This window comes from Flavobacterium panacis, assembly GCF_024649945.1.
Classification (GTDB): Bacteria; Bacteroidota; Bacteroidia; order Flavobacteriales; family Flavobacteriaceae; genus Flavobacterium; species Flavobacterium panacis.
Window position 1 is genome coordinate 57,672 of record NZ_JANKMS010000014.1, and the last position, 87,451, is coordinate 145,122.

General features: G+C 33.0%; 84 protein-coding genes (1 of these 84 running past the window's edge). 30 read left to right on the plus strand and 54 right to left on the minus strand.

What is annotated here, in order from left to right:
- The 7 genes in view from NQQ59_RS22825 to NQQ59_RS22855 are tightly spaced (at most 11 nt apart) and all read right to left on the minus strand, a layout consistent with a single transcriptional unit that may run on beyond the window.
- A protein-coding gene (locus NQQ59_RS22825) for a 4'-phosphopantetheinyl transferase family protein (protein ID WP_144212301.1) crosses the window boundary here: on the minus strand, nt 1-21 show its start. It extends 477 nt beyond the left edge of the window; only the first 21 of its 498 coding nucleotides appear in the window; the start codon lies at nt 19-21; the stop codon falls past the left edge of the window.
- A complete protein-coding gene (locus NQQ59_RS22830) occupies nt 18-272 on the minus strand; it encodes an acyl carrier protein (RefSeq protein WP_144212303.1) in 255 nt (84 codons plus the stop codon). Before NQQ59_RS22830 ends, NQQ59_RS22825 begins: the two co-directional genes overlap by 4 nt.
- A 1-nt stretch (nt 273) precedes the next feature.
- Nucleotides 274-1,542, minus strand: coding sequence for a beta-ketoacyl-[acyl-carrier-protein] synthase family protein (locus tag NQQ59_RS22835; RefSeq protein WP_144212305.1), 1,269 nt, complete (start codon nt 1,540-1,542; stop codon nt 274-276).
- Complete coding sequence (locus tag NQQ59_RS22840) at nt 1,539-1,976, minus strand: 3-hydroxyacyl-ACP dehydratase FabZ family protein (protein WP_144212307.1); 438 nt, start codon at nt 1,974-1,976, stop codon at nt 1,539-1,541. Before NQQ59_RS22840 ends, NQQ59_RS22835 begins: the two co-directional genes overlap by 4 nt.
- An 11-nt stretch (nt 1,977-1,987) precedes the next feature.
- Entirely contained in the window at nt 1,988-3,040 is a 1,053-nt protein-coding gene (locus NQQ59_RS22845) for a type III polyketide synthase (RefSeq protein WP_144212309.1), read from the minus strand.
- Entirely contained in the window at nt 3,037-3,750 is a 714-nt protein-coding gene (locus tag NQQ59_RS22850) for a methyltransferase domain-containing protein (protein WP_144212311.1), read from the minus strand. Before NQQ59_RS22850 ends, NQQ59_RS22845 begins: the two co-directional genes overlap by 4 nt.
- Nucleotides 3,751-4,878: an NAD(P)/FAD-dependent oxidoreductase gene (locus NQQ59_RS22855; protein WP_144212313.1), complete on the minus strand. Its 1,128-nt coding sequence runs from the start codon at nt 4,876-4,878 to the stop codon at nt 3,751-3,753.
- A 171-nt stretch (nt 4,879-5,049) separates the two neighbouring features.
- On the opposite strand from NQQ59_RS22855, the gene NQQ59_RS22860 reads away from it, so the two are divergent.
- Nucleotides 5,050-5,406 carry a hypothetical protein gene (locus tag NQQ59_RS22860; protein ID WP_257698441.1) on the plus strand — a complete coding sequence of 119 codons (357 nt, stop codon included), beginning with the start codon at nt 5,050-5,052 and terminating at the stop codon, nt 5,404-5,406.
- A gap of 273 nt (nt 5,407-5,679) precedes the next feature.
- Here NQQ59_RS22860 and NQQ59_RS22865 read toward each other — a convergent pair whose 3' ends face one another.
- The 6 genes from NQQ59_RS22865 to NQQ59_RS22890 form a co-directional block, all read right to left on the minus strand.
- Nucleotides 5,680-6,369, minus strand: coding sequence for a CPBP family intramembrane glutamic endopeptidase (locus tag NQQ59_RS22865; protein WP_144212317.1), 690 nt, complete (start codon nt 6,367-6,369; stop codon nt 5,680-5,682).
- A 76-nt stretch (nt 6,370-6,445) separates the two neighbouring features.
- Nucleotides 6,446-7,036 carry a Crp/Fnr family transcriptional regulator gene (locus NQQ59_RS22870; protein ID WP_144212319.1) on the minus strand — a complete coding sequence of 197 codons (591 nt, stop codon included), beginning with the start codon at nt 7,034-7,036 and terminating at the stop codon, nt 6,446-6,448.
- Nucleotides 7,037-7,432: 396 nt separating this feature from the next.
- Complete coding sequence (locus tag NQQ59_RS22875) at nt 7,433-7,957, minus strand: PPC domain-containing DNA-binding protein (protein WP_144212321.1); 525 nt, start codon at nt 7,955-7,957, stop codon at nt 7,433-7,435.
- Nucleotides 7,958-8,078: 121 nt separating this feature from the next.
- The gene (locus tag NQQ59_RS22880; RefSeq protein WP_144212323.1) at nt 8,079-9,590 is read right to left on the minus strand and encodes a glycoside hydrolase family protein; all 1,512 of its coding nucleotides are present in this window, start codon (nt 9,588-9,590) and stop codon (nt 8,079-8,081) included.
- Nucleotides 9,591-9,768: 178 nt separating this feature from the next.
- Nucleotides 9,769-11,949: an HAD-IIB family hydrolase gene (locus tag NQQ59_RS22885; protein ID WP_144212325.1), complete on the minus strand. Its 2,181-nt coding sequence runs from the start codon at nt 11,947-11,949 to the stop codon at nt 9,769-9,771.
- Between the two features lie 171 nt (nt 11,950-12,120).
- Nucleotides 12,121-13,020: a carbohydrate kinase family protein gene (locus tag NQQ59_RS22890; protein ID WP_144212327.1), complete on the minus strand. Its 900-nt coding sequence runs from the start codon at nt 13,018-13,020 to the stop codon at nt 12,121-12,123.
- Nucleotides 13,021-13,381: 361 nt separating this feature from the next.
- On the opposite strand from NQQ59_RS22890, the gene NQQ59_RS22895 reads away from it, so the two are divergent.
- Nucleotides 13,382-13,738: a hypothetical protein gene (locus NQQ59_RS22895; protein WP_144212329.1), complete on the plus strand. Its 357-nt coding sequence runs from the start codon at nt 13,382-13,384 to the stop codon at nt 13,736-13,738.
- Between the two features lie 139 nt (nt 13,739-13,877).
- Complete coding sequence (locus NQQ59_RS22900) at nt 13,878-14,609, plus strand: beta/alpha barrel domain-containing protein (protein WP_144212331.1); 732 nt, start codon at nt 13,878-13,880, stop codon at nt 14,607-14,609.
- 193 nt (nt 14,610-14,802) lie between these two features.
- On the opposite strand, the gene NQQ59_RS22905 is transcribed toward NQQ59_RS22900, so the two are convergent.
- Nucleotides 14,803-17,190 (minus strand): outer membrane beta-barrel family protein, encoded by a 2,388-nt coding sequence (locus tag NQQ59_RS22905; protein WP_144212333.1) that lies wholly within the window; start codon nt 17,188-17,190, stop codon nt 14,803-14,805.
- Nucleotides 17,191-17,331: 141 nt separating this feature from the next.
- Here NQQ59_RS22905 and NQQ59_RS22910 point away from each other — a divergent pair, with 141 nt between their 5' ends.
- From NQQ59_RS22910 to NQQ59_RS22920, 3 genes are read left to right on the plus strand one after another with little or no spacing between them, the layout of a single operon-like run.
- Nucleotides 17,332-18,357, plus strand: coding sequence for a sensor histidine kinase (locus tag NQQ59_RS22910; RefSeq protein ID WP_144212335.1), 1,026 nt, complete (start codon nt 17,332-17,334; stop codon nt 18,355-18,357).
- Complete coding sequence (locus NQQ59_RS22915) at nt 18,354-19,052, plus strand: LytR/AlgR family response regulator transcription factor (protein ID WP_144212337.1); 699 nt, start codon at nt 18,354-18,356, stop codon at nt 19,050-19,052. The genes NQQ59_RS22910 and NQQ59_RS22915 overlap by 4 nt, the downstream gene beginning before the upstream one ends.
- Before the next feature lie 29 nt (nt 19,053-19,081).
- A complete protein-coding gene (locus tag NQQ59_RS22920) occupies nt 19,082-19,456 on the plus strand; it encodes a hypothetical protein (RefSeq protein WP_144212338.1) in 375 nt (124 codons plus the stop codon).
- A gap of 97 nt (nt 19,457-19,553) precedes the next feature.
- On the opposite strand, the gene NQQ59_RS22925 is transcribed toward NQQ59_RS22920, so the two are convergent.
- From NQQ59_RS22925 to NQQ59_RS22970, 10 genes are all read right to left on the minus strand, one after another.
- Nucleotides 19,554-20,000: a CopD family protein gene (locus NQQ59_RS22925; RefSeq protein WP_144212340.1), complete on the minus strand. Its 447-nt coding sequence runs from the start codon at nt 19,998-20,000 to the stop codon at nt 19,554-19,556.
- Between the two features lie 21 nt (nt 20,001-20,021).
- Nucleotides 20,022-20,717 carry an anaerobic ribonucleoside-triphosphate reductase activating protein gene (locus NQQ59_RS22930; protein ID WP_313903069.1) on the minus strand — a complete coding sequence of 232 codons (696 nt, stop codon included), beginning with the start codon at nt 20,715-20,717 and terminating at the stop codon, nt 20,022-20,024.
- The gene (gene nrdD, locus NQQ59_RS22935; protein ID WP_186296537.1) at nt 20,692-20,859 is read right to left on the minus strand and encodes an anaerobic ribonucleoside-triphosphate reductase; all 168 of its coding nucleotides are present in this window, start codon (nt 20,857-20,859) and stop codon (nt 20,692-20,694) included. The genes NQQ59_RS22930 and nrdD overlap by 26 nt, the downstream gene beginning before the upstream one ends.
- Nucleotides 20,840-22,963 carry a ribonucleoside triphosphate reductase gene (locus NQQ59_RS22940; protein ID WP_144212342.1) on the minus strand — a complete coding sequence of 708 codons (2,124 nt, stop codon included), beginning with the start codon at nt 22,961-22,963 and terminating at the stop codon, nt 20,840-20,842. Before NQQ59_RS22940 ends, nrdD begins: the two co-directional genes overlap by 20 nt.
- 11 nt (nt 22,964-22,974) lie before the next feature.
- The gene (gene ric, locus NQQ59_RS22945) at nt 22,975-23,706 is read right to left on the minus strand and encodes an iron-sulfur cluster repair di-iron protein (protein WP_144212344.1); all 732 of its coding nucleotides are present in this window, start codon (nt 23,704-23,706) and stop codon (nt 22,975-22,977) included.
- A 34-nt stretch (nt 23,707-23,740) separates the two neighbouring features.
- Nucleotides 23,741-25,252, minus strand: a complete 1,512-nt coding sequence (gene nadB / locus NQQ59_RS22950) for an L-aspartate oxidase (RefSeq protein WP_144212346.1) — start codon at nt 25,250-25,252, stop codon at nt 23,741-23,743.
- Between the two features lie 29 nt (nt 25,253-25,281).
- Nucleotides 25,282-26,214 carry a quinolinate synthase NadA gene (nadA, locus tag NQQ59_RS22955; protein ID WP_144212348.1) on the minus strand — a complete coding sequence of 311 codons (933 nt, stop codon included), beginning with the start codon at nt 26,212-26,214 and terminating at the stop codon, nt 25,282-25,284.
- Between the two features lie 190 nt (nt 26,215-26,404).
- Nucleotides 26,405-28,399, minus strand: a complete 1,995-nt coding sequence (locus NQQ59_RS22960; RefSeq protein ID WP_144212350.1) for a TonB-copper family protein — start codon at nt 28,397-28,399, stop codon at nt 26,405-26,407.
- 61 nt (nt 28,400-28,460) lie between these two features.
- Nucleotides 28,461-29,312, minus strand: coding sequence for a FixH family protein (locus tag NQQ59_RS22965; RefSeq protein ID WP_144212352.1), 852 nt, complete (start codon nt 29,310-29,312; stop codon nt 28,461-28,463).
- A gap of 74 nt (nt 29,313-29,386) precedes the next feature.
- Nucleotides 29,387-29,755, minus strand: a complete 369-nt coding sequence (locus NQQ59_RS22970; protein WP_257698442.1) for a hypothetical protein — start codon at nt 29,753-29,755, stop codon at nt 29,387-29,389.
- 124 nt (nt 29,756-29,879) lie between these two features.
- Here NQQ59_RS22970 and NQQ59_RS22975 point away from each other — a divergent pair, with 124 nt between their 5' ends.
- From NQQ59_RS22975 to NQQ59_RS23005, 7 genes are read left to right on the plus strand one after another with little or no spacing between them, the layout of a single operon-like run.
- Nucleotides 29,880-30,356, plus strand: coding sequence for a c-type cytochrome (locus tag NQQ59_RS22975; RefSeq protein WP_144212354.1), 477 nt, complete (start codon nt 29,880-29,882; stop codon nt 30,354-30,356).
- A gap of 31 nt (nt 30,357-30,387) precedes the next feature.
- On the plus strand, nt 30,388-32,361 hold the full coding sequence (nosZ, locus tag NQQ59_RS22980; protein WP_144212356.1) for a Sec-dependent nitrous-oxide reductase: 1,974 nt from the start codon (nt 30,388-30,390) through the stop codon (nt 32,359-32,361).
- A gap of 54 nt (nt 32,362-32,415) precedes the next feature.
- Nucleotides 32,416-33,420, plus strand: a complete 1,005-nt coding sequence (locus tag NQQ59_RS22985) for a nitrous oxide reductase accessory protein NosL (RefSeq protein WP_144212358.1) — start codon at nt 32,416-32,418, stop codon at nt 33,418-33,420.
- A 28-nt stretch (nt 33,421-33,448) separates the two neighbouring features.
- Nucleotides 33,449-34,681 (plus strand): nitrous oxide reductase family maturation protein NosD, encoded by a 1,233-nt coding sequence (locus tag NQQ59_RS22990; RefSeq protein ID WP_144212360.1) that lies wholly within the window; start codon nt 33,449-33,451, stop codon nt 34,679-34,681.
- Nucleotides 34,682-34,716: 35 nt separating this feature from the next.
- Nucleotides 34,717-35,400: an ABC transporter ATP-binding protein gene (locus NQQ59_RS22995; RefSeq protein WP_307777160.1), complete on the plus strand. Its 684-nt coding sequence runs from the start codon at nt 34,717-34,719 to the stop codon at nt 35,398-35,400.
- Nucleotides 35,384-36,151, plus strand: a complete 768-nt coding sequence (locus tag NQQ59_RS23000) for an ABC transporter permease subunit (RefSeq protein ID WP_144212364.1) — start codon at nt 35,384-35,386, stop codon at nt 36,149-36,151. Before NQQ59_RS22995 ends, NQQ59_RS23000 begins: the two co-directional genes overlap by 17 nt.
- 30 nt (nt 36,152-36,181) lie before the next feature.
- Nucleotides 36,182-36,553 carry a group III truncated hemoglobin gene (locus NQQ59_RS23005; RefSeq protein ID WP_144212366.1) on the plus strand — a complete coding sequence of 124 codons (372 nt, stop codon included), beginning with the start codon at nt 36,182-36,184 and terminating at the stop codon, nt 36,551-36,553.
- Nucleotides 36,554-36,691: 138 nt separating this feature from the next.
- On the opposite strand, the gene NQQ59_RS23010 is transcribed toward NQQ59_RS23005, so the two are convergent.
- The 3 genes from NQQ59_RS23010 to NQQ59_RS23020 all read right to left on the minus strand — a co-directional run bounded on the left by NQQ59_RS23010 (nt 36,692) and on the right by NQQ59_RS23020 (nt 40,234).
- Complete coding sequence (locus tag NQQ59_RS23010; protein ID WP_144212368.1) at nt 36,692-37,288, minus strand: Crp/Fnr family transcriptional regulator; 597 nt, start codon at nt 37,286-37,288, stop codon at nt 36,692-36,694.
- 238 nt (nt 37,289-37,526) lie between these two features.
- Nucleotides 37,527-39,881, minus strand: a complete 2,355-nt coding sequence (locus NQQ59_RS23015; protein ID WP_144212370.1) for a mechanosensitive ion channel family protein — start codon at nt 39,879-39,881, stop codon at nt 37,527-37,529.
- Nucleotides 39,882-39,988: 107 nt separating this feature from the next.
- Nucleotides 39,989-40,234, minus strand: coding sequence for a redox-active disulfide protein 2 (locus tag NQQ59_RS23020; protein ID WP_144212372.1), 246 nt, complete (start codon nt 40,232-40,234; stop codon nt 39,989-39,991).
- A 94-nt stretch (nt 40,235-40,328) separates the two neighbouring features.
- Between NQQ59_RS23020 and NQQ59_RS23025 the strand changes: the two genes are divergently transcribed.
- Complete coding sequence (locus tag NQQ59_RS23025; protein WP_144212374.1) at nt 40,329-40,625, plus strand: winged helix-turn-helix transcriptional regulator; 297 nt, start codon at nt 40,329-40,331, stop codon at nt 40,623-40,625.
- Nucleotides 40,626-40,736: 111 nt separating this feature from the next.
- Here NQQ59_RS23025 and NQQ59_RS23030 read toward each other — a convergent pair whose 3' ends face one another.
- From NQQ59_RS23030 to NQQ59_RS23065, 8 genes are all read right to left on the minus strand, one after another.
- Complete coding sequence (locus tag NQQ59_RS23030; protein ID WP_144212376.1) at nt 40,737-41,066, minus strand: DUF4870 domain-containing protein; 330 nt, start codon at nt 41,064-41,066, stop codon at nt 40,737-40,739.
- Nucleotides 41,067-41,354: 288 nt separating this feature from the next.
- Nucleotides 41,355-42,977, minus strand: a complete 1,623-nt coding sequence (locus NQQ59_RS23035; RefSeq protein WP_257698443.1) for a sensor histidine kinase — start codon at nt 42,975-42,977, stop codon at nt 41,355-41,357.
- Between the two features lie 2 nt (nt 42,978-42,979).
- Complete coding sequence (locus NQQ59_RS23040) at nt 42,980-43,993, minus strand: SpoIIE family protein phosphatase (RefSeq protein WP_144212378.1); 1,014 nt, start codon at nt 43,991-43,993, stop codon at nt 42,980-42,982.
- Nucleotides 43,986-44,402, minus strand: coding sequence for an anti-sigma regulatory factor (locus tag NQQ59_RS23045; RefSeq protein ID WP_144212380.1), 417 nt, complete (start codon nt 44,400-44,402; stop codon nt 43,986-43,988). Before NQQ59_RS23045 ends, NQQ59_RS23040 begins: the two co-directional genes overlap by 8 nt.
- A complete protein-coding gene (locus tag NQQ59_RS23050) occupies nt 44,383-44,781 on the minus strand; it encodes an STAS domain-containing protein (protein ID WP_144212382.1) in 399 nt (132 codons plus the stop codon). The genes NQQ59_RS23045 and NQQ59_RS23050 overlap by 20 nt, the downstream gene beginning before the upstream one ends.
- 15 nt (nt 44,782-44,796) lie before the next feature.
- On the minus strand, nt 44,797-45,639 hold the full coding sequence (locus NQQ59_RS23055; RefSeq protein WP_144212384.1) for an STAS domain-containing protein: 843 nt from the start codon (nt 45,637-45,639) through the stop codon (nt 44,797-44,799).
- Nucleotides 45,640-45,870: 231 nt separating this feature from the next.
- Nucleotides 45,871-46,611 carry a LytR/AlgR family response regulator transcription factor gene (locus tag NQQ59_RS23060; protein WP_222104865.1) on the minus strand — a complete coding sequence of 247 codons (741 nt, stop codon included), beginning with the start codon at nt 46,609-46,611 and terminating at the stop codon, nt 45,871-45,873.
- 2 nt (nt 46,612-46,613) lie between these two features.
- Nucleotides 46,614-48,632 (minus strand): sensor histidine kinase, encoded by a 2,019-nt coding sequence (locus NQQ59_RS23065; protein ID WP_144212388.1) that lies wholly within the window; start codon nt 48,630-48,632, stop codon nt 46,614-46,616.
- A 247-nt stretch (nt 48,633-48,879) separates the two neighbouring features.
- Between NQQ59_RS23065 and NQQ59_RS23070 the strand changes: the two genes are divergently transcribed.
- The 7 genes from NQQ59_RS23070 (at nt 48,880) to NQQ59_RS23100 (ending at nt 57,004) form a co-directional block, all read left to right on the plus strand.
- Nucleotides 48,880-49,329 carry a hypothetical protein gene (locus NQQ59_RS23070; RefSeq protein ID WP_144212390.1) on the plus strand — a complete coding sequence of 150 codons (450 nt, stop codon included), beginning with the start codon at nt 48,880-48,882 and terminating at the stop codon, nt 49,327-49,329.
- 4 nt (nt 49,330-49,333) lie between these two features.
- On the plus strand, nt 49,334-49,801 hold the full coding sequence (locus NQQ59_RS23075; RefSeq protein WP_144212392.1) for a hypothetical protein: 468 nt from the start codon (nt 49,334-49,336) through the stop codon (nt 49,799-49,801).
- Nucleotides 49,779-50,300: a hypothetical protein gene (locus NQQ59_RS23080; RefSeq protein ID WP_144212394.1), complete on the plus strand. Its 522-nt coding sequence runs from the start codon at nt 49,779-49,781 to the stop codon at nt 50,298-50,300. Before NQQ59_RS23075 ends, NQQ59_RS23080 begins: the two co-directional genes overlap by 23 nt.
- Before the next feature lie 21 nt (nt 50,301-50,321).
- Complete coding sequence (locus NQQ59_RS23085) at nt 50,322-50,864, plus strand: hypothetical protein (protein WP_144212396.1); 543 nt, start codon at nt 50,322-50,324, stop codon at nt 50,862-50,864.
- A 177-nt stretch (nt 50,865-51,041) separates the two neighbouring features.
- A complete protein-coding gene (locus NQQ59_RS23090; RefSeq protein ID WP_144212398.1) occupies nt 51,042-51,419 on the plus strand; it encodes a hypothetical protein in 378 nt (125 codons plus the stop codon).
- Between the two features lie 76 nt (nt 51,420-51,495).
- Nucleotides 51,496-55,872, plus strand: coding sequence for a CusA/CzcA family heavy metal efflux RND transporter (locus tag NQQ59_RS23095; protein ID WP_257698444.1), 4,377 nt, complete (start codon nt 51,496-51,498; stop codon nt 55,870-55,872).
- A gap of 1 nt (nt 55,873) precedes the next feature.
- Entirely contained in the window at nt 55,874-57,004 is a 1,131-nt protein-coding gene (locus tag NQQ59_RS23100; protein WP_144212403.1) for an efflux RND transporter periplasmic adaptor subunit, read from the plus strand.
- A 352-nt stretch (nt 57,005-57,356) separates the two neighbouring features.
- Here the strand turns inward: NQQ59_RS23100 and pdeM are convergent, their stop codons facing one another.
- The 5 genes from pdeM to NQQ59_RS23125 are packed head-to-tail and all read right to left on the minus strand — an operon-like array spanning nt 57,357 to nt 63,495.
- A complete protein-coding gene (gene pdeM / locus NQQ59_RS23105) occupies nt 57,357-57,995 on the minus strand; it encodes a ligase-associated DNA damage response endonuclease PdeM (RefSeq protein ID WP_144212405.1) in 639 nt (212 codons plus the stop codon).
- Between the two features lie 6 nt (nt 57,996-58,001).
- On the minus strand, nt 58,002-60,461 hold the full coding sequence (locus NQQ59_RS23110; RefSeq protein WP_144212407.1) for a ligase-associated DNA damage response DEXH box helicase: 2,460 nt from the start codon (nt 60,459-60,461) through the stop codon (nt 58,002-58,004).
- The gene (locus NQQ59_RS23115) at nt 60,462-62,063 is read right to left on the minus strand and encodes an ATP-dependent DNA ligase (RefSeq protein WP_144212409.1); all 1,602 of its coding nucleotides are present in this window, start codon (nt 62,061-62,063) and stop codon (nt 60,462-60,464) included.
- Nucleotides 62,064-62,115: 52 nt separating this feature from the next.
- Nucleotides 62,116-63,120, minus strand: a complete 1,005-nt coding sequence (locus NQQ59_RS23120; protein ID WP_144212411.1) for a ligase-associated DNA damage response exonuclease — start codon at nt 63,118-63,120, stop codon at nt 62,116-62,118.
- Between the two features lie 60 nt (nt 63,121-63,180).
- Nucleotides 63,181-63,495 carry a hypothetical protein gene (locus NQQ59_RS23125; RefSeq protein WP_144212413.1) on the minus strand — a complete coding sequence of 105 codons (315 nt, stop codon included), beginning with the start codon at nt 63,493-63,495 and terminating at the stop codon, nt 63,181-63,183.
- Between the two features lie 211 nt (nt 63,496-63,706).
- Here NQQ59_RS23125 and NQQ59_RS23130 point away from each other — a divergent pair, with 211 nt between their 5' ends.
- A complete protein-coding gene (locus NQQ59_RS23130; protein WP_255596598.1) occupies nt 63,707-63,838 on the plus strand; it encodes a hypothetical protein in 132 nt (43 codons plus the stop codon).
- An 87-nt stretch (nt 63,839-63,925) separates the two neighbouring features.
- Here the strand turns inward: NQQ59_RS23130 and NQQ59_RS23135 are convergent, their stop codons facing one another.
- The 7 genes from NQQ59_RS23135 to NQQ59_RS23165 form a co-directional block, all read right to left on the minus strand.
- Entirely contained in the window at nt 63,926-64,555 is a 630-nt protein-coding gene (locus NQQ59_RS23135; protein WP_144212416.1) for a DsbA family oxidoreductase, read from the minus strand.
- Between the two features lie 334 nt (nt 64,556-64,889).
- The gene (gene dnaN / locus NQQ59_RS23140) at nt 64,890-66,008 is read right to left on the minus strand and encodes a DNA polymerase III subunit beta (protein ID WP_144212418.1); all 1,119 of its coding nucleotides are present in this window, start codon (nt 66,006-66,008) and stop codon (nt 64,890-64,892) included.
- A gap of 75 nt (nt 66,009-66,083) precedes the next feature.
- Complete coding sequence (gene gldG / locus NQQ59_RS23145; RefSeq protein WP_144212420.1) at nt 66,084-67,769, minus strand: gliding motility-associated ABC transporter substrate-binding protein GldG; 1,686 nt, start codon at nt 67,767-67,769, stop codon at nt 66,084-66,086.
- Nucleotides 67,769-68,497: a gliding motility-associated ABC transporter permease subunit GldF gene (gene gldF / locus NQQ59_RS23150; RefSeq protein WP_144212422.1), complete on the minus strand. Its 729-nt coding sequence runs from the start codon at nt 68,495-68,497 to the stop codon at nt 67,769-67,771. The genes gldG and gldF overlap by 1 nt, the downstream gene beginning before the upstream one ends.
- A gap of 61 nt (nt 68,498-68,558) precedes the next feature.
- Nucleotides 68,559-68,855, minus strand: a complete 297-nt coding sequence (locus NQQ59_RS23155; RefSeq protein ID WP_144212425.1) for a putative quinol monooxygenase — start codon at nt 68,853-68,855, stop codon at nt 68,559-68,561.
- A 115-nt stretch (nt 68,856-68,970) separates the two neighbouring features.
- Nucleotides 68,971-69,489 (minus strand): hypothetical protein, encoded by a 519-nt coding sequence (locus NQQ59_RS23160; RefSeq protein ID WP_144212427.1) that lies wholly within the window; start codon nt 69,487-69,489, stop codon nt 68,971-68,973.
- A 38-nt stretch (nt 69,490-69,527) separates the two neighbouring features.
- Entirely contained in the window at nt 69,528-70,355 is an 828-nt protein-coding gene (locus tag NQQ59_RS23165) for an SAM hydrolase/SAM-dependent halogenase family protein (RefSeq protein ID WP_144212429.1), read from the minus strand.
- Between the two features lie 264 nt (nt 70,356-70,619).
- On the opposite strand from NQQ59_RS23165, the gene NQQ59_RS23170 reads away from it, so the two are divergent.
- From NQQ59_RS23170 to NQQ59_RS23195, 6 genes are all read left to right on the plus strand, one after another.
- Nucleotides 70,620-71,570 carry a PhoH family protein gene (locus NQQ59_RS23170; protein ID WP_144212431.1) on the plus strand — a complete coding sequence of 317 codons (951 nt, stop codon included), beginning with the start codon at nt 70,620-70,622 and terminating at the stop codon, nt 71,568-71,570.
- A 144-nt stretch (nt 71,571-71,714) separates the two neighbouring features.
- Complete coding sequence (locus NQQ59_RS23175) at nt 71,715-72,224, plus strand: hypothetical protein (RefSeq protein ID WP_257698445.1); 510 nt, start codon at nt 71,715-71,717, stop codon at nt 72,222-72,224.
- Nucleotides 72,225-72,393: 169 nt separating this feature from the next.
- Nucleotides 72,394-73,218, plus strand: coding sequence for a Cof-type HAD-IIB family hydrolase (locus tag NQQ59_RS23180; RefSeq protein WP_257698446.1), 825 nt, complete (start codon nt 72,394-72,396; stop codon nt 73,216-73,218).
- A gap of 357 nt (nt 73,219-73,575) precedes the next feature.
- Complete coding sequence (locus NQQ59_RS23185; RefSeq protein ID WP_144212437.1) at nt 73,576-74,529, plus strand: phosphoribosylaminoimidazolesuccinocarboxamide synthase; 954 nt, start codon at nt 73,576-73,578, stop codon at nt 74,527-74,529.
- A gap of 31 nt (nt 74,530-74,560) precedes the next feature.
- Complete coding sequence (locus tag NQQ59_RS23190; protein ID WP_144212439.1) at nt 74,561-75,688, plus strand: glycoside hydrolase family 26 protein; 1,128 nt, start codon at nt 74,561-74,563, stop codon at nt 75,686-75,688.
- Nucleotides 75,689-75,842: 154 nt separating this feature from the next.
- A complete protein-coding gene (locus NQQ59_RS23195; RefSeq protein WP_144212441.1) occupies nt 75,843-76,223 on the plus strand; it encodes an ankyrin repeat domain-containing protein in 381 nt (126 codons plus the stop codon).
- Between the two features lie 68 nt (nt 76,224-76,291).
- Here the strand turns inward: NQQ59_RS23195 and NQQ59_RS23200 are convergent, their stop codons facing one another.
- A complete protein-coding gene (locus NQQ59_RS23200) occupies nt 76,292-76,828 on the minus strand; it encodes an SRPBCC family protein (RefSeq protein WP_144212443.1) in 537 nt (178 codons plus the stop codon).
- 346 nt (nt 76,829-77,174) lie between these two features.
- Here NQQ59_RS23200 and NQQ59_RS23205 point away from each other — a divergent pair, with 346 nt between their 5' ends.
- On the plus strand, nt 77,175-77,555 hold the full coding sequence (locus NQQ59_RS23205; protein WP_144212445.1) for an ankyrin repeat domain-containing protein: 381 nt from the start codon (nt 77,175-77,177) through the stop codon (nt 77,553-77,555).
- A gap of 179 nt (nt 77,556-77,734) precedes the next feature.
- On the opposite strand, the gene NQQ59_RS23210 is transcribed toward NQQ59_RS23205, so the two are convergent.
- The 6 genes from NQQ59_RS23210 to NQQ59_RS23235 all read right to left on the minus strand — a co-directional run bounded on the left by NQQ59_RS23210 (nt 77,735) and on the right by NQQ59_RS23235 (nt 86,452).
- Nucleotides 77,735-80,833, minus strand: a complete 3,099-nt coding sequence (locus NQQ59_RS23210; RefSeq protein WP_144212447.1) for an efflux RND transporter permease subunit — start codon at nt 80,831-80,833, stop codon at nt 77,735-77,737.
- 3 nt (nt 80,834-80,836) lie between these two features.
- The gene (locus NQQ59_RS23215) at nt 80,837-81,922 is read right to left on the minus strand and encodes an efflux RND transporter periplasmic adaptor subunit (RefSeq protein WP_257698447.1); all 1,086 of its coding nucleotides are present in this window, start codon (nt 81,920-81,922) and stop codon (nt 80,837-80,839) included.
- A gap of 12 nt (nt 81,923-81,934) precedes the next feature.
- The gene (locus tag NQQ59_RS23220) at nt 81,935-83,182 is read right to left on the minus strand and encodes a TolC family protein (protein WP_144212451.1); all 1,248 of its coding nucleotides are present in this window, start codon (nt 83,180-83,182) and stop codon (nt 81,935-81,937) included.
- 83 nt (nt 83,183-83,265) lie between these two features.
- Nucleotides 83,266-84,627 carry a HAMP domain-containing sensor histidine kinase gene (locus NQQ59_RS23225; protein WP_144212453.1) on the minus strand — a complete coding sequence of 454 codons (1,362 nt, stop codon included), beginning with the start codon at nt 84,625-84,627 and terminating at the stop codon, nt 83,266-83,268.
- The gene (locus tag NQQ59_RS23230; RefSeq protein ID WP_144212455.1) at nt 84,624-85,304 is read right to left on the minus strand and encodes a response regulator transcription factor; all 681 of its coding nucleotides are present in this window, start codon (nt 85,302-85,304) and stop codon (nt 84,624-84,626) included. The genes NQQ59_RS23225 and NQQ59_RS23230 overlap by 4 nt, the downstream gene beginning before the upstream one ends.
- A gap of 59 nt (nt 85,305-85,363) precedes the next feature.
- Nucleotides 85,364-86,452: a M42 family metallopeptidase gene (locus tag NQQ59_RS23235; RefSeq protein ID WP_144212457.1), complete on the minus strand. Its 1,089-nt coding sequence runs from the start codon at nt 86,450-86,452 to the stop codon at nt 85,364-85,366.
- Nucleotides 86,453-86,533: 81 nt separating this feature from the next.
- On the opposite strand from NQQ59_RS23235, the gene NQQ59_RS23240 reads away from it, so the two are divergent.
- Nucleotides 86,534-87,217: a DUF4294 domain-containing protein gene (locus tag NQQ59_RS23240; protein WP_144219719.1), complete on the plus strand. Its 684-nt coding sequence runs from the start codon at nt 86,534-86,536 to the stop codon at nt 87,215-87,217.
- Nucleotides 87,218-87,451: the final 234 nt, after the last annotated feature.

Consider the following 87,451-nt stretch of genomic DNA (forward strand, 5'->3'; position numbering starts at 1 on the left):
TATAATGTCATTGCCAATCATTTTTGGGCAAGTTTGGTCTCTATAATTTCTACAGCAGTTTTTACATCAAGCATGCGTTCCATATCGGTATTGTCGATTACGATGTCAAAATTTTCTTCAATATCCAATACAATGTCAACTAGATTTGCCGAATTTATATTAAGATCTTTAATAAAATCTGTTTCTTCGGTGAGATTGTCAAATGCTTCTTCGTTTGTTGTAAAAGGCTTTATAATGACTTTCAATTTTTCAATAAGTTCTTTTTTGTCCATTTTAGTTTTCAAATTTTTTAAATAATATACATGCATTGACATCACCAAAACCAAAACTGGCTTTAGCAATTATTTTAGGATTGGTTTTTATAGTTTCTAAAAGCACTTTTGAAGGATCAATTAATGCTTCAATTTCAGGATGAAGATCGGAGCAGTTTTTATTTCCAAACAAAAATCCTTCGTGAAGTTGCAATACAGAAGCAACACTTTCGATACTTCCCGAAGCACTTAAACAGTGTCCAGTTAAGCTTTTTAGTGAATTAATATAAGGAAAATCAGAACCGCTTCTTTCCAACGCTTTTGTCCAGTTTTCGATTTCGAGACTATCTTTTGTGGTAGCGGTCAAATGCCCGTTTATAGCGTCAATTTCATTCGGATGGATTCCAGCATTTTCTATTGCCGTTTTAATGCATCTTTGAACTGCTGTACTGTTTGGAGCCGTCATAGTACCTCCGTCGCGCTGTCCGCCTGAATTGATATTTCCACCAAGAATTTCAGCATAAATAACAGCGTTGCGTTCTAAAGCTGTTTCCAAATCTTCAATCACAAATGCACCAGCACCGCTTCCCGGTACAAATCCTGCAGCAGAAGCGCTCATGGGTCTTGAACCTTCTTCGGGTTTATCATTAAATTTTGAAGAACAAACACGAAGCGCATCAAAACCAGCCCAGATATACGGACCGCTGTCGGAGGTGCTTCCTGCGAGAATTCGTTTTGCCTGTCCCGATTGTATTCTGTCATAAGCCATTAAAATAGCTTCGGCGCCTGTTGTACAGGCAGAAGAATTTGTCGTAACCTGATTTCCTAATCCGATTTTACCTCCGAGATAGGCGCTAATACCACTATTCATGGTCTGAGCTACAACTGTACTACCTAATCTTCTAACTTGCAATTCATCAATTTTATAAATGCTTTCGCGAAATTTATCAATTCCAGAAGTTCCAGCTCCGAATATGGCGCCGCTGTCCCAATCTGGATTTTCGTTTAAAGGCAATCCTGCATTGTTCCAAGCTTCCATTCCTGCAATAACACCATATAAAATTCCGGTACTGTTAAAGCCGCGAAGTTCGAGTTCTGTAAAATACTGTGCCTTCAACTCTTCCGTTATTTGAGGCTGACCTGCAATCTGACAAGAAAACTGTAATTCTTCTAAATGAGAATCATGTCGAATACCCGAAATGCCGTTTTGCAACGCATGAGTAAACGCAGGAATACCAACACCATTTGGCGCGGCAACTCCTAGACCTGTTATTACAACTCGTTTTTTCATAACCTTTTTGTTATCATTCCAGCCAAAACACCTCGACAAACTTCTTGTCCTGCTTCATTTTTCATCACCGCATTACATTTTAATTTTCCGAAACGAAAAAACAGTTTCTCAGAAGTGACTGTGACTTTTTCATTAGGATAAACAGGTTTTAAAAATTCCATATCCGCTGAAGTAAAAGCGATTACGGTATTTTCTTCTAGTTCATTTCCTAAAAGGAATATTCCTAAACAAACCATTCCAATTTGAGCCATTGTTTCAGTTAAAATAACACCTGGAGTAACAGGATTGTCTTTAAAATGACCTTTATAAAAATCAAGATTTTCTTTGAAGGTGTAAGTTCCTGTTACGCCGTTTTCATCTGCGTGAAGCAATTCATCTACAAACAAAAAAGGTTCGCTGTATGGAAGTTGTTTTATGATATCATTTAGTTTCATAAGCTTTCAAATTACCATTGTAATAAAACTCTTTGTGCCGAAAATCCCGGACCAAAACTCAGCATTAAACCTTTTTCTCCTTTTTTTGGATTTCGGTTCATAATGTTTTCTAAAACATACAAAACGGTCGCACTCGACATATTTCCATATTGTTTTAGGATTTCTTTTGTATCGTCAATATTTTTATCCAATCCAGCGAAAAGAGATTCAACCGTTGTCACGATTTTTTTTCCTCCAGGGTGAAAAATCATGTGGTCAATATCTTTTATTTCTAAATTATTCTGTTTTAAAAAGGGATGAATAATGTCGCCAAAATGAGATGCAATGGTATCTGGAACTTCAATATCTAAAACCATCTGCAAACCGCTATTGGTCAATTTAAATCCCATCATGTGTTCAGCATCATAAAAATGATACATTTGTTCGTCTAAGATTTCTGGACCATTATCTTCTTCTTTTGATGATAATAAACAACATGCAGCACCATCACCAAAAATCGCAGCGCTTACAATATTCGGCATCGAAAAATCATTTAACTGAAAAGTAGCTGTTGGCGATTCTACTGCGATTACCGCAGCACGTTTTCCAGGATTTGATTTTAGAAAGTTCTTGGCATAAATAATTCCAGAAATTCCTGCTGCACAACCCATTTCGGTTACTGGAAGACGGACAATATCTTGCTTTAGTTTCATTTTATTAATCAGATAAGCGTCAAGCGAAGGAATCATAATTCCGGTGCAGCTTACGGTGATAATATAATCCAAACTCTGCGGATCCCAACCTGTTTTTTCGAGAGCTTTTTCAAGAACCTGATGTCCGAGAACAATCATTTCGCGACTGTAAATGTCATTTTTTTCTTCAAAAGAAGTAGCAGTAAAAACCTCTGAAGGTTCCATAATAGAATAACGTTTATCTACAGAAGCGCCTTCAAATATTTTTTTTACTTTTTTGATAAAACGTTCTTCTTGACCTTCCAGCCATACGTCTACCAGCGGAAGTATTTCTTCGGTCGTTCGGGAATATTGCGGTAACTGTTTAACAGCTGTGATGATCTTAACACTCATATTTTAGTAATTATCCACTGGTAGCGAAAAGCCCATTTCCAGTTTATGGTATAGTTTTTTAGATTTAGTTTTTTGGAGAAATACTCCAGTTCATTTTTTTTGAATCCCTTTAAAATAGAAATCAAACCATCGTTTCGTGACATTGTATTGAGATTAAAAACAACGCTGATTAATTCAAATAATCGATAAGCAAGTTTGCTTCTATGGAGATCGTTTACGACAATTCCTATTGATGCATTTTGGTTTAGAATATCCATTATACCTGAAATTTGATCGGTTGTAAAATGATGTAGCGTCAGCGTACACAAAGCAATATCATATTGCAATTGTTTGAAATTTTCGCTAAAAATATCCATACAGCGGTATTCTATATTCGGGAAATCTTTAGACAATCTTTCGGCATAATTAATCGTAAAAGCATTGGCATCAATACCAATCAATTTAAAGGAAAGATTACGCTTTTTTCCATATTTGGCAAGCATTCGCAACATATCGCCATTACCACATCCGATATCGACAATGGTAATGGTTTTGGAAGTATCCGTTTTTTTTAAAAGCTCTTTTATGCCGTGGAGCGTCAGTTTATTTCCTCCCAGTAATTGGTTGATAGAAGCAATTTGATCTAAAGCGCCAATTAATTCTTCGCTTTGAAGCGAAAAATCATCCATTATTTCGATTTCTTCTGTTCTATATGTGGTATTTACACTCATTTATTCAATAGTTATTGGTTGGCCGTGCGTTTGTTTTATAATGAATGAAAGCAATGCAGGAATCGATGCTGCAATGGTCGTCATGATATGAGTCAAATTTTTATGCGTTAATGCTTTGGCTAACAGTCGTCCAAAAAATAATCTTTTGCTGAAATGTTTTTTCCATTCTTGAATATACTTGCTTTCAAATTCGTTTCGGGTTTCAATCTTTCCATAATAAAAATCCAAGGTCAATTCAGAGGCTATTTTTGCACTGTGAATCGCCATTGCCATTCCGTTGCCGCACATGGGGTGAATTAATCCTGCAGTATCTCCAATCATTAAAATGTGATTTTCTACCGGTTCTTTTTTATCAAACGAAATCTGGCTAATCGTTAAAGGTTTTTCGAATAGGGAAGTGCTGTTTTCAAAAATGGCTTTCAGTTTTTTGTTTTTATAAAGTACCGCTTTTTGATATTCTTCGATGTTTTTGTATTTTTTGAAAGTCTGAAAATCGGCTAAATAACAAATGTTTATAACGTCTTTTTCTACTTTAGAAACCCCGCAATAACCGCCTTGAAAATTGTACAAAGCCACAAGACTTTCATCAAAACTTCCTTTATAATGTGCTTTTACGGCTAACCACGGCGATTTTTTAGAAATAAAATCTCTGGACAAAACCTGATCGATATTGGATCTTTTGCCGTAAGCGCCTAAAACTATTTTGGCAGAAAGGGTTTCTTGAGAAGTAGTTATAGTAAAAATTTCATTTTCAAACGAAATATCAGTAACGGTTTCAGTTAGAACGGTACAGCCATTTTCGACTGCTTTTTGATATAAAAAATGATCCAATTCATAACGACTGATTCCGAAACCGCCAAGTGGAAGTTTGGTTTTTGCCGTTTTGCCATTTTGAGCTGTAAATTCAAATTTTGAAATACTTGTTGGATGAAGTTCTCGAACATCGATGTCCAGCCAAAATAAATAAGGAAGTATTTCATTGGAGATATATTCTCCGCAAACTTTATGTTTTGGATAGGTATTTTTTTCGATAAGAATTACCTTCAATCCTTTTTTGGATAGGTGTAGAGCACTTGCCAGACCAGCCAAGCCTCCTCCAATAATAAGTACATCAGGATTTGTTATCATACAACCAATTTAGTTATAAAATCTTAATTGCCTTTACTAAATTCGATAAGAAATTAACAAAATTTCAACTTTTATCTTAAAAGATGAAAAGACATTTTATTAGAAAAAATAGCATGAATTTCATTTAAAAGATAATTTTTACTTTTGCCGAAAAATAGCAGTATTCAAATAATGACAGTACAAGATTTAGCAGGCACTTATTCTATTTCAGGAAGTAATCAAGATGAAAGTAATGAGATCACTTATAAAGGTGTTTTGACGCTGACTTTAGATCAAAATAACAGGATTAAAGCAGATTGGAATATCAATAATTCAAAACAAAAAGGAACAGGTTTTTTTAAAGACAATATTTTAGTAATTAATTTTAGCTACAAAGGCGACGACAATAAAACCTATAAAGGTGTTGCCGTTTATAGATGTATTACCAAAGATGTTTTGGACGGATTTTGGTCGGAAAAACATGGAAATCCGCTTTATTTGGGAAGTGAGTATTGTTTAAGAATGGAAACTACAGAAAGATTAAATTAGACTTAAACATTAAATTTTAAACACATAGAAACATAGATTTTTTACTCTTAAAAAGGACACAAAAAGAAACTAGTTTCTAACACATAGTTTTGTGTTGACAGCTCAGCTAACTTTGACAAAGTTTATTATTTATAGCGCTATGTGAATTGATGCAAGTGAAACGCCTTTATTTCTAATCCAAAACTATGTTTCTATGTGTTAAAAAAACAAAAACTGCACGAGCCTAAGAGGATTCGTGCAGTTTTTTTATATAAAATATTTAAAACTTCTAGTTTAAGCTGGATTTACTTGAGGTTTGAATTTTTTATTATAAAGAATAATAAAGCCGATCCAAATTATCAATAAAGAGACAATCAAAGTAAGTTCTGTATCATGAAGACCGTTACGGAAGAAATTATTTAGAGAGTGAACTCCCGCTACCGCTAATAAAGAACCTGTAGAAGTATAAACTTTTCCGATTCCCCATGAACCAAAAAAGATAATTCCGAAGAAAATCATGTTGCTTGACGTTAAATCAAAGTTTAAATGCCACGCAAACCAAAGAATCGAAATAATTAAGATTGAGGTAAATTTAGGAAGCGATTTTAATTGTTCCTGTAAAAAGCCACGCCATCCAATTTCTTCCAAAAGTCCGTACACTAAAACAGTAAACATTAATAAGATTGGAAATTTGCCAATTATAAAGTAATAAACTCCTGCAATTAAAAAAGCTGGAAGCAACCAATAAACAGCAAATGGAACTAAAGCATTTTTGTAAATTCCTTTTAAAGACATTGGATTGTGCAGCGAGAATATTTTGATTGCTGCAAGAGCGCCTAAAGCAGGACCAACGCCACGAAGCAGAATTACTAAATACGGATTTTCTACACTTGCCAATAAATTGGTTTTAACAGCAACATATCTGCAGATTACTGCAATTACATAATACACTATAATAGCTCCAAAGTTGATTTTATTTTTCATCGTTTATATTTTGTTTGGTTTAGTGAAGCAAACTTAGCGCGGGAAAATGACAATAAAATTGACTTTGGGTAAGAAATCATTTTTCGGTAACTCTTTTTCGAATACGGCTCAAACTTTCTGCCGTTAATCCGAGGTAAGAAGCGATGATTTTTAGTGGTGTTCTTTGGAAAATTTCTGGTCTAGATTCGATAAGTTTAATGTATCGTTCCTGAGGTGAAAGCGTTAAAAGATTGATTTGTTCTTGTTGTTTACGGACATACAACATTTCTGAAATCGCTTTTCCGATTCGAAGACCTGTTTCAGATCTTTGGTACAATTCATTTAAATCGGCATGAGAAATAGACCACAAAGTCAATTCTTCCAAAGCTTCCGTTTTTATAACAGTGGGTTGCTGATTCAGAAAAGACATATAATCACTAATAAAACTTTTCTCATAAAGCAGATTAATGCAAATATCCCTTTTGCCATCCCAAACAAATAATCCCGCCGAACCTTTGATCACAATATTGAGATATCGTTCAACTGCATTATAATCTTTTATAATTTCTGATTTTTCGAATTCTCGTACTTTAATTTTTTCTGAGAATCCTGTCCAGATGTTCATATCGGCTGTAAAATAAGTTTCGAAGATTTTCTTTACTTCTTCAGGGGAAGGGTTTTGTGGCATTTTTTTAATATAAGTTTGGAATGCCAATATAAGTTTAATCTTTCAAAATAAAAACAGCTCTATTAACTAAATAAAGCTGTTTTTATTGAAAGTGATTGCTAGATTAAATTTTTTCTTGGGCTATTAATATTATCCATAAAAAAATGGTAAAAGCTATAGTAATAAAAAAATCAAGCCTATCTATTAGTTCAAAAGAATTAAAAATGAATCTAACACCAATAACACCAGTACACATTAATATCAGTTTAAAAAACCTTTTAAGTAGTAAGTTGAAACTAACTTTAACTTTCTGATCAATGTTGTTTTCTCCATTTATAGAATGCTTCATTTAACTTCTAATTTTATTGAAGCAAATTAAAAAAAAAGTAACTAGTTTTTTGATTCTATAATTAAAATCTATTTCAAACAAGGCAATTGTAAAACATTAGCATTCAATGGTTGTTCTACTTTTCTTTCCAATTTTTCAGAATTCACTGTGATATAAATTTCCATAGAACCCGTTCCAACTTTTAATCCTAAAATATGACCGCCATAAGCATCAAATTTATTATCAGTTGCAACGCCATGCATGTGGATAGACGGTTTGTCGCCACTCCAAGCTATAGAACCAGTAATGCTTCCCATTTCCACTTTATTGAAGGTTTTGGGATGAAATTTCTTTTTGCCAAAATCATAAAAACCAAAAGTAGCATCTTGCGCAAAACCAATTCCAGTAAAGTTGGCTGATGGAATATTTTGTTCTTTCGCCAATTTTTCAATCAATTCTAAAACATTATCACCTTCGCGAAGCACCATCAAATAACCATAATTGGTTTTAGTATAACGACATTTCTCAGCATCATTTTTTTGCTGTGCCTGAGATAAATTGAAAGTCAGTAAAAACAAGAATGCAACAAATGTTTTATAGAATCGAGTATTCATAAGGATTTAATTAAAGTTGAATTTGAATTTGCCATTTACATTGAATTTAGGAGGCATTGATATTTGAAATTGTCATTGATATTGATATTGATATTGATATTGCCATTGAAATTGAAAAAGATCAAACCACAGAATTCGGCTGTAATTCATTGTTGTATTTTTCAGGATCTGAAGCGGCATATTCGTTTTCAGGTTCTGGAATAACATGAATTTTAGAATCGCTAATCGAAATAACGGCCGAACAAACATAAATTCCGACTTTTCCTTCGTTGTATTTAAAATCAAGTAAAGTGAGTTTTACGATTTCATTGATTGAAAGTTCATAATAATTTCCATAACGGATAATCTTGAAAGAAATTTGTTTTTCTTCACTAATTTCAAACTGATTGGTCTGAATATTTTCAAAGATAAAATTATTCTTGACATCCTTTTCATTAAAACCCCAAGCCCTGAACTGGACAAAACCATTCATAAAATCAATGGAAATGTAATAACCTGTTCCTTCTTTATCACATTCAATTACAAAACCCGTTTTTCCCATTCCTTCCACAGAAAAAGTTCCTTCCCAGACAAAATCACTTGAAGGTTTTTCGAAGCCGTAAATCTCATAACCGCTTCGGCATCCGAAACGCCATTTATTTTCATTTTCTAAAACAAATTCGGCTGTTGGATTTCCTAAAATCGGCATGGGTTGCGGTAAATCTTTTTGCAGAATTGTTTTCTGATACAATTTTTCCCAGTAATAATAAGTCTTCAAACGAAGTCGGCCGCTTTTATCGGTATCGAGTTCTTTTGGTGGTGGCATCACGCGATGTGTGTTGACATTTCCATCTGCAAAGTAGAAGTTGTACAATAAAAAATGTTTCCCGTCTTTTACCACTCTTGCTGCATAATTTCCTTGCGGTAACAAGACATTATTATGAAAAGCCGAATATTCACCTCTAAATTCAGATGAAGACCAATAACGGACTTTAATATCTTCCCGAATGGATCCCAATAAATAATGACTTCCTTTAATTTCAAAAACGCAAGGACATTCAACATCATCATACACGTACGGAATATGAAGTGGTTTTTGCAACACATAACCTTCTTTTTCTCTTTTGGCTACACCAATACAGCCTCTTCGATACGTTGGTCCCGAAGCGCTTCTAGCACAAATCAATAAATAATCTTCGTTTTTATATTGATATTTAAACGGATCTCGAAAACTAATCCATTCTCTGGGATTATTATTTTTTCCTTCGTAATGTGGTGCTTCACTTTTAAAAGGAAGTCCATATAAATTCTCTTTTTTCCAAGTAATTAAATCAGTCGAAACTGCTCGTCCCACTTTTTGCTCAATTCCTTTATCTTGACGTTTAAGTCCCGTGTAGTACATTTCATAGCCTTCGCCTTCCGATCTTTTGCTGACATGCATGGTCCATAACATATCGTCGTCCCATTCTCCTGGATCGCCGACAAATAAAGCATTTTTAACTCTTTTCCACGAAAGACCATCTTTTGATACTGCATGAGCAATATAATCGTGATTGGGAATAATTAAATGAAATAAATGATGAATTCCTTTTTCATCTATAAATACATCAACATCTCCAATTTCCCAATTACTAAATCCTGAACCTGAATACATTTTATTATTTATTTTAATGTGTTACTATTGTTTTTTTTTGCCACGAATTGCACGAATTTTCACGAATTTTTAATTTGTGGAACTTTGTCAAAGTTTAAAACTTTGACAAAGTTGTCTCAAAAGCATTTTCCAGTAATTTTAAATTCGTGGAAATTCGTGAAATTCGTGGCTATTAACATTATTTAATGATTTTATAGTGTTTTAAACCTTCTAAAATCCCTGCTGAAGCCGCTGTTTTGGCTACATAAATGCTTTTGGTTGTTTCATAAGCCAAAAGTTCGGAGCTTCTGTTTCCAACGATAATTCCTTTTACAGGACCTCTAAACATGTCGACATCATTTCCAGAATCTCCAGCTGCAATCACATTTGAAAGCGGTATAGACCATTTTCGGCATAAAAATTTGATAGCATTTCCTTTAGAAGCTCTTTTTGGAATAAAGTCTAAAAACTGTCCGTGACTTGGAATGATATTTACTTTATACCAGCTATTTCCTAAAACCCGAATTAATTCTTCGTGATCGTATTGTTCTTTTTCGTAGTAATAAGAGATTTTATAAGGATTCTGTGCTTCATCTTCCTGAAGTTTTATCCATTTTACTGCTTTTAAACGATTGACAATATCGTCTCTTTTCCATCTTCCAGACAAGAATTTTGCCCAGCCTTTGTCTAGAATGTAATCTTTTCCGTTGGTATAATAAATTTCTGTTCCAACAGAACAAATAATGAAATCGGGGAGAGGAAATTCTTCTTCTTCAATCACTTTTTTGACCAACTCTAAATTTCGGCCAGAAGCCAAAGCAAAAGCCATTTTATCGGTACGATTGATAAGATGTGTTTTTAATTCTTTTAAACCTGGATTGGATAATTTCGGTTCTATTAAAGTTCCGTCAATATCGGAAACCAATAAGTGATCGATATTTCTTTTTAATCTGCTAATATTGATATTAGGATAATGCTGTTTTTTGATTCCAGCACCAGAAGAAAGAGATAAATTTTCATTTACCAATTCTACATAGTGATTAACGTGACTTACCCAGCTGTAATATTTCTGAATATTAATGGCTCCATTATTAGAGTAATATTTCCATTGGTTTTCATCTGTCAAAATATTTCGAAGTGCTTTCTTAATTTGATTTTCCTGCTGAGGATCTACCAATTCTCCATTTTGGCAAACGGGAATAATTTCTGATGGTCCGCCATTTTTTGTCACCACAACCGGAAGTCCCGAACTAGCCGATTCGATCACGGTCAAGCCGAAGTTTTCGTGCAAAGCTAAATTCACAAAAACACCTCTTTTTTCGGCCGCATAACGGTAAATAATCGAAACTTCATTTTCAACATCATGCTTTTTCGGAAGTGCCATTTTGCCGTATAAATCGTATTTGTCCATTAGCAACAGCAAATCGGTCAGCACATTTTTTTCTGATTCGGGCATTTTTGCAATGTCTTTTCTGATTCCCGCAAAAATGACCAAATTAGCAATGCTTTGTAGTTCTTTGTCTTTTCCGTAAACTTCAATTAAAGTATTCAAGTTTTTATGACGATCAGGTCGCGAAAGGGCCAGAATAATAGGTTTATGCGGATTGGTAAGAAATTTCGAAATGGTTTCTGAAACCCAGTATTTTCGTTGTATTTCTTCCATATTTTTTTCAGAATCGGTTTCTTGAAAATAGTAAGGAACAAATTTTCTGGTATCAATTCCAGGAGAAATAGCGTGGTATTTTGCTAATTCAAAGTTTTTGTAAGCTTTGTAGGTTTCAATTTCTTGTTCGGTAGAAGTAACTATAAATTCTGCAAGTTCCAGTGTTTTTTCTTCGGCAGCAATTCTCGCTTTAAATTTGAACTTTTTTTCGAGTTCTTCTTCATTTTCACCACTTTCGATTAATTTCTTCTTTTTGTAGAAACCTAAAGAATGTCCCGTATGAGCAAAAGGTACATTTAAGATGGAAGACAATTCGGCGGCAGCGTAACCAGCATCTCCATAATGAGAGTGAATCCAATCGGGGAAAATATTATGTTGTTTGATATGTTGTACCACACCGTTTACAAAAGTATCCAAACCTTCCCAAAGTTGTTCTTTAGCTTTGTATTTTTTCCCTAGAAACGGAATACGCCTTATATCTAATTTATCATTTATGATCTCAACAGGAACGGAATATTCGGGGGAAAGCGAAGGATCATCAATTAATCTGGTAAAAAGATGAACGTGTTCGACATCTTCATGCTGTGATAAAAATTCGGCTAATTCGTAAATGTATTTGGTCTGGCCTCCGTTATCAGCATCTCGTCCAATTTCTAGACCAGAACCTTTTAAAAGTCCATGTATATTGATAAGTGAAATTCGTAATTTTTTCATCATTCTTCCTTATTTTATTTGGTTTTGCAATTTACAGCGCTCCTAGGGATTAGGAAGAAATAATTCCATTTTAAATTTACATATTTCCCATGTTTGCAGGAAAATCTTCATGTAATAACTATAAAAAAGCCCGATATTACGATATCGGGCTTTCTCTATAAATTTAATTTATGATTAGTTCTTATTTATAAGATCATTAATTCTAGACAAAAGAATTTCTGGATTTGCTCCAGATGAACCAGCAACCAAAGCGCCTGTTGCACACGCAAAATTTAAAGCTTGCTGTGGTTCTTTACCCGTTAAAAGTGAAGTAACCAACGCTCCTAAAAATGAATCTCCAGCACCAACAGTATCTGCTACTTTTACAACATAACCTGTGTTTTCATAAAGTTCATTATTCCAAAGTAGTAAAGCGCCATCTTTTCCTCTTGTAACGCAAATAGCTTCTGCATTTGTTAGTGAAGCAATAAAATGCATATTGTCTTCTAAAGTTTTATGAGGTGAATTTAAAGCTTGAGCAATTTCTAGTATTTCTTCATCATTAAACTTGATAAAATTGGCAGGTTGCATTAGCTGTTTTAGAATTTCATACGTATAATGAGGTTTTCGTAGATTAACATCAAAAACTTTGTAAGCCTTGGTATCAAGCAATTTTTCTAATGCTTTTCTAGAAACTTCATCACGACACACTAAACTTCCATAAATTAAAACATCAGCTTTTTCAACTGATTGTATAGCAGCTTCGTTTAAAATAATTTTATCCCAAGCAGAAGGATAGAGAATTTCATAAGTAGCCGATTTGCTTTCGTCTAAAGTCACATTTACTAATCCTGTAGGGTAATCATCCGATTTAAGGATGGTTTGTGTATCTAGACCTAATTTTTTTACTTCATTAATTATTGCTTCGCCATCTTGATCGTTACCCACACAGCTTATCATATTGACATCGGCTCCCAAAGCTTTCATGCGAAGTGCTACGTTTAAAGGTGCTCCACCAATTTTTTTTATATTACCAAAAATATCCCAAAGTACTTCTCCGAAAGCGACAGCTTTAAGTTTTTTGTCGTTGTTCATTCTAATTCTTTCTTTTATAAAACATTAAACAGTATGGCTCGAATACCACACGATTTTATAAAAATAGTAAAGATTGTCGGCATTCACAACGTATTTTAGTTCGAAATAACGATTAATTATTGCTATGCTTATGTTAAATTTGATTTTGAAAAAGAACTCATGAAATGACTTTAGTTTTTATTGAATAGATTTTAAGGATAAAATTTTAAAAGTAAGAAATGAAATTTTTAATGAAGTTACAAAACTAAAAAGCTTTATTCAGTCTGATAGGCAAAACATCAATGGTTTTGTAAAAAAGATTAAAACAGATTGTAATGGTAATATTATACTTTAAAGTAAGAAAGAAACTAGTTTATAAAAAATGAAAAACTTTGAATTATTTTGGAAAGAAATCCACATCGGGTCATTGGCTGAAACGAATTGGGATATGAGAAGTTCAGGTGATATTTTATTTAATGTTGATTTTTTAAACGGATCGTCAGAAGAGAATATTCATCTTGCTCGTTTTATTAAGCATTCCATTCGATATAGTATTTATTTAGAAAATGGCGAGACAGGTGATGATGAAGATGCAATACTTGAAGAAGCAAACCAATTTATAGATTTGATCGATAGTACTGATTGGTATTTACTAAATGAAAAAGAAGAAAAAGTAAAAATTCTTTGTCCGTTTTTCAATGAGGATGATGGAATAACTTGGCAGCTTGATATCAATTAAATCAAGCTTAAAAGTACGCTTTTTAATTTCACTACAAATTTACCTCCACTCATTACAAAATGTAAAATTTAAGCTTCATTTTATAAAAAGAATAAATTTTAGTATACTAAATTTGGTCATAATGCAAAAATTAACGACCATGGAAATCAATTTAATTTCAGATTCATTTTGGGGAAGTAAAAAGAAAACTTCCTTTTGGGAAAGATTATTTCGAAGAGAAAAACCAGTTAATAAAGCACTGACAACACCAGAAATGATTGGTAAAAATTGTCAAGGTTTGTTGTTGAAAAACGAAAATTTAAAATCATTTCTTTTTTCTACAGATATGGCACTTATAGAAAATAACGATGCCGACGCAATTTTAGCAGTTTATCCGTTTCCGCCATCGCCAAAAATTATCAAAACACTTATTGATTTTGCAGGAAAACCAATTGTATGCGGCGTTGGAGGCGGAACAACAAAAGGAAAAAAATCCCTAGAAATGGCGATTTATGCTGAGCAAATGGGCGCACATGGAATCATTGTAAATATTCCATTCGAAAATAAAGACGTCAAAAAAATTAGAGAAAAAGTCTCTATTCCAATTATCGCAACAGTAACCACTTCTGATTATAATTTCTTAAGAGGTAAAATAGATGCTGGTGTAAATGTTTTTCATGTCTCTGGAGGCGCTCATACTAATAAAATAGTAAAAGAAATTAAAGACAAATTCCCCGATTTCCCTATAATGGCGACTGGAGGTAAAAACTTAGAAAGCATTCAAGAATCTATTGATTCTGGTTCTAGAGCTATTGTGCTTTCACCGCCCTCTAATAAAGATTTATTTAAAACGGTAATGGAAAAATACAGAAAGACTTTTGGGGCTTTGTAAGGTTCTTTTGTAAGGCTCTGAGATGCTAAGATTCTAAGGTTCTAAGGTTAACTAAGCACCTTTATAAATCTTCTAAATAAAACATAGCCCAAGGTTTCAACCTTGGGTACGCAAAGGAAATCTTCTATTTGTGGAATCTCTTCTGTTTGAAATCTTGGGCTATGTCAATTTATTACCATAATTATTTTATACATTAAATTGCTCGATTTCTTTCCTCTTCATTTCCAAAATTTCGTTCTTTAGATTTCACATTCTGGTTTCCGAATTTGTAACTCAAGGCAACTCTAAAAGCTCTGGAATCATTGTAATTTTTCATCGTATTTTTAATTCCGTTTGAATAATAAGAAATTAAAGGCTTTTGTGCATTCAATAGATCTTCACCAGTTAAAGTAATCGAAAGATTCTTTTTTAAAGCTAGGAACTTCAATGAAACATCCAAAATATTCAAAGTCGAAATATTAAAAACCTGATAACGTCCTGGCAATTGTAAACCGTAATTTAAACCTAGAAAAATTGTTTTCGATTGATTTACAGTAAAATCGTTATTGCTATAAATATAACCATTGTAACCGTCTACAGAAGCAATTAGATTCGTTTTCGATTTTACGTTTTGATAGTTTAAATTGAATCCCATAAAGCTGTTCCACCAAGAATATTTGTTGAGATTGTAATAGGTTGAAAGTCCGATTTGATAGGTATCGGCATAATTAATTGGCGTGCTTTTCGTAATATTTGTCTCAGGATTTATAATGGCTAATTCTTGTCCGAAATCTGAAACTTGAGAGAAATAAAAGTTAGTTACCCATTTTTGATTTCTGATGTATGAAAATTGAAAATTGTCAATAATAGATGGTTTCAAAAACGGATTTCCTTCAGAATAATAAAAAGGACTTGTTCTAATCACAAACGGATTCAAATAATCAAAATCTGGACGACGGATTCTTCTGCTGTAATTTAACGAATACGAATTGTTTTCGTTTGCATTGTAAGTCACATAAGCAGTTGGAAATAATTTGATGTAATTGTTTTTATTGGTTTGACTCAAATTTTCAGAATAACCTTCTGTTTGCGTTGCTTCAGCTCTTAAACCCAATTGAGTCTCCCATTTTTCGTTTAGTTTTTTATTCACAGAAAAATATAAAGCTTCATTGTATTCTTTGTAAGTGAATATATTAGAGTAATTTGTATTTAGAGTTGGAGTTCCGGTTTCATTGTCAAAAACGGTTAAATTGTTTTTGGTATTCGTATAAAATCCTTTTCCACCAAAACTGATATTCGCCCACGAATAAGGAAGCGAAACATCCATTTTTGCCGAATAATTTGTTAATCTATTTAAGTTGGAATTGATTGCGGCAAAATAAGTTCCTGGAATGTTTTCTTTTTGATTGTCCATTTCATTGCCTGAAAAAGTTCGAGAATCGTCTTTTTGATAATTGAAATAATCTAAATCGATTGTTATATTTTGACCTTCTTTGTTCAATGCAAAAGAATTATTCCAGTTTAGAGAATTCATTTGAGGTTTATTCTGCGAATTAACATTAGACAAAACATAAGAATTGATTTCACCAGAAGTATTATAACGAGTCGTCAACGGATTATTTGTTGCATTTCTATCATTAAAACTTCCTAAATATTTTACTCCCGAAGTCCATTTTTCAGTCAGTTTATAATCGGCACCAAAACCAATGCTCAATAAATTGGTTTTTGATTTGTTAGTAATATTTTGTTTCCAAACTTCATTAGGATAGTAAATTCGGTTATCTGAAGTTGTGCGAAGTTGATCTGTTCCTTTATTAATAGAGGCCTGAAGTGACAATTTATTATAATTGTAAAGAAATAATCCGTTTATGTTTTCGCTGGCATAACTTCTTTGTACATAAGAAGCACCAAAATTCGCATTCCATGAATTGGTTTTGGCTGTTTTCAATTTAATGTTGATTAAACCGCTGTTTCCTTCTGCTTCGTATTTCGCTGGAGGCGTTGTAATTACTTCAATGCTTTTAATGTTATCTGCAGGAATCGATTTTAGGAACGCCGCCAAATCTTCCTGAGTCATTTTATTTAAGCGATCGTCAATCATGACCAAAACTTCTCCTTTTCCCACAATAGAAATCGTCTCGTTTTGCACTCTCACTGTTGGTGTAGATTTTAAAGCATCCAAAGCTGTTCCGCCAGTTGCGGTAACTGAATTTTCGACATTAAAAACCAAACGATCTACTTTTTGTTCTACGAGTTTTTTTCTCGATTTAACCGTAACGCCATCAAGCTCGATTTGTTCTTTTACTTCCAAATTTCCTAAATCAATATTTTGATCAATTAGAATTGATTTATTACTGAATTCAGTTCCAAATTGTTCTATTATTAGTTGATAGTTTCCTTTTTCGGCATTCAATATAAAATTTCCCAAACTGTCCGTAGAGGCTTGTTTGTATAAGGTTTTATCTGCTTTTAATAAAGTGGCAGTCGTAAATTCCAACGGTGTTTTATTCTGATTGATAATTTTTCCTTTTAGAGAAAATTGTTGGGCAAATACGTTAATTTGAAATAGAAATAAGATGGATACGAAAATGATTTTGTTCATGGTTTAAAAATTAATTACAGGACAAAACTGTTAGAATTAAAACCTAAAAACCACTTTTATCGACAAACCCCTTCGATTAATCTGCAAACCCGTTAAAATGCTTTTTCTTGAATGTATATCTTTGTTTTAAAATCAAACCGAATGTACAAAGGCACTATTACCAAAAAACTCGAAGTCGCAATTCATCTTATTTATTGGCTTTTAATTTCTTATTTCACTTTCGTGAAAAATCCGATAGGAGCAAAGTCTTTTTCTATTCCTGATTTATTCATTTGCACTTATTTTATTGTTTTTATACTCACTTTTTATTTTCATTATTTGATTGTAATGAAACAGGTTTTCAAATCCTTTAGTTGGAAAAAACTTTTGGCAGGAGCTTTTATTTCGTATTTGGTTTTTACTTTTTTGAGATGGATAATTGAGCAGGTTATTACCAAAATTTTATTTGAGCGCGTCAATTATACAACAACTGATTTTGCCAATTATATGCTCGATAATCTTCATTACAGCAGTATGAGTATTATCTTGAGTTCATTTCTTTGGTTTGTGATTTACTCTATTCGTCTTTTAGAATACAATAAGTTAATTCTGGAAGAAAATAAGAATACCGAAATCAAATTTTTGAAAGCACAGATTAATCCGCACTTTGTATTTAATACTTTAAATAACATTTACTCGATGGTTTATTTTCAATCAGATAAGTCATTGACGGCAATTGATAAACTAAGTAAGATTATGCGTTTTACAACTTACGAATCGCAGAAAGAAAAGATCAGATTAGTAGATGAAGTCGATTATATAAAAGCGTATATTGAACTCGAAGAATTAAGACATCAAGATAATTTTTCTGTTGATTTGAATGTCGAAATCAAAAATGAGTTTGAAGAAATTCCGCCTTACATTTTATCACCTTTGGTTGAAAATGCTTTAAAACATGGAGAAGTTTCGAATGCTGAACCGATAAATATCGAATTGAAAGTTTCTGAAAATCGGTTGAATTTTAAAGTGAAGAATAAAATCGGAACACAGAAAAAAGACAAATTGGGCGGCATCGGATTGGATAATTTACAGAAACGTCTTGAAATTCATTATCCTAAAAAGCATCAATTAAAAATCACAAACGACGAAAACCACTTTACAGCCGAACTTGAAATAGATTTAAAATGAATAAAAAAATAAATTGCATCATTCTAGACGACGAACCTTTTGCTGTAAAATTAATTGCCGATTATGCTTCTAAAGTTTCAAGATTGAATGTTTTATATGCTGATAGCGATGTTTTTAAAGCAATTGAAGTTTTAAATACAGAATCGGTTGATTTGATTTTTATTGATATTCAAATGCCACAATTAACAGGAATTGAATTGATGCAGATGTTCAATCAAAAATATAATTTTATAATTACCTCAGCTTATCCGCAATATGCTTTAGAAGCGTTTCAGTTTCATGTAATTGATTATTTATTGAAACCCATTACATTTAATCGATTTTATCAAAGTGTGGAGAAGTTTATTCGCTGGCAAGAAACTTTTCAAGTCACTGAAAAAGCGGGAAATGATTTTCTATTTGTAAAAGCAGATCGAAAACATTATAAAATTGCTTTAGACAACATTTTATATATTGAAGGTTTACGAGATTATATTCGTATCCATACCAATGAGGAGAAAATCATGGCTTTAGAAAACATGAAAGATATTTTAGAAAAATTGCCATCTAGCCAGTTTATTCGAATTCATCGTTCGTATATTATTCCAAAAAATAAAATTAAAGTTATTGATGGAAATCAGATTGTAATGACTAACGGAGTTGCTTTGCCAATTGGTGAGACGTATCGGAAATTGGTTAGTGAGTGGTTGATTTAATAAGTTTTTAAATTTGAATATATTGAAGTATGAAATGGACCATTATTATTTTTGCTTTAATGTTGTTTTCTTGTAATAAGAAAAACAACGATAAAATTGTTACTTCAGATGATAATTCAGCTAGTTATTTTCGAAGAAAACTCGAGAATAAAAAACTTATGGATAGTTTGAGCGATCTTGTTCTAAGTAAAGGTGATACTTTGGCTTACAATGAATTAAAAGGTATTCATTATATCGGAGAACAGAAATTTACTGGGCTTTTATACTACGCCTTAATAATGTCAAATAAGTATAATTACAAACGCGCTTCTTTTGATGTTTATGATATTCTAACAATTGATAAGAAGGTTTTAGACGAAAAGACAAAGAAGATGGCTGATGAATATTTGCAAAAAAGTAAGTGATGTGGTTTAATTTTAACAGCATATTTTAAATAAAAAACGCAATCCCAAAAACTTTCAGGATTGCGCTTAAAATCAAAAATTGGTTAGTTAAGTTAGTTTAAATTCCACCGTAACGAAGCGTTGATCCTAAAACCAACATAGCAACTCCAATTGAAGTAACAGTTAAAATAATTACGGCTATTTTTTTAATATTCTTTTCATTAAGATTAGGAATAACATAAAATTGAGCACAAACCGCACAGATAAAAGTGCAGAAAAGCAATATCAGTTTAATGGAAACTACTTTTTCAAATCCGCTTGAGAAATGAAACCAGGTTTCTATGGTAACGCCAAAATCATACGCCATCCAGATTCCTGTGATAATTAATAAAACAAGAGAAGACATTCCAAGTGTTTCGAATTTCTTTTCAAAGTTTAGAATAATCTGTGGATCTTTTTTCTTTAAAGCTGTCGGCAAATAACAAATTGCTAAAAGTAAATGACCGCCAACCCAGATTGTTGCTGCTAAAAGATGAATTATTAATACAAAATGATGTAAAGTCATAACACATTCATTTTAAGTTTATTATTCTCTAAAAATAACTTTTATTTTTGGAGTTGAGAAGTTTTTAAGACGTATTTCTTTGCTTGAATCGTCTAGTTTTGAAAGTGTTGGAACGTTATTCATAAAATGCTGTACATAATAATTTCCCTCAAAATTTTTATTCTCCAGATATTCGATCATCTTCACAAAATCATTTTCCGAAATTAACGAAGAATGAAAAGTCGTTCGGACTTCAAAAGGAAAATCTGACCGAATTAAAAGCGAAAGACTTTCTTCAAATTCTAAAAATAAGCCTGATTGCGTTAGGTGTTTAAAGGTATGAGGAAGACTTTTGAAATCTAACGCAACATAATCAATTAATTGATCATGAATCAGGCTGTTCAATATTTTTGGGTTGGAACCATTGGTATCAATTTTTACCGCAAATCCCATTGCTTTGATTTCTTTTATAAAATCAATTATATTTTTGTGTAAAGTACATTCACCACCGCTTAAAACTACTCCGTCTAATAATCCTTTTCTGGTTTTTAGAAAAGAGAGCACTTCTTTAAAATCAATCTTTCCTTTTCCTAAAACAATGTCTGGATTGTAGCAGTATAAACACCGCATGTTACAGCCCGCAAACCACACTATGCAGGCCGTTTTATGCGGATAATCTAATAAAGTAAAAGGCGTGAGGCTAAATATTCCTTTAATAGATGATGGTTTCTTCGAAATGTGTACGTTGCTGGTGTTCCCCTTTTTTTCCAATGTTAAAACTTTCTACAGGTCTGTGATAACCCATTACACGTGTGTAAACTAAACATTTACTTCTTTGTGCTTTATTCTCTGCTAGAATTTTATGCGTTTTTGTTTTCATAAGCCAAGTGTTTCTGATTGTTTTTATTGAGTAAAATTTCGTCGCATTTAGGGCAATATTCATGTTCTCCGTTGAGATAACCATGAATAGGGCAGATGCTGAAAATTGGTGTAACCGTTATGTAAGGCAGTTTAAAGTTGGTTAAAACTTTTTTGACAAAGTTTTTACAAGCTTCTGGACTGCTTATTTTTTCTCTCATGTAAAGATGCAAAACTGTACCACCGGTATATTTGCATTGTAGTTCATCCTGAAGCAATAAAGCTTCAAAAGGATCGTCGGTATGATCTACCGGAATTTGTGAACTATTGGTATAGTATATATTTTCATTATTACCAGCTTGTAAAATTTCTGGAAAACGCTTTTTGTCTTCTTTGGCAAATCGATACGTAGTTCCTTCTGCTGGAGTTGCTTCCAGATTATAAAGATTTCCCGTTTCTTCCTGAAACTCTTTCATTCGTAATCGAATGTAATCGAGAATTTCTGTTGCAAAATGAATTCCCGAATTACATGTAATATTCTGCTTTCCTTCAGTGAAATTAATCACCATTTCATTCATTCCGTTTACACCGATTGTAGAAAAGTGATTTCTAAAATGTTTCAAATAACGTTGCGTATAAGGATAAAGTCCGCGCTCGTACATTTGCTGAATAAAAACTCTTTTCTTCTCTAAAGTCGATTTTGCAATATTTAATAATTCATCTAAATGCGAAAACAAGTTTATAATATTTCCTCTATGCAAATAGCCCAAACGCGCCATATTAATCGTTACAACGCCGATACTTCCTGTCATTTCTGCACTTCCAAAAAGACCGTTTCCTCGTTTTAATAATTCTCTTAAATCGAGTTGTAATCTGCAGCACATGCTTCGAACAGCGTTGGGTTTGTATGCTTCTGGATTTTCAATTCGATTTCCTTCTTCATCCAAAATGTATTGACTTCCAATAAAATTCTGAAAATAAGAAGAACCTATTTTGGCTGTGTTTTCAAATAATAAATTGACGTTTTCGCCTTCCCAGTCAAAATCTTCCGTAATATTTACGGTCGGAATCGGAAAAGTAAACGGTTGTCCGTTGGCATCTCCTTCGGTCATAATGGTATAATACGCCTTATTGATCAGGTTCATTTCCTTTTGAAAATCAGCATATTTTAAATCTATTAATTTTTGAGCGCCTCTGTTTTGGGCTTCCTGAATCAGTTTTTCATCTGTAACATTCAGAAACAAATGCTGATCATTTTGAGTCGGAATTTGTTCTTTTAAATCTTCGGGAACATTCCAGTCCAAAGTAATATTGGTGAAAGGCGATTGTCCCCAGCGTGCAGGTACATTGAGATTGTAAACAAAACTTCTGATTCCTTTTAAAACTTCTTCATAAGAAAGCTGATCTTTAAAAACATAAGGCGCCAAATAAGTATCAAAAGAACTGAAAGCCTGAGCGCCCGCCCATTCGCTTTGCAAAATTCCTAGAAAATTAGCCATTTGACCTAATGCTTCTCTAAAATGAGAAGGAGGTCTGCTCTCGACACGGCCTCGCACGCCATTAAAACCTTCATTTAATAGCACACGAAGGCTCCAACCAGCGCAGTATCCGGTAAGACAATCCAAATCATGAATGTGTATGTCGCCATTCCTATGAGCAGAACCTTCTTCTTTATTGTATATTTTATCCAGCCAGTAATTGGCTATTACTTTTCCTGCGGTATTACTAACGAGTCCAGCGTTTGAATACGAAATATTTGCATTCGCATTAATTCGCCAGTCCGATTGGTTGATATATTCTTCAACCGTTTGTGTACTGTCTATGTAAGTAGTATCATCGTTTAAACCATTAATATGTTCTCGCTGTAATTTTCGAGTATGACGATAAATAATAAACGAACGCATGGTTTGGAAATAACCATTTTCAAAAAGCACTCTTTCAATCATATCCTGAATTTCTTCTACAGGCCAAGAATATTTAACTTCTAAACCAGAAAGTACAATTTTGAAGATCTTTTTATCTACATTTTTATTGACACTCTGAAAAGCTTTTTGAATGGCATCCTGAATTTTATAAGCCTCAAAAGGTTTATAATCTCCATTACGTTTGATCACATATTTCTCCATAGTTATTTTATTTACAGCACTTTTTCAAAAGTTTTTTCCAGTTCTATTGCTTTTGGGAATAAAATGTTATTCTCCATATGAATGTGTTTTTTTAAATCCTTGTCGAATTCTTCTAGCATTGCAAATGCCGCTTTATAAGTATTACAGGATTCGTTTGGTGGTGTGTAATTATTGGTTAAAGCAGCAATTCTCCTAAAACGTTCTCCCTCTGCAATATGATCTTCTTTTAATTTTGCAATCGGATTTTCAATACTAAAAAAAGAAGGTGTTTCAAGTGACGTCCCTTTGCTTTGTGCTATTTTCATTTTTTTAATGAAAGGAAAAAGTACCAGTTCTTCTCTTTTCATATGCGCTGTTAAATCTAAAACAGACTTCGTAAAAATCGTATGTATTTCGTGCAGCTCCGGATGTATAGGTCCATGAACACCACACAATTTTGTTAAGTACTGAATGATTATGGGCGCTTTTTCTTCTACATATTTATGATGTGTTTTGGTAATATAATCTGTAATCATATCTACCGTCCAGGTTTTATAATCAAAAGACTGGTTGGCCGAACTGTTTTTTGCTTTTTCAATATGCTCAATTAGAACATTTTCGTTTATATCTCTTTTTTTGCAGACTTCTTCAATAGTTCGATAACCTTTACAGCAAAAATCAATATGATATTTTGTGAAAATTGCCGCTGTTCTGAAATCATCTGCTACGATTTCACCAATTGTAGTTTTGTTTGTTAGTTTCATAGTGGGTAGGGGTATATCAATTAATTTATTGGTTTCAGCACATTTCTTTGTTTGTCGCTTTACATTGTTTGATAATGATTAAAGACACCGCAAGCATATTTGAAAATTCTATAAACGGAATGGTAATTTCATGAGTTTCTATAAGGGCGATTGCACTATTGTTAAGCATTTTTATTTTTTCGAAAGCCAAATCAGCATCTCGTTCTTCACTGGTATAAAACGCTGTTACCAGTTTTTGCAATTCTTTTTTTAGAATATCGAAAGCATAATAATCGTTGGCTTGTTCGGTTTTTGGAAACTTCGGAATCAAGATTCTATTCGAAAAAGTAAATCCAGCAATTGTTCGCTCCACATGTTCTGAAGCCTGATGTGCAAATACCAAAGCTTCTAAAAGAGAGTTAGATGCAAGACGGTTTTTTCCATGAAGTCCAGTTCGGGAACATTCGCCAATAGCATACAGATTCGGAATTGCTGTTGCACTGTTTTGGTCTACTTTAATTCCACCACATTGATAATGAGCAGCAGGAACAACTGGAATTAAGTCTTTTTCAGGTTGTATTCCTAAGTTATTGCAATGCGCTGCAATTATTGGAAAATTAGAATAAAAATCAGCTTTGTTTAAATGTCTGCAATCCAAGTAAACATGATCTTTTCCACTCAATTGCAGTTCTCTGCTGATAGCATCTGAAACCATATCTCGTGTAGCCAATTCACCTCTGATATCGTATTTAAACAAGAATCTTTTGCCTTCGTCGTTTACAATATGAGCACCAAAACCTCTTACTGCCTCAGAAATCAAAAACAACGGATTCTCTTTACCGCAAAACAAAGCAGTTGGGTGAAACTGTATATACTGCATGTCTACAATTTCTGCTCCTGCACGTGCTGCCATCGCTAGTCCGTCGCCTGTTGCAATTTTAGGATTGGTGGTGTTTTCAAAAAGTTGACCACATCCTCCAGTACTTAATACTGTGGCTCTAGTTCTGATGTATTTTATTTTGTTGTGTTTTTTTTCATAAAAGAAAGCTCCGGTACAAGTCGTTTTATTCTTCTTGGTTTCGGTGTTCAAGTCAATAACCATATGATTTTCCCAAAGTTCAATGTTTGGCATCTTCTTGATTATTTTAAGCAGTTTTCGCTCAATTTCCAATCCGGAGCTGTCTTTATGATGTAATATTCTGTGTTGTGAGTGCCCGCCTTCTAAACCTAAATTCCATTTTCCTTTTTCATCTTTGTCAAAAGAAGTTCCGATTTCAATTAATTCCTGAAGTCTGTCAGGAGCTTGTTTGATGACCATATTCACAATTTCTTTATCGCACAAACCACCTCCCGAACGAAGCGTATCGTGAATGTGTTTATTAAAACTGTCTTTTATTAGGTCGGTCACCACTGCAATTCCGCCTTGAGCTAGTTGCGTATTGGTGTTTTTGGCAGTTTCTTTAGTCATTATAACAATAGATAAATCAGGACGTTTTTGTGCCGTTTTCATAGCAAAAAATAAACCCGAAATACCAGAACCGATGATTAATATATCTGTTGTAAGCATGTTATTTTGATTTAGAGTTATGGCGTTTTTCATGATAATTCAAGCATTCTTTCGATAGGTTTTAAGGCCTCAATTCTCAGTTTTTCTGTAATTTGCATTTCTGGACTTTCATTTTTGAGACACAAATACAGTTTTTCCAAAGTATTCATTTTCATAAAAGCACATTCGCTGCAAGCACAACTGTTGTCTTCTGTGGAAGGAGCCGGAATCAGCGTTTTGTTTGGTACCGCTTTGGAGAGCTCATGCAAGATACCGGCTTCTGTAGCCACAATGAAAACGGCAGCAGGATCCGTTTTAATGAAATTAATAATACCCGAAGTTGAGCCTATATAATGTGCTGCTTTTAAAATATGAGTTTCCGACTCAGGATGAGCTGCAATTTTTGCGTTCGGATTTTTATTGTAGATTTCTATTAGTTTGTCTAATGAAAAGGCTTCATGTACCACGCAAGAGCCTTTCCATAAGACGAGTTCACGTTTGGTTTCCTTTTGAAGATAATTACCTAAATTTTCATCTGGAGCAAATATGATTTTGTTTTCAGTTGGTATTGACCCGATTATTTTTTTTGCATTCGCCGAAGTGCAAACCAAATCACTCATCGCTTTTATTTCGGCAGAACAATTGATGTAAGTGACAACGGTGTGATCGGGATGTTGTTCTTTAAATGCTTTAAAATCTTCTGGATTACAACCGTCAGCTAGTGAGCAGCCGGCTTCCCAATCGGGTAATAAAACTTTTTTGTTTGGATTTAATATTTTAGCAGTTTCCGCCATGAAATGAACTCCGGCAAAAACGATAATGTCTGCATTGGTGTTTTGAGCTTTTTTAGATAATTCAAGACTGTCTCCGATAAAATCTGCTATATCCTGAATGTCTTCATCTTGATAATAATGAGCTAGGATTACAGCATTTTTTTCTGCTTTCAATCGGATTATTTCTTGTCTCAAAAAGTTCTTATTCATTTTTTTTGGTCTTAGTTTCTTTCTGTTTGACTACAGAAGAAAATTCTCAGTTCTGATTTAGTTTGTTTGGTTATGCTTTTAAGCATATAATTTTAATAGGGTAAATGTATTATCATCATTTCTTTCAAAACATGATTCAAATCATACTGTTTTATTTTTGTTTTTATATGTTAACCTGATTAATTGAATTTTAATAAAAATTAAAAGAGAGATTGACAAAAACATTTCTTCCCATTCTTGGTATTTTGTTCCAGTCTGAGTAAGTAGTATAGTAGTGATCGAAAAGATTTTCGACACCAGTTTGTAATTTGAGTCCGTTTTGGTTCCATTGAAAAGTATAACCAGCCGTAAAACCAAAAATGAGATAATCTGAAGTTTTATTTTGTCCGTAGGTTTGGGCAAATTCAGTTTGAGCCAAATTTCCTAAAGCATTTATTCCAGCATTAAACTTTTCTTTTTTAAAGTCAATACCGAAACTATATTTTATTGGACTTATAAAAGGAAGATTGTCACCTTGATCATCTTTTCCAACGCTGTAAGTAAGTTGTGATTTAAACTGCCAGTTTTCTAGAAAATCGTAAGTCAGATTACAATCTGTATTGAAAATGACAGCATTATTTAAAGCTTCATATCTTTTTACGCCCGAAGCACCAATGGTCATCGGAAGGGTATTGGGATCTATTTTTCCAATTATATAATCTGAGAAATAGAAATACGACCCCGTTATTTTAGAGGTAAAGCGGTTTGTTTTATATCCGATTAAAAAGTTCCCTTCTAATGCTTTTTCATTCTTGAGATTTGGATTTCCGATATAATCATAAAAATCACTGCTGTTGTACAAATAGAATCCGTAACCTTCCGAAACAGATGGTGTTCTTTCGGCGTAAGCCAGACCAAAACCAAATTCAAAGGGACCGTTGTTTTTGATATAATTTCCAGAAAAACTTTTTAAGAAACGGTTTTTAGAAGCATCCATTTCAGGATAAAAAATACGAAGGCTTTGTAGCCCGAAATCATCCGCAACACGATTATTTTGAAATCCGATATTGGCTCCGATTCGAAGTTGATCTGTGGTCGAAATTTTGATATTATCTTCTAATGACAATCCGTTGTAGAAAGTTCTTACGTCTGGCCAGGTGTACATAAACATTAGGTTTTCTTTAGGATCACTCGGATACATAGTCATTTCTGCTACTGATTTATTGTAAAAACCATTCAGGTCAATCAGAAAATGGTGTTTTTTAAGTTTGGCTTTTACTTTAGAATAAAAACCATACGTATCTGACCAGCCCGGCATATCCATATGAATTGGAACAGAAGGTCTTTTGGTGTCATCCATTTTATGAGTAATGGAATTATAGTAAGCTTTGCTTTCCCAACTTGTAATGAAATCGGAATTTGCTAGATATTTATGGCTGAAAGAGAAAATTTTAGCTTCTGCTAAAGAAACGTCCATAGGAAGTGCCGGATATCCAACATTTGTGGCTTTATCATAAATAGCTGAAGCTTCCAGAATATTTTTAGCATTGATAAAATAACCTGCATTTGCAGAAATATTGTATTTGGTAAATTGTGAGAAGTTGACTTCTTTATTGTTTCCTGCTTTATAATTTTCAGCATCACGATGCATAAAATCAATGTGAGTAAAGAATCGGGAATCGTTATAACCCAAAGAACCTCCAAAGATTTTTTGTTTATTGTTGCTTTCAAAACCCGAATGTAAACTGCCATTCCAGCCTTTACTTTTCTCACTAAACTGATTGCGCTTTAAATCAACAGAACCACCAATTCCTGCTCCGTGACAACTGGCTTGTTGTCCCGACGCCACTGTTGCTTCAGATAAATTTGAAACTTCTACATAAGACGTTATCGGATCCATTTTATCGGTACAGGCACCAAATATGCGCATTCCATCAATAGTAATCACAGTGCGTTCTGAAGCCATATTATTGATAACGGGTTCCCACGCATAAGCGCCTCTTTTAATCATATTAACTTTAGAAGATTTTGCTAAATATTCTTCTACAGAAGTCAGTGATTTTGGCTGTTTAAGATGTAGAGAAGTCTTGTTACCAATGACAATAATTTCATTGAGTTTTATAGTTTCAAGACTATCTTTTGTTTTTTCCTGAGCACAGCATATTGTAGAAAATAGGGCTAGAAAAAAGGTTGCCAGATTTTTCATGATTTAATTCTTTAAAAGAAAGAGACAAGTAAAGATTGTCTCTTTCCTGTTACTTTTTAGGCTAAAACTCAATCTCAAAATAAAGACTGCTGGCTGTGTTTTCTGTAGTTACTGGTTCTCCTTTTAAAACCTCATCAGTAGCATTTAGAACCTGAAGATTAATTTTCCAGTATCCTGTCATGGTCAAGGAAAGTTTTCCTTTGTAAAATCCATCGGCTGTATTTTGAAGTAAATCTGTATTGTTCGGCGAACCATGATTAGCCATACTTGGCATTCTCGGATCTATTTTTACTTTGAAATTATCTACAGTCGAAAAAGTCATCATATCCTGCATTTTGTAAATAGCAACAGTCATATCGTTTACAGCAACTTTAGGTGAAGTAGGCGCGATATAAGCGATCACATAACTTGTTCCATCTGTTCCTTTGAATGAACTTACAGTACGTTTTGCACTCGCTGGAACACTTATTTTACTTGTAGCAGTGTAAGAAATAGTATTAATGGTATAAGTAAAACTTAAATCCCAATACTCTGTTTCGTTTTGTGCCATTTGGAAAATAAGATTTCCTTCATACAAAGTTTTTTTGTCCGACACTTTTGCTACAACTGATTTTGGACAAGAATGTTCCATCATTTTCATATGCATTAGTGGTGTCCATTCAATTTTGGCATCAGTGATGTAAGCATTGGTTTTGGTGTCTTTTATTCGAAGCGAAACATGATTGTAGCCCTGAACTAAACTTCCAGTTGCTGAATACAATTCTATGGTATGTGTGTCATTGGTTATTTCCTGTATTTTTTGAAGTCCGCTTGTTTCATCTGCTGGAATTTCAGGAGTTGAATCGTCATCAGAAGAGCAAGAGAATAAGGTAATTGCGAAAAATAATAGTGCTGTGTATTTTAAAATTTTCATGAGATAATAATTTAAATGTGGATAATAGGAGGACTGCCGAAAAGGATTCGGGGCCTAAAAAAATATTTAAAAAATCACATGAAAATAGGAGGACGAAGCAGGAAAACAGTCTCTAAATGAGTGTACAAGTTTTTGTAAAAGGCATTTATTCTAAAAACAGTTTTGGTGTGTTTTTCAAAATCAAACAAAGGAATTTTTACAATAAAAAGAAGAACGGTTTCGACTGTTTCACTTTTCTTTTCATTAGAAGAAGGCGTATCATTTTTATAAGCCTTTGCCAATTCTTTCTTTAAATGACATTTACCATTACAATGAAGTTCGGGAGCATTTTTGTTTTCGCACAATTCAGTTGTGATGTACTGATAGTTTACCACATAATCCAAAAATGGAAAAGCGGGTCTGAACACCACCGCAAAAAGAAATATGTAAACACAAAGCTTCATTACTCGTTTTTTGAGAATACGAAGGTATTATGAACTTTTTTTTGAGGATATGATTGTAATCATACTCTGTGAAAAACAAGTTTTGGAATTTTGATGAAAAGTTTAACCAATTAAAAACAAAGAAATGAACAAATTATTCGTATTAGCACTGTTTGGTTTTTTCTTCTTTCTGTCTTGCGGAAAAGAAAAATCAAATACTAATCAGGATTTCTCACCTCCAACTCAGGAAGAGAAGACGGCGGATGCAGAATCGTATGATTCTAAGAGAGGTCTCGGAAAATATGAAACAGTTGAATTAGGAACATCTTTAGATAAGGCATTGGCTGAAAAGGGACTTAAAACAGCTGAAGTAAAATGTACCTCATGCCATAAACCTACTGATGAAAAATTAGTTGGACCGGGATGGAAAGGTGTTACAGAAAGAAGAACCCCACAATGGATCATGAATTTTATTACCAATCCTGATCCAATGATCGACAAAGATCCTGAATTGCAGGCTCAGCTAGAGCTTTGTCTGATTCGTATGCCTAACCAAGGATTAAGCGATGACGAAGCCAGATCGATTCTGGAATATATGCGTCAGAATGATGGGGTGAAATAAATAATGGAATCAAAATCAAAATAATAGCCTTATGAAAAATAAATTTTTAAAATCGATTTTCGTTGTTACGTTAGGGTGTGCGTTTTTTGTTTCTTGCAAACCAAAAGACTCTACAGATGCTGTTGAAGGTGATGCGGCCTCAAAAGTATATGTAGCACCAGGAAAGTATGATGAGTACTACAACTTTGTATCGGGCGGTTTTAGCGGTCAGGTCAGTGTTTATGGACTTCCGAGTGGAAGACTTTTAAGAGTAATGCCGGTATTCTCAGAAGATCCTCAAAGTGGTTACGGTTATAGTGAAGAAACTAAACCCATGTTGAATACCTCACACGGTTATGTGCCTTGGGATGATCAACATCACTTGGATTTATCTCAAACAAATGGAGAAGTAGATGGACGTTGGATTTTTGCCAATGCCAATAACACACCTCGTATTGCACGTATTGACCTGAAAACATTCAGAACTGCTGAAATTATAGAGCTTCCAAATTGTGCGGGTAATCACTCCTCTCCATTTATTACTCAAAATACAGAGTATGTAGTAGGAGCGAGCCGTTTTAGTGTTCCTGCAGATAATGATGATGGTGATGTACCGATCAATACTTACAAGAAAAATTTTAAAGGATATCTTAGTTTCGTAAAAATTGGAAAAGAAGGAGAGTTAGATCTTGCTTTCCAAATCGTAGCTCCAGGTGTCAATTTTGACTTGAGTCACCCAGGAAAAAAAGAATCTCATGGATGGTTTTTCTTCTCTTGCTACAATACAGAGCAAGCCAATACTTTACTGGAAGTGAATGCTTCTAAAAATGATAAAGATTTTATCATGGCTGTAAACTGGAAAAAAGCAGAAGAATATATCAAAGCTGGAAAAGGAAAACGTGTTCCTGCAAAATATGCTCATAATACGTGGGATGAAAAGACTCAGACTGCTAAATCTGAAATCAAAAATGAGGTGCTTACGCTGGATGCTTCAGAACTTAAGGATATCTGTTATATGATTCCTTGTCCGAAATCACCACATGGTTGTGATATCGATCCAACAGGTGAATATATTATTGGAAGTGGAAAACTGGCTGCTTTAATTCCAGTTTTCAGTTTTACAAAATTGAAAGATGCAATTGCTAATAAACAATTTGATGGAGCTTATGCAGGAATTCCAGTTGTAAAATATGAAGCAGCTCTTTATGGTGAAGTTCAAAAACCAGGTTTAGGACCTCTTCATACCGAATTTGACGGAAAAGGAAATGCTTACACAACGATGTTTGTGTCTTCTGAAGTGGTAAAATGGAATATCAAAGATCTTAAAGTCTTAGATAGAAAAGCGACTTATTATTCTCCTGGACACTTAATGGTTCCTGGTGGAAATACTGAAAAACCATTTGGAAAATATATGGTGGTTTACAACAAAATTACAAAGGACCGTTTCTTACCAACGGGGCCAGAATTGGCACAAAGTGCTCAGTTATTTGACATCAGTGGAGATAAAATGAAATTGCTTTTGGATTTCCCAACAATTGGAGAACCGCATTATGCGCAAGGTATTCCTGCAGAAAAAGTTAGAAATAACGGACAATTGAAGTTTTACAATATAACGGAGAATAAACATGCCTTTGCTACTAAAGGTGAAAAAGAAACCAAAGTGGTTAGAGAAGGAAATAAAGTACACATTTATATGACTTGTATTCGTTCTCACTTTGCTCCAGATAATATTGAAGGTATTCGTGTAGGTGATGAAGTGTACTTCCACGTAACCAACCTTGAACAAGACTGGGACGTTCCTCACGGATTTGCCATTAAAGGTGCAAATACCGCGGAAATACTGATTATGCCGGGTGAAACCTTAACATTGAAATGGGTTCCGCAGAAAAAAGGAATATTCCCATTCTATTGTACTGATTTCTGTAGTGCATTACACCAAGAAATGCAGGGATATGTGCGAGTTTCGCCAGCAGGAAGTAATGTTCCGATTAGTTACAGTGTAGGGACGAATCTACCAAAAGAATAGCCAGTAACCTAAAGGGAGCAAAGTATTCTTTGTTCCCTTTTATTTTGAATTATTATGAGAAATAAAAAACTATCTACGTTTTCCAAAATTGTACTCATCTTATCGGGACTTTTATTGATTGGAGCTATATTTTTTCCTATTTGGAGAATTGAACTTACTGCACCACAATATCCAGAAGGTCTGGTTTTAAAACTTCACCCTTCTAAAATTGCTGGAGATGTTGATATTATCAACGGATTGAATCATTACATCGGGATGAAGACATTGCATACAGAAGACTTTATTGAATTTAAGGTTTTACCTTTTATTTTAGGAGGTTTAGGTATTATTTCATTAGTATGTGCGTGGAGTTCAAAAAGAAAATCGCTGTTTATATTCTTTTTTTCTTTTATGCTTTTCGGAATATTGTCTGCTTGCGATTTCTACAGATGGAATTATGAATACGGGCATAATCTCGACCCGAATGCTGCTATCAGAGTACCTGGAATGGCGTACCAGCCTCCAATGTTGGGATACAAACAATTGCTAAACTTTGGGGCTTATTCAATGCCCGATATAGGCGGATGGATGCTTATAGCTGTTGGAGTTTTACTTTTTGCTGCTACTGTAAAAGAAAAATATAGGACACCGAAATCTAGTCGATTTTTAAGTCTTTTTCTAATCTCCGCTTTTTTATATTCCTGTTCCAATGACAAACCAGTTCCGATTAAACTAAACGTCGATAATTGTGATTTCTGCATGATGGGAATCAGCGATGGGAGACATGGAGCGGAAATCATTACTCAAAAAGGTAGAGCTTACAAGTTTGATGATATTGCCTGTATGGCACATTATTGCAAACAGAATACGGACATTAAAATTAAAGCCTATTATGTTCATGATTATACGAAGAACAATGAACTAATTTCAGCAGAAAATGCTTTTTTCGTTTCAGGAGGAACTATAAAAAGTCCGATGAATGGAAATATTGCCGCTTTTTTAAGTAAGAGTGAAGCTAAAGCATTTGAAGCACAATCAAAAGGATTGGAAACAGAATGGAATGATATTCTAAAAAAGTAGAACCATTCGTTAATTAAAATCTTACCACATGAAACTACAATTTTGTCTTTCATTATTATTGTTTTTCAACTGTCTTTGGTCACAAAAAATTGAAGTTGGTCCCGAAAAATCTATAAAAACAATCAAAAAAGCAATAGAACTGGCAAAGTCTGGTGATACTATTTTAGTTCATAAAGGAGTTTATCGTGAGGGTAATATTATTGTAGATAAAAAAATAATTCTGCAGGGAAAAAACTTGCCAATCCTAGACGGCCAACAAAAGTACGAAGTGGTTTCTATAAAAGCCGACAGCGTATCTTTTTCAGGATTTAAAGTTATTAATTCAGGTTTTGGGTCTCTGAATGATCCCTGTGGAATTAAAATATACAACAAAACCGGAGTTGAAGTAAAAGATAATTTTCTGGAGAATAACTTTTTTGGAATTTATGTTCAGAAAGGAACCAATTGCATTATAAAAAACAATACCATAAAAGCGTATCAAAAAGAAGAGCAACGCATTGGAAACGGAATTCATTGTTGGAAAAGCGAGAATATGCGGATCATCGGCAACAAAATTTCGGGACATCGCGACGGAATTTATTTTGAATTTGTTTCTAATTCGGTGATCTGGCGAAATGTTTCCAAAGAGAATATTCGGTACGGACTTCATTTCATGTTTTCTAATGATGACGCTTATATTTCTAATGTTTTTAAAAATAATGGGGCAGGAGTAGCAGTCATGTTTACCAAAAACGTAAAAATGTTCAACAATTATTTTGAAGAAAACTGGGGCGATGCAGCTTATGGTTTATTACTCAAGGAAATCTCAGATAGTTATATTATTGGAAATAAATTTGTCAGAAATACTTCGGGAATTTATATGGAAGGAACCAGCAGGGTTAAACTCGAAAAGAATATTTTTAAAGATAACGGTTGGGGAATGAAAGTTCAGGCGAGTTGCATGGATAATGTGATTTCGTTTAATAATTTTCTTTCCAATACTTTCGATATCAGTACAAATGGAAGTTTAGTGCTCAATCACTTCAATAATAATTATTGGGATAAATATGAAGGTTATGATCTCAATCGGGACGGGATAGGAGATGTGCCTTTTCATCCGTTGAGTCTTTTTGCGGTCATTACAGAAAACAATCCCTCGGCAATGCTCTTGTTCCGAAGTTTTATGATTACGCTTTTAGATAAATCAGAAAAAATCCTTCCGAGTATAACTCCAGATAATTTTGTCGACGAAACCCCCGAAATGAAATCTCTTGTATTATGATTACTTTAAAAAATATAAATAAAAAATTTGGCAGATTGAAGGTTTTACAAGATGTCAGTCTAGAATTTAAAGCAGGAGAATGTATTGCGCTTATCGGTCCGAACGGTTGTGGAAAAACCACTTTGATTAAATCGATTTTAGGAATGGTTTTACCTGACAGTGGTGAAATTCTTCTCCAAAATGAATCTATTTTAAAGAAGTTCGAACATCGAAACAATATTGGCTATATGCCCCAAATTGGACGTTATCCCGATAATATGACCATCGAGCAGATTATCGCCATGATCAAACAAATCAGAAATTCAAAAAATGAATTAGACGAAGATTTGATTAAAGATTTTAAACTTGATCAAATGAGAGATAAACAAATGCGGACACTTTCTGGTGGAACAACGCAAAAAGTTAGTGCAACATTAGCTTTTCTTTTCAATCCTGATGTTTTAATTCTGGATGAACCCACTGCAGGACTTGATCCTTTGGCAGCCGAAATTCTGAAAGAGAAAATCATCAAAGAAAGAAATAAAGGAAAACTAATCCTGATTACATCACATTTACTAAGTGAACTCGATGATATGATTACGCAGATTATTTTTATGCAGGAAGGAAAAGTACATTTTCATAAAACGATTCAGGATCTTTTAGAATCAACGGGAGAAACCAAAATATCCAAATCCATAGCCACTATTTTAAAAGAAAAACAGCATGAACAGAATTATTAAAATCGTCTTGTTAGACATTCTGAAAAATAAGATTATTGTAAGTTATGCTTTAATTTTGGGCTTGCTTTCGTGGGGATCTTTTATGCTCGAAGACAATACATCTAAAGGACTTTTAACGATTCTGAATGTAATTTTGTTTACAGTTCCATTGGTATCGGTTCTTTTTTCGACTATTTATATTTACAACAGTTCTGAATTTATCGAACTTTTACTGAGTCAGCCCATCAAAAGAAAAAAAATCTGGATCAGTTTGTTTGCGGGACTTTCAATCGCTATGTTTTTGGCTTTTTTTATTGGAGCCGGAATACCACTTTTAGTCCATTCACCTGGAATGGCTGGAGTAATCATGCTTTTATCTGGAAGTTTGATTTCCATTGTTTTTGTGTCGTTGGCATTTTTGAGCTGCATTCTCACGCGAGATAAGGCAAAAGGAATTGGAATGTCTATTTTATTCTGGCTATATTTTGCCGTACTTTTTGATGCTTTGGTATTGTTTCTTTTGTTCCAGTTTGCCGAATATCCAATTGAAGAAGCGATGGTGGGAGTAACAGCTTTGAGTCCAATAGATTTGGCACGAATTCAGATTTTGCTGCATCTGGATCAGTCTGCTATGATGGGATATACTGGAGCTATTTTTAAAGATTTTTTTGGAACTGCGATCGGATTGGTGATTTCTTTTTCTCTTTTGGTTTTATGGATACTAATTCCATTTATTATTTCAGTTAGAAAATTTGAGCGAAAAGATCTTTAATGTTTTTGTTTATTTAGAAATAAAAGAAATATGAAAACAGATATTAGAAATAAAGAAGATATCATTCTATTGGTTGATGCTTTTTATTTGAAGGTAAAAACAGATGCAACCATTGGGTATTTATTTACAGAAGTAGCTAGGATCAATTGGGAAAAACATCTTCCAATAATGTATGATTTCTGGGATAATGTTCTTTTTCATACAGGAAATTTTGATGGAAATCCGATGTTGAAACATCGAACGCTTGATGAAAAAAGTTCACTCACTAAAACTCATTTTCTGCATTGGACAAAACTTTGGAAAAAAACAGTAGATGATTTGTTTGAAGGTGAAAAAGCAGAAGAAATAAAAAAAAGAGCAGAAAATATTTCCAAATGGATGATGAACAAAGTTGTTTCTTAATACAAAAACGGGATCTCAAAAAAGTTCCCGTTTTTATCTTTTAAGATATCAAGACTGAATTAATAATTTCTTTTAACCTTATACAAAAAAAGAAAAAATCCTTTTGTTTTGGTATGATTCAAATCATATAGAACGAAATTAGTAGAACAATTTATGATCAATAATTTCGATTTTTCTATTCTTACTCATTAATGATATTGTTCGTATTACTGTTTCTACACGAAGACCTGTAAAATCTGCAATTTCTTGTCTAGTATACGGAATTTTCATTTTTATAGAAGCTCCAATATTATGTTGTTTTTTTAAATTATCTAGAAAGTACTGAATGCGATATTCAGGTTTATGATTGACTATATTTTTAGAAAAGACAATTTTATTGTAGATTTTCCACGCAAATAGCTTAAGGATTTTTAACTGCATTTCAGGATTCTCTTCTAAAAAAGAAAAGAAGTTTGTTTTGGATAATTTTAAGATTACACAATCTGTCTGAGCTATTGCAGTAGCAGGGTAAGGTTGTCCAATAAAAAGTGGCGGTTCACCAAAACTGTTTCCTTCATTAAAAACGCCCACAGTGAGATCTTTACCGTCTTCGTTGGTATAACTCATTTTTACAGTTCCTTCCAAAATCTGAAAATAGGAAATCGCACAATCGTTCTCAAAAAAGATGATTGAATTTTTAGCAACCTTTTTAGCTACAGCTCCCCAAGTATATAGTAAATCAGTATCGATATGCATGTCGAAACGTTGAAGAAATGGTTTAAGTGTTTGGTATAGTATTAATTAAAGCAAAGAAATGAATCAAATTTAAAAGAAAATATGATAATTGTTAGCTTTTAGTTGTTTCTTTTTGAAACCAAAATAATAAGGTTTAAATAGTAGAAGAAGATTGTTTTTTTTCGAAGAAAAAGCCTGAAAAAAGAGAATTGAAGAGCTGTCCTTGAGAGACAGCTCTTAATATAATGTTTGTTTTGAGTTAACTTGAAAAAGTTAAACCTTTGTTTTTGAAACTTACGTAAAGTTCTTGTCGTGCCAAACTAATCGTTTCTTCTGTTCTGTAAATACTGCACCAGAATTTGATTAAAAGTTTATACTTTCCATCAGAAATGGAACTATAATATATTTGCGATGGTTTCGAATTGTTTACGAGTGGAAGATTAGTAAGCGTTTCGTTTACGACACTATTGATTTCCTCTGGAATCGTTTCGCCATTAATTTCAAAAGTTACTTCAACCAATTTAAAATTATCAGTATACGTCCAGTTGGTAATATTTTGAGATAATAAATTACCATTCGGAATAATAATTTCGGCACCATTTGGAGCATTAATTTTAGTTGTTCTCAATCCCATCGATTTTACGCGACCCGATTCAGAACTGATTTCTACAACATCGCCAATCTGAATAGGTTTGTCAAAAATTAAGATAATACCCGAAACAAAATTGCTTACAATATTCTGAAGTCCAAGTCCAACACCGACACCTAAAGCACCTAATAAAATACTTAATTTATCCAAAGGCATTCCAGAAGCGGCAACAGCCAAAAGATAACCACTTATTAAAACTACTAATCTTGTAATCAATAATTTTGAATGTTGCCTTTTGTTTATGTTTTCTTCGTTTTCATCATCAATTTCACCAAAGAAATAAGCCACGTATTTTTGTAATAAATGTGCTGCCCAGATTATAATGAAGAATAAAACGATATTACCCAGCGTAAACGTGATGCTTCCAATTGTATTTGGATGACTTAACAACTTGGTTAAAGAAGAACGAAGTGACTCCCAAATATTCAAATTTGATGCAATTACAATCAGCCACATATAACTGATTACAATGATAAATGGTTTTTTAAGGTTGTCTGATAAACTTTCATAATCAAACATTTTTTCAATTCCTCTTTTTACTCTAGTGGTATAAATTTGAAGCAGAATAATTTCCAAAATAATCTTCAAAAGAACACTTAAAGCTACAATTTGAGTAAGTGAAATAAAAGCTGTTAAACTTAACATGTTAGAAAGCGAAACTCTTCCAAATAAATTGTATAAAATTGACAGTACATTCAAGCCAATAAAAATGATACTTGCCCATTTAAAAAAGCCTTTTATATAAAGTTCTTCTTTAAGTGTTTTAATTTGAATTAAACCATAACGAATTCCTAAAATGTTAATCGCTACAAAAGCAAAACGCTGCAATAATCCGATTGTAATAAATAAATCCAAGAAACAAAGGGCAAAGAACAATCCTAAAAGGAAAAGCCAATTTCTCATAGCAACTCCTGACCATTGATTTTTGAAGAGGAAAATTAAAACTCCAAGCAAGAAAAGGTGAATTAATTCTAAAAATAGAGCAGGAGCATACAAATTGGTAACTACTGCAATATTTAAGGCAATAACTAAAACAGGCAGTAAAACACCACGATTTAGATATTTAAAATTAAGAAGAGAAAGATTCTCCGAATAACCATTTGTTCTTAGGTATTTTATGTTTCTGGAAATGTACCAAAACAAAAGTCCCATAAAGAAAAACAAAGTTATTAGGCCTCCAGCTTTATATCCGAGGTAATAGGCAGCAACGTTTTCTTCAATAATAATTTTAGATTTAATATTGTGCGTTACCTTTTTCTTTACGGCCGAATCGCTGATCTGCCATAGCGAAGGATATTCTTTGTTGAAAATACTAATTCCAGATTTCTCCAGTTTGCTTTCAACAGTAACCAAAGCATTAGAAACGGCAATTTTTCTTTGAACCGTAAGACGTTTTTTATTGTTTAAAGTCGTTTGGTTTTTAGTCATTAAACTGTCTGTTCCGACATATTTTTTTCTAAGATCTCCAAATTCTTTTTGAAATTGTTGACGACGAATGGTGTCTTTTAATAAACTAATTAAGGTTTTGTCTTTTCGAAGATCAATAACACGTTTTTTAATGTTTTCAAGATCTAGATTACGTGCATTAATAGCTTTGTTCTGTTCTTCTAATTCTTGTTGAATTTCTTGCAGTACAACGCGATACATTTGTTGGTTGCGTACATTCGGATTTGCTCCTTTTAAACTGGCTAAAATTAAATCCAGTTTACTCTCTGTACGTTTCATATCGCCAAAAAGATGACGTGTATCTCCAGCAAAATCAATGTCATTGTAAGCTGATTCTAAAACTTCTCCAGCTTTTTCTATTGCTATTAAATAATCACTGTCTGTGGCTGTAGTATCGTTGAATAATCTGCCTCGATTTTCTTTTTTAACAGTTTTTTGTTCTTGTGCATTAGTCTGAAATGCAAGAAAAAGAAATAAAAATAAGGAGAAGAAATAAGGAGTTCTTTTTTGAAAAATCATAATTTTAAGGCTTATTTAGGGAGACCAAATTTAATTTTTTTTATAAAACTTTTCGTCAACAAAAAATTAAATTAGACGTATTAGCCTATTTTATCTTCAGATTCTGATTAGATATCTCTGAAAGTGATTTCTTTTTTTATTTCTTTTAATGAATTCGAATTCACAATAACAATGGGAATTAGTGAATAAGGAATTACCATTAATGTAGAAAGTGTGGTCTCTTGGCATAAAAACACAATGATGAGTAAGAGAATGATGGATGCCGCTAAGAGAAAATAAATTATATAGAGAATTGTTTTCTGTTTTTTTAAAAGTTCTTCAATACTCATTTCGCTTGGTTTCTTTGCTCTCATTTTATATTTTTACATTATAATTTTTTTACAAAATTTAATTAAAAAATATTCCAAAACAATAAGTCATATTTTTTTGACTACCCTATAAAATGATATGGAAGAAAAAGAAACATGCCCTGCACAAAGACTTTTAAAAATGTTATCAGGAAAATGGAAAGCAGAAATTTTTCGTTTGGCTGTTGAGTCGCCTTTGCGATTTAATATGTTGTTGAGACAGATTCAGGGTTCAAATAAACAGTCTTTAGCAACGGCTTTGAAAGAGTTGGAAGAAGAAGGTCTTTTGGAGAAAATTACAATTAAATTAAAGCCACTCCATATTGAATATAATTTAACCGAAAAAGGAAAAGCTTTAATCCCGGTTTTCCAGCAATTGGAAGGTCTTTCTAATTAAGTAGAAAAGATCCTCAAATCTGCTCAGCTGACTATGAAATCACTGAGATTCTCTGAGAATCAAATCCTACATCCAAAAAATAAAAACGTCAGCTAAAAAAAGCAATGATATTTAGTTGATAAAATCAAATTTATCTTCGAACATTTTGCCAATTACCGGAATTGGTTTCTTTTGTTCGTTTGCCGCATTAATGATTCCAAAAATCCATAAAATGAAAATCACATAACCAACATAGCTTAAAAAGTAAAGTGCTGGTACAATAGCAACAACAATAGATAATGCAACATTTACCAGTAAAGAAACCAGAAAAATTCCGAATCCTTGTTTTAAATGATAACGTACCAAGTCGCTTTTTGGAGTTACGTCTTTACTTTGAACAAAAGCTATAATCCAACCAATAATAGTGACATAGCTCAAAATAGAAAGGGTTTTATTATTCATCGTTTTAGTTATTTATTACTTCAAAAATAGATATGATGAATGAAAAATTAAATAGCTGCTTTGTTATCTGTAGGTTTTGATTGGTATTGGTGGAGGATGAATTTATATGTTGTTTGTTTTTTATTTCAAGTTTCCATTTTTTTAACCGTAAAGTTCACAATGATCTTTAATAATCGACTGTTTATAAAAACCAAAGAATGCAAAGCTTTATAGAAAAACTTTGCGTTCTTTGGTTTTTATAGATCTCGCATTTCAAAAAACTCTGCGAACTTTGCAGTAAAAAACAGTTTATTTTTTCGGAAGATAAATCCAAAATGTGGTTCCTTCTCCAGGTTTACTGCTAAAGTTGATCATACCGTTGTGGTTTTCAATGATTCTTCGGCACAAAGCAAGTCCGATACCATTTCCGCCATATTGATCGCGTTCGTGAAGACGCTGAAACATATCAAATATACGTTCTGAGTATTTGCCATCCATTCCGATTCCGTTGTCTGCAATCGAAATTACATGATAATTTTCAGATGAAGTCGTGAGTTTTTCATCTTTCGGAACATCTTCATACGAAATAGTCACTGTTGGCTGATCTGTATTAAATTTAAGCGAGTTATTGATCAAATTGTACAATAATTGGCGAAGCTGTGTATCAAGTCCGAAAACTTTTGACAACGGATTTACATTTATAACAGCATTTTTTTCTTCGATAACCAAACTTAAATCGCTTAAAACTTCGATTATAACTTGATTTAAATCTACTTCTTCAAAATATTGTTCTTTATTTTCAATTCTAGAATAATTAAGAACATCTGTAATTAAATTGGATAATCTGCCGGCAGCTAATGTAATTCGGTCAAAATAATACTTTTTCTTTTGGTCTTCGCTTAAATGTTCGCCCGCTCTTGAAAGCATAATCATAATCTTTCTAAGTGGTTCTTGAAGATCGTGACTGGCAATATAAGCGAATTGTTCTAATTCTTTATTTTTAAAACGAAGTTTAGAGTTGGCGCTTTCCAATTCGTTCTTCGTTAATTTTAATTCGGTGTTGTCTTTCAACGTTTCCACCATCATTTTCTGAGCGTTGATATTTACAAAATAGACAAGCCAGCTGTTAAAACTTCCGTCTTCTGCTTTATTTGGAACTATAGAAACTAAGTGCCAGATATAGTCAGAGCCGTTTTTGATCCTTGTTTCACCTAAGAAATTAGATCGGTTTTGTTTGGCTTTGTTCCAACCTTCTAGGATAGTGTCAATATCTTCCAAATGAATAAAATTGATTAACGTTTTTTTATCAAAAGTAAGGAGAGGAACTTCTAGATAATTTTCTAAAGATTCGTTTACCAATAATACTGTATTGCGTTCATTCAAAACACAAATTAAAATTGGAATTGTATTAGCTAATTGTTTGTATTTGTTCTCGCTTTCTGTTAGTTTTTCTGAAAGCGCAATTAGCTCAATATTTTTCTTTCTAATTTCGTCATACGGAGATAAAGGCGGTTCGAATTTAAAATAATCGATAATGCTTTTGATCTTCGTTTCGGACAAAAGTCCAGGTGCCGAAATTGGCTGACTTATTTTAGTTACAGACTGATTGTCAACATAACTATATTGAATGTTTCCAGAGATTTTTGAAGCATATAAAAAGGCTTCAGGACTACAGCTTTTTAAATCTGCGGTATCTGTAATAACCGCTATAATTTCTTTTTGAGTTGCTTTTATGATGTTCAAACCCAGTACCAATAAAGAGTTGGTTCCCTTGGCAATGGCACAACGGGCAACTTCTGATACTGCGGTCGAAAAGCGAGTTTGAAATGAAGAGGCCATACCGCACATTTCTGCAATTTTCATACAACGTTTATGAGCCAATATCAGGTCCATTTCGTTATCAAGATTTATTTGTATGATCTCTTTTATCATGCTCAGTTTATTTTACCGACCAAAATTGTTGCATCATCAGTTCCTCTTACATTTTCCTTATAAATTGCAGCTGCAATGATGCCGGGACTTTGTTTGAAAATAGAATTTAAGTCGTTTAAACTCCATCTTGTTCGCAAACCGTCACTATGCATAATGATGATTTGATGTTTTTTATAAGGAACAACGGTATTGTTCAGTGTTCTTGGAATATTATGACCGATAATTCCGTTATAAGGAGTATAGGTTTTATTTTCTAATCCGTTAAAAATTCGGGTATTGATGTTGCCAATCCCGCAAACATTCCAAACTTCTGACTTATAATCTACTGATGCTATTGTTGCAACCAATCCTCTGGTTTTCTTTACTTTTAAATGAATATCTCTTAAAATAGTAGTTGGATCGGTTTCTACAGATTGTTTAAAGGCTTTTATAGCAGCTTCAACTGCTTCATTAGCACTTTCTCCGTGTCCTAATCCATCTCCTACAAATATCTGAAATCCTTTGCTGTTATGTTTTATATAATACCCATCTCCGCAAAGTTTTTCACCTGGATAATTTACAGCAATAGTAGTAGGATTTAATCCGTTTTTTAAAGAAGGAATTTCGAGTTCTGGTTTTTCGCAGATTTTTACATACTGTACACAGCCCCAATTTTTCATGGAGTAAATCTGAAAATCATTGCTTAGTCTTTTAATGGAACCTAAACCATGACCAAGTGTATTAGAAGACGAATAACCGTCATTCATAATTTTGGCAACATTATCAAAACCAATGCCTTTGTCCAGGCAATAGATTTCGATTTCATTATGCTCTCCATTAAAATTAGCACGATACAGTAATTCGCCACCGTTCGCAAATTTCATTAGATTTGAAGTAAGTTCTGCCACAATAATATCTGTTTCGGCAGCTCTGTGAGGGGTAAAACCCAATTGAAGGGCAAGATTATGTATTTCTCTTTTTATAAAAGCTATCAGACTTCTGTCATCAATTTTATAAGTGGAAAACGTATTATCCATTTTTCCATTTTGTTATAGTAACGGTGGTACCGTTTCCGAGTTCTGATTTAATGTCAAATTCATTGACAAGTCTTTTTGTTCCTGGTAAACCTAATCCCATGCTTTTTCCTGTACTGTATCCATCTTTCATTGCTAGAGATATGTCGGCTATTCCGGGGCCGTTATCAATAAAAGTAACGCGCACGCCATTATCTTTGCCGTTGCTCACGGACTCGATAATAACTCTTCCACCACCACCATATTTCAGAAGATTACGCAAAAGTTCGCTAGTGGCCGTAATAAGTTTGGTCTGATTTAAAATACTCATACCAGCTTTTACACCATATTCTTTTACACGATTGCGCAATGGTACAACGTCCTGTTCTTTTACAACAGGAGCTTCTTCTTTGCTATTCGATATCGTCGTCATACTCCTGCTCTTCGTTTTCGCTTATGTGCATTTTTGAGCGAAGTAAATCCATGCCTCTTTCTACGTTTAAGGCACTTATGACTCCATTTAAAGATAATCCAAGTTCTACCAATGTTATGGCAACTGCGGGTTGCATTCCAACAACAACGGTTTGTGCATCTAATATTCTTGACATTACGGCAATGTTTCCGAGGATTCTTCCCATAAAAGAATCTATAATAGAAACTGCAGAAATGTCTATTAGAACACCTTTTGAACTATGTTTACTAATAGTATTTATTAAATCTGATTCAAGATTTTCTGCCAATTGATCATACAAATCTACTTGTATAGTAACAAGCAGAAAATCTCCCATTTTAAGTATAGGAATTCTTTCCATATAAACCCGAAATCTTTATTCTACAATTTTTCTTTTTTTGACAACAGTTAACTGAAGCATTTCAAAAGCTGTTTGTAAAGCGCTTGCCAATGAAGCCTTAGTTGTAATACCGCTTAGGTCAATTCCTAAATGCACAACTGTTTGAGCAATTTCTGGACGAATACCGCTAATGATACATTCAGCTCCCATTAAACGGGTTGCGCTCACTGTTTTAATAAGGTGCTGTGCTACAAGAGAATCTACAGCTGGAACACCAGAAATATCCAAAATGGCAATAGAACTTCCGGTATCAACAATTTGCTGTAAAAGGCTTTCCATTACAGTTTGTGTTCTTGAACTGTCTAAAGTTCCAATAATTGGCAAAGCAACGATACCATCCCAAACGGTGATAACAGGTGTAGAGATTTCGCTAATTTCATCAACTTGTCTAGAGATTACGTCTTCTCTTCCTTTCATAAAGGCTTCAAAAGTCATAATCATCATATTGTCTAAAATAGCACTCAATTTTAGATTAGCGTCATAAAGTGCTTGAGGATCTGTTATTAATTCAGCAAGAATTCGAAATGCAGCTTCTTTAAACGAAATTAAATATTGTCCGTTTTCTCTTGGAGAAAATCCACGTTTTCCTCTAGAAGATGAGATTCCTACAATAAGGTCTTGAACTTTTTCAAACTCCTGTGAGTTCTCATATTTTTCATCAGATTTTGCTAATGCAGTTAAAAAGAATGAAGCAAATTCTTTTGACTCTTCTTCTTCAACCGCTCCATCATCTGCACCACTCTCTAAAAGAATTTGAGACCATATTGTAAGTAACTTGTTTTCGTGCTCTTTTAAGACACCTAGTACGTTGTTTTGCATTTGCTTTTTGCTTTAAATTTTGGAATTTTCTCTATCAAATATATAACATTAAATTGTATGCGAAAAGATTTATTAAATTTAAAAATGATGAAAAATTAATTTTTTGAAACTAGGAGCATCATTTAAGCTGTTATAATTAATCATTTATGTTAAAAGAGCAGAAAATATTAATTTGTGAATATTAAATGCAAAAAAGATAAAAGAGAGTTATTTCTGATGTTTTACACTAATTTAAATTTCCTCTTTCATTAATTTAAAAAACTGTTCTTTTTTTCCTCTAGAAATAGGAACAACCGATTTATCATTCATATGTACCATTCCTTCGCGAGAATAACTTACAATCGAATTGACATTGATTAAATGGGATTGATGAATTCTGAAAAACATTGGCGGTTCTAAAATATCTTCATAGTTTTTGAGCGGTTTAGAAACCATTATTTTTCGACCATCTGTTAGAAAAAAAGTAGTGTAGGAACCCGAAGTTTCACATCTTAGAATTTGGTCTAATTTAACAACATACATCGCTTCTTGCGTTGGAAGAATAACTCGGTCTGGTGTTTTAGAAAGATTATTTTGTAATTCGCTTAATTGTTGTTTTTCTAAAACTCTTTCCTGTAAAAGTGCAATTCTTTCAATCGCCGTTTTCAATTCATCGGGATCAATTGGTTTTAAAAGATAATCTATCGCACTATATTTAAAAGCATTTACAGCATGTTGTTCGTAAGCAGTGGTAAAAATAAGATGAAAAGAAGTAAACGAAATTTGCTGTAAAACATCAAAACCGGTTCCGTTTTGGAGCATGATATCCATAAAAACCAAATCAGGTTTTAAACGGTCAATCAGCTTAACGGCTTTCTCTGTACTTTCCGCGTAAGCGATAATTTGAACCTTATCTGGAGCAACCATTTCAAGCATAATAGATAAAGCTTCGCGTATACGCTGTTCATCTTCAATAATTATAGTTTTATACATATTTATAAGATTGGAATGTTGATAATAACAATACAGCCTGTTTCGCCATTTTCAGATTCTCTTTCTAAAACTTTAAAACCGGCATTCGGATATTCTTTCTGCATTTTGGTCAATCTTTCATCTGTTATAATCGTTGACAAAGACTGATGATTTTCGTTTATTTTGAGTTTACGCGAAGCTGCAAGTCCGATACCATTGTCTTTTATGGTACAGATTAGATTTTTCTGATCACTCATTTGTGTGAAATTTATCTTTAGTAAACCTTTTTCTTCTTTTGGTTTTGGTTTTAATCCGTGTTCGACAGCATTTTCTATAAATGGCTGAATCAATAATGGCGGAATAAAAATATCATTTTCAATAGATTCGTCGCATATAATTTCATATTCAAAACTATTGTTAAGACGTAACTGCTGTAACTCAATATAATTTTTTAAAGTGCCAATTTCTTCTTCCAGAGATATAGTTTCTTTTCTGGATTGTTCTAAAATCTGACGGGTCAACTTGGCGAATTTATTTAAATAAGAAACTGCTGGAATGGTATCTTTCTGCAAAATCATACTTTGAATATTTCCTAAAGCGTTAAAAATAAAATGCGGATCCATTTGCGAACGTAATAATCTCCTTTCCAGCGAAAGTCTTGCTGCAAGATTTTCTATGGTTTCTTTTTCCATTAACTGAACTTTCAAATCACTGTTGGCCTGTTCTTGTTTTAGAATTTCTTCGCGTTTTAAATAATAACGTTGTCTGTAATAATAAGAGCGGAACATAAAGATCAATCCAATTAATAAAACGGCTGCAATTCCGTAACCTAGAAGTTTATTTTTTTGTGCTAGTTCTTTCTCCAGTTCCAATTGTTGGATGCGTTCTATTTTTTTAGAAGATTCGAATCGTGCATCTGCATTTTGTAAAAGCTTTTGCGTGCTTTCATTATATTTTAACTGATTGTATTGGTTGTACAAAGTATCGTATCGGTAATAAGCCATAAAATCATTTCTTTTTACAGAAACGTCTTTTAAACAATTGTAAAAAGTAGCCAGTAAATAATTATCTGTATAAGGCAGACTAAGCTGATATTTAATTCCTTCAATAAATAACAATTCAGCTTTTGTGTAATCTCCTTTTTGAGTGTAATACATTCCCTGAAGCCCTATTGCGCTTCGGTAAATGATTTTTACATTATATTTTTTAGCAATTTCAGTTGCTTTCCTGAGATTGTTTAGCATTGCTTTTTCGTCAGTTGGTTTTGGTCCTTTAGAATAAAGATCTGCCAGATTGATGTAAGCGATTCCGAGATTACTTTTACTAATAATCTGACTCGGATATCTTTCTGCAAAAGCAACCGTTTCTTTAAAGAAATTAAGCGCTACAATCCATTCTTGTTTATATCCAGATTCTAATCTGTCTGTTAGATAACCCCCAAAAGCAAGTCTGGCATACAATTGACTTTCTGCATCACCCGCTTTAGCGGCATGTTGTAACGCTTCTCTGGAATATTTTTTTACCTTTTCGGGAGAAGCGGGAGAAAACAAATACGAAATATCAGATGCAATTTTAGCGCATTGATCATGTGCTTTTATTTTAGAAAAAAGTGTATAGGCTTTCAGTAGATAATCTAATGCTTGAGGCTTGTCATCGATATACGATTTTAAAGCTCCCTGGGCTAAATAAGCAAAAGCTTTAACTCGTATTTTATTTGATTTTTCACTTAAAATAAAAGCAGTATCAGCATAGCGGGTAAATTCTTTTAAATGCAGCAATCGTCTTTGAGTTAGAGCCAGATAAGCATAACAAATTACTTCATCATCAATGTTGTTTTTCTTTTTGGCTAATTCTAATGCCTGTAGTTGTATTTTTTTGGAGGAAGAAGAATCAGAAAAACGTTTTTCAAATCCATAAGCAGCAATTTTTTCTATAGAAGAAATTTGCTGTGCATTTAAATTAGAAAAGCATAAAATCAACAAACAGATAAACCATTTGCAGGTTCTATTTTTAATCTGAAAAAAAGTGTTTTTTGGACGCATGTATAGTGGTAATTACTGCCAAAGTACAAATTGAGTCGTGACTGACCAAAAAAAAGTGACCGTAATTTTTACAAGAAAATCCTTTGTAAACTTTGCATTGAAGTATATTTTAAAAGAGCTGTTTCGGGATATTAGAAAGGGATGACCAAATAAAAATCAAAAACCTCCATTTGCCAATTTCGAATTGTCGTGAGTTGATCTTAGTAGTAATCTTGTTCATTATTAATTTTTTTTAAAACTATAAATTATGAATAAGATTTTTTTTACAATAACAATTATTGCAACTCTTTTTTTCTCTGTTTTGACATACGGTCAGCAAGATGATAAACGCATCAGAGTTGAAATTTCTTTGAAAGATGGAAACAAAGTAGTCAAAGCTGCTGTAAGATCGGTAACCTTTTCTTTTACAAAATCGGTGGTTAATTCTGAAACCAATGAGGTAAAGAACAATTACTATTTTTCTCTTGATCTGGAAAAACAAGATATTCCTTTGTTAGCGACTTTCATGAAAAATAAAGCAGGAATTGACGGTATGATCACAATGACGGATAATTACGGAAAACTGCCAATGAGAAAATTTGATTTTACAAAAGGGAGAATTGATTCTATGAGTGACCAAATTAATGGAGATTATAGTAGCGCTTACATTTCGCTTATTTCTGATTCTTTGATTATTGACGGCGTTAAAATCGATTAAAGAAATGACGGAATTAACAAAATTCGAAAAAAGCGGTAACCAGTTTGTCATGAAAAGACAATATGGTTTTGGCCTTTTGGTGGTAATTGGGATGCTAGCGTTTACAATTGGAGGAATCTATTATAAAAATACTGCCTTAATCTGGATTTTCGGAATTTTGACGATTTTGTGTTTGATCTCAATTTGGGCACAAAGTTTTATAATCGATCTTGATAAAAATGCTTTCATCATTAAAAATGGATTGATTAACAAACCAGTCGAGATTCCTGTTGCTGATTTTGTAAACTTTGAATTGGTAAAAGTCAAACAGAATCTTATAACCACAAATGTTTCTTTGAATCTATATTATATCAAAAATGACAAAGAAAAATGTACTGGAATTGCACAAGGTTTTACAACAAGATCAATGCAGAAACTTATGAATGAAATCAATGCAATTTTAAAAATAAATGAACATTCACGAAAGATATAACATTGAAGAAACCTTAAATAGATTTACTTTGTATCCCAATAAGAATTCACTGCAATTATCAAAGTGGTTTTTGGGAGGAATATTGGTCGGTTTAGCAGCTTTATTTTTTCTACATCATTATATGGACGAAGCCATGCGTTGGGGAATCTGTATTTTATTGATATACTTTGTTTTACATAGTTTGTATGATATAATGATTGGTTCAAAAATTCATTATATATTTGATGTTTCTACGAATGCAGTTTATAAAAATAATCCATTATTTTCAAGAAAGAGAATAATGAAACTGGATGAAGCAGTTGTTTTTGTTCATTCAGAAATGGGAAGCTGGTATTACGCTTTAGGTGCTGATAAAAATCAGTTCGTTAAAAACTACAGAATCAGTGAAGGGTTTAGTTCTGGACGTAAAAGTTTGGAAATTCAAAAAGCATATGAACATTTTATCTTACTGAAAATAGATAAATTGATAGAGGAAACACATCTCAGAAACAAAAATTAAACTATACTAAAAATATATTTTATGAAAATTAGCAGTTCTTCATTCTTAATACTAATGATGGTTGTGACTTCCTGCAGTTTTATAAAAGACAGTCCGGATGATATTTTTAATACAGTAGGACTGAATACCAATAAAATTCCGTCCAGTTTTGAAAGAGTTTTTAGAGAAATTCGTCAGCACAAAGCAAACGGAACTTTGCAACTTCCTACCGAAGACGGAAAAACCATGAAAAAGGCAACCTGTATAGAAGTAGTTAAGTTTGCTTACGCCAATACCTTTAAGGAAGATATTAAAAGAATAAAAAATTTAAATCCTACTAAAGACGCAGAACCTATCATAAAAGCAGGAATCGAATTGTTTGAATACGCAGACGAAATTCAAAGCAGAGATTTTATGATGATTGCCAAGATGATTGACGAAGGCAAAAGTGACGAAGAAATTGATGCAGCAGCAAAAGAGCTCGATGAAACCAAAGGAATAGAGCTCGATCTAAGATACACCAAAGTAATGGACTTATTACTGCCTTATGCCGATGCAAACGGATTGGAATATAATAAGCTTTAAAATAAAAACCGAGTTGAATTTTACCCAATTTAACTCGGTTTTTTGGTTTCTTAAAACGTCAGAAAGAATCAATTAGAAAGAAATCAAGCCACATTTTAATATTTCTAAATTGTTAAAAGATATATTCAAACTATTTTTAATGGTGGAAAATTCTATAATTTGGGTTAAATTTGCGCTGTGCGAAAAAAAATTGTCTACATATTTATTTTTCTGATTGCTTCAAACAGCAGTTTTGTACAGCAGTTTTATAAACTGCCGGTATTGATACAGCATTTTGAAGAGCACAAACAATTAATGGATTTAAGTTTCATCGACTTCTTATCGATGCATTACTGGGGAGAAGATTTAAAAGATAACGATGGCGATCGCGATATGCAGCTTCCTTTTAAGACAATCTCGAGCAGCTCCTTTCATTTTGTCTTTCTTTTAGATGATAAAGATTTGCTTCCAGTTCCTTTTAATCCAGATTTACCACAATCCAAAATTCCAACTTACAGATCCGATCTTTTCTCAGATCCGAATCTGCTTTCCCTTTTTAGACCTCCAATAGCATAATTAATTTTTAAATTTTTTGCTGTGGCTGAGACATTTCGTTTTGGTCGCTCATGTATTATTTTTTAATTAATAAATTATGCTTAATAAAGTAATTCAGTTCTCAGTTAAGAACAAACTGGCAATTGGAATCTTTACACTGCTGTGGATTATCTACGGTGTGTACGAGGTTACGCAATTACCAATTGATGCCGTACCAGACATCACAAACAATCAGGTACAAATTATCACGACAGCGCCTTCTCTTGGTGCTGAAGATGTAGAAAGATTAATCACTTTTCCTATCGAACAAGCCATTAGTAATATTCCGCATCTTAAGGAAAGCAGAAGTATTTCTCGTTTCGGACTTTCATTAGTAAGTGTTGTTTTCGAAGATGATGCCGACGTATATTGGGCAAGACAGCAGATTACAGAAAGGCTGCAACAGGTAGAAATTGACCGAAATGCCAATAGACCCGAAATGGCGCCGGTTACAACTGGTTTAGGAGAAATCTATCAATATGTCTTAAAACCAAAACCAGGTTACGAAGAGAAATATTCGTTAGAAGATCTGAGAACAATTCAGGATTGGACTATCAGAAGACAGCTTTTAGGAACTGCGGGAATCGCAGATGTTTCAACCTTTGGAGGGAAATTAAAACAATACGAAATTGCAGTAAATCCAGCGAGATTAAAAGCCCAGAATCTAACGATAAGTGAAGTTTTTACAGCCTTAAACAGCAGTAACGAAAACACGGGTGGAGCTTATATTGAAAAAGGTCCAACGGTATCTTATATTAGAAGTACAGGTTTAGCTAAAAGCATCAAAGATATTGAAAACATTGTAGTTAAAAGTACACAAGGTGGTCTTCCTATTTTGGTAAAACATGTTGCCGATGTAAAAATTTCGTCAGCTATTCGTTACGGTGCTTTGACCACAGATGAATATGGAGAATCTGTTGGAGGAATCGTAATGATGCTGAAAGGAGAAAACGCCAATAATGTAATTGTCAATGTAAAAGACAAGATTGCCGAAATTGAAAAAATTCTTCCTGAAGGTTTAAAAATTGAACCTTTTCTCGACAGAACTAAAATGGTAGACAATGCTATCGGAACTGTAGAAAAGAATTTAATTGAAGGCGCTTTAATCGTAGTACTGATTTTAGTTTTATTTCTCGGAAATCTTAGAGCAGGTTTTATCGTAGCATCAGTTATTCCGTTGGCGATGCTTTTTGCCATTATTATGATGAATACTTTTGGCGTAAGCGGTAATTTAATGAGTCTAGGAGCTTTAGATTTCGGATTAATTGTAGACGGAGCTGTAATTATTGTAGAAGCCATTTTGCATCATCTTCACAGTGCTAAAAAATATAAGGCCATAAACGCTATTTCTCAAGAGGAAATGGATAAAGAAGTTACAGGATCTGCTGCTCGTATGATGAACGCAGCAGTTTTTGGACAAATTATTATTCTGATCGTTTATCTTCCAATCCTTTCTTTACAAGGAATTGAAGGTAAAATGTTTAAGCCAATGGCACAGACAGTTGCTTTTGCGATCTTAGGAGCATTTATTTTGTCTCTTACTTATGTTCCAATGATTAGTGCTTTATTTCTAAGTAAAAAAATCAGTCATAAAAAGAATCTTTCAGACCGAGTAATGGCAAGATTAGAAAATGCTTACGAAGGCTGGCTTACAAAAGCTTTGGGTATTAGAAAATCGATCGTTATTGCTGCATTTGTACTTTTCGGAATTGCTGTTGTTTTGTTCGGAAGAATGGGAGGAGAATTCATTCCGCAATTAGAAGAAGGAGATTTTGCTGTAGAAACACGATTATTGTTGGGAACAAACCTTTCGACTACAACGGAAACCATCGAAAAAATTTCGAGAGAATTAAAGAAAGAATATCCAGAAGTACAACAAGTAGTTTCCAGAATTGGAAGTGCTGAAATTCCAACCGATCCAATGCCAATTGAAGGTGGAGATATGATTATTGTTTTAAAAGACAAATCAGAATGGACAAGCGCTTCTTCATTTCCAGAACTTGCCGATAAAATGACGAAAACCGTTAAGAGAATTGCGCCTGGAGTTACGACTGGATTTCAGTTTCCGGTTCAAATGCGTTTTAATGAGTTAATGACAGGAGCAAAGCAAGATTTGGTTTGTAAAATTTACGGAGAAGATCTTCAGAAACTTTCAGAATATGCTGAAAAACTAGGAGATATTAGTAAAACTGTTGAAGGTGCAGCCGATCTTTATGTTGAAAAAGTAACAGGAATGCCTCAAATCGTAATTGATTACAATTGGGCAGAAATGTCGAAATATGGTTTACGTGTTGTAGATATTAACAGAACCATTAATGCTGCTTTTGCAGGAGCTGTTGCAGGAAGTATTTACGAAGGCGAAAAACGTTTTGACATGGTTGTTCGTGTCGAAGACAATGGAAGAAAAGGAATCGAAGATGTTCGAAATCTTTTGATTGCAACGCCATCTGGAATGCAGATTCCGCTTTATCAAGTGGCAAGTGTTGAAGAAGTAGAAGGTCCAAATCAGATTCAGCGAGAAAATGCAAAAAGAAGAATTATCGTCGGATTTAATGTTCGAGGAAGAGATGTGCAGTCTATTGTTGAAGAATTACAGCAAAAAGTGAATCAGCAAATTAAATTTGATCCAGGTTATTATATTACTTACGGAGGTGCGTTTGAGAATCTTCAACAAGCCAAAGCAAGATTGGGAGTGGCAGTTCCAGCGGCTCTATTAATGATTTTTGCTTTGCTGTATTTTGCTTTCCGATCATTTAAAGAAGGAATTATCATTTTTACGGCAATTCCATTATCTGCAATTGGGGGCGTTTTTGCACTTGTTATGCGCGACATGCCTTTTAGTATTTCAGCAGGAGTTGGATTTATTGCACTTTTTGGTGTAGCGGTTTTAAACGGAATCGTTTTGATTTCGGAGTTTAACCGAATACAAAAACAGGGTGAAATTACCAATCCTTTTGATATCATTCTTTTAGGAACCAAAAACAGATTACGTCCCGTTTTAATGACGGCTGCTGTAGCTTCTTTAGGATTTCTACCAATGGCTTTAAGTAACGGAGCAGGAGCAGAGGTACAACGTCCGCTGGCAACCGTTGTAATTGGCGGATTAGTTACAGCGACTCTTTTAACGCTTTTTGTACTTCCTGCCATTTATTTAATGACATACCACGCAAAAGGGTTTTCTAAAAAAAGAAAAAAACACATGAATAATCTAACCTTTTTATTGTGCATTCTTTTTATTGGTAATATGGCGCAAGCGCAGCAATTGCCAATTTCTTTAGAAGAATCTGTTTCGATTGCTATTCAAAATAACCGAACAGTGAAATCGGCTAAGTTAAATGAGCAGTCTAAAAGTCATTTGCAGAAAACGGGATATAATTTACCACAAACTCAAATCGATGCCGATTACGGTCAATTTAACAGTGCGCAAAAAGACACGAGATTCGGAATAAGTCAAACATTTGCATTTCCAACTGTTTACAGCAATCAAAAGAAAGCTTTAACAGCTGATTTTAATAAAGCTAAAACGGAAGTCCAGTTAACTTCACAGGAAGTTAAAACGAGAGTACGTATTCTTTATTACGACTATTTGTGGTTGAACACTAAAAAAGAATTATTGGTTTACGCCGATTCGATCTACAGAATTATGGAGAAAAAGTCGGATTTGAGATTTAAAGCTGGTGAAGCTAATGTTTTAGAAAAAAGTGCTTCACAGTCTGCTCGACAATTCTACAGTAATCAGCTTGTCATGGTCAATAGAGATATTGAAATCGCTTTAAATTCATTTAATTCCGTTTTACAAGACAAAGTGAATTATACTCCTAAAAAGGAAAAATTAAAAGCTGTTCTAAATCATTCGGCTATTGAAAATCTTAAAGCAGAAAATCTTCCAGCGGTACAAAGATCACAATTCGAATCTGAATCAGCGAAGTATAGATGGAAAACGGAAAGCGCCAAAATGCTTCCAGAAATTACTTTAGGATACAACAATTTAAGTATAATCGGAAGTCAAACTAACACTTCAGGTCAAGAGGTTTATTACGATAGTGGACAAAGATTTAATTATATAAATGCTGGTCTTTCCATTCCTATTTTCTTTACAAGTCAGAGTGAGCGAAAAAGAGCTGCAAAAGCAGAATATGAAAGTTACGAAGCACTTTCAGAAGCAACAAAAATTGAAGTTCAAACAACGATTGCCAATGCCGATCGAGAAGTGAAAAAATACCAAGAAAGTCTTGATTATTATGAAAAAGAAGGATTGAAAAATGCGCAGACCATTATTGAGGCTTCAAGCAGTCAATTACAAAATGGAGATATTGATTATCTACAATGGGTTTTGGTGGTAAATCAGGCAATTACCATTAAAAGTGAATACTTAGATGCATTGAATGCTTACAATAAAGCGGTGATTACACTGCAAAATCTTAATAATATTTAAAATGAAAAAATATATAGTAGCGTTTGCTGGTGCGTTAGCATTGTTCTCGTGCGGCGACAAGAAAAACGAAGAAAAGAAAGATGCTGAAGTAAAAAGCATTAACATTATAAAATTGACAAGCGATCAAATTAAAAATGCTGGTTTACAAACTGGAAATCCAACGCTACAAAACATAAAAGGAGTTTTACAGCTTCAAGGAACAGTTACAGTGCCGCCAAAAAGTGTTGTCAGCATTAGTATTCCGTTAGGAGGATATGTAAAAACTACCAATTTAATTGCAGGTATGAATGTGCAAAAAGGCCAGATTTTGGCTGTTTTAGAAGACATGCAGTTTATTGAGTTGCAACAGGATTATCTAATGGCGAAAGAGAAGTTTGAACTAGCTCAAAATGAACATAGAAGACAAAAAGAACTTAATTTGAACAAAGCATCAAGTGATAAAGTTTTGGAACAAATTACGACTGAAATGCGAACACAACGCATTACAATGTCTTCTTTGGAACAGAAATTAAATTTGCTAGGAATTAATGCGAAAGCATTGAATGTTGAGAATATCAGCAAAACAATTCGTGTGATTTCGCCAATAAATGGTTTGGTTTCTAAAGTTAATATCAATATCGGGAAATATGTAAATCCAACTGATATGCTTTTTGAATTGATTGATAAAAAAGACATTGTACTGACTCTTAATGCGTTTGAAAAAGATGTGGCTTCACTTTCAATTGGACAAACCGTTATGGCGCATACAAATGCTTCAGACGATAAGAAATATGCGTCTAAAATTGCTTTCATTAACCAAAGCTTAAATGGAGACAGAGCAGCAGAAATTATCTGTAAAGTAAATGCGTATAATCCAGCATTTTTACCAGGTCTTTTTGTAAATGCTGAAGTGGAAATCGAAAATCAAAAAGCAATGACAGTTCCAGATGATGCAGTTGTGCGCTGGCAAGGTAAATTTTATGTGTTTACAGATCTTGGAAATAATCAATTTCAGATGAATGAAGTGAAATCTGGAGTTAAAAATGAAGGTTTTACTCAAATTACTTCTGATGCAGTTTCAAGTTCTTCAAAGGTTGTAATTAAAAATGCTTATACACTTTTAATGTCAGCAATGAATAATGATGAACAATAGTAATTAATTTCAGATTACAAATTTAGAATTAATGACGAAAACCCAGTAAAGTAAATTTTACTGGGTTTTTTATTTGAAAAAGGTTTCAATTTGAAAGGGGCTTTGATTTTGAATTGCCTCCTGCTTTAGCTGGAGGTTTATAAAATGAGACTCATCAGGGCTTTAGCCAAAATCTCGATTTCGGCTAAAGCCTTTTTACTATTTAAATTTTGATCCTCCAGCTAAAGCAGGAGGCAATTCAAAAAAACTAAAATAGTAAAGCTAACTCGGGCAATTTTACAATTAATTGCTGTTTAATTAATACTTTAGATGATTTGTTTTAAAATTTTGCAAATGTTATAAATATGTTTTTTCAATTGTTTTTATTGATCAAAATAACTTCATTTCCAGCAATCGCATAAACAAGATGATCCGATTCAGGTTTTAAAATAAATTTTCCTGTAAATTCTCCAAAAGCAGGCAATATCATTTGATTCGGTTTATGAAAAAAGCAACGCAGTTTTAAGCTTTGCATACCTAATCCGCGCAAGATTATTCCGGGATGAATGTGTCCTGAAAAATTAAAAAAATCTTCTTTTTCTGTCGGATGATGTGTGAAGAAAAATCCGTCGATTTCTAAAACATCAACTACTAGAATTCCAATTTCGTAATAATGTTTCTGATCAATAATATCGTGATTTCCTGCAATTAAATAGGTTTCTTGATTGTGATTTGAAATCCATTCTTCAAACAAATCCCATTCAGAGTTCATTGAGCTGTGAAATAAATCTCCTAAAAAGATGATTTTTTCAGGTTGAAAATGTTCCAAAATATCGGTAATCTTTTTGAAATTTTCTGAAACTGCGTTTTGCGGAATTGCGATTCCATGTTTTCTGAAATGAGTTATTTTTCCTAAATGCACATCAGAAATAATTATCATTTTTTTTTCTTCCCAAAATAAAGCACCGCTTGAATGAAGTACGAAGTTTTGGTTTTGTATTTGAATTTTCATAAAGTATTATTTCATGTAAGAAGCCGTCATTTTCTGAATTCTTTCTGCTAAAGTTTCGCTCGAAAGCTTTTCTCGCAAGCGATCTGTGATAATTGGAAAACTGAAAGGCGTTGGTTTTAAACATTGTTTCAAAACGATGTTTTGACTAGCAATTCGTTCTAAAGCCAAAATCAAACGGCCTTCTTCTAACTGATGTTCAAATGTTTCTCGATACGCTTGATGCAATAATAAGTTATCGGGTTCAAAATCCCTAAAAACCTCAAATAATAATTGTGAACCGCTTTGTAAATGTTTTGTTTTGACCATTTTTCCAGGAAATCCAGTAAAAACCAAACCAGCAATTACAGCAATATCTCTAAATTTTCTTCGAGCCATTTCAGTCGAATTTAAACTTTTCTGCAAGTCATGATGTACATATTCCGTTGAAAATAAATTATTATCTAAAACCGCTTCAATATCAATTTCCTGATCCGAAAGTAATTCAAATCCATAATCATTATAAGCTAATGAAAAAGTAATGGACTGTAGTAAACTAATTCTGAAAGCCAATAAACTTGCGAGAGCTTCATGTACAAAACGACCTTCAAAAGGATAAAAAATAGCATGAAATCCTTCTCGAGTTTTAAAAGTTTCTATTAAAAATTCATCTGAACTTGGTACAATTGATTCTTTTCGCTGTCTTTGAAATAAAGGTTGTAAAGCCTTTAATTCTGGTGAAAGATTATCAGTATTAGCACGATACAATTCCTGACGAAGCAATTCACTCATTTGTGATGATAAAGCCAGACGTCCGCCCATCCAGCTCGCAATTTTGGATTCTTTCTTCGGACTCGCTTTTTTGACCAAAACCTGCATGTTTCTGATTTTAAACAATTCCAGTTTTTTTCCTGCAAAAATAAAAGTATCACCAGGTTTTAACTTCGAAATAAACCATTCTTCAATCGTTCCAATATAACCGCCGCTTAGAAATTTCACATTCATTACGGCATCGCCAACAATGGTTCCAATCTGCATTCTATGATGCATAGCAATCATTCGACTATTGATTTTATAACAGCCGTTTTCGTCAATTTCAACCTTTTTGAATTCATCATAAGCTTGAAGACTCTGACTTCCGTTGGTAATAAAATTGAGAATCCAATTCCAATTTTCTTTTGTCATCGTTTGATAACTAAAAGTGCCTTGAACTTCCTTAAAAATTTCATCAGGGAAAAAACCGTCAGAAACTGCTAAAGTATTGAGATATTGCACCAAAACATCCCAGCTGTTTAAATACGGAACACGATCTTCAATAACGCTGTTTTCAACCGCTTTTTTTAAGGCAGAAGCTTCTATAAGTTCAATTGCATGTGTGGCTAGAAAATAAATGACACTTTCTTTTCCAGGTTGGTGACCGCTTCGCCCTGCACGTTGCATAAAACGAGCAACTCCTTTTGGGCCTCCAACCTGAATGATCGATTCAACAGGAGCAAAATCAACTCCCAAATCTAAACTTGAAGTACACACAACGACTTTTAGTTCTTCATTGCGAATAGCATTTTCAACCCAAAGTCTGGTTTCGCGATCAATACTTCCGTGATGCATTGCCATTTCTCCAGCAAATTCGGGATATTTTTCTAATAATCTTTGATACCAAATTTCGCAAGCCGAACGAACATTCGTAAAAATCAGAGTGGTTTTACTTGCTTTTACAATTTTTGCAGCTTCATCAATTAAATGTAATCCCATATGTCCGCGCCACGGATAAGTATCCATTTTCTCAGGAATAATAGAAACTACTTTTATTTTTTTATGAATTACAGCTTTAATTAAAACAGAATTATTGAAAGCTTCAGAATCGACACCCAATAAAACTTCTTGTGCTTGTTGTAAATTTCCAATTGTGGCAGAAATTCCCCAGATTCTTAAGTTTTTAGAAATTGTTTTCAATCTTGACAAACCTAATTCAACTTGAACACCACGTTTGGTTCCAAGTAATTCATGCCATTCATCAATTACAATCGAACTACAATTTTTAAAAGTATTGGCATATCCTTTCGAAGCCAAAAGCAACTGCAGACTTTCTGGAGTTGTAATTAATAAATCGGGCATTTTGCCTTTTTGTTTGGCTCTTTCTGCCGAGGAAGTATCTCCAGAACGAATTCCAACGGTCATTGGAATTTCTAAATCTGTTAAAACTCTTTCAGCGGCTTGTTTTATTTCTACTGATAATGAACGCAGTGGCGTAATCCAAATAGCTTTTAATCCTGGATTATGTTTGCTTTTATAATTCGGATTTTCTTTGATGTAATTCAGAATAATAGGAAGCCAAAGTGCATAGGTTTTTCCGCTTCCAGTTGGAGCATTTAAAAGACCATTTTTTCCTTGCAGAAAAGCAGTCCAAGTTTGTGTCTGAAACGGAAAAGGTTTCCATCCCTGACTTTCAAACCAATTGCTGGCGATTGTAAATAACTGCTCTCTATTCATTTATAAAATCATATTTTTTAAATCTTCTATCGAATTGGCTTCTTCTATTTTTTTATCATGACGCCATCTTAAAATTCGTGGAAAACGGGTTGCAACGCCGCTTTTATGTCTTTTGGAAAGCGCAATTCCTTCAAAACCAATTTCAAAAACCAATTTTGGCGTTACACTTCTAACAGGTCCAAATCTTTCTAAAGTATTCTTTTTGATAAAATCGTCTACCATTCTAAATTCGGCATCGGTCAAACCGGAATACGCTTTCGCGAAAGTGACGAGTTCACGTTCCTTGTTTTCATTTTCCTGCCAAAGTGCAAAAGTATAATCGGTAAACAAATTCGATCTTCGTCCGTGACCTCGCATGGCGTAGGTGAGGACTGCATCTATAGTTAAAGGTTCGATTTTCCATTTCCACCAATCTCCTTTTTTTCTTCCAACGAGATAAGGAGAATCTTTTCGTTTTAACATCAAACCTTCGCTTTTCATTTCGCGAGATTTCAATCGTTCCTTAGTAATATCTTCCCAAGTTGAAAAATTAAGCCTTTCAGAAAGCTGTAACGGAATATCTTTTCCAATTAAAGAAGTAAATAATTCTTCTAATAATGTACGACGTTCTTCATAAGGAAGATTCCTAATATCATTTCCCTGCCATTCCAATAAATCGTAAGCTTTTATAATGACAGGATTGTTTTTTAAAACAGAAGCCGATACATTTTTTCGTCCAATTCTAGTTTGCAAATCATTAAAAGTTCCGATTTGATTGTCTATAAAAGGAAGAATTTCGCCATCGATCACAGTTCCGTCCGGAATAATTCCGATGAAAGCATTAAATTCTGGATATTTATCGGTTACTAATTCTTCACCACGACTCCAAATGTAAATTTCGTTTTCACGAATAATAGTTTGAGAACGAATTCCATCCCATTTGTGTTCGGCACTCCAATCTTCGGGATTTCCTAAACTTTCAATTTCTCCTTCAATAGGATAAGCCAAATAAAACGGATAAGGTTTTGAAAGATAATCACTGCTTCTTTCATCCAAAATCAATTCTTGAAACGTAATCGTATTCGGATTCCAATCGCCCATTAATTTATAGGCTAATGCGTCTTCGTCAATATTTTCCGCTTTAGAAAGTGCTCGGGTCATCAACTTCTGACTCAAACCAATTCTAAAACTTCCTGTAATTAATTTCGTGAAAACGAATCGTTCATAATAATTCAGATTCAGCCAATTGCTTTGTAGATATTCTTTCTTTTCAAAATCATCTTTCTTTTTTAAAGCGATGATTTCTTGGAGAAATTCGGTTAAACTTTTATCAGAATGTTCTTTTGTAGTCGGAATAACAAGCGCAATAGTTTCAGCCAAATCGCCCACAATATGATAACTTTCTTCAAACAACCAAAGCGGAATATTGGCTAATTCATTAGCCCATAAACGCAATAAAGTAGTATTTACAGGTCGGGGAGGGCGACGGTGCGAAAGTATGGCAATAGTCCAAACTTTGTCTTCATCACTTGCTTTCAGAAAATAATTAGTCAGTGCATCAACTTTTACCGATGTTTTATTAGAACTATCTAAGGTTTTTATAAGCTCGGCAAAGTTTTTCATCTTTTTAGTATTGGGTGATCATTTTGGAATTTGGAATTTGTTTTTTTGGAATTTAACTTTCGTCTGATTCATTTGTTTCTCCTTCGTATTGCGTATGTGCTGTTCGGGCATCATAACCTAATTCTCGGAGGTATTTTGAAAATATATCAGAATAGCCGTGTGTACAGATTATTTTTTCGGCACCAGTTGCTTTTATGCTTTCCAGTAATCCATTCCAATCGCAGTGATCGCTGATTACAAATCCGCGGTCAACGGCGCGTCTTCGTCTGGCGCCTCGAAAAGCCATCCATCCGCTTGCCGTTCCGGTTACAAAAGGAGTCATTTTTCTGATCCAAGTACTTCCGTGTGCGCTTGGTGGAGCTAGCACAATATTTCCTAGTAAATCTTCTTTTTTTGTTTCTTGAGTTACCCTAATCGTTGCTGGCAAGTCAATAAACGGACGAACAACATTCGTCATATTTTCGATTGCGCCATGTGTGTAAATAGTTCCAATATTTGGATCAAGATATTTTAATAAGCGTTGTGCTTTTCCTAAAGAATATCCAATGAGGATTGATGTTTTACCTTCAGCTCGATTTTCGACCCACCAGTTATTAATTTCTGTCATCACATCTTTTTGTGATTCCCAATTAAAAGCGGGAAGTCCAAAAGTGCATTCTGTTATGAAAGAATGGCATTTTATAACTTCATAAGGAACTGAAATTCCATCATCTTCTGTTTTATAATCGCCTGTAAAAACCCAGATTTCACCTTTGTATTCTACCCGAATTTGCGCAGAACCAATAATATGTCCAGCAGGATGAAGAGAAAATTTTACACCGTTTACGGTAAAAGTTTCGTTCCAGTCTTTTCCTGTAACATTAATTTCGCCCAATCGATGTTTGATAATGGGAACATTAGTATGATGTGTAATATAATTTTGATGTCCCCATCTGGAGTGATCAGAATGTCCATGCGTGATAATGGCGTTTTTTACAGGACGCCACGGATCGAGGTAAACGTCTGCTCGCTGGCAATAAATACCTTTGTCATTAAATTGCAATAAGGGTACATTCATTTTTTATAATTAGGGGAATTAGATAATTAGATAATGTGACAATTAGAAAAATATAATTTTTTAATGATCAAAATTTCTGTAAGGAGGGCAATCGTATTTGTTGTCTTCATGATCTAAATTATAACTGTCATAAGGATTTGAGTCGTCATAAGTTGAAAAAGGAGTATTATCTTCAGCAAGGTTTAAACCACTTTCTATGATTTCGTAATCATCATCAGAATCACAATGATTTCTATAATTAGTATCTGGATCTTGTCCAGATGTAAATTCTTGATCCATTGCTTCATTTTCATGTGCTGTATCAATATGATCTGGTCTTCTGCATTTAAAATCATTTAATTCTGCAGTGTGTCGATTTTCGGCGTTCGTTTTCATAGCTGCTTTTTTAGATTAATAATTTTTCAACTTTTAGAGCTATACAAATTTGGAAATTAGATCTTTAAAAAGATTATAGGATTTGATTTTAATCTTACAGGATTTGATTATCTGCTAGTATTTATTGTGTAAAATTCCAGTTTAATTCTATAAATTAATGTAATTGCTATTTTACAACTTTGTATATCAATAATTTAAAAAATTATATATTATGGAAACTTCAAGAAAAGATTCGAAATCTGGAATGAAAGATTCTGGAAAAACTCAAAAATCAACTTCTGGTTCTAGAGGAAAAAGCACTACAACAAAATCAACAGATTCTAAAGGTAGAGCAGGGCATTAATTTTTTAGTTTATGAAAAGAACTAAATATAAAAGCGTGCTGTCTAAATGTAGACAGCACGCTTTTACTTTTTTTAATGTTTTTTAAATTATTTCAGAACTTCCTGAATTGTTTTTACAAAGGTTTCTATTGGCTGAGCACCAGAAACAGCATATTTACGATCAAATACAAAGAAAGGAACTCCTTGAACGCCAATTTCGCCTGCTTCTTTAATATCTGCTTGTACTTCTTTTAAAAATAAAGAATCACTTTCTAGAACTTCTCTAATTTCATTTTCTTCTAAACCAGCTTGGATTGCAAGTTTTATTAAAGTAAGTCCGTTGTTCAAATCTTCTCCATCTGTAAAATAAGCTTTAAAGAAAATTTCTTCCATTCGATCGCCCATATTTTTGGTTTTAGCCAATTGAATGATTCGATGCGCATTTAAAGAATTTGAGATTACTGCCTTGTCAAAATTATAATCTAAACCAACGCTTTTAGCACGTTCTGCAACACCTTTGTGCATTTCTTTAGACTGTTCAATTGACATGCCTTTTCTTTCTGCTAAGAACGTATATACGTCCATTTCAGGTTGAGAAGTAATACTTGGATCCAGCTGAAAGCTTTTCCATTCTATTTCAAATTCATCATTAGGAAACACCGCAAGAGCAGTTTCCAATTGTCTTTTTCCGATATAACAAAATGGACACATGATGTCCGACCAAATTTCTATTTTCATATTGTAAAGATAGGGGAAAATAGTTGTTTTTTGTTTCAGGTTTCAAGTTTCAAGTTGATATGCTTTGTGTTTATTTAACCGCAAAGCACGCAAGGTTTTTACTTTTGATTATTTAGTAAAAGCGCAAAGTTCGCAAAGCTTTGAGAAAAAAACTTTGCGAACTTTGCGTCTTTGTGGTTAAAATAAACCAAAATAAAAAACCGCAACTCTTTATAGGAATTGCGGTTTCTAGGTATAAAAAATGGTTGGTTAATAGCGATATCTTTTTTTTTACAATGATATATCTTTTATTTAAAACTAAAAAATATCCCTGTAACAGAAAGAAACTTTAATGTTAACTATTTAACATTACTGGCATTACAAGCATAGTAACTGTTTCTCCTTCTTCTAGACCATCTACAGGTGTTAAAATACCTGCTCTGTTAGGTAATGACATTTCAAGCATAATCATGTCAGATTGTAAATTAGTCAACATCTCAGTTAAGAAACGAGAGTTGAAACCAATTTGAAGATCATCTCCTTGATAATCACAAGTCAATCTTTCTTCTGCTTTGTTTGAGTAATCAATGTCTTCTGCAGAAACGTTTAATTCAGCTCCAGCAATTTTCAAACGAATTTGGTGTGTAGTTTTGTTAGAGAAAATCGCAACACGCTTAACTGAACTTAAAAATAAAGAACGGTCAATCATTAATTTGTTTGGATTTTCTTTTGGAATTACCGCTTCATAGTTAGGGTATTTTCCATCAATTAAACGACACATTAAAATATAATTGTCAAATGAGAAAGTCGCATTTGAATCGTTGTATTCGATTTTTACTTCAGCATCTGAACTTCCTAAAATACTTTTTAAAATGTTTAAAGGTTTTTTAGGCATAATAAAATCTGCTACTTGAGAAGCTTTTACATCTGTACGAGCATATTTTACTAATTTATGAGCATCTGTTGCAACGAAAATTAATCCTTCTGGTGAAAACTGGAAGAAAACTCCAGACATTACTGGACGCAAATCATCATTTCCTGCTGCGAAAATAGTTTTGCTTACCGCAGTTGCTAGAACTTCTGCCGGAACAAGTGTTACAGATGGATCTTCAAGACTTACTGCTTTAGGAAATTCTTCTCCTGCAGCGTAAGCTAATGCGTATTTACCGGAATTAGAACTGATTTCTACTGTGTTGTTATCTTCAACAGTAAAAGTTAAAGGCTGTTCTGGGAAAGTTTTTAAAATTTCAAGCAAAAGTTTTGCAGGAACTGCAACGCTTCCTTTACTTGTAGAATCGATCGATAATGTAGCCGACATAGTTGTTTCAAGATCTGATGCTGAAACTGTTAACTCATTATTGTTTAGTTCAAATAAGAAGTTGTCTAAAATTGGCAACGTATTATTACTATTGATTACACTACCTAAAACTTGTAATTGTTTTAATAAGTACGAACTCGATACTATAAATTTCATCTGTTTTATTTTCTAAATATAAGGTTTACAAATATATCTTAAACTATCCAAAGTATTACATTTTTTTATTAACATCTACTTACTGTAGGCCTTTTTTCTTAAAAATGTGAAAACAAGTCCGAAAACCAATAAAATTAGAATTGGAACTCCGATAGTTATGAATTGTGTCATGCTGTAGCTTTGGTAAACTTTTTCTTTGTCTAATAAAGGCAGCTCTACATCTTTACTTCTAATGTTAATAAGTCCAGTATCATCAAGAAGATAATTGATACAATTCATGATGAAGTCTTTATTGTCGTAAAGATTTCCGGTTCTTTGATCGTAGCCTAATTCAACAGGCATTCTGTTTTTGTCTAATTGATTTCTTGCAATATCTCCATCAGAAACAACAATCATTTTGTTTGGTTTTCCTTTTGCTGTAAAAGAATTGTCTTTAAAAGGTAAAACTCTATTTTCAAAAGCAGAATGAAAAGAACCTTCTAATAAAACTGCCATCGGAAGATTTCCTTTATTTACATAATCTTGCGGTGTTGTTTTTTCAGTTACCATGTTCAAACTGATTTCCGCAGGCGAACCAATGGTTTTTGAATATTGAGAAGATTGTAGTAAAACGGTTTTCTTAATACCATTTTTTAAAGTATCAATTGGACTTGCAAAATCAAATTTGATTCCGCCAAGATTTTTTACAATTGGATGCTGACTTGTTGGAAAAACTTGTGGAGCAAATTTCCATACAAAATCCTGATATTGTGTTGCGCTTCCTTGTTCGCCAGTTGCCAGTTTTATTGGAGTTCCTAGTTCATCTTTTACTAAATCAGGATTAATTCTGAAACCGTACTTGAAGAACATATCATTCAAATTCAAATCTCTTGGATAAGCCAAAGTTGCACCAGCATCATTATATAAACTGTCCATATCGGCAGCCACTTGGTCAACTAACCAAAGTGTTTTACCGCCATTCATAATAAACTGATCTAGGACTTCTTTTTCTTCATCAGAGAATTTTTCTGTTGGTTTTGAAATAATCGCTAAATCATATTTTTTAAGTGCGTTTAAAGTTCCGTTTGGATCTTTTGCAACAGAGTCTAATGTGAAAGGTCCGATATAATAACTTTCTTTAATCTGCATTAGCATCTTAGCGATATGAATTTCTTTCAACTCGCCGTTACCTCTTAAAATAGCAACTTTTTTCTGCTTGTTTTTAGTGATTTTATTAATGGCATCCGCAATAGAGTATTCTAAGTGTTGAATCGATCCAATCACTTTTTGCGTAGTCGAAGCTCCCATTATGTTTTTCAATAATGGAATATTTACTTCTTTATTGTTATAAACCGCAACTGCCCAAGGAAAAACCATTGCTTGAGATTGTTTTCCTTTGTCGTCAACTGTAATGTTTACTGGAGTTAATCCTTTTTGAAAAAGCGATTTTGTAAGTGCATCACTTTCGTCTTCATTTTCTAATGGATCAACAAATTCAAAAACAATGTTTTTATTGTAAGCTTGAAATTCTTCTAATAATTGTTTGGTTTCTTGCTGTAAACGTCTAAAGTCAGCAGGAAGTTCTCCAGCCATGTAAATTTTAATAGACAGCGGATTTGTAACTTGTTTTACGATTCCTAAAGAAGTTGGCGAAAGAGTATATCGTTTGTCCTTAGTTAAGTCAAAACGCTTAAAAAATAGAGTTCCAAGTACATTTAAAACAACTAAAATGAATATAGTAATGCCTAATGTTTTTAGATTTTGCTTTGTAGATGCTTTCATTACGCTTTAAAAGATTTTAATTGATAAACTGTAAATGATAAAAAAGCGATAGTGATGCTTAGGAAATAAACGACATCTCGCGTGTCAATTACGCCACGACTCATACTTTTAAAGTGATTCTGCATTCCTAAAACTGAAATAAAACTATTTGAATCTGAAGAAAGTAAAGAACTTAAACCTTCAAAACCAAAATAGGAGAAAAAGCATAAGAAAACAGCAATTATAAAAGCCACAATCTGATTTTCTGATAGAGTAGAAGTAAAGATTCCGATTGCTGAGTAAGAAGCGATTAAAAACAATAATCCGAAGTAAGAACCAATTGTACTTCCCATGTCGATATTGCCTTCTGGCGAACCTAAATCTGAAATTACTTTTACGTAAATTAAAGTTGGAATAATCGCCAAAATAATCAGTAAAAAGGAACCAAAGAATTTACCATTTACGATTTCCCAAATGGATAGAGGTTTTGTCAATAACAACTCTAAAGTTCCTTGTTTTTTTTCGTCAGAGAAACTTCTCATGGTTACAGCTGGAATTAAGAAAATTAAAATCCAAGGTGCCAATGTGAAAAATGGAGTCAAATCGGCATAACCTGAGTTTAGGATATTATAATCTCCTTCAAATACCCATAAAAATAGTCCATTGCTGATTAAGAAAATCGCAATGACCAAATAGCCGATTGGAGAGCCAAAAAAGGATTTTATTTCTCTTAAAATGATTGATTTCATTCTTGTTTTTTGTTATTTATTGTTTCAGGTTTCAAGTTGTCGCATAACGTGAAACTTGAAACTATTTTAAACTTATTAATTTATCAACGCTCCACGCTTCTGGTTTTGCATTGAATAATTTCTTTGTAAAATCCCAAACAGTATTAAAAAGTTCAGAATTTCTATAATTTTCCAAATCTTCTTCGCTTTCCCAATAGCTGTAAGTAAAAAAGATGCATTTGTCATTTTTGTCCTGATACAATTCTAAAAAACGATTTCCTTCTGTATTTCGTATTTTCTCTTTCACAGATTTAAAATTCTCTAGAAAATCAGGGATTTTTTCTTCGTGAAAACTCATTTTTACTATTCTAACAAACATATTGGTTATTTTAGATTTTTGAAAGCATAAAGCCTTACAGGTGCGCAAAAATACCAAATTTGATTCTTGTTTTTCTTTTAAAGGATCATTTATTGCAAAAAATCATTTTGAGTGACTAAGTTGTCTTAATTATGGCATTTAAATTGAAAAGTTTTTGATCTCTTTCATCAACAAATTGCTGCAGTTTTTCACCATGAAAACTTTTTAGAAAATCCCAATCGCTTGCATTTATACCACAATTTCCATTTCTATTAATGTTTGGAAGAATTTCCAGATTACCGATAAATTCTAAATTGTCACGAAATGTCATAAAATCTTTTCGCCAGATTACCAATGAGCAAGAACCTAAAAGACATGGTTTTATTTCAGGATGTAAAAACCACATTTTTTCTAATTCCTGTTCTGAATAATTGTACAAGTTTTTCTTAGTCATATTACCTACACCAAAAAAGTTCAAATTTTTGATATCATCCAGTGTTGGTTTTTCTGTTTTATTATAATCTAAAAGGCAAAAAGTAAAATTTTGTGGACTCCGATCCTTATATACATTAGTGCAAAGAAGAATTTTATATTTGTTTTCTTCGTTAATGAATGTTAAAAGATCACCTTGATTTACATCTTTAATTTTCGTCACTAGATTTCTTATTGAAGTGAAATGATTTATTTTAAAAACTAAGAAAACTTAATCGTAATTACATCACGATAATTCAAGCCTAACAAACTATTTGCAGAACCCACTTTAGAAGGATTACTTCTAAAAATAGCGATTTCTAAAAAACCAGCTTCGTTGAAAATTGCCAATTTTTCTCCTTCATATGTTTTTATCGGATATTTATCTGAAGTTGCAATTGCCGAATAATTAGGAAGAATCGTTTTGATGTTTTTAGGTTTCATCAGGATTTCATACGGACGTCCACGCGAAATCTCCAGAAATTGCTTTTTAGAAATATTGGTAACGACGTTTCCGAAATGATCAATGTAAATAATATACCCTTTTAGAGAATTTCCGTCATCTGCCACAATAGGCTGCAATTCGGTTGCTTCTTTTATAGAAGTTATTTCTTTTCCAATTACATTCAATAAACCGCCTTTAGCCAAATGTGAAGCAACCTGAATAAAAATATCCAAATCTGTAGCTTCAATTGGGAAACGATCGTGGATATTAATGGCTACAATTTTCTGAGGAACTATTTTCTGCGTAAGCATGCTTAAGATTCCATTATCAGCGCAAATAAAGTAATGATCATTCCATTGCATAGCGATATGCTGGTTCTCTTTGTTGCGTTCAATATCGACGCCAATTAAGTGCACAGTTCCTTTTGGGAAGCTCATATAAGAAGCGCCAATAATGTAACTCGCTTCGGCAGTATTAAAGGGATCAATGTCATGAGAAATGTCAATTATTTGAACCTCTGGATTTTCAGAAAGTATTTTACCCTTCAGCGATCCCACAAAGTGATCTTTCAAGCCGTAGTCTGTAGTAAGGGTAATTATTGACATAATTTTGTTTATAACTATTGATAGTATTTAAATCTAAATTTCATTAAATTTGAGAAATGCAAAGCTAATTAATAGTAAACACAAATTGAAAGAAAGAAAAGACAAATTGTGTTTTTTAAAGCATTTGTTTGTTACAATATTCAGAAACACCAATTTAAGTTTGAGAAATAAAAACTGAAAACTGCGACTGAGTACTGCGACTTAAAAAAGACCCGACAACCACTAAATAGTAAAAGGAATTATTTTAATTTAAAACTACTTCATTTGAACGAAAGAATAATCGAGCTAGTAGATATTGCACCAAAAGAATTTTGGGGCGCGCAGGACAGCCATTTAGAAATCATTAAAAAGTACTACCCGAAGCTTAAAATCGTAGCGCGAGGGACAACTTTAAAAGCATTTGGCGAAAAAGAAGTTTTAGACGAATTCGAAAAAAGATTTCAACGATTAATGCTTCATTTTACACGTTACAATAACATTGATGATAATGTAATTGAACGTGTAATCATGAGTGATGGCCAAGAAGAAAAAAGAGCTTACGATCATGACAAAATCTTAGTTCATGGTGTTGGCGGTAAGATTATCAAGGCAATGACGCCAAATCAGCAATTGTTGGTTGACACGATCAAGAAAAACGATATGGTCTTTGCTATTGGTCCTGCTGGAACCGGAAAAACCTATACCGGTGTCGCTATGGCGGTTAAAATGCTAAAAGATAAAGAAGTTAAAAGGATCATTCTGACGCGTCCTGCAGTAGAAGCCGGCGAAAATCTTGGTTTTCTTCCTGGAGATATGAAAGAAAAACTGGATCCTTACATGCAGCCACTTTATGATGCGTTGCGTGACATGCTTCCGAACGAAAAACTAGAGGATTATATTTTGAAAGGAATTATTCAGATTGCGCCGCTTGCTTTTATGCGTGGACGTACATTGGACAATGCTTTTGTAATCCTTGATGAAGCACAAAACACCACACACTCACAAATGAAAATGTTTTTGACCCGTATGGGAAAAAACGCCAAATTTATGATTACAGGTGATCCTGGACAGGTCGATTTACCAAGAAGAACTATTTCTGGTCTTAAAGAAGCTATTTTGGTTCTGAAAGACATTGAAGGCATCGGAATTATTTATCTAGATGATAAAGATATTGTACGTCACAGATTGGTTAAAAAGGTAATCGATGCTTATAAACAAATTGAGAATCACGATTAAAAAATAAATTTAGTCAAATGTTAAATGTAAATCGTGAATTGTGTTTTAACATTTATTAATATTCGTTTTGTGCGTTTTTAAGAAAAGGTGCAAAACGAATATTTTTTTGAAAGAATATTTAAATAATTAATGGAATTGTGATAAATGAAAAACAATTGTTTTCTATTGCTGATATTGATTTGTTTAATTTCATGTAAAAAAAATGAATCTAAAAATAAAAGTGAAGAACCTTTAAATAAATTTTTAGGAGTTTGGAATGACACTGAATATATAATTCCCAATGAAACAAAATTAAAAATCAATAGCGATAATACATTTGTTTACACCGCGGCAGGATGTGATTGGAGAGTGTTTTCCAGAGGAAATTGGAAAACAAAAGGAGATTCTGTAGAATTAACAAGCATTAAAATAGACACTTGTTATATAGCGTTTCCTTTCATTGATTGCGGCTTTTATGAGAGAAAAGATAAAAAACGAATGGTAACAGTTCCAAATTGTGAACCTGATACGGGGGGCTCTTTTTGTGTATTTACAAAAGAAGTATTTTATATTAAAAATGATTCATTGATTTATAAAATAAAAGATTCAAAATGCTCTGATAGTTTAAGAATTGAATTTGCCAAAACACCAAAAATCAGAAAACATCGAAACTAATTTTAAAATTTTCTTTTTAGAAAATGAAACAGGAAATAGATGTAAAGATATTTGATGAAATAGTTAAATAAATAATAAACTTCCCTTATTGTAAGCGCTCAAATAGCCTAAACTTTGTTCTTTCGAGCTCAAAAGCGTAAATTTGCAATCATACCTATTGAATATTAATATGACAAAACTTAAAAATATAAAAGTTATAGTAAGTGACCTTGACGGAACTTTACTTAACCCACAACACAGAATTTCAGATTATACTAAATCCATTTTTCAAGAACTTCACAATCAAGGTTATCTTATTGTTGTAGCTACAGGTCGTCATCATTTGGACGCGATGGCTATAATTGATAAATTGGAAATTCCTGTTTATTTAGTAAGTTCAAACGGAGCCAGAATTCATTCACCTAATAAAGAAGAACTTTTCTCCTTTAATTTAGACAGCGATGTTGTTAAAGCAGCTTTAAACGTAGAAATCGATCCAGAAATTACAGTCGTTTTATTTAAAGAAAATATTTGGCAGACTAATAAATGGAACGAAAAACTAAATTCTTTTCAAGAAGAATTAAAATATCATCCAGAATTAGTCGATTATAAAACACTTGAAGATTTTTCATCGATTAAAATTTTCTTCTCTTGTCCGGATCATGAAAAATTAGTAAAATTAAAAGATGCTATTTTAGCTAATTCTTCAGAACATCTGCACCATGCTTTCAGTTTGCCGACTTGTTTGGAATTCATGGATAAATCTATTGATAAAGCAGTTTCTATTGAAAGAGTTTTAGAAAAAGAAGGTTTTACATTGCAAGAAGCAGTTTCTTTTGGAGATGGTTACAATGATGTTCAAATGCTTTCTGCTTCAGGAAAAGGTTTAATTATGGGAAATGCGCCAGCTTCTCTAAAAGAAGAACTTTCAGATTTGGAAGTAATTAAAACAAATGCAGAAGACGGAGTCGCAAAATATATTGCATCTAGAATTTTGGATAAAGAATTAGTTTAATTTCTTTAGCCACGAATTTCACGAATTTTCACGAATTTTTATTTAAAATAATCATGACCTGGATTGCTTTCAAAGTAATAATTTGTGGAAATCTGCGTAATTTGTGGTAAAATAAAAGTATCAGATTTCGCATAAAAAACTTAGTGTTTTTAACCGCTAATTTCGCAAATTTCCGCAAATTACTTATTAATTTGTTGACGATAACTTTGTAGCAATAAATTAATTTATCCTCATTAAAAATTAGTGAAAATTGGTGTAATTCGTGGCAAAAAGACAAATCTCAGATTCTCTTCATTTTCATGGTGTAACTCTGTGAAATAATTTTAAATTTGCATTCATAAAAAACAACACAACAAAATGAGCAATACAATCACAACTACAAATTTTAATTTCCCGAATCAGAAATCAGTTTACCGCGGAAAAGTTAGAGAAGTTTATAATATCAACGACGAACTTTTGGTAATGGTAGCAACCGATAGACTTTCGGCGTTTGATGTGGTTTTGCCAAAAGGGATTCCGTACAAAGGACAAATCCTAAATCAGATTGCAACTAAATTTATGGAATTGACACAAGATATCGTTCCAAACTGGTTGATTGCAACTCCAGATCCAAGTGTTGCTGTTGGACATTTATGTGAGCCTTTTAAAGTAGAAATGGTAATTCGCGGTTATTTGTCTGGACACGCGTCTCGTGAATATGCAGCTGGTAGAAGACAAATTTGCGGTGTGACGATGGCTGAAGGTTTAAAAGAAAATGATAAATTTCCTGAACCAATTATTACACCAACTACAAAAGCTGATAATGGTTCTCATGACGAAGATATTTCTCGTGAAGATATTTTAGCGAAAGGAATTGTTTCTGAAGAAGATTATTTAGTTTTAGAAAAATATACTCGTGCTTTATTTCAAAGAGGAACTGAAATTGCTGCTTCTCGCGGATTAATTTTAGTAGATACAAAATATGAATTCGGAAAAACAAAAGACGGTGTTATCGTTTTAATTGACGAAATTCATACTCCAGATTCTTCTCGATATTTTTATGCTGAAGGATATGCTGAAAGACAAGAAAAAGGAGAGGAGCAAAAACAATTATCTAAAGAATTTGTTCGTCGTTGGTTGATCGAAAATGGTTTCCAAGGGCAAGAAGGACAGGTGATTCCAGATATGTCAGACGAATATATTGAATCTGTTTCTGAAAGATACATCGAATTATACGAGAATATTTTAGGAGAGAAGTTTGTAAAAGCAGATATTGACAATATTGATCAACGTATTGAAAAAAACGTATTAGATTACCTTTCTTCAAAATAGTAATTTCGGGTTTAAACTAATTATTTAAACCATGAATGTTATAACGAAAAAAAATGCCCTGTTATTTGTATGTCTTACAGCAGGGCATTTTCTTTTGGCGCAAATTGATAGAAATGCAACAAAAGAAACTAAGAACCTTTACCAGAATTTAAAAACTATTTCAAAGAGTCATATTCTTTTTGGTCATCAGCATGCTTTAGAATACGGTCATGGATGGAGTAACGAGCCAAATAAATCTGATGTGAAATTGGTTACGGGTTCGCATCCTGCTGTTGTTGGAATTGATTTTAGTGATTTTTCAGGACAATCTAAAGAACAAATTGAAAATGCTAAAACAACTTTAAGGAAGAATGTTGTAGACACTTATGAACGAGGTGGAATCACAACTGTTTCTTGGCATTTTAATAATCCTGTTTCTGGTGGTGATTTTTATTGGAAAGACAGCGTTGCAACTGCTTCAATGGCTTTGATAAAACCAGGTGGCTCTCATCACGAACAATATAAAGAAATCTTAAAAACAATAGCTGATTTTGCTCATTCTGTAAAAGCAAAAAACGGAACACTTTCTCCTATGATTTTCAGACCTTTCCACGAATTTGATGGGGATTGGTTTTGGTGGGGAAAATCACATACTTCACGAGAAGATTTTATTGAAGTCTGGCAATTTACAGTGTCCTATTTGAAAGATACTTTGGGAGTTCATAATTTTATTTACGCTTTTTCTCCAGACAATCAATTCAATTCGGAAGAAGAATATTTAGAACGATATCCAGGTGATCAATATGTTGATTTATTTGGAATGGATAACTATGGCGATTTTGGTCGTGATGGGAAATATGATTTAGAAGCAGGTCTAAAAAAGCTTCAAATAATATCAAATCTAGGAGAGAAAAAGAAAAAACTAGCAGCATTTACAGAAACAGGTTTAGAATCTATTCCAAATGAAAAATGGTGGACAGAAGTCTTGTTGAAAACACTAAAATCCAATGACTTAAAATTGGCTTATATATTAGTTTGGAGAAACGACAATACAAGTCCGACGCATTATTATGCGCCATTTCCGGGACAAATAAGCGAAAATGATTTTATAAAATTTTATAATGATCCGTTTACTTTGTTTGAGAAGGATCTTAAAAAGATTTACACCGCAAAATTCTAAACTTAAATATACTGCGATTTATAATGACGCAATTCAATTTTGCTTGAATTGCGTTTTTTTTTGTTTTTTTTTCGAAATGATGCAACGAAATGACATTGTTTGTCGTCTAATAAGAAATCATCATCATCAATCAATTAACAAACAATCAATCATTATGAAAAAAACAGTAATTATTTTAAGTGCAATTTTTGTCTTTGCAAACGCATCAGCAACATCAATTTCAAGAATAAAAATTGAAAATCAAGTTGAGTATTCAGCTTTTGGGAAATCTCCATTACATCTTGCAATTAGCAAAGGAGATGTAGAAGCCGTAAAGAAATTTATAATGTACGGAACCAACATCAATAAAATGGTTAATAATATGACTCCGTTAATGGTAGCAGCGCGATTTAATCATTGTGAAATTGTTCGAATTTTATTAGCCAACGGTGCAGATGCTTCAATTGAAAACGGACATGGATTTACAGCTTTGAAATATGCGGAGTATGGAAAAGCAACAGACGCTGTTGTTATTTTAAAGAACTTGAAAAAATAACTGAAAAGTCTTTGAAATAGTAAAGTGCAATTCTTAGTTGAATTGCACTTTACTTATTTTAAAAAGAATTACTCCATTTTATCTTTTAGATTTTCAAGACCTTTTTGAAGATCGTTTCCAATCATTTGATCCATTTTTAACATAGGAAGCATGATATTTGTAGGATAGGGAATAACACCGCTAATTCCCCATTTCACTTTTGTTTGATTTGTTGAAACTGGTTCAGTTGACATAAAACCCACAGCCGTGTCTTCCATTGGTTTTTTGAATCTGAGAGCAAAATCAATTCTTCTGTTTTCTGTAATTTTGGTTATTTCCTGTTCACCAACACCAACTTCTTTTATGTTACTTTCCCAACTCGATAGTGAACCTACAGCACCATCAGTTCCTTTGTAACTCACTTTCATTTTAGGATCAATATTAGCCCAAACGCTAAACTCATTCTGATTTTTTAATGATTTAACATAATTAAAGATACTGTCAGCAGGTTTATTAATTGTGATTTCCCTTTCTACAACATATTCTTTAGGCATAAAATAAGCAGCAATTAATACAATTGAAATGATCAAAATTAATACGATAAGAATTCTTTTGATAATAAGCATAATACTGGTTTTTAAGGTTATAGTTGAATAATAGATACAAAATAGTTTTATTCTTACAGTAAAGTTAAAAAAAACCGAATTGCATTTGCATTCAGCTTTAAAAAGAATGAAGAAATAAAATTTACTTTTTTTTCTCAATTATTGTAACATTTGATATTTTCTGACGTCTATTATACTGAAACAATGAAATTGCTAACATTAAGATGCTTCTATTGTGTATTTATTAAGTAACTGTTAAGAATTGGTTAAAACATGGTACTTTGTTATACATAATAATAAAATTAAGATTACTTTTACATTGTAATAAAAATCATCATCATCAATCATTTAACAACAATCAATTATTATGAAAAAATCAGTTATTTATTTAGGACTTGCCTTAGTTGCATTTGGAAATGTAGCAATGGCTTCAAACGAAGTTTCAACTGTTAAAAATCCAGTTGAGTATACAGGTTATGCTGCAAATCCATTAAACGTTGCAATCAGCAAAGGGGATTTGGAAACAGTTAAAAAGTTTATTGAATACGGGGCAGATGTAAATCAAATGTCTGAAGATCTTACACCTTTAATGATTGCAGCACGTTACAACAAGCATGAAATTCTTAAAGTTTTATTGGCAAATGGAGCGCGTCCTAATTTGAAAAATGAAAAAGGATATACTGCTTTAAAATATGCGGAATTATCAAATGCTTCAGAATCTATTGTTATTCTGAAGGAGTTGAGATAAACAGAAAACAGTTTAAAAAAGTTTTGAGTTAGTATTAAAATGACCTTTCTGAGCAAAAGGTCATTTTTTTTTGCACTAGTTTTTTTATTTATATCAAACAAAAAAGCACCATTCAAAAGAATGATGCTTTTCGCTTTTAAATCCAACAATTGATTTAAAAAATCTAAAAAAATAAATTATTACTCAATTGGTACGTGTTTTTTTCTGTTGAAAATCCAGAATAAAATAGGGAATACCAATAAGGTTAAAACGGTAGCAGTCATAAGTCCACCAATAATTACGATTGCTAATGGTTTCTGTGATTCGGATCCAATTCCCGTTGAAATTGCAGCAGGCATTAATCCAATAGACGCCATTAATGCGGTCATTACTACAGCTCTGGTTCTAGCTTTTACTCCCATAAAAATAGATTCTTCGAGCGTAAACTTGGATTTTAAATTATGATGGAATTCAGAAATTAAAATAACTCCATTTTGAATACAGATTCCTAAAAGAGCAATAAATCCAACTCCTGCAGAAATCCCAAAATTCATTCCTGTAATATGCAAGGCAATAATTCCACCAATAATAGCAAATGGAACGTTGGCTAAAACCAGAAGTGAATCTTTAAAGTTTCCAAATAGTATAAATAAAAGAACAAAAATTCCAATTAAACTGATTGGTACAACCTGAGCAAGACGAGCACTTGCACGAACCTGATTCTCAAATTCACCTGTCCAACCAGTTGTATAACCAGCAGGGAGTTTTAGTTTATTCACTTTTGCTTGTGCTTCTGCAATTGTGCTTCCTAAATCTCGATCACGAACAGAGAATTTTACTCCAATAAAACGTTTTGTATTGTCTCGGTAAATAAATGCTGGACCAGTAATGGTTTTAATATCACAGATTTCTTTCAAAGGAATTTTAATACCACTTATTGTCGGAACTTTAATTTCTTCCAAATCTTTTTCATCTTTTCTGTATTCTTTTGAAAAACGGACACGAACATCAAATTTCTTTTCATCTTCATATTTTTCAGTTGCTGTTTTTCCTCCAAAAGCTAATTCGAGAACAGCTTGTGCATCACTTAAAGTAACGCCATAAGCAGCCATTTTTTCACGATCTAAGATAACACTTATTTCAGGCTGACCAACATTTCTTAGTATTCCAGCATCTTTTATTCCTGGGATATCTTTAATCTGCACTAAAACTTCATTGGCAAGTTGATCTAATTTATTTAAATCATCACCATATATTTTAACTGCATTCGAAGCTTTAAATCCTGCAACAGATTCGGCTACGTTATCAATTACAGGTTGCGAATAATTATAAGTAATTCCTTGATGAACTTTTAACTTATTATCCATTTCATTAATCAGATCATCCATAGAAATTTTACGTTTCCATTCTGCTTTTGGAAGTAAATCAACCTGGAGCTGAATAAATCCAAAACCATTAGGATCTGTTCCATCGTTGCTTCGACCAGTTTGCGACAACACTTTTTTAACCTCAGGAAAAGTTTCTAAATCTTTTCTAATCATCGCGGCAGTTTTCACACTTTCAGGAAGTGAAGTACTCATAGGTAATTCTGCTGTTACCCACAGTGCTCCTTCATTTAATTGCGGTAAGAACTCTGTACCTAAGAAACCTGCAGAAAAGAAAACGGCTACTAATAATGCAGTTGAAGCAATTAAAGATTGTACTTTATGTTTAAAAGTCCATGCAAAACCTTTGCTCACAATTCGATCCCAGAAATTTACAAACGGATTGTTTTTTTCTTTTACATTTTTATTTAAAAGAATGTGAGAAAGAACAGGAACTAATGTCAAAGTAAAAATAAGCGCTCCCAATAAAGCAAAACCTAAAGTAAAGGCTAGGGGAGAGAACATTTTTCCTTCTACTTTCTGGAATGAGAAGATTGGAAGCAAAGCGGTTATAATAATCAATTTTGAAAAGAAGATAGCTTTCCCCATTTCTGTTCCAGTCTTTTTGATTAAGCTTCCTTTGGCAATTTTATTAAATTTCTCCATTCCCAGTTGATGTGCCCGATGATCTAAGACTACAAATAAACCTTCGACCATTACAACAGCTCCATCAATGATAATTCCGAAATCGACTGCACCTAAACTCAATAAGTTGGCGCTCATTCCCATCATTTTAAGACACAAGAATGCAAATAATAAGGAAAGCGGAATTACAATAGAAACGGTAAAAGTAGTTCGCCAATCGGCCATGAATAAGAATACGACACAAGTTACTAGAATAATCCCTTCAAATAAATTGTGCATTACCGTTTCGGTCGTGAAATTCATCAAATTGTCACGATCATAAAAAGTTTCTATTTTAATGTCTTTTGGAAGGACATTTTCATTAAGGTCTTGAATTTTTGCTTTAATTAAGGCTAAAGTTTCTTGCGGGTTTTCGCCTTTTCGCATTACCACAATTCCTTCAACGGCATCATCATTATCTCCTAAACCTGTTTGTCCAACTCTTGGCATCGAACTTTCGTAAACATCAGCAAGATTTTTAACCAAAATCGGATTTCCTCCGGCATCATCAACAATAATGTTTCCGATATCTTCTTTAGATTTTAGTAATCCAACTCCACGAACAACAAAAGCTTGTCCATTTTTTTCGATAACATCTCCACCGACATTTAAGTTTCCGGCATTTACAGCATTATAAACTTGTAAAGGCGTAATATTGTATTTAGCTAATTTAATTGGATCAACTCCAACTTCATACGTTTTAGTCTGACCTCCAAAAACATTTAGATCGGCAACACCAGGAAGAGAACGAAGTTGTTTGTCAATTACCCAGTTTTGGTAAGTCAGCAATTCTCTACTGTCTCTGCTGTCACTTTTTACAATATATCTAAAAATTTCACCAGTTGGACCATAAGGTGGCTGAACATCTGGTTCTACATCATCTGGAAGCGAAACGTTTTTTAGTAAATTGTTTACCTGAAAACGTGCAAAAGTATCGTCTACACCATCATCAAAAATGATTTTAATAACCGATAATCCAAACATGGTAATGCTTCGAACGCTAGTTTTTTTCTGAACTGAGTTCATCGAAATTTCGATTGGAGACGTTACAAAACGTTCTACTTCTTCAGCACTTTTTCCATTCCATTGTGTAATGATAATGATCTGTGTATTAGTGACATCAGGAAAAGCATCGATAGGCATATTCTTGAATGAAATAAACCCTGCAACGGCTAATAAACCAACCCAAAAGAAGGTAAATGCTTTATTCTTTAAAGAAAAAGCAATAATATTTTTAATGAATTTGTTCATGTCTTAATTATTTAAAGCACCATAAATAAACAACTGATTGTTTGTGATTACTTTTTCGTTTTCTGTTAAACCACTTGAGATATAAGTTGTATCTCCAACTACTCTGTAAACTTCTACTTGTCTTGTTTCTATATTATTACGGTCTTTAAACACCACAACAAAGTTTTTGCTTTTATCAAATACAATTGCTTTGCTTGGCACAGCTATCATAGATTGATTTTCGTTAAAAGACAATTTGATGTTTGCATTCATATCGGGCTTCAGCATGTAATCAGGATTGTTTAGTTTGATTCTTGCTTGCATCGCTTTGGTTTCCGGATCAATGACATTGTAAATTTTATCTACTTTTCCGTGAAACGTTTTATCAGGATAACTTAGAGTTGTTACTGATGCACTGGTTCCAAGTTTTACTTTATTAATATCAATTTCATTAATATTCGCCATTGCCCAAACTTCACTGATTTCGGCTATATCAAAAATGTTTTCAGAACGATCGTTACGCAGCAACATGTCTTGATTTATACTTTTTTGAATGATAAAACCGCTAATAGGAGCTGTAACTTCGTAAATAGATCCAGCTTTGATATTGTAAATCTTATAAGTTTCCTGAATTTTACTCAATTGAGATTGCGCTTTGTTTACCTCAGATTTTGCCTGAAGAACATCACTTTCAGAATTCAATTTTCCATCAAATAATTCTTGCGCTACTTTCAGATTGTTTTTCGCAACCAATAAATCACTTTTTGCATCAATGGACTGTTTTTCAAAATCTGCAACATCTGTACTTTTTATAGTAGCTAAAACTTGTCCTTTTTTTACATAATCTCCAAGTTCAACATTTACTTTCATTACGTTTCCGCCAACAAGAGGATAAACGTCAATCATTTTGTTGTTGTCTGCTGTAATTTTTCCGTAGAAACTAAGTTCGTTTTTCAGTGGTTGCGTTTCAGCTGGAGCAGTTGTTGTCGTTTTAAGCATTGCATCGCTTAAAACAAATGAAGTATTGGTTTCTGGATTTTGAACTTCTTTTTTGCAACTTGTTAGAGTTAGACTTACTATTGCGATTCCTATGAATAATGTATGTTTCATTTCTTTATATTTTTAGAATAAATCTTTGTTTATTGTGCTATTTAATTCTTCACCAGCTATAACCACTTTTTTCTTTAATTCATTTAATTGAATTATTGCTTGATTATAACTTTCCATAAAATCGGTAAATTCTAAAAGACTTACATTTCGTTTTTGAAAATTGGTTAGCATACCATTATAGACTGCTTCAAAATCAGAATTTACGGTTGGTTTTATAACCGCATAGTTTTGTCTAGATTCATCCCATTTTGTCCATGCAGAAGTAATCTCGGTTTGTAATTGAAGTTCAAAATTTTGTTTTTCAATTTTAGATTGTTCTAAAACAGTTTGTGCATATTTAATATTTCCTTTGTTTTTATTCCATAGCGGTAACGGAATTGCAACGTTGACATTGGCTTCATTATTGAAAGCCCCGCTTCGTTGATCGTAATTAGCTCCCACGGTAATATCTGGAACAGAAAGTGATTTCTGCCATTTTACATTTAGTTCGTTGGCATCAATTTCTTTTTGTTTGGCTAAATAATCGGGACGATTTGCTATAGCTTGTTCTTCAAAGCTTTTAAGATCAAAATCAATTACTTTTAGGTATTTATTAGAATCATCTTTGCTAACTGTTGGAATTACATTTTCAGTTTCATTCATTAACAGTTTTAAATTGGCTTGTTCTTCAATATTGTTATTGATAACTTCTAATCGTTCGTTTTTAAAGTTAAGATACAGTGACTGCAAACGAACAACATCTTTTAGTGGAATATTTCCTTTTTGTGCCTGAACAGAATATGAATTTATTAAATTTTCAATATGAGCTAATTGTTTGTCTGTGTTTTCAAGGTTCTTAGAATTATAATATACCGTGTAAAAGCTCTTTCTTAATTGAAGCTTTAATGTTCGTAGTACATCATTAAATTGAAGTTCTGCAAGTTGTGAATTGGCTTGGGCAAGTTTAACTTCATTTCGCTTTTTACCACCTAAATAGATAAGTTGCTCAATTGAAAAGACTTTCTGTCCATTTTTTCCAATGTCAAAATATTTATCTCTTTCTGGATTATAAGCATTTAATTCTGCCGAAATTGTGGGATTATCCCAGATACGCGCTTGAATAGTTAGTGCTTTCGAGGCATCAATATTATATTGAGCAGCTAGTAAAAAGAGATTCTTTTTTAAGAATTGACTTTCGCAGTCTTGAAGGGTAACTGTTTTTTGAGCTATTGCAGCTTGATTGAGAAGTGCAAATAACAGCAATGCGAATAACTTTTTCATTGTATCATTTTTAATTATACAAATATGCTATCAACAGGCTTTAAGAGACCTTAAAATCTACCTTAAAAATAGCTTAAAATTATTTATATATTAAAAAAAATCTGAAATAAATTCGTGTTAATGTTTGGTGTTGAGTAGTTTATGTTTGCTTTGTGCAATGTCAAAATCCTTTGTACGATTCTTAAACCAAGTCCGAAGCCTGAAGTTCCTTGAGAATTTTTACCACGCATGAAAGGCTGGAAAAGATTCTTTTGCTCTTCTTCACTTAAAGTTTCTCCTGTATTCGAAACTGATACAATGAGGTGATAACGGTCTGTACTTATTTTTACTTTCGCTTGTTTATTATCTGAATAAACGCAGGCATTTTTTAAAACATTACCTAAAGCAATTTCTAAGAGATTTTTATTTCCTTTTATTTCTAAAGCGGTATCAAGATCTTCACTTTCTTCCATTTCGAATAAAATCACAAAATCAGGAAAAGATTTGTTTATCTTTTCTATAGAAGAAAATAAAATTTCATCTATTCTTTGAATTTCATGGTTTTCCGCTTCACGACTATCAATTTTAGAAAGAATCAATAAAGAATTGATCAACTCACTTAAATGATTGACATCTGCTAATATCGTATTTAAGAATGAACGATTTTTAGGTTTAAGGTCAGGATCGGCAACAGCATTTTCAATCTGTGAAGTCATTCTAGAAAGCGGTGTTCGCAATTCGTGAGAAGCGTGTGCCGTAAATTCCTTTTGTTTTTGATACGAAATTTCAATTCGATCCATCATGAAGTTAAACTCGTCCGCAATCAAATCGACTTCATTTTTAGTGCTTTTCGATTCAATTCTTGTATCAAGATTATTTTCGTTTATGTTTTTTATTTTCTGATGAAAAGCATTTAACGGATTCATTACTTTTTTAACCGTAATAGAGGTAATAACCCAGCACAAACAGGTAAAGAAAATATAAGAAACAATTAAGGTATAACGTAAAAAGAGCAGTTTCTTTTTACCATAATCATCAGTTGCTGATATCAAGGCATAGAAATCCTTGTCGTTAGTATCATAAAAAACGCCATAAACTTCGTAGTCTCCTTGTTGCTTAAAAAAGGTTTTGTTCTTTTTTAAGTATTTTAAATCATCAACAGACCAATTGATTTTTGCATCATCAATGCTGCTGTAAATCAGTTTATAATTAGAGTCAAAAACCAAAGTTTTCTCGTCATACAATTTATTAATAGAATTTTGATCAATTATTTTTAAAAGCTGATTATCGACCTGTTTTACATTCACTAATAGTTTTATATTAGACAATGCTTTTATTTCCAGTCGATCGCGAAATTCTTCTTTTCGATAATTAGAATATAAAATGAATATCACTGTAGAGGCCAATCCAAAAAGGATGGTAAACAATAAACTTACTAAAAGTGATATCCGATTTTTTAATGTCATTCTTGATCGCTTAAGTAATATCCGTAACCTACTTTGGTACGAATAAGTTTTGTTTCATGGTCTTTGTCAATCTTTTTTCTAAGAAAGTTAATGTAAACTTCAATAGTATTTTGATTGGTTTCAATATGATAATCCCAAAGTTTTTCGGCAATGAATTGTTTGGAAAGAACTTTTCCTTTGGCATGAGCTAGAATAAGAATAAGTTTGAATTCTTTTGGAGTAAGTTTAATTTCTTCTCCAGATCTAACGACTTTCATTTCTTCTTCAAAAATTTGAAGATCATTAATTGTTATTTTATTTTCTACTTGCTGTGGAACATCTTTTCTTCTCAAAAGAGATTGTGCTCTGGCGAACAATTCATCAAAATGAAAAGGTTTTACTAAATAATCATCTGCGCCATTATCAAAAGAAGATAATTTATCTTCAATTTCGCTAAAAGCAGTCAGCATAATAATAGGAGTTTTTTTGTCGATTTCTCGAATTCCTTTACAGACATCGATTCCGTTGGTTCCAGGAACGTTAATATCGAGAACAATCAAATCATATTCGTACGGAAAATACTTTTTCAATAATAATGATCCATCATAATAAGGAATGCACTCGAAACCTTTTGAAGTAAAGAATGTTGAAATTTCTTTTGATAAAGTAAAGTCGTCTTCGAGTAGTAGTATTTTCATGTAGGACTGATTATTTGTAAATCCGATTTAAAAAATCGGATTTACATTAAAGATACATCTTATTTAAAATAAGAGAAAGTTTCATTGTTTTCAATTTTCAATAAAGCTTCATAAATAAGTTCAATAACATTTTCAACATCATCTCGATGAACCATTTCTACAGTTGTATGCATATAACGCAAAGGAAGCGAAATTAATGCAGACGGAACACCGCCGTTACTATAAGCAAAAGCATCTGTATCTGTACCTGTCGCACGAGATGTCGCATGTCTTTGAAATGGAATTTTTTTCTCCTCAGCCGTATCTACAATTAAATCACGCAGTTTGTTTTGAATCGCAGGAGAATAACCAATAACAGGACCTTTTCCCATTTTCAGGTCACCTTCCACTTTTTTGTCAATCATTGGCGTAGTAGTATCGTGGCAGACATCAGTTACGATGGCAACATTCGGTTTTATACGGTGTGCAATCATTTCGGCACCGCGAAGACCAATTTCTTCTTGAACAGAATTTACGATGTATAATCCAAAAGGAAGTTTTTTATTGTTCTCTTTTAATAATCGCGCGACTTCAGCAATCATGAAACCACCCATTCTATTGTCAATCGCACGGCAAACAAATTTGTTTTCGTTTAAAATCATAAATTCATCAGGATAAGTAATCACACATCCAACGTGAACTCCTAAAGCTTCAACTTGCTCTTTATTTTCGCAGCCTAAATCAATAAATATATTGCTTAATTTAGGGATTTCTTCCTTATCACGTAAACGAGTATGAATAGCCGGCCATCCAAAAACACCTTTTACAATTCCGTTTTTAGTATGAATGTTAACTCTTTTAGAAGGCGCAATCTGATGATCAGAACCACCATTTCTAATAACGTAGATTAAACCATCTTCAGTGATATAGTTTACATACCAAGAAATTTCATCAGCATGTCCTTCAATAACAACCTTATAAGGAGCATCAGGATTAATGACACCAACAGCAGTTCCATAAGTGTCCGTTATAAAAGTGTCAACATAAGGTTTTAAATAGTCCATCCAAAGTTTCTGGCCTTCACTTTCGTAACCAGTAGGAGAAGCGTTATTTAGGTAGCTTTCTAAGAATGCTATAGAAGTATCTTTTAAGATAGAATTTGTGCTCATAAAAATATTTTTCCGCTAAAATATAAATTTGGTATCAGAGTTGTGTATAAATATATAATTTTACATTTAAATTATGATTCGATGAGACTAACCACCTTTATTTTATTTATACTATTTATTTCCTTTAATTCCAATGCCCAAGTTACTCCAAAAGAGAATGAACAAATGGGGTATATACTAACAGAACAAGATTCTATTTTAAACGACACTATCCAGTTGCCAGAGATAATTATATCAAAGGGTGAAAAGATGAATCCGGAAGAGTTAAAACAATTTCAGATTCTTCAGAACAGAGTGTATAAAGTATATCCGTATGCTAAATTGGCTTCAGAAAGGCTGACAGCATTAAATAATGGAATGGCACGTTTAAAAACAAGTCGTGAAAAGAAAAAATACTTTAAAATAGTAGAAGATTATTTGAACAATGAATTTGAACAAAGACTTAAAAAGCTTTCCAGAAAGCAAGGACAAATTTTAGTCAAGTTAATTCATCGTCAAACTGGAATCACAACCTATGAATTGATAAAAACATTAAAAAGCGGATTTAAAGCGTTTGTTTCTAATACAACGGCAAATTTATTTGATATAAGTTTAAAAACAGAATACAAACCTTACGATGTGAATGAAGACTATTTAATTGAAACAATTTTAGTCAGAGCATTTGAGTCAGGTCGTTTGGTAAATCAAAAATCTGCTAATCCTGTGGATTATGATGATTTGTCAAATAGGTGGCAGCAGAGAGCAAAGGAATTAAATAAAAAGTGATCATACTATATAGTATATAACCCGACAGTTTTTTAAACCTGTCGGGTTCGTTTTTTTATATACATATAATATATAATAAGTGAGGCGAATTATGCTGAGTGCAGCGAAGCCTTCAAGTTTTGAATTTGAAATTTAAATATTGGAATTTCGTTAATTATTAGGAGCCATTTCCCGCTATGCGCTTCAATCTTTTGTTTTGAACCCCAAAACAAAAGGATTTCCGCTTCTATCGGG

Bases quoted from the DNA above. Each gene is read 5' to 3' on its own strand.
- NQQ59_RS23030 (WP_144212376.1), bottom strand. From the start codon at position 41,066: ATGAATAATAAAACCCTTTCTATTTTGAGCTATGTCACTATTATTGGT.
- NQQ59_RS22970 (WP_257698442.1), bottom strand. From the start codon at position 29,755: ATGAAGCTTTGTGTTTACATATTTCTTTTTGCGGTGGTGTTCAGACCC.
- NQQ59_RS22900 (WP_144212331.1), top strand. From the start codon at position 13,878: ATGGAAATCAATTTAATTTCAGATTCATTTTGGGGAAGTAAAAAGAAA.
- NQQ59_RS23025 (WP_144212374.1), top strand. From the start codon at position 40,329: ATGGAAGAAAAAGAAACATGCCCTGCACAAAGACTTTTAAAAATGTTA.
- NQQ59_RS22965 (WP_144212352.1), bottom strand. From the start codon at position 29,312: ATGAAAATTTTAAAATACACAGCACTATTATTTTTCGCAATTACCTTA.
- NQQ59_RS22975 (WP_144212354.1), top strand. From the start codon at position 29,880: ATGAACAAATTATTCGTATTAGCACTGTTTGGTTTTTTCTTCTTTCTG.
- NQQ59_RS22990 (WP_144212360.1), top strand. From the start codon at position 33,449: ATGAAACTACAATTTTGTCTTTCATTATTATTGTTTTTCAACTGTCTT.
- NQQ59_RS23095 (WP_257698444.1), top strand. From the start codon at position 51,496: ATGCTTAATAAAGTAATTCAGTTCTCAGTTAAGAACAAACTGGCAATT.
- NQQ59_RS23190 (WP_144212439.1), top strand. From the start codon at position 74,561: ATGAATGTTATAACGAAAAAAAATGCCCTGTTATTTGTATGTCTTACA.
- NQQ59_RS23055 (WP_144212384.1), bottom strand. From the start codon at position 45,639: ATGCAAAACAACGTACTAGGTGTCTTAAAAGAGCACGAAAACAAGTTA.
- NQQ59_RS23135 (WP_144212416.1), bottom strand. From the start codon at position 64,555: ATGAAAATAGAAATTTGGTCGGACATCATGTGTCCATTTTGTTATATC.
- NQQ59_RS23100 (WP_144212403.1), top strand. From the start codon at position 55,874: ATGAAAAAATATATAGTAGCGTTTGCTGGTGCGTTAGCATTGTTCTCG.
- gldF (WP_144212422.1), bottom strand. From the start codon at position 68,497: ATGAAATCAATCATTTTAAGAGAAATAAAATCCTTTTTTGGCTCTCCA.
- NQQ59_RS23070 (WP_144212390.1), top strand. From the start codon at position 48,880: ATGAATAAGATTTTTTTTACAATAACAATTATTGCAACTCTTTTTTTC.
- NQQ59_RS23230 (WP_144212455.1), bottom strand. From the start codon at position 85,304: ATGAAAATACTACTACTCGAAGACGACTTTACTTTATCAAAAGAAATT.
- NQQ59_RS23050 (WP_144212382.1), bottom strand. From the start codon at position 44,781: ATGGAAAGAATTCCTATACTTAAAATGGGAGATTTTCTGCTTGTTACT.
- NQQ59_RS22835 (WP_144212305.1), bottom strand. From the start codon at position 1,542: ATGAAAAAACGAGTTGTAATAACAGGTCTAGGAGTTGCCGCGCCAAAT.
- nadA (WP_144212348.1), bottom strand. From the start codon at position 26,214: ATGAATAAGAACTTTTTGAGACAAGAAATAATCCGATTGAAAGCAGAA.
- NQQ59_RS23125 (WP_144212413.1), bottom strand. From the start codon at position 63,495: ATGAAAACGAACGCCGAAAATCGACACACTGCAGAATTAAATGATTTT.
- NQQ59_RS23010 (WP_144212368.1), bottom strand. From the start codon at position 37,288: ATGCATATCGATACTGATTTACTATATACTTGGGGAGCTGTAGCTAAA.
- NQQ59_RS23205 (WP_144212445.1), top strand. From the start codon at position 77,175: ATGAAAAAATCAGTTATTTATTTAGGACTTGCCTTAGTTGCATTTGGA.
- NQQ59_RS22985 (WP_144212358.1), top strand. From the start codon at position 32,416: ATGAGAAATAAAAAACTATCTACGTTTTCCAAAATTGTACTCATCTTA.
- NQQ59_RS23195 (WP_144212441.1), top strand. From the start codon at position 75,843: ATGAAAAAAACAGTAATTATTTTAAGTGCAATTTTTGTCTTTGCAAAC.
- NQQ59_RS23200 (WP_144212443.1), bottom strand. From the start codon at position 76,828: ATGCTTATTATCAAAAGAATTCTTATCGTATTAATTTTGATCATTTCA.
- NQQ59_RS23085 (WP_144212396.1), top strand. From the start codon at position 50,322: ATGAAAATTAGCAGTTCTTCATTCTTAATACTAATGATGGTTGTGACT.
- pdeM (WP_144212405.1), bottom strand. From the start codon at position 57,995: ATGAAAATTCAAATACAAAACCAAAACTTCGTACTTCATTCAAGCGGT.
- NQQ59_RS23045 (WP_144212380.1), bottom strand. From the start codon at position 44,402: ATGACGACGATATCGAATAGCAAAGAAGAAGCTCCTGTTGTAAAAGAA.
- NQQ59_RS22840 (WP_144212307.1), bottom strand. From the start codon at position 1,976: ATGAAACTAAATGATATCATAAAACAACTTCCATACAGCGAACCTTTT.
- NQQ59_RS23015 (WP_144212370.1), bottom strand. From the start codon at position 39,881: ATGATTTTTCAAAAAAGAACTCCTTATTTCTTCTCCTTATTTTTATTT.
- NQQ59_RS23155 (WP_144212425.1), bottom strand. From the start codon at position 68,855: ATGTTTGTTAGAATAGTAAAAATGAGTTTTCACGAAGAAAAAATCCCT.
- NQQ59_RS23130 (WP_255596598.1), top strand. From the start codon at position 63,707: ATGGAAACTTCAAGAAAAGATTCGAAATCTGGAATGAAAGATTCTGGA.
- NQQ59_RS22865 (WP_144212317.1), bottom strand. From the start codon at position 6,369: ATGAAAAATAAAATCAACTTTGGAGCTATTATAGTGTATTATGTAATT.
- NQQ59_RS22915 (WP_144212337.1), top strand. From the start codon at position 18,354: ATGAATAAAAAAATAAATTGCATCATTCTAGACGACGAACCTTTTGCT.
- NQQ59_RS23240 (WP_144219719.1), top strand. From the start codon at position 86,534: ATGAGACTAACCACCTTTATTTTATTTATACTATTTATTTCCTTTAAT.
- NQQ59_RS22830 (WP_144212303.1), bottom strand. From the start codon at position 272: ATGGACAAAAAAGAACTTATTGAAAAATTGAAAGTCATTATAAAGCCT.
- NQQ59_RS23235 (WP_144212457.1), bottom strand. From the start codon at position 86,452: ATGAGCACAAATTCTATCTTAAAAGATACTTCTATAGCATTCTTAGAA.
- NQQ59_RS23220 (WP_144212451.1), bottom strand. From the start codon at position 83,182: ATGAAAAAGTTATTCGCATTGCTGTTATTTGCACTTCTCAATCAAGCT.
- NQQ59_RS23000 (WP_144212364.1), top strand. From the start codon at position 35,384: ATGAACAGAATTATTAAAATCGTCTTGTTAGACATTCTGAAAAATAAG.
- NQQ59_RS23120 (WP_144212411.1), bottom strand. From the start codon at position 63,120: ATGAATGTACCCTTATTGCAATTTAATGACAAAGGTATTTATTGCCAG.
- NQQ59_RS22870 (WP_144212319.1), bottom strand. From the start codon at position 7,036: ATGCCACAAAACCCTTCCCCTGAAGAAGTAAAGAAAATCTTCGAAACT.
- NQQ59_RS23080 (WP_144212394.1), top strand. From the start codon at position 49,779: ATGAACATTCACGAAAGATATAACATTGAAGAAACCTTAAATAGATTT.
- NQQ59_RS22885 (WP_144212325.1), bottom strand. From the start codon at position 11,949: ATGATGAAAAAATTACGAATTTCACTTATCAATATACATGGACTTTTA.
- NQQ59_RS22940 (WP_144212342.1), bottom strand. From the start codon at position 22,963: ATGGAGAAATATGTGATCAAACGTAATGGAGATTATAAACCTTTTGAG.
- NQQ59_RS22880 (WP_144212323.1), bottom strand. From the start codon at position 9,590: ATGTATTCAGGTTCAGGATTTAGTAATTGGGAAATTGGAGATGTTGAT.
- NQQ59_RS23075 (WP_144212392.1), top strand. From the start codon at position 49,334: ATGACGGAATTAACAAAATTCGAAAAAAGCGGTAACCAGTTTGTCATG.
- NQQ59_RS23210 (WP_144212447.1), bottom strand. From the start codon at position 80,833: ATGAACAAATTCATTAAAAATATTATTGCTTTTTCTTTAAAGAATAAA.
- dnaN (WP_144212418.1), bottom strand. From the start codon at position 66,008: ATGAAATTTATAGTATCGAGTTCGTACTTATTAAAACAATTACAAGTT.
- NQQ59_RS22925 (WP_144212340.1), bottom strand. From the start codon at position 20,000: ATGACTTTACATCATTTTGTATTAATAATTCATCTTTTAGCAGCAACA.
- NQQ59_RS22905 (WP_144212333.1), bottom strand. From the start codon at position 17,190: ATGAACAAAATCATTTTCGTATCCATCTTATTTCTATTTCAAATTAAC.
- NQQ59_RS22875 (WP_144212321.1), bottom strand. From the start codon at position 7,957: ATGAATACTCGATTCTATAAAACATTTGTTGCATTCTTGTTTTTACTG.
- NQQ59_RS23175 (WP_257698445.1), top strand. From the start codon at position 71,715: ATGAAAAACAATTGTTTTCTATTGCTGATATTGATTTGTTTAATTTCA.
- NQQ59_RS23005 (WP_144212366.1), top strand. From the start codon at position 36,182: ATGAAAACAGATATTAGAAATAAAGAAGATATCATTCTATTGGTTGAT.
- NQQ59_RS22890 (WP_144212327.1), bottom strand. From the start codon at position 13,020: ATGAACAACGACAAAAAACTTAAAGCTGTCGCTTTCGGAGAAGTACTT.
- NQQ59_RS22920 (WP_144212338.1), top strand. From the start codon at position 19,082: ATGAAATGGACCATTATTATTTTTGCTTTAATGTTGTTTTCTTGTAAT.
- NQQ59_RS22850 (WP_144212311.1), bottom strand. From the start codon at position 3,750: ATGAGTGTAAATACCACATATAGAACAGAAGAAATCGAAATAATGGAT.
- NQQ59_RS23225 (WP_144212453.1), bottom strand. From the start codon at position 84,627: ATGACATTAAAAAATCGGATATCACTTTTAGTAAGTTTATTGTTTACC.
- NQQ59_RS23110 (WP_144212407.1), bottom strand. From the start codon at position 60,461: ATGAATAGAGAGCAGTTATTTACAATCGCCAGCAATTGGTTTGAAAGT.
- NQQ59_RS22960 (WP_144212350.1), bottom strand. From the start codon at position 28,399: ATGAAAAATCTGGCAACCTTTTTTCTAGCCCTATTTTCTACAATATGC.
- gldG (WP_144212420.1), bottom strand. From the start codon at position 67,769: ATGAAAGCATCTACAAAGCAAAATCTAAAAACATTAGGCATTACTATA.
- NQQ59_RS23185 (WP_144212437.1), top strand. From the start codon at position 73,576: ATGAGCAATACAATCACAACTACAAATTTTAATTTCCCGAATCAGAAA.
- NQQ59_RS23040 (WP_144212378.1), bottom strand. From the start codon at position 43,993: ATGGATAATACGTTTTCCACTTATAAAATTGATGACAGAAGTCTGATA.
- NQQ59_RS22860 (WP_257698441.1), top strand. From the start codon at position 5,050: ATGACAGTACAAGATTTAGCAGGCACTTATTCTATTTCAGGAAGTAAT.
- NQQ59_RS23165 (WP_144212429.1), bottom strand. From the start codon at position 70,355: ATGTCAATAATTACCCTTACTACAGACTACGGCTTGAAAGATCACTTT.
- NQQ59_RS22910 (WP_144212335.1), top strand. From the start codon at position 17,332: ATGTACAAAGGCACTATTACCAAAAAACTCGAAGTCGCAATTCATCTT.
- NQQ59_RS23115 (WP_144212409.1), bottom strand. From the start codon at position 62,063: ATGAAAAACTTTGCCGAGCTTATAAAAACCTTAGATAGTTCTAATAAA.
- NQQ59_RS23180 (WP_257698446.1), top strand. From the start codon at position 72,394: ATGACAAAACTTAAAAATATAAAAGTTATAGTAAGTGACCTTGACGGA.
- nosZ (WP_144212356.1), top strand. From the start codon at position 30,388: ATGAAAAATAAATTTTTAAAATCGATTTTCGTTGTTACGTTAGGGTGT.
- NQQ59_RS22855 (WP_144212313.1), bottom strand. From the start codon at position 4,878: ATGATAACAAATCCTGATGTACTTATTATTGGAGGAGGCTTGGCTGGT.
- NQQ59_RS22895 (WP_144212329.1), top strand. From the start codon at position 13,382: ATGAAAAACTTTGAATTATTTTGGAAAGAAATCCACATCGGGTCATTG.
- ric (WP_144212344.1), bottom strand. From the start codon at position 23,706: ATGAAACTAACAAACAAAACTACAATTGGTGAAATCGTAGCAGATGAT.
- NQQ59_RS23215 (WP_257698447.1), bottom strand. From the start codon at position 81,922: ATGAAACATACATTATTCATAGGAATCGCAATAGTAAGTCTAACTCTA.
- NQQ59_RS22845 (WP_144212309.1), bottom strand. From the start codon at position 3,040: ATGAGTGTTAAGATCATCACAGCTGTTAAACAGTTACCGCAATATTCC.
- nadB (WP_144212346.1), bottom strand. From the start codon at position 25,252: ATGCTTACAACAGATATATTAATCATCGGTTCTGGTATTTCGGGTTTA.
- NQQ59_RS23020 (WP_144212372.1), bottom strand. From the start codon at position 40,234: ATGAGAGCAAAGAAACCAAGCGAAATGAGTATTGAAGAACTTTTAAAA.
- NQQ59_RS23060 (WP_222104865.1), bottom strand. From the start codon at position 46,611: ATGTATAAAACTATAATTATTGAAGATGAACAGCGTATACGCGAAGCT.
- nrdD (WP_186296537.1), bottom strand. From the start codon at position 20,859: ATGAAAACAAAAACGCATAAAATTCTAGCAGAGAATAAAGCACAAAGA.
- NQQ59_RS23065 (WP_144212388.1), bottom strand. From the start codon at position 48,632: ATGCGTCCAAAAAACACTTTTTTTCAGATTAAAAATAGAACCTGCAAA.
- NQQ59_RS23035 (WP_257698443.1), bottom strand. From the start codon at position 42,977: ATGATAAAAGAGATCATACAAATAAATCTTGATAACGAAATGGACCTG.